Below are 115,343 nucleotides of genomic sequence, written 5' to 3' on the forward strand. Positions count from 1 at the left end.
CCCGCTTCTTGCTCACCGGCGCCCGCTTGAAGCTTAGCGGCTCAGCTTCCACCACAATGGCTTCGGGGATAAGCTGCACCGTCGTATCCCAGAACGTCGTGCCCTTCGGCCCACCATGCGTTGTGTGCTCCCAGTTGGGGTGTTGCGGATTCCAGCCGTCGGAAACGGCGGCCAGGAAAGGTCCCCGATCGATGATGCGGTAATTGCCCCATGTGTGCAGCGGATCCCCGGCTGCCCAGGCATCCGAAAGGTATAGCGTACCCCCCGGCACAAGAGGTTCGAAGCGCTGATTCGTCGGAAACACCCGAATTCGCTTGAAATCCGGGAGGTAACCGAGCAAGTCGGGGAACTCGTTCTGGTCATAGGGCCAGATATTCAGGTAAGAGGTACCCGAGACGTCCTCGGGTGAGGTAAACACAACGCTCTGGTAACGGAGTTTGTCCTCGTGTCCGGACCAGTAAGGGCGCTCCTCCAGCGTGACTCTGGCGACGGTGGCAAGTTCTGCCCATACGGTTTCGTACTCATACTGTACATCGCCCTCTCGCGACAGGTCGTATTCCTTGATGGCATAAAGCGATGCGTCGTGCCGGCCCCAGCTCAGGGTCAGCGCCGCAAACAGCTCGAGCCCACTGCGCGCTTCGGGGAAGGGGTTTCCGCCGATCCAGGGCCTGCCATCGTCATTGACCACGTTGCCGCGATCATTGAACCGTGCCCTGCCCTGGTTGCGTACGGTTGCCTCGATATAGTCCCTGGGGGACAGCTGCATGATATCGGTGGTAGTAGAAGCCACCTGCATGCTTCGCCCCATGCTGGCGATCTGTTCGTACTTGATATCGTCGAGGAGATCACGCACGTACTCAACATTATCCGCGGAGATTGTGTCGCCGGCGGCTATTTTGCCTCCGGTGTACATGTCGAGACTGAGCAGCTCGTCCGGATAGACGCCATCGGTATCACCGGCGCGCGCCAGGGTCGGCCACAGTGGCGCGAGAACACCTGCGGCTATGGCGCCGCGTGACAGCGTGGCCAGAAAGTGCCGCCTGCTGTGCGGACCGTCGAAACGCCTGATGAAATGCATAATCTTACCTCCTTACTGAGGGCTCGCGCAGTCATCGTCGCCCATCCGCGCTGATCACCTTGAGTTCGATTCCCCCCTGACTCAGGGGGGAATCTGTTCATGGCACGGAAAGTCGCAGTATCCTGCCTGTATGACCCACGGCGAATGTGCCGCCTCCGGCCGTGGCGGCCTGCTGATACCAGTTGGAGTTCACATCCGAATCCTGCACGGGAACAAACGTAGCGCCGTCGTCAGTGCTCACCAGCATACTGCGCATACCGGGGACAATAACCAGCCCATCCGGTGAAGAACTGACGCCGAGCAAGTTGCCGCCAAGCCCGGAATCGACCCGCTCCCAGCGATCGCCTGAATCTATCGTCTTCAGCACGATACCGTTTTGACCCACGGCATAGCCTGTGCCGTCGCTACGGACATGCAAAGCGGAAATCGACTCGTCACCCTTGCGCACTAACCGCCAGCTCGCCCCGCGGTCATCGCTGATCACCACCACGCCAAATTCGCCAGCGACGATGATGCGTCCGGCATTCGTGATTTCGACCGCATACAGGTGAGGGTCGTAGCCCTCATCTACAAAACTCGAGAACTCAACATCGGGGGCGGCCCACGTTGTGCCACCATCAATGGATATCCGCACCTGGCCGAACTCGCCAACCGCGACTGCCAGCCCATCCGCGTGTGCGTCAACCGACAGCAAGCGCTCCTTGATGTCCACCGGGCGCTCAATCCACGTGCCGTCCTTGTCCCGTACCAGTATGAGCCCCATCTGCCCCACGACAATAATGCGGTCCTCTGCCAATGCCACATCCAGTAATGCCAGGTTCGTATCAACCTCGTGGACAGACCAACTATTACCACTGTCGCTGGTAAGCAAAACAGTGCCGCGGCCACCCACTGCTGCGCCGCGCTTCCCGTCATCGGGGAAGGAGATACCAAACAACGGTCGGTGCGCCACACCCTCCCGGATAAGCTCCACGGACACTGGCACCTCTCCACTACTCGCCTGGACTGAGCTGACAGCCGTGGTGACGGCGAACACCGCCAGAAGAAGCCCAGCTGAAGACAAACGGGCAAGATTTTTTACTGCCACATTTAACATGGCATTTTGCCCTGCTGACACGTCCTGAAGGTCCAACGACATCACACTCCTCCCTCTGACTGCACCGGCCGCAATTCTGCAAGATTCAAGTGCTCGCTGATCAGCAGGTCGTCGCGCTGCACAAACCGCGGCTTGAGGAACCAGACCATTACCGGTAATACGAACAGCGCCATGATCATGTTGATGACCATAACAGCACCCAGCAACAGCCCCATATCCGCAAGGAACTTAAGACCTGACAGGAAGTACCATGGCATGATGCCAATCAGCATGATTGTCGCCGTGAACGCAATAGCGCGACCGGTAGTCGTCACCGCTTCCCTGATAATCGCCTCGAAATCACCACCCTGGTTCTCGTACTCGTCGCAGACACGGGCCAACAGGTAGATGCCATAATCGATACCCACGCCAATGCCCATCGCTGCAACCAGCAGTGAGTTAATATCGAGCCCCATATCCATCGCATACAGCATAGCGATGATGACGAAATTCGCCATATTGACCTGGGACACGAGGATGATGCCGGCGAGCACTGACTTGAAAGCAATCGCTGAGAGCACGAACATAAGAAGACTGAGGACCACTACGATCACCCAATAATGGTCCTTGACGGTATCATTCACTGCCTGCTGCAGGGCGATCGTGCCGCTGCCGAGTCGAACCGTAAAGTTGGGGTGCTCCTTGCCGACCTGCTCTACGGCGGCACGGGCATCGGCAAGCGCCTTGTCTACCGTTTCCTGCCGGTTGTCGCGATACCACAATGACACGGTAGCATTCTGCTGCTTCATGTCGATGACGTGACTGAAGGCCTTGGGGCCACTGCCCATCATCGCAGCAGACGCCGCTGCCTGTGTGGCACGGTCATTGGGATCCAGGGGCATCCAGCGCGGATCGCCGCCGTTATACAGGCGGGCCCCCTCGGCAAGGTAGTCGGCAAAGGACAGTGTCGCGCGGGGCGGGCTGTCAGAACGCTCCATGATGTCCTGCAGGGCGAGCATTGTATGCACGGCGTCTGCCTTGCGCGCGGTCTTCTCCAGTGTGCCCGTCTCTTTCGACTCAAGCACAAGCTCCAGCGTATTAACGCCGGGAAAGTTGTCATTGATATTGCGCACAGCGACATTGTACTCAGAGTCCTCCCAAAGCAGTGCACTACCTTCTACGGGGTTACCCACCTTGATGGCCGCACCGAAGTAGATCGATACAGCGCCACACAGCACCAGCACAATGGCGGTATAGCGCGCTCGGGTTCCAGTAGTCAGCGTCGCCACATGAGACAACATTCGCGCCATCCACTGATGAACACCTCCCGCGCTGTCGTCTCGGGCGACAATGACGTGCAGATTGCGCGGTGTCGGCAGACGAGTCAGGATGAGGGGTGCCAGGAGCACAGAGGTGGGCAGCAGGATAAGCGCCCAGTAGCCGGCGAAGATTGCAAATCGCTGCATCGCGGGAATCGGCGCGAGCACTATCAACAGTATCGCCAGTGCATCGGTAACGATTCCGAGCACACCCGGCCCGAGCATGACGCGCAGGGACAGCTCGCCCGCCTTGTGCTTATCGCCCACGACATCCAGTATTTCGTAGAAACGCTCGATGTACTGCACGGTATGGCTAAACGCACGGGCGACCAGCAACAGCGGCACCAGCAGCAGCAGGGGGTCGACCGCAAGACCCATCCAGCCGGCAAAGCCAAACCCCCAAATAGCGGAGATCACGCCAGTGATGGCTGGCGTCACGACCCCTGCGATATTGCGCATATAAAGGAAAAGTGCGGCAAACAGGGCGAGTAGCGTCACCCCAAAAATCCACAGCATCTGCTCCTGATATTCATACACCCAGCCAATCAGCGCAGGCTCACCGGCGAGATGCACCTCATGATTTTCGTCCCGTGCGGACTCTACGAGATCCTGCACGTAGGCAAACGTCTCTCCAAAATCCAGTCGATGCTCGATGAATGTTGCCTGCACCAGCGTTGCCGTACCGTCTTCTGAAACGAGGAATCCACGCGCATTTGGGGAACGCTCGACGCGAGCGCGGAACTCGTCAAGGTCGGATTCCGTCTGCGGCACCGTGCTGTCCATCAATGGACGCATATTAATGCCGTAGGGCGTGGCTTCGGCGTAGCGAGCCTTCGATGTGGTAATCGACAATACCTGGTCGTGATCCACTGCCGGAGCCAGGTCAATATCCCGCGTCATGTCCCAGACTTTCTGCAGCGTGTCGGTGTTGTAAATATCGCCGTTGGTACGCTTTATCATGACTGATAGCGTCAGTGGGTTGCCGAAGTTCGGATGATCGCGAAAAGTTTCCGCATAGGGATGCCCGGTCGGCAGCATGTCGGAAAATATGGTCTTTATCTGAACGTGCGGCAAACCCGCCGCAGAAATCGCTGTGATCAACAGGATCACCGTGATGGCCAGCACCTGGTTTCTGAATGTCCAGACGGCTATCGCGTGACGCACTGTACCCATCGACTATTCCTCTGTTATGTGTTGGCGTTCGAGACCGCCGGCCCGACAGGGCTCAAGCGTTGCGATAGTGACTCCGGCAGCTCAGCTATCAGCTTTTCGCGGTGTTCCAGAGCACTGAGATCGAGTTTCAGCGGTGTAACCGAAATACAGTTATCGGCGATGGCGCGCAAATCGGAGTCGGGATGCGAATCGCCATCCCTGTAGGACAGCATGATCCAGTAATAGGGATCCCCCTGGCCATCGGTGCGTTTTTCTGGGATATAACACCCAGGCGGCCTCTGCCCCTGGATCGTGACCCTGACACCCTCAACCTCGTCGGGCGGGACGCCGGGGAAATTGACATTGAGGAACACCCCGGGGGGCATCTCCTGTTGCAGCAACTGCTGCAACAGCGGCAGGCACCACTGCTCCGACGTTTCCCAGTGGATCTTTCGGTCCTCACCCACTGTGAAGTTCTTTTCTCCCGCCGCAAACACCTGGCTGATGGCGATGGCGGGGACACCAAGCTGGGTGGCTTCCCGGGCAGCGGCAATCGTTCCGGAATAGGCCGTATCCTCTGCCAGGTTGGGTCCGCGGTTGATACCGGATATGCAGACCGAGGGGCGCCCGTCTGCAATGAGCTCATGGATACCCAGCATGGTGCACTCTGTCGGCGTACCACGCACGGCGAAGTGCCTGTCGTCACGCTTGTAAACCCGCATGGGAGAATGGATTGACAGGGAATGCGATGCACCAGAACGATTGTCGTCCGGCGCGACGACCCAGACATCATTCGAAATCTGCCTCGCCGCTTCTTCGAGAATCTTCATCCCCGGCGCATCAATACCATCATCGTTTACCAAAAGAATGCGGTGGTCGGAAAGGTCTCTCATGGCACTTCCTCGTTGCCGGGTGGTTTTCGCGGGATACAGATTACGCCCCACCGGCTTGAATTTATTCTTTATTGTCCGACAATATTATTGTACAACAACAACACTGTATAACAAGATTTGCTGCTGTAAAAGCCCTGCAATATCTTTTGCGTAACTTTCGGGACAGCATATGGGACAATGTTTTCGCAAACGCTTGGGGCCAAGGGCCGTGTTTACTGGCTTTTGCGGCGAAACAAGCGTGAGAATAAAAATAATATCATTTTCATTGTAGTACAATGTTGTATAACCAGGCGGCGCTATGTAGACTGCAAAGTATCCTTCGGAACACGCCACACGGCAATGTGACAATAATTTAAACAAGGAGAAAACCATGACCAAGTTATTTGTGGATACCGACAAATACGGCGATGAATCACCCTCCGCGGTGGTCGCCGCCTTTCATGGCAGCCTGCATGAGATTGTCCGTCAACGATTCGAGGAATCAGGCGCCGACTGGAAAGACTTTGTGCTTGGCGACGCCAACACACTGATTACCAAAGAAGACTTCGAGGCGGTCGACAGCGACCTGGTGGATGCCGGTCACCGCTACGACTGGTCCGCGGGCATTTCACAGAAAGAGCGCCCGGACGCCTACAAGCCAGCAGAGGGGACCAGTGATGCCGATCTTGCCGCCTTCTGCTTCCAGCACCCTGATGCGCCAATAGCGGAGCCGGATGCAGAAGGTCGTGAACTCCGTGGCGTCGGCGACAACGTCGTGCGCTACAACGAAAACACCACCGGCATTGCCCGCTATATACGCTCGACAGACCGCGTCCTGAAGTGGCTCACAGAGGGAGTGCCTGAAAACACGATAGCCGTGATCGACGACTCCGGCGGCACACTTACAGCACCAATCCTGGAACAGTTCAAAGGCGTCATATGCGCAGGTGGAACCGTGCGCTCGCACCTGGGCATCCTGACACGAGAGTACGGCATACCTTGCCTGATGAACGCCAAGGTCAACGGCATCATGGAGGGCGACACGGTGTCCATCGAGTCCACTGCCCGCGCCAAGACTGCCGACGATTACCAGGGTCAGACAAAGCGCGAAGTAACAGGCAATATCTGGCGCACAGCCAAACGCGACGACTGATAGCACCCCGATGACCGAAACGTCGCATCGCTCGTGTGATGCTCGCAATAACAGCAATAAAGGATCGAACTAATGAAACTCGATTATGCACAACTACTGGAAAGCAACAATCTGCTGCAGATCAACGGCGACGAAACCTACTGGCTGTGCGTCACCCGTACCGTGCAGGAATCCAAGCTATTCCCGGTACCGGCCTACATGTTGATGTCCTACCTCAACGCCTTCTATCGCTACCCCGCACTGCTGCGTAAGATCGAAGACAACATGAGCGCGGAGGAAGTGGGTGACCGTGCTCGCCACATGGGTGCAAAGGTCAACGCCATCGCCATGTGGGGCTTGCCCTGCTTTTACCTGCTGGGTCGCGAGTGGATGATCAACATGGGCCTCCTGCGGCCACAAGATGCCGCCGAAGACGTCGCCTACATACTGGATTTCTGGAAGCGTTTCGAGCTGTCCTTTCGCCGCAATTCCGGACACAAAACGGCATTTGAGGGCGGCCACCGCGGCCAGATTCACTCCGAAGCGCAACTGCAGGTCTTTCACGCGGATCTCTATGATTGTGAAGTCGGCGACTCCCTACACCAGGCCGCTCAGGCATTCGTCGCTTCTGCGTCGCAATATGCATTTCTGATCGCCTGTGAAAGTCGTATCAGCCTGCACAACCATGGTCCATATAACCTGGGCGATGACCGACAGATGATTGTGAGGGATTTTAACGACATCGCAGAATACGACTTCCCCTGGCTTGACGATGTTGCCGAAGGCGTACCTTATAACAACCTCACGGTCACCATGGCCACTCAGGGCGTCAATTTCAATATCATGGACGACTGGGGCAGCTTCGAGTCCGACCCGGAGTTCAAGGACGAAAACATCGTCGGTGTCGGCCTGTATACCTCCGGCCCCCTGAGCGACGGCTTCCTGCCGGTTGGCATGGACAGCCGGGAAGAGCTGACCCAGACATTTCTCGATCTGAACACCAGGGTCAAGGATGCGATGAGCCGCCTGTGGCAGAAGATGGCAGGTTGGTCCCGGGACCAGATGCTGGATGCGGGCGCTCTGACCTATTACGCAATCTTCAAGGACATGGCACACATCGCCGGCTGCTACGATCCAGAAGACTGGATCAAGATTGATCAGCGCGCCGAGCGCTTCCGTCCATTGCTGAACGATGAATACAGCCGGGACGCACTTGGCGAAATCTGTGTCGGCACGGGCCCCAGCCACCAGATCAACGACTACATGATGATGATGCACAACGATGCACCCACGCGCATCTATTCACCTATCCCCTACTCCATTCTTGTCGACGGTGACTATGCCCCTACTGTTGGCGGCGTGGAGCCGGGTATCACCTATCTGGATGAGAAAAAAGATGCCTACCGCACAACCGAGGGCACACTGAGCATTGACGAATACAACGCGCGGGTTCGGAAGTTCCAGCCGGAACTTTACAAGGCGGAAAATCGACTCTTTTGCGAAACCACAGTCAAGTACCGCTATGAAACGCCCGAGGCCGACGCACTGTACAAACTCTATCAGAAGCACTCACGCAATCTTGCTGACAAGGGCGCAGGGCTACGCCGTGACGATGTGGAAGCACTCCGCCAGAAAAACAACAAGGGATAGCAGCCATGCAAATCAGTAGCCTGATCAGCCGCGCGGCCAGGCACTTCGGCGACGCCCCCTGTCTTAGTGAAGGCAGCAGGATGGTCAGTTTCCGGGAGTTTGACGCCGCGACGAACCGCCTGGGTAACAGCCTGCTTGAGATAGGCCTCAAGCCAGGAGACCGCGTGGGCGTGATGCTACCTAACAGCATCGATTGCCTGGTGGCCTACTATGCCCTGGCCAAGTGTGGCCTGGTGCGAGTGGGCCTGAATACGCGCGAAACCATTGAGGACCATCGCTTCAAGCTGGGCGAGAGCGGCAGCCGGGCGGTGATTCACGATACCAGCGAAAACCTGGATGATCATGTCGAATTTGTCATCGACCGCAAACGGCTGGGTCTGATGACCGACCAGGGCGATAACAGCACCTGCGCGGTCGACCGGGACATGGACGCGCCGCTGCGTCTCGGCTTTACAGGTGGCACGACTGGTCAGCCCAAAGCCGTGACACTCTCCACCCGCGGCGAGCTCAGCGAACTGTCCGCGTTTCTCACTGACCTGGTCCCGGATATCAGGGAAGGCGACAGCTTCCTGCATGCAGCTCCTATCGCCCACGCCTCTGGTGCTTTTTTCCTGCCGGCGCTATGTCGCGGCGCGCATTCGTTGATCATGCCCAGGTTTGATGCCGAGGAGTTCGTCAGACTGGCAGTGGAAACACAGGCCAACCTGACTTTCCTCGTCCCGACCATGCTGGCGATGATTCTTGAAGTCCCCGGTATAGAGGATGCGAACCTCAGTTTTCGTCGAATCGCCTACGGTGCCTCACCCATCTCACCGCGGCTGCTTGAACGCGCGGAATCGCGCTTTGGCCGGGTGTTTGCACAGAGCTACGGACAGGCAGAAAGCCCGATGGTCATCACCTGCCTGAAACCCGAGGACCACGACCGCATCGGCTCCTGTGGCCGCCCCTTCGTCATCGCCGACGTTGCGGTTCTCGACGACAACGATCAGCCCCTGCCTCCCGGAGAGACAGGTGAAATTTGCGTGCGCGGCCCTCAGATCATGGCAGGCTACTGGAACCGGCCGGATGCGACGGCAAAAGCCATGCGCAACGGCTGGCTGCACACTGGCGACATCGGCACCATGGATGAAGACGGCTTTTTCTACTTGCTGGATCGCAAGAATGACATGCTGATCTCCGGCGGATTCAACGTGTACCCACGAGAAGTCGAGGACATTCTGATGGCCTGCGACGGGGTCGTTGAGGCGGCCGTGATTGGCCTTCCAGACGAAAAATGGGGTGATCGCGTGCAAGCCGTCGTGTCCGGACGCCCGGATCTCGACAGCGATGTTGTTCTCGCGTGGGCAAAAGCACATCTCGCGAGTTATAAGTGCCCTAAAAGAGTAGAAGTCTGGCAGGAGCTACCCAAGAGCGCAGCAAACAAGATTCTGCGCAGAAAGGTCCGCGAAACAATCGTTAAACGCGACTCTGGCGAGACTCGGGAGGTATAAAGAATGCAGGATTTACAACTGGTAATGCACGGCATCGCCGTCAAGAAATACGCGACTGTGGATGATATCTGCTCTATCACCGGACTCGAATCCACCACTGTCCAGCAACTATTGTCCCAGGCAGTAGCCAAGGGACGAGTGAGTGAGGTGAATGACAAGTACCTGTTGACGCCAACGGGGCAGATAATGCTCAAGTCAGCGTACAGTAAGGCTTACGGTAGTCTGCGCCGCGACGAGGAATTTGTTGCAGCCTACGAAGACTTCGAACGCATCAACAATGACCTGAAGCAGGTCATCACGGAGTGGCAGACCATCGAGATTGGTGGGCAGACCGTGGCCAATGATCATTCGGATAAGGACTATGACTCCGCGATTATCGACCGCATCAGCGATATTCACGAACGGGTGGACGGGGTTCTGGAGCGCCTTGGTCGCCAAGAATCACGTCTTAATCGCTATCGGGAAAAACTGCTTTCGGCGCTGGAAAAGGCAGAAGACGGCGACATAAGCTGGGTCAGCGATGCTACCATTGAGAGCTACCACACCGTCTGGTTCGAGTTACATGAGGATCTGCTCCGTATCATGGGTCGCGAACGAGAGGAATCCTGAGCATGGCCACCACCCCCTTACAGGGCAAATGGCTGCTTGCTCTCGATGGCTGCGATCTGCCCGAAAAAGCGCTTATTGGAGGCAAGGCCTGGTCCATCGCCCATATGCTGCGCCAGGGACTACCCGTCCCGCCCGCCTTTGTAATCACGACCGAGGCCTGCGCCGCCTATCTGGAAACAGGCGAACTGCCTGCGGGGCTGGACGACGAACTGCAGGCGGCCATGCAGTGGCTGGAAGGTCAAACGGGCAGGACATACGGCCGGGGCAATGCACCCCTACTGGTCTCGGTCCGTTCCGGGGCGCCGATTTCCATGCCCGGAATGATGGACACCGTTCTCAACCTGGGCATCAACGCCGAGACCATGCAGGCGTTTGCGGCTGAATCCGGCGATGACCGGTTTGCCCGCGACACCTATCGCCGCTTTCATGAGCTGTATGGAGAGATCGTGCTCAAGGTTCCCGTTCCGAAGTTAAGCGATGACCAAGAGCTGTCAGAGTGGCGCGCGAGAATCGAGAAAGCAGCCGGCGAAGCGGTCCCTGATGCGCCCATAGAGCAGCTCAAGGCTACGATAGAAGCCGTTTTCCGTTCCTGGACTTCGCGCCGGGCGAAACGCTATCGCAAGCACCACGATATCCCGGACAGCCTGGGCACGGCAGTCACCGTTCAGGCCATGGTATTTGGCAACCTGGACCAGAATAGCGGGACCGGCGTTCTGTTCAGCCGTAATCCGCTTACCGGTGAACCGGTGCCTTACGGTGAGTACCTGCGCTGCGCCCAGGGCGAGGATGTCGTCTCCGGCAAATATACACCCGAGCACCTTGATGACATGAAAGTCGCTGTGCCGGACGCCTACAAGGCGCTGATCGACGCTGCACAGATACTGGAAAGCGCCAACCGGGAGGTCCAGGACATCGAATTCACGGTGCAGCACGGCAAACTCTATCTACTGCAATCGCGCACCGCAAAACGCTCCCCCGCGGCTGCCGTGCGTATTGCCGTAGACATGTACCGCGAAGGCCATATAGATATTGAAGATGCCATACGGCGGGTCAATCCAGATCAGGTCCACAGCATACTCAGCCCGCGATTGGGCGAGGGCGCTAGCGCAGGCGCAACTGTTCTTGCCAGCGGTCTTGGCGTATCCCACGGCATCGGCGTTGGCACGGTTGTAAGCGATGCGGATGAAGCCGAACGCCGTGCGCATACCGGAGAGGATGTGGTCCTGGCAACTGCGACGACGAGCCCCGACGATGTACACGGCATGCTCGTGGCACGAGCGGTCATTACCGAACAAGGGGGCTCCACCTCTCACGCCGCCGTCGTGGGCCGTGCGCTGGGATTGCCCAGTGTAGTTGGTTGCGGCGTCGGGGCGGTCACCGCGCTGCATGGCCAGCTAGTGACCGTCGACGGAGAGCACGGCAAGATCTACAGCGGTGCGCTGGAAGTTGTCAGACCTCAGGAAACTGAAGACGATCGCCTTGCCGAACTCCTGTCCTGGGCGCGCAAACACAGCCCGCTCATCGTATACCGTCCCGACGAGGCACCGCAAGACACGCTGGACCTCGAAAGCAACGACGACGCGGCAGACCCGGCTAACCTGCCGGCACTGATAAAAGGTGCCCGCGGTGCCCGCGGCGGTGCGATTGCCAGTGAAGCGGGCGTGAAAGCCGCGCTGCAAGCGGGACTGGAATATATCGTCGCCGAACCCACGTTGCCGGCCCTGCTGGCAGCAATCCATGCCGGGGGCACAACAGAATCAATTCCATCAACAGAGAACGACTGACATGAAAAATGTGACTGCAGACGAGATCAAGAACCTGATCCAGATCTTCGATGACTCGGAGTGGCAAGAGCTGGCGCTACAAGTCGAGGACTTCAGAATTTTCCTGTCGCGCGACCCGAACTCTGCCGGGGCACCCTGGCAAGGCGCGCAGACGGCGCAGGTACCCGCGACTACAGTGGCGCCGGCGCCTGCTACAGCCCCCCAACAACCGTTAGGCAGCGCTGCGGCAGCCCAGCCCACTGCTGCGCCGGTCGTTGAGAGCACGCTGGTTCCAGACAACTGTGTGGTAGTGAAGGCACCTAACCTGGGGATTTTCTACCGGGCACCGAAGCCTGGCGCAGCTTCCTATGTCGAACTCGGCGCCGAGGTTGACAATGAAACTGAGATCTGCCTGATCGAGGTAATGAAGTTGTTTACGCCGGTGCATGCCGGCATGCGTGGCATAATCCGGCACATCTGCGTGGAAGATGGTGACATGGTCGAGTTCGATCAACCTCTGTTCTACATTGAGCCTACGGAATAGGTCACGATATGGCCATTTCACGACTGTTCATCGCCAACCGGGGTGAAATTGCCGTGCGCATCGTTCGCGCAGCGCATTCCCTTGGAATTGAAACCGTACTCGGCAGCTCGGCTGCCGATGCGGAAAGCCTTGCTGCACGCACGGCCCACCGCACGGTCATTGTTGGTCCGGCGGAACCCGCCCGCAGCTACCTGGATGAGAAACTGATAGTGCAGGCCGCACTGGGTGCAGGCTGTGACGCCCTGCATCCCGGTTACGGATTCCTGTCGGAAAGACCTGCGCTGGCCAGGCTGTGCGAAGAAAACGGCATCGCATTCGTGGGCCCGCGTCCGGAAACCATCGAAGCCCTGGGAGACAAACTCAGCGCACGGCGCATTGCCGAGGCGTCGGGCGTCCCCCTCGTGCCAGGCACCCCGGCACTGGAGTCAGCCGAAGACGCCTGCGCTGCCGCAGATGAGATCGGTTATCCGGTGGTCATGAAGGCCACGGCGGGTGGTGGTGGCCGCGGCATGTTCCTCGCGCGTGGACCAGAAGATGTCAGGACATCTTTCAACAAGGCATCGGAAGAAGCACGCGCAGCATTTGGCGATGGATCACTATATATCGAGCGCTTTGTCGAAAGTGCCCGGCACGTGGAAGTCCAGGTGTTCGGTGACGGCGAAGGGAGAGTGCTGCATTTCGGCGAGCGCGACTGCTCCGTACAGCGCCGCTACCAGAAGCTGATTGAGGAGGCCCCCTGCACGGTCATGCCGGATGCGGTTCGCGCCGACCTGCATGCGGCGGCCGTGAAGCTGACCTCCGACCTGAATTACCGCAATGCCGGTACGGTGGAATTCCTGTTCGACGTCGAGCGAGGCGAATTCTATTTCATTGAAGTCAATGCCAGAATCCAAGTCGAGCACCCGGTGAGCGAACTCATTTCACGGCGAGACCTGGTTGCCATGCAGCTGCAGCTCGCTGGCGGTGAACCCCTGAACTTGCAGCAATCCGATATCGTACTGCACGGCCACGCCATTGAATGCCGGGTCAACGCTGAGGATCCGGATCATGGATTCCGGCCGAGTCCGGGTCGCCTTACCACCTGGGAGCCACCGGATATGGACTTCGTGCGCCTCGATACATTCTGCAGCGAAGGAACGCTGATTCCTCCCTATTACGACAGTATGGTTGGCAAGCTGATCGTCTATGGCAACAATCGCAGCGAAGCGCTGCAGCGCATGGATGAAGCCATTGGCCGCTTCTCGCTGGCCGGCATTAAGACCAATATGCCACTGCAACACTTCATCATCCGACACCCGGATTTTCGCAATAACCTGATAACGACAAGCTGGCTGGAGAAAATCGGCCTGCCTGCATTCGCCAATCGAGAGGAGTAAGGCGCTATGGCGCATATTGAATTTCTGGACGAAACACTTCGCGACGGACAGCAGAGTCTGTGGGGCATGCAGATGCGCGCCGGCATGGCGCTGCCCATGACCCCGACCCTTGACAAGAGCGGCTTCCGGGTTATCGACCTGGCCGGGTCTTCGATGTTCGAGGTGCAGATCCGGGTCAACAGTGAAAACCCCTGGGAAAGTCTGGACTTGTTGACTGAGTCCATGCCGAACACCCCGATTCGCGGCGGCATGCGCGCTAACGCCTCGGTGACCTTCGGCGTGACACCGGACGCGATGATGGACATGTGGATGCGCCAGCTGAATGTACACGGCTGCCGCTCTTTCTGGATCTATGATGTCCTTTTCAACATCGACAAGATGCACCGTCTGGCGAAAGTGGCCAAGGAGTTTGGCTCCGAGGTTGCGGGCTCGATCATGTTCACATCCAGCCCGGTACACACTGACGAATACTACGCGGATAAAGCCGACAAGCTGTCCGTTTGCCCCGACATCGACACGATCCTTCTCTACGATACGGCCGGGGTTCTGGATAAGGAACGGATGCAGACACTTATACCGGCCATTCAGGCGAACGCCCGCGGCAAGCCGATCGAGTTCCACTCGAACAATATACTGGGCATGTCCGGCAAGGCCTACTGCGACGCAATCGAGCTGGGCGTCAGGATCCTGCACACTGCCAGCCGCCCCATGGCAAATGGCCCGTCTGTGCCCTCTACTGAAATCATGACCCGCAACGTCGAACTACTGGGACACACACACAACATCGACACCTCTATGCTGCCCCCGGTGGCAGAACACTTCGAAAAAGTCGGCAAGGCGGCCGGCTTCCTGGTCAATCAGCACCATGAGTACGATGTGCTTTCTGCAAGTCACCAGATACCCGGCGGCATGATCGGCACACTGCGAGCGCAGATGGCCAAACACAACCTTAGCCACCGCATGGATGATGTGCTGATGGAGACCGCGAAGGTTCGCGCGGAACTCGGCTATCCCGGCATGGCGACTCCGTTCTCCCAGCTCGTCGGCATCCAGGCCGTACTCAATATAGTTAATGGTGAGCGCTACAAAATCGTCCCGGACGAGGTCATCCAGTACGCAGCCGGCTTCTACGGCGATCCGGTGGCGCCGATCGACGAGAATATCTATGACCGTATCATGAGTTCTCCGCGCGCAAAGAAGGTCGCCGCAAACCCCCCGCAGCAGCCCACGGAGGAAGAACTCTATAAGGAATATGGCACCCGCGACCCTGACGAGCTGATTTTGCGTGCCCTGATGCCAGAGGCAGATCTCAAGAGGATGCGTGAAGCGGGACCGGTGCAGCGGGATTACCCGATGCTCTCCTCTCCCGAGCTGGCAGAGGTGGGTCGATTGATGAAAGTGGCGCAGGCACCATTGGTGCAAATCGAGTCGCAGAACCTCAGTGTCACTTTGAGGAAGTAATATTATGGCTACCCGGCGCGCAGTTATCGTGGATGTTATTCGAACGCCCTTCGGGCGAGGCCGCGAATCGGGCGCCCTGGCGCACTGGCATCCTGTGGATCTGTACGCACAGGTGCTGCGGGGCTTAGTAGAACGCAACAGCGTGGATCCGGCTCTGATCGAGGATGTTATCACTGGCTGCGTCATTCAGGTGGCCGAACAGTCGGGAAACATTGGCAGGCAAGCGGTGCTTGCGGCTGGCTTCCCGGAATCCGTGCCCGCCGTCTCCCTGGATCGCAAATGCGGCTCTGCTCAGCAGGCGGTGGATTTCGCGGCCCAGGGCGTGATTGCCGGTGCCTGCGATCTCGTCATCGCCGGCGGCGTGGAGATGATGAGCCGCGTACCCATGCGCGCGAACCGCATGGGCAAGGATAATATGGGTAGTGCATACCACGCGCGCTATCCCCAGGGTCTGGTCGGGCAAGGCATCTCAGCTGAGCTTATAGCGGCGAAGTGGGGTCTTGGGCGCGAGGAACAGGACCGTTTCGCACTGCGCTCTCACCAGCGTGCCGCAGCAGCAGAAGACACGGGCAGCACAGCACGCGATATTCTCCCTCTTCTCGGCCATGCGCCCGGGATGCAGCCTGTCAGCCGGGACGAGGGCCTGCGACGAGATACCACTCTGGAGAAGCTGGCAGGCCTGAAACCGGCATTCGAAGATCCTGCCATGCTGGAGCGATTCCCGCAAATCAACTGGTCGGTCAGCGCCGGCAACGCAAGCCAGGTGACCGATGGCGCATGCGCCGTCCTGATCGCAGAAGAGAGCACCGCGGCCCGACTCAATCTCACGCCGCGCGCGAGCGTCGAGGGATTTGCGGTTGTCGGTGATGACCCCCTTATGATGCTGACTGGCGTGATCCCGGCGACGGAAAAACTGCTTCGACGCTCCGGTCTCTCCATTGGTGACATAGACGCATTCGAGGTAAACGAGGCTTTCGCCTCGGTCGTGCTCGCCTGGCAAAAACACTTCGGGGCAGATCCAAAACGCATCAATCAGCTCGGGGGAGCCATAGCGCTGGGTCATCCTGTAGGGGCATCCGGAGGCCGGCTCCTGGGTAACCTGTTGCGATCACTTGAAGAAAGCAAGGGCAACTATGGCCTGCAGACCATGTGTGAGTCCGGCGGCATGGCCAACGCTACACTGATAAAACGGCTGTAGACCCCGCAAGGAGATGCAGTTTGCAATCCATGCCTGAGACGACTTCGCTCAGTGCTGCGTCGCGGCCGCGTAGGCATCGTCAGGCAGAGTGGTCAGACTCAGGCGTCGACGGCGGAGATGCGCCCTTGCGGTACGCTCGGCCTTCTTGGAATCCCCCTCCATCACTGCCTCGACAATTGCGTGCAGCTCCTTGAGTTGACTTTCGTGCTGTTTGCGCGACACGAAGGCCTGGAACTGCAGACGCAGTAGACTGATTTGCATTCGCGGCACCATATGCTGTAACTCACGATTGCGACCGATATCGTACAGCGTATCGTAGAACCGCCGACGCTCATCCAGAAACGCCAGTGTCTCGCCCTCCTCGCCTTCATGCATCGCCGACTCGAAAGCTTCCTGTAGCCGCTGGCGGTTATCGCCTTCGTTGATATGTCGAGCGGCCAGTTTGGCCGCGAGGCCCGCCAGGACTTCCAGAACGCACATCATGTCCCGGACTTCGTCGCGGGACTGGGCCCGGACAAAGGCGCCACGATGCTTGTTCAGCACCAGGACGCCTTCGCCGGCAAGTCGCTTGAATGCCTCCCGTACCGGCCCCCGGCTCACCTTCAGCTCTCGGGTCAGGTCAGCCTCAATAAGCCGCTGTCCAGGGACGTAGCGTCCTTTTTTGATGCCCGAGAGAATGGCTTCCATGACGCGACGCGGCGAGCTTACAGATTTTCCCGGATCCACTGCCTCCGTGCTTCCTCGGACTCCTGTTTCATTATTCCTGTTAGCTGTCATATCTTCTAACACGCTGCTCGCTCCACGGCTTCCACGCTGGTGTGATGTTCGACGCTGGTGCAGATGCATTTCCTGCACACAAATCGCTTTCGGTTATACCACAATTGGCTCCCTATAACGACTGGATGGATCCCCGGGCAGCAATAATACCGCCCCGGACCGCGGCCTGCCCTCCTAGATACGCGCCGACGTTCCACCATCAATCATGATGATGGACCCATTGGTATAGGTTGACTCATCCGATGCCAGATAAACGCAACCGTACGCGACCTCGTCCGGCGTGCCGGTGCGACGCATGGGACAGAAGCGATCCGCCACCGCCTCATCGTCGAACATGGAAATGTGGGTCTCAATCATCGGTGTATCGATAAAGCCGGGGCAGACACAGTTGGCGCGCACACCATCAAGGGCGTAGGCCGCGCAAAGTGAGCGTGTGAGATTGACGATCGCGCCCTTGGCCGTAGTGTAGGCGTGTGCATCCGGGTGTCCCTTGACCCCCAGCACCGAAGAAATATTGATGATCGATCCGTTGCCCTGCTCCTTCATGTGTGGAATCACGAGTCGGCACATGTAGAAAATCGAGTCCAGGTCAATGGCCATCACCTCGCGCCACAGCTCCGGCGTGGTCTCCGTCACCGCGCCCATCGACCCGGCGTGGGTCTTCTCCCAGGAATAGCCCACGCCTGCGCCGTTCAGCAGAATATCAACACGCCCGTATTTGGCAATCGCGGCATCAACCAGTTTCTGCGACCCCTCAGGCGTGGACAGGTCCGCCGCGACTACAATACCCTCACCGCCGTCGCGGGAAACGTTGGCCAGCGTTTCATCCAGATTACTCTGGGTCCTGGAACACCCGACGACCTTCGCCCCCTCACGAGCAAAAAGCTCCATGCAAGCGCGCCCGATTCCTGACCCGGCGCCTGTAACAATCGCAACTTTATCCTGTAAACGTCCCATTTTATCTCCTTCATAGATTTATTGTGGGTGCTTAGCCCAGAAGGCAACCCCAAGCCGCATTCCTCGGTTAAGTAGGACATTATTGTCCTATATTGCATTAATTGTCCACCTTGCTGTGATGAGATTAGCTTGGCAAAGTGGATAGGGTGATTCACCAAATTGTATTACAACTACGTAGGTCATTGACCCGTCGCACAGGCTCATTTATTGTGTAGGACAAAACCTTTAAGGGAGTCGAGCCATGCGCTCTATGAAAGCAGCAGTCCTTCGCGCCGCGAATGATATCGTGATCGATGAGGTAGCCGTACCCGAGATCGGCCCGAAGGACGTACTCATCAAGGTCAGCCTTTGCGGCATCTGCGGCTCCGACATTCACAGTTTCACCACCGGCATGTTTGTTGAGCCGGGACAGATCATGGGCCACGAGTTTTCCGGCACCGTCCACGAGGTCGGCAGCGAAGTCGAAGGCCTGCAGCCCGGCGACAGAGTAACTGGATTTTCCGCCGGCGTCTGCGGCGAGTGTGAGGCCTGCCAGCGGGACGAGCCTCTTCTATGCGCCGCACTCTTCCAGAATTCAACGGGATACGGTCGCCCCGGTGCGTTTGCCGAGTACGTCAAGATCGAGAATGCAGTCTTGGGAGAGTCAGTGCACCACCTCTCCGACCAAATGGACAACGTGATGGGCGCCATGGTCGAGCCGGTCTCCATTGGTGTCAGCGCGGTAGCCCAGGCCAGAATCGGACCCGGTGACCGGGTAGTGGTACTGGGTGCAGGCATGATCGGCAATGCCTGCCTGCAGGCCGCAAAAGCCGCAGGAGCCGCCGAGGTGATTGTCGTGGAAGTCTCCGATACCCGCCTCAGGCTGGCGAAGGAGTGCGGCGCAGATGACGTCTTTGACGCCAGAACCGGCGATGCCCTGCGCTGGGTCATGGACAAATTCGGCGAGGCGCCGTATCACTATCACGTCGGCGGCAACGCCGATGTCGTGCTGGAGGCCGCGGGCCATCCCACGACCATCAAGCAGGCATTCGAAATGGTGCGGCCCGGTGGCCGCATCTGCTTCGTCGGCCTGCCTGAGGGCGAGGTACCCCTGGACATCACCAAGATCGTGCACAAGATGCCCTATATCGTCGGCTCACTGGGGGGCGATTTCGTCGCCGCCATTGAGGCTATCAGCGCCGGGAAGATACAACCCAGCGCGCTGGTAACACACCGCTTTCCGCTGGACGATATCGCCAACGCCTTCCAGCAACAGCTCAAGGCCAATGACTCCGTAAAAGTAATGATCGAGGTCGGCTGAGGCCGATGCCCAATGATGCCGAGACCGCAGATGACAACCATTAATCGACAATGGCGGCTGGCCCGCCGCCCCAGCGGAATCGCGAAGCGCGAGGACTTCGAGTATGTGGAGGCCAGTTACCCAACGACGCCTCTGCAAGACGGCGAAGTCGTTGTCAACAATTACGCCTTCCTGTGTGCGCCAACCATCCGCAACTGGATGGACCCGCCGGGCAACAGTCTGTATCCCTCTATAAATCTGGGCCAGGTCATCATGGGACCAGCATCCGGCGTGGTGGTGGAATCGCGACATCCGGATTTTTCTCCCGGCGACCGTGTCGCCACCATCAGCAGCTGGCAGGATTACGCTGTGATCCGTCCCGACCAGAGCATGACCCGTGTGCTTCCTGACGACCATGGGTTTATCGAGGCGGTGGGGGTGTTCGGCCTGAATTCCCTGACCGGTTATTTTGGCATCCGCGAAGTTGGCGCGATCCAATCGGGCGATCGCGTGCTTGTCTCCGGTGCCGCGGGCTCTGCTGGCTCAGTGGCGGCACAAGTCGCGAAACTGGGTGGCTGTAATGTGGTGGGTATTGCCGGTGGCCCAGAGAAGTGCCGCTGGCTGCTGGAGGATTGCGGCCTGGATGCAATCATCGATTACAAGTCCGAGGACATACGTACCCGCATCAGTGAACTTTTTCCCGACGGAATCAACGTGTTCTTTGACAATGTCGGCGGTGAAATACTACAGGCTGCCGTAGACAACATGGCAGAGTTCGGCCGGATTGTACTCTGCGGACAGATTACCGGCTACAATGATAACGCCGCCCCGGAAGGACCCCGCAACATGATGCGCCTGATCTATGGGGGCATCCGTATGCAGGGTTTCCTGGTAGGCCATTTCGCCGACCGTTTCGACAACGCACTGCGGGACCTGACGGAATGGGAGCGCAGTGGCCGACTGGCACATCGGGAGGATGTCCGCTCGGGCTTTGCGGCCATCCCGGGAGCCTTCAATTCGCTGTTCGATGGTAGCAACACCGGGACCCTGATCGTCAATATCGACGCCTGACTCCCGGCCTTTCCCGCCTCATTTCTAGAAAGAGACCCGCATCGTCACGCCGTACCAGCGCGGCTGCTGTAGGGTGATCTCGCCGGAGTTACCCACGCCAGCGAGGTCGAACTTGTTGGTCGCATGGCGTGTGTCGAACACGTTGTTTACCCAGGCGCTTATGGACCATTGCTGATTCGGCGGTGCATAGCCGAGCAACACGTCGGTCTGGAACAACGAGCCCATCTCCGTAGACCGGTTATTGAGCGAGTCGCGGTGCATGGCGGTGCGTCCGTGGCTGGTCTGCTGTATGTGCATGTCGCCGCCGAAAGCATTCCAGGTATAGCGGATCATGAGATTCCCCGTAAAGTCCGGCGCCAGAGGCAGGTCCAGATCGCCAGTGAAGGGAACGGCGCCGGTCGGGTTCGAAATGTCTTCCACCTCAGTATCCAACATACCGATGCCCCCGGAAATTTCCAGACCGTCGATCGGATTGGCGGTCAGCTCCAGCTCACCACCAATAACGGTAGCATCGTTGTTGGTCACCAGATTAGTGATGTTCACGAAGCTCGTGTTCTGCATGTCCTGGTAGTCATAATAGAAAAGTGCACCATTTAGTCTTGCCAGCCCATCCATGAGCGTGGCCTTGAAACCGATCTCATAGGCGTTGTTGGTCTCTTCGTCGTACTTGCGCACATCCGGTGCCAGGCCGGAAACATTGCCGGTAATGAAGCCACCGCTCTTCACACCACGCCGGTAGGCGCCATACAGAAGCAGGTCCTGGTTAGGACGGTAGTTGAGCTGCAGATTGGTGTTTATCAGCCCCTTGTCGAACACCGCCAGGTCGCCATGCAGGTCGGTGTTAAGCCGGGTGATCACGGATGCCGGGTTGTTGCGGATGGCGCTGCCAATCGCGTTGAACTGCGCCAGGTTGGTTGGCTTGGGAGTACTCAGTGGCAGGGCACCAAAGCCATCCAGCGCATTCACTTCCTTGTCATCCCGCGTGTAGCGCGCGCCAAGAATCAGCGTCATCTTTTGCGACAGGTCATACTCACCCTGAACGAACGCGGCCCAGCTCTCCAATTGCTGCTGGTCAAAGTAGCTCTCCGCCAGGAGCCCGTTGGGGACCGGCGTGACCTCCTCGTTGAAGAACAGTGGTGTAGCTGATCGGGTGAGCAGGTCCTGGTCGAGATAGTTGGCACCTGCGGTGATACGCCAGCCGGTTTCTTCGTAGGTGGCACGGACCTCAGCCGTCCAGTGCTCGGATTCGCTGTCGTTACTGAACAGACAGAGCGGGTCCGGCCCGTTGTCGCAGTCCTCGACCTCGAACTTTTCGCTCTTTAGCCAGCCGGCCAGGCCGTTTATGGACAGTTTGTCGGAGACCTCCCAATTGACGCTGGCCAGGTAGTGTTCGATCTTGTTGCCGATGCTGTTGGGCCCGTCGACGTTAGCGAGATCCTCCCCTTCTGTGTTTGTACTTTCCCGGCTGTTGCCAAAGGCATCGGACTCGACCGCAATAGTGCCGAAGCCGTCGGAAGGGGCGACCGGATAAAGGATTTCGTTGGAACCATTGGTCGGCCCCATTTCCCCACGCTCCGCTTTCAGGTTGACGGATACGCTCTCACTGGCTTTAATCAGCAGCTGTGCGCGACCCGCCCAGAACTTGTTCTTGCCGCCCTTGTCGTACAAGGCCTGCGGGTGGATATTTCTGACGTAACCGTTGTTGCGGTCTGTTGCGAAGGAGCCACGAAATGCCATCGTATCGCTCAACGGTACATTGATGTGGCCGTCGGTGCGCACCAGGCCATAACTACCTCCAGTAACGGAGATAGCCCCGGCAACGCTCTCGAAGTCTGGTTTGCGCGTGTAGAAGTTGATGGTTCCCGCCGTTGAGTTGCGCCCCTGTATGGTGCCCTGTGGGCCGCGCGCCACTTCAACTCGCTCCAGGTCGAACATCAGGAAGTCGGCCTGACCGGCACCGATCATGTAGAACTCGTCCACATAGGATGTTGCCGTTGCCTCTGTTGTGTCCTCAAAGTTGGGCTGCCCAACACCGCGCAGCGTAACCTGCGTATTGAAACCGGGCGTGGCATAGGAACGCACGATCTGATAATTGGCTATCGAGGACGTGAGGTCGCCGGCGGTCGTCAATGGCCGTGCTTCGAGTTCATCACCGGAAAGTGCGGACACCGATATGCCCACATCCTGCAGGTTCTGCTCCCGACGGTTGGCAGTAACCACGACCTCCTCAAGTGCGTTGGCGCGGGACTGGCGGGAGGTTTCCTCCTGGGCGATGGCCCCCGCAGCGGTAGTGACGGTAAAGCCCAACAATATACGGATCGCATTAGTCAGCGGTGATTTCTTCATCCTCGTCTCCCGACTTGTTTATGGTTGTTATGGGTCGCATGCGGACAGCAGTGTTGACGCTACAACGACTGTAGTCGTCGGTCAATAGTTTCATTTAATATTGTTCTACGATAATGTAGCAATAAAGAGGAGAAACCCATGGGACGTTTAAATGGCAAAGTGGCACTGATTACCGGTGCAGGCAGCGGTGTGGGCGCCGCATGTATGGACCTGTTCCTTGCCAAGGGAGCAAAGGTGGTGGGTGTCGGCAGGACCGAGTCACATCTGCAGGACACTCTTGACGGTCTTGAGGATATTCATGCCAGCAGCGCCCGCATCGTAGCCGCCGATGTCAGCACCGAGACAGGTGTCGAGTGTGCGGTCCAGCACGCAAAAGACGCATTTGGCAGCATAGATATACTTGTGCATGCGGCGGGTGTGGGCTACAGCTGGGAAAAGCAAAGCCCTGGATCCATGGCGGACGTGGTCCACGTTACGCCAGACAAGTGGAGCGAGGTCATGCGTATTAATCTAGACGCATACTATCTGCTGTGTCGGGCCATTGTGCCTGTAATGAAGGCAGGAGGCGGTGGGTCTATTGTCGGCGTGACCAGTATCTCCGGCTTCCAGGGGCTGTCGGCAGCGCATGCGTACACTGCTGCAAAAGCCGGCATGATCAACCTGACCCGATCCATGAGCGTGAGTTACGTAAGGGACAATATCCGCGTCAACTGCATCGCTCCGGGGTTTATCGCCACGCCGATGGTCGAGGACGTGCTAAATCTCTTTGACGATGCACAAACCGCAGAGCAGCTGAGCCCGATGTGCCGGCCGGGAACGCCGGAGGAAATGGCCTATGGCTGCCTGTACCTCGCCTCTGATGAATCCACCTATTGCAGTGGCACGGTACTGGTAATCGATGGCGGCACTACCGCGAGACAGTGAATGCGCCGCAGCCATAACCCTACAGACAACCAACGCGTCAGCGACGCAGGAAGCAACGCCATGGAATTCGAATACAGCGACAAAGTTCAGGAATACTCGGTACGTATCGAGGACTTCCTCGCCGAGCACATCTATCCCAACGAAGAGCGTTTCTATCGAGAGGCCGAGACCCTTGGTCCCTGGAAGGTCTACCCGGTGGTGGAGGAGCTCAAGGAAGTTGCCCGCAAGCAGGGGCTTTGGAACCTGTTCCTTCCCGACAGCGAGCACGGGGCTGGCCTGAGCAATCTGGAATACGCCCCGCTGTGTGCCTTGATGGGGCGTTCTCACCTGGCGCCGGAGGTGTTCAACTGCTCTGCGCCCGACACGGGCAACATGGAGACTATCATCCGCTACGGTACAGAGGCGCAGATCAGCGAGTGGGCGGAGCCGCTGCTGAGTGGCGAGATCCGCAGTGCTTTCGCCATGACCGAACCCGAGGTGGCGTCCAGTGACGCCACAAATATAGAAAGCTCCATTGTCCGCGACGGGGACGAGTACGTGGTCAACGGACGCAAGTGGTATACCACCAATGCTACCGACCCGCGCTGCAAGATCATCATTTTCATGGGCAAATCGTCGCCGAATCACGAGAGCCGCTACAAGCAACAGTCCATGATTCTCGTACCCAAGGATACCCCCGGCGTGCGAGTAGTGCGCTCACTGCCAGTTTTCGGTTTTTATGGTGTGCCTGATCGCGCGGCTGAGGTCGTTTTCGAGAACGTGCGGGTGCCCGCGAGCAACATACTGCTGGGCGAGGGACGTGGCTTCGAGATTGCCCAGGGCCGTCTTGGCCCCGGTCGCATCCATCACTGCATGCGACTCACCGGACTTGCAGAGCGCATACTGGAACGCATGTGCCGGCGCCTGGAAGCGCGCGAGGCCTTTGGTGGCACCGTCGCGAAACAGTCGGTTTCACTCGAACGTATCGCCGAGGCTCGCATCATGATCGAGCAGTCACGCCTGTTAACCCTCCATGCGGCCTGGAAAATGGACCGAGTTGGCAACAAGGAAGCGCGGCGTGAGATCGCCATGATCAAGGTGACAGCGCCTAACATGGCCTGCCAGGTGATCGATTGGGCGATACAGGCATTTGGCGGTGGTGGCACCAGCAATGACCATCATCTCACGTCAGCCTATGCAACGGCTCGCCTGCTACGTCTCGCGGACGGTCCCGACGAGGTGCACCGCAATCAAATCGGTCGCCTGGAGCTCCGTCGCGTCGGCGAGATGGATTCTTTCCGCTGCGGTAACAGCGGCGACTTCCTGACCCTCGCCGAGGCGGATGCGAAGGCGCAAGGCGGACTTTTCCCGCCGGAGCCGGGCTGACCAGGAGTAGACGTCATGCGCGACCAATTGCTGCAGACCTATGCCCAGGGGGCGGTAACAATAACCTGCCACAGCGACCACATTGTGGTTGTGACGCTTAACCGGCCGGAAGCACGCAATGCCATAAACCCTGATGTGACCCAGCGATTGGATGAAATCGTCCAGGCGATTGAAACTGACGATGACATCTGGGCCGTTATTCTGACGGGTGCCGGTGGACGCGTTTTCAGTGCTGGCGCCGATCTCAAAGAAGTCGCCGATAACGGTTTTGGCAGTCTGTACACGGAACGCGGTGGATTCGCGGGCTTCTCTTTCGTAGAACGCCGCAAAATATGGATTGCCGCGGTAGAGGGCTTTGCTCTCGCGGGCGGCTTTGAGCTGGTGCTGGCCTGTGACATGGTGGTGGCAGGCGAGTCAGCACAGTTCGGTTTGCCCGAAGTAGGCGTGGGCCTGGCCGCCGCAGCTGGCGGTGTCTACCGTCTGCCCCGAACGCTGCCCCGCACCCTGGCCATTGAACTGATTGCCACCACGGAGCGGCTGCCGGCCAAGCGGGCACTTGCGTCCGGACTGATAAACAGGGTAGTTGCCGATGGGTCGGTCCTGGAGGCGGCGGCACAATTAGCCGAACGCATATGCGAAAACGCGCCGCTGGCCGTACAGGAAAGCGTTGCCCTGGCACGCAAGGCATTCGACATGACAGACCAGGAGCTGGCGAAAGCGAGCATCGAGGCGCAGGCGCGACTATCCGTGACAGAAGATTTCAGCGAGGGTCCGCGAGCATTCATCGAAAAGCGGCCGCCGGTATGGAAAGGCAGGTAATCCGCAAGAGGGGCAAGTTATGAAGATGGGGGTAGTAGGCGCTGGCCTGATGGGCCGGGAAATCGCCTTTGTATACGCGATGGCGGGTTGGAACGTGGTGCTTGCCGACAAATCGCAGACGCAGCTTGACCAGGCACTGAGCATTTTAGGCGAGCTGGTTGGCAAAGGCGTAAAGCGTGGCTTATTTGAGCAGGGGCCGGCGAATGTCGCCTTGGAACGAATCCATGCGTCCACAGAGCTCGAAGCCATGCATGATGTCAAGTTCGTGGTGGAAGCGGTATTCGAACAGGAGTCGGTCAAGGCCGAGGTGCTCGAGAAGCTCGACCAAATCTGCAGCGAGTGTTGCATTCTCGCCTCAAATACCTCGACTATCCCGATCTCCACACTGGCCAGCTACCTGTCGATCGTGCGCCGCCGTCGCTTTGTCGGGACCCATTACTTCTCCCCGGTGTCGCGGATGAAACTGGTCGAGGTGATTCCCGCCTTCGATACCTCGGAAGAAACAACGGCCTACGCCATGAAAATGTGCTCCAATGCCGGCAAAACCCCTGTCCGCATCAAGGATGTCGCGGGATTCGCTGTAAATCGTATGCTGCATTCTTTCATGATTGAGGCGGTCAGGCTGGTGGAGGAAGGTGTCGCGACGCCGGAGGATCTTGATACTGCGTGCCGCCTCGGACTCGGACATGCCATGGGGCCCTTTGAGTTAATGGACGCGGTGACTGCGGACCTGTGTGTAGAGGCACAGGAAATCATGCAGGAAGCCTACGGAGAGCGATTCCGCCCACCGGCGCTGCTCAAGCAACGGGTGCGCGCCGGACTCGGGGGTGGTCATGGTCGACGTGGTTGGAGAGAGCATACCAAAAAGCCGGGGTAGGAAAGTTTCGCACCGCCACTCCTCTAACGTAAACACATCGTGGCGCTTTAATAGCGCCACCCTTGCCGGACAGAACCCTGCAAACGATCAAAGACCATCGGCTCCATCCTCTGGCAGGTCCTTTCTATCAAGTGGGCAGTCGGCGCAGTACATACACCAGCCCTCTTCAAGCCCGAGCTAACATCAGCCTGCTCCGGACATTCCTCCGTCAACCGGAAGCGCAACACCGTTGATGAAGGATGCCTCCTCCGAGCACAGGTACAGCGCCGCATTCACCACATCGGACAGCTCGCCGAAGCGGCCGACCGGAATCCGCGCGATCAATCCTTCTTTCACAGCCTCGACGCTTTCACCCAGGCCAAGGCCGGGAAAGTCATTCAGCAGCTTGCGACCCATGTCGGTATTGAACAGGCTGGGACAGAGGCAATTGGCGCGCACGCCGTAATCAAAGGTGCCCGCCTCTGTGGCCGCGAGCTTCGTCAGGCTGATGACGCCCGCTTTCGAGGCGCTGTAGGCTGCCAGGCCCGGAGTCGACGAAAGGCCGGCCACCGACGCGAGGTTCAGGATGGCGCCGCCGCGACCGCTCGCACCGCCCGGCTGCATGGCAAGGAAAGCGTGCTTGATACCTAGCATGGTGCCGACCAGATTGATGTCGAACAAATCCCTGCAGGCCTGGGGTGTCGTGTCGATATAAAGTTCAGAAATCTCTACCCCGGCATTGTTGATCACCACATCGAGGCCACCGACCTCGGAAACGCAGTAATCGACAGCGGCTGCCCAGTCAATGTCACTGCGCACGTCCAGTGAGAGGAAGTGACACGCCGAGCCGCCACGGGAAATTTCAGCAACAGTTGCCTCGCCGAGTTCCGTATTGATATCACCGATCACCACCGTCGCACCGCGTCCGGCGAAACCCCGCGCGAATTCAGCGCCGAATCCTCGTGCGCCACCGGTGATGAGAACAACTTTGCCCTTATAATCAATCATGCTGTTTCTCCTTTATTGTTTTGTGTCCGGTCTGTTGCGTGTGCAGATTAAAAGCGGTACGCGGCACGCACGCCGTATTCCGCGGGGCGCCCAGGGTAGCGCCCGTCAGTGTCGAATGCAGGTACGGCACTGTGCCAGTAGTACTCATCCGTCAGATTCTTGCCCCACAGGGCCAGCTCCCAGTCTGCCGAACGTGAACGTATACCGATATTCATGTCGAGCAGTGAGTAGCTGTCAATACTGTAGCGTTCTTGCCTCGCCGGCACGGGTGTGAGTACGCCGACGCTGTCCGACTGACCGGTCAGCCCTACACTGGCAAAGCCCTGCAGCGCCGCGGACAGGTCGAAGGTGTAGGTAGTTCGCACAGCGTAGGACCATTCCGGGGTATACGGCAATTCGACCCCGGCGTAGGACGCGTTGATGGGCTCGAAACCCATCGGACCCATCGTTGACCCCACGGCTCCCTCGTATTCCGTAACCTCCGAGTCCAGCCACGTGCCGGCAACACTTATTTCCAGGGCGTCGGTGACCAGGGCTGTGAACTCCAGCTCCGCGCCAGTGACTTCCGACTTTGGCACATTCAGCAGTTTGTCGAGTTGGTTGAAGATGGGATCGACAAATTTCGCGCGGAGTTGCTTGTTCTCGTAGTCGTAAAAGAACGCGGCGCCATTCAGGGAAGCACGTCCGTTCCACAGCCGCGCCTTGAAGCCCGCCTCGTAGTCAACCAGCGACTCCTGTTCCACGGGTTCGTACGCTTCGTAGATCGACCCGGACAGGGTTGGCATGCTGCCAGCCTTGTAGCCCTTCATTACGTTAACGTAGATAAGTACATCGTCCGTCAGCCTGTAGTCCACACCCAGTGACCAGGAGACATTGTCCTCTTCAAGCTCAAACTGTGGTTTGACGTTTGGTTTTAAATAGGTATCCGGATTCACCGGATTGCCGTTGGCATCCGTCCGTGTGTCCAGCGCGATATTGTCGCCCGGTTGCAGGACGCCCTCGTAGCCGAGATCGCCAAATAAAACGGGCCAGGCCAGATTGAAGAATTCGGTCACCGTGAACTCGGCGCCGTTACGCGGCTCGAGGAAGGGATGATTCGCCAGGTTCGAGATGGAATCGCGATCCGCCTCGGTATAGCGCAAACCGCCACGCAATGTGACAGCTTCGCTGAAGTCATATTCGAGGTTGGCGAAAACGGCCCGGTTGTCCATCTCCTGGTCGGACTCGAAGATGTTCACGCTGATGCCGTTGACCATCGTGGATGTCGTATCCGGATAGTAGTAGCCCGCGGACTGGGACACTTCGGAATCCTCATAATTCAGGCCCACCATCCAGCGCAAGTCGTTAGAGGGGTCGTTGGACAGCCGCAGCTCTTGGGAGAACGATTCGATGTCCCCCTGATCGGGCAACAAGTCTATCAGGATCAGGTAGGTACCATCGGATTCGATACCCGCATCAATCTTGGCGTCGGAGCGCGACGTAATCGACGTCAGGGTCAGGTCATTGCCGAAACTATAATCAAAGCGCAGGCTGACCTGCCAGAATTCGTTGTCCTGATAAGGCAGGCCGGGAGTCCAGCCCGCGTCGCGGCCACTGTTGCCATTGTAGGGTTCATAGCTCTGGATCGGGATTTCGTTCTCTTCCAGGACACCGCCGAAGCCCGCGGCGCCGACCTCGTATTCTGGGTTGTAGGCGATCATCTGCACACCGATCGGATCGTCCTTCTTGCGCCAACCGTTGATGTTCAGCGTGACGTCGAGGTTCTCCGCCGGCGTCCAGTTCAGCAGCATGCGTGCAGCGGTATTGTCTTTCTCGCCGAGGGTGTCGCCCGGTGTGTCATAACTGCGCTGCCAGTCGTCTGCCCTTACCGATTTTACCGCCAGCCGACCGCGCAGCTCCGGCGACAAAGGCCCGCTGACGAAGCCCTCGGCCTCCAGTGTCTGGAATCGACCGTAGGACACGTTCAAGCCTGCCGCCAATTCGTTGGTGGGTTTTTCTGCAATGAAGTTGATTGCGCCGCCGGTAGCGTTGTTGCCAAAAAGTGTTCCCTGCGGTCCCTTCAGAATTTCGACGCGCTCAAGGTCAAAAGCTACCAGATCGGCCATGATCGGAAAAGGGAGTGGTGCCTGGTCCATGTAAAGGCTAACGTCGGGGTAGGCGGCCAGCGTGGATTCAAAGAACCCGATACCGCGCAGCGTATATACGGGAGAGGAAGAGAGCGAAGGGGCGTAGGTCAGACCAGGCACCTGTGTTGCGAGATCGGCGACGTTACTGATCCCCAATTCACGCATTTTGTCTCCGCTCATGGCGGTCACGGTGAGGCCGACATCGCTCAGGCTCTGGGAGCGCTTGGTGGCTGTGACCACTACCTCCTCCAGGGCCGATAGGGCATGGGAAGAGAACATCATCGTGCCAAGAAAGGGCATAACCCAAAAAGATTTTATTGTTAATCGATTATACATAGCGTGCCTCATATTGATTATTGGTTTTGCATTCAAGTAAATGAATCTGACTTCACTTAGTCTTGTTACGAACCGGCTTTGCCGCAGAAGCCCCGATGACGCAGACCTTCACGTCCGCGGACAAGGGCCAAAAAAATCCAGTAGCAGGTCATTCAGAGCCGGTGGCCGATCCAGCATCAGCCAGTGCGAAGCACCTTCCAATCGCTCGTAGCGCCACTCCGATTCCATGAATTCTGCTGAGCCCAACATCTGACTCTCTGTCAGGTAGATATCACCACTGCTCCAGATGCCCATTGTCGGTACCGTGACCGGCGGCATCTGCCAACCTTCCTCGGTCCAGGTCTCGAGGTCCATATTGGCGCGGTACCAGTTAAGTGCCGCGGTAAGGGCACCCGGACGCGAGAGATCGGAGATCCAGGTATCAAGCTCGGGATGATGGCACCAAAGATCCCTGAAGAACTGCCAGTCCTGTCTCGTAATGATATCCTCTGCCGTTCCTCGCCGCATGAACACCAGCATGTACCATGCCAGACGCCGCTGAGCGATACCTGCGTTCCACAATGAAGTGATATGCCCAACCGACAGAGCAACATGTCGCTCAACTCGCTCTGGATACAGCGCGGCCAGATTCCAACCGACAGCCGCACCCCAGTCATGACTCACTAACCGCACTTTCTCAAGCTCAAAATAATCCAGCAGCGCGATGATGTCTCCCACCACCTCGGGCATCGCATAAGCCTCAACCTCCTGCGGCTTGTCCGAACCGCCAAAACCGCGCTGGTCAGGTGCGATCACCCGATAACCCGCTTCGAGCAGTGAAGGCACTTGGTTTCGCCACAGGCGTGCGGAGTCAGGAAACCCATGCAACATCAGTACTGGAGCACCGGATCCTTCGTCCATCACCTGGAAGTTATAATCACCCAAAGTCAGCATCTGAATCGACATAGTATTGCTTCAACTCCATATGTTTCAAAGAACCGGCATGTCGCGATATCAAATATCGTGCGCTATCTTCGACTTAAAGCGGAAGAACGTCCCAACTGGCTTTGCGCAAACAAATACCGGAGCCAGGGAAGGAGTACCTACTCCGCCAGTCCGGGCCAGCTTGATTGACCTCATTTCGAGTACCAGCGACGAGCTCTGCACAGACAAACAATCAAGCTCGAAAAACGCGTACGCTACCAAGCCTCAAAAATCGTAGGCGAGGGTCACGCCGTACGTTCGGGGCTGTCCCACCATGCGCATGACCACATCACTGTTGGAGACAAGGTTTGTCGCGTAGAACTCGTCGAAGAGGTTTTTGCCCCAAGCCGTGATGGTCAGCCCGTTCTCGAGCATTTGCAGGCCGAGACGGGCATCAACCGTCGTGTAGCCGTCAATGATGAATGGGCGTTCATACACGGTACGTATGTCGGCTCGATCCGGCAGAGGTATCCTACTGCCGCCGATGTAGGCATCCGCATCAGTACGATAATTGTAGGTGAACCCCATGAAGAGCTCGCGCTCGCCCCGGGCGCCCAGGGGCATGCGGTAGTCCACGTCAAAGACAGCAGCCCACTCGGGTGCGAATGGCAACCTGTCGCCCGAGAAATCCTGATCATTACCATAGATGTCAGTGCTTTCGAATTTCTCTACCTCGGTATCGAGATAACTCAGGGTTCCAGTCAGCGTCAGGCCATTCACTGGCACCCAGGAGACATCTGCCTCGGCACCCAGAATCCGTGACTCCGGCACATTCTGCAGCTGCTGCAGCAGGCCAAACAGGTCATCCTTGAGTGTGCCCTGAATCTGCTTGTCTTCGTACTCCTGGTAGAAAACCGCGGCATTGGCCTGCATTCTGCCGTCAAGCAAAGTGGCCTTGGTACCCAATTCATAGGACAGCACGGACTCTTGAATTGCCGGTATGAGTGCCGACTGCACGGATGCAGTAATCGCGGGGAAGCTGCCGGCCTTGTAGCCCCTGGAAACATTCAGATAAAGCAAGGTGTCCATATTCAAGCGATAGTCTGCGCCGACCTTCCATGACACATTGTCCTCGGAAAGCTCCGAGACGAAAGGATCTCCGGGCAGTAACTGCTCGTTCAGGGTATAGCAATCTCGCGGGCCCAGTTCGATCCGCTGGCCCGCAAAAATCTCGCCAAGCAGGGTAAAAAGCTCGGCCACCCGACCATCACCCGGGCTATAGCCGCAGATGTAGGTGTCGTTGGTCATGTCGGTGTAGCGGGCGCCTGCACGAAGTGTCAGATCCTCGCTGAGGTCGTATTCCATATTACCAAATACCGCATAGCTCTCGATATCGGCCTCGGAATCGATACCACTGACATTAATAAACAAGTTTGCGGCATTGCTCAGGGAATTGTCTCCGTAGGCAATATGCTGGTCTTCCTTGACCTCGGCAGTTTCGTAGTTCGTGCCCAGTGTCCAGCGCACACTGGCTCCCAGGGCGCCCGCATTTGAAAGGCGCAACTCCTGGTTGAAGGTACGAATCTCACCTTCGTCTTGCGGATTGTCCGCAAATTGCGGCGCCGCGCCGTCGAGATCAGTGACTGGATCCTGATCCAGGTGGTTATAGGTTGAGAGTGAGGTCAAAGTCACGGCATCAGTGATGTCGTAGTCAATCCGCAATGAGGCCTGCGCGATCTTGCGGTCACCCTCCGGGTAAGGATCTGGCGACCAGTCAGCCAGCCGCGCATCGTCTCCCGGTATCAGGGGGTAGTTGGCCTCATCTTCTGTAGGGGCACCAGCCGCGCTGGGAATAATCGTGATGGTCTGCTTGGCCTGCGGGTCCGACTTGTCGATGGATCCATTCAGGTTAAATAAAAGGGATAATCGATCCGTCGGCCTGGATTCCACGATCAGTCGTGCCGCAACATATTCCTGGGCACCGAGCTCATCGTCCCGGGTGTAGCTGCGCTGCCACTCGTCCCGGTTACGGTAATCAAAGGCCAGACGCACGCCGGTGGAGTCGCTGACCGGGCCGCTCACGAAGCCGTTCGCCGTGAACTCACTGAAGCGGCCATAGCCAACCTCAATGCTGCCTGTGGGCTCCGTGGTTGGCTTGGCGGCGATGTAGTTGATCGCCCCGCCAGTGGAGTTCTGCCCGAATAGTGTTCCCTGGGGTCCCTTCAGAACCTCAATGCGCTCAAGGTCAAACAGTGAGCGCCCACCCAGCACCGGGAAAGGCATGGGCGCCTCGTCCAGGTACAGACTGACCGCCGGGTAGACCGCCAGCGCATCGGCGTTGTAGCCCACGCCTCGCAGCGTGTATACCGGCGTATTATGACTCGAGGGCGCCAGCGCCAAGCCGGGAACAATAGCGGCGAATTCTTCCGGATTGGTGATCTGGCGATTCCGTATGGCGTCACCGGATAATGCAGTCACCGTAAGGCCGACATCATTAATGCTTTGCTGGCGCTTGTTTGCGGTGACGACGATTTCCTCCAGCACACTACCTTGCGCCATCACCATGGCCGAACTTAGTCCGAGGGGCGCGCACGCAATTGCGTACGCCAGGAATTTTCTTTTGCCTGTCATTGTCTGTCTCCAGAATGGGCCGGATGCTATGGGATGCCGACCGCAGATATTATTGTGAAAGCCCCGTTAACACTCTACTGATTTTCCAATGATTGTAAACAAATATTGTATGACAAAATTATCAAATCTATTTAGATGCTTTCGTCCCCTCCGCTTTCGTCCCCTCCGCTTTCGGCGCAGGCCAAGTCAACCCTGACTCAACCTCATGCCGACGAGAGACGAGAGCATAGCGCGATGAGTCATATCCACCTGTAGAGGGCAGACCGATATCGCCGCATCGGTCATCGCACGAAGATCGGTGCCATCCAGATCACCTCCTGCATCCGGCTCCAGATGAACCCAGTAATAAGGTATCTGCCGATTATCCACCCGACCTTCGGTCTTGAACGCGCCCGGCGGACGTCGGCCCATGGACACCACCTGCACGCCACTGACCGCATCAGCACTAACCGGCGGGAAATTGATATTGACGAAGGAGCCGTCGGCGATTCCGCACTCGAGCACCTGTTCGACGACAGATACGAGGTAACGCTCCGAGGTATCCCAGGGCACATCCTTGCCACGCTCGAATACCTGGCTGAGCGCGATAGCGGGAATCCCCATTAGCGCAGCCTCCATGGCGACAGCGATTGTGCCGGAATAGTGTATCTCGTCCGCGAGATTGCCGCCGCGGTTTATACCCGCGAGTACCAGCGTCGGCAGCTCTTGCATGATCTCCCGCAGCGCCATCAAAACACAGTCAGTGGGTGACCCCTTGATGGCGATATGCCGGTCGCCCAGCTGCCTGAGTCGAATGGGCGTATGCATGGAGACCGAATGGGAGGCCCCGGATTTTTCCTCGTCAGGCGCGACCACCCACACGTCCTTACAATGCTCTCTTACAATCTTTTCGAGCAGCTGAATGCCCGGGGCGTGTATGCCATCATCGTTGACGATCAGCACCCGATGGTCGGCCAGTCTAGTCATAGTATTTTCTCCAGGACAATGCGCGGTATGCACCGGCGTAGTTGATAAGAAGTCATGCAAGCATGTTACATTACTACTTTTTTGTCATACAATAAAATGTCACCCAAAAGGCGAAACAATATGAAAGATGTATACATAGTCGGTGTCGGCATGACGCCATTCGGGCGCTTTCTGAACCGCTCGCTGACTGCCATTTCAGAGGAAGCCGTAGGCCTTTCACTCACGGACGCTGGCCTGTCACACGATGACATTGAGGCAATTACCTTCGCTAACGCAACTCAGGGCGCCATGGAGGGACAGTTTGGTATTCGCGGGCAGGTTGCTCTCTCTGGCCTGCCTTTCGACGGCGTGCCTATCATTAACGTGGAGAATGCCTGCGCCAGCGCCTCCACGGCCCTCCAGATCGCCATGACCCAGATACAGGCGAGCCAGGTCGATATCGCTCTCGTTATCGGCGCTGAAAAGATGTGCCACACGGACTCGGCTCTATCCATGGCGGCCTTCCAGGGCAGCTGGGACCGCGCCAACAGCGAAAATACCATGGGCCGGCTGGATGCCATGTCTGCCGTCGTACCTACGCCAGCGGAAGAGGCGGCCCGCGAAAGTACGCGCACCGTTTTCATGGACATCTACGCGGCCTTTGCCAAGTATCACATGGGACGCTTTGGTACAACTCAGCGGCAGATCGCCGCGGTCGCCGCCAAGAACCACCGCCATTCAGTAGAAAACCCGCTGTCCCAGTACCGAAAGCCCTTTACCACCGAAGAGGTACTGGCCAGCCGGCTTATCGCCTGGCCGTTCACCCTACCCATGTGCTCGCCAATCAGTGACGGCGCAGCCGCCGCCATCATCTGTAGTGAATCGGCACTCAAGCGCATGGCACATCCAGGTCGGGCCGTAAAGATACGGGCGTGCTGCCTGATGAATGGTGGCCGCCGAGAGCATACCGAGATCGAGAAACACATTTCGCGCCGCGCCGCCTTAAAGGCCTACGAGACAGCCGGGGTAGCGCCGAAGGATATTGACGTAGTGGAATGCCACGATGCTACCGCTTTTGGCGAGATCCAGCAGAGCGAGAACCTGGGCTTTTTTGACTTCGGAGAGGGCGGCCCTGGCGCGGAGCGGGGAGAGACCACCCTGGGTGGACGCATACCCTTTAACCCCTCGGGCGGTCTGGAATCCAAAGGTCATCCCATAGGAGCAACGGGTCTCGGGCAGATTCACGAGCTGGTTACCCAGCTGCGCGGTGAAGCTGGACCGCGACAGGTAACGGGGGCAAGGCTGGCGCTGCAGGAAAACGGCGGCGGCCTGATCGGCATCGAAGAAGCCGCAGTGGTGGTGAGCATACTGGAGGCTTGTAGATGAACATCGCACAGCTACTGGAAAACACAGCGCGGAGCTTTCCCAGACGCCCGGCGGTTTCCTTGGGACGCCGTACCGCTCTTGACTATTCACAACTTGCAGAGCGCACCGCACGCCTGGCTCGCGCCATCGGCAGCCGGGCTGGTGACAGCAGAACGGTTGCGATCACTATTCCGAACTGCCCTGAATACCTGGAAATACTCTACGCGATCTGGCACGCCGGGCTGACCGCGGCCCCCTTGAACGCCAAACTCAGCACCAGCGAGCTGGCTTTCATGGTGCGGGACTGCGGCGCCCGGCTGGCATTCACAAGCACAGAGCAGGCCGTGGAGCTGCGAGCACTGCTTGACGACGTGGCCACTCTGGCTCCCTGCACCGCGGACTATGATACGGCGCTTCAGTCACCGACCGTCGCCATTGCGGACCGTCAGCCGAACGACCCGGCTTGGATTTTCTACACCAGCGGCACCACCGGCAAACCCAAGGGGGCAATTCTCTCCCACGGCAACCTGATGGCGATGACGCTGGCCTACTACGCCGATATCGACTCGCTGGACGAGCACGACACGTTATTGCACCTGGCGGCAACCTCTCATGCCTCGGGTCTGTTCGGGCTGTCTTTCATCGCCAAGGCCGGCAACAATGTCCTGCCGGAAAGTGGCGGCTTTGAGGCTGCGGAACTCGCGGCACTGATCAACCATTACCCAAACCTGACCTTCTTCATGCCACCCACCCTCCTGCGGCGACTCGATCGCTACCCGGCACTAGGACATGCGAACCTGGACAATGTAAAGGCGGTACTTCTGGGCGCAGCTCCGATCACGCCGGCGGATCTGCGCGCCGGCTACGCAATGTTCGGAGCAAAGCTGTGGAATGGTTACGGTCAGGGGGAAAGCCCTTGCACGATCACCGCCATGAGCAAGTCCATGATTGCCCAGTGCATCCGCGATCAGCGTGAGGACCGACTGGCGTCCGTAGGTATTGTGCGCACCGGCCTGCGAATCGCCGTACTCGACGACCAGGGTCAGCCGCTTCCGCTCGGCACAACCGGCGAGATCGCTGTTAGCGGCGCAACCGTCATGCAAGGGTACCTTAACCGGCCCGATGCCACCGCGGAAACAATCGTGGCAGGCTGGCTACGCACTGGCGATATCGGGCGACTGGATAGTGAAGGCTATCTCACACTGCTGGACCGGAAAAAGGATGTGATTATTTCCGGCGGCATGAATATCTATGCCCGCGAGGTTGAGGACGTACTGCATGAATCGGAGGATATCGCCGATATTGCCGTGATCGGACTACCGGATGCGGAATGGGGCGAAAACGTACTTGCCATCGTGGTGCCGTCGCCAGGGGCGACTCCGGATCTCGCGGCACTGGACGACCTCTGCCTGGAGCACTTGGCGCGCTTCAAGCGGCCAAAGCGCTATTACTTTGTGGACGAACTGCCACGGAATGCCAGCGGGAAGGTGCTGAAACGACAGTTACGCGATGAAATAGCCCGGAAAGACCCCGGCGAGCTCCTCAGGCCCCGCCAAGTTGTTACTGTTAAGTATCGCTCGCCCTGTTAAAATTCCAGTCTTTACATTCACAACGACAGGATAGCCGGTCGCCAATATGTGGTGGCACCCGGGTGCAGGGGAATGATCAGATGAGCGAATTGCAGAAACCGGGACCAGACAAGTCAAAGAAACGCGTGAACAAGGGCGGAAATTCGCCCGACATTGTCGTAGACTGGATCCAGGAAGGGCTGTACAACGGCCGCTATGTCCCCGGGCAAAAGCTGGTCGAGGCGGACCTGATCGCGACCTTGAACATCTCACGGGGTCCTGTACGAGAAGCCCTCAAACGGCTGCATGGCAAGGGCATCACCAAGCAGATTCCTTACCGTGGCGCGCACATCCGGGCGTTTTCCCGCAAAGAGGCCGCCGACCTGCTGACCGTTCTTGAACCCATGACCTCGTTGATGGCGAAGCTCGCCGCGGAGGCCGTTGCGGCAGGCGCTTCGACAAAACCGCTTGCCGGCATTCAACAATGGATCAACAGGTTCCAACGTGGCAGCGTGAATGACGTAACCTTCGTCGGCAAGCGACAGCACCTGTACCAAACCCTGATGGAAATCGGGGGCAATGTCGAACTCCCCTACATCATGCCCATTGCACTACTACACCTCCTGCGCCTGCAGTCTTTCCCCTACCTCGATCGCAAAACGCGCCAGCAGGTCATCGACGAGTACATGCGCATTATTGATGCGGTACTCAACGGCGATGCGACCCGCGCCGCCCGGGTCGGCAAGCAACATGTTCAGGCCGCAAAGAAGCGCCTCGCGGCACTGCCTGATGAGGCATTTCCGGACTTTCGCGCCAGCAGCTAGGCCTTGTGCCGCGACAGAATGAGCCAAACCTGGGCCAAAGCACGCAGGTGAGGCCGCACGATCTACAGCACCTCATGGATGTGGTACCGCGGCCCGGCGTCGAGACGCTCCCCAATGCCCACTGCCAGCATCCGGTTCAACCAATTATAGCGTGGGTCAGCCGTATCAAAGCGCGGCACGATACGAAAATAGATCTTCCGGTAATCGACCGCTTTTCCCGCGGCCAGTTCCGCCATAGCATCCGCGGGGCCATGGCGCATACCGAGATATTCGCAGTTGATCAGCGCACCGTCGTGAGTCTCTATCACCAGCCTCACATTCAGCTCGAGAATACCCGCGGCATTGGTTACCGCCCAGTCGCTTCCGCCTGAAAGAATACGCCCGGACAGACGCGGGCCCTCAATGCTGCCACCGCGCACGGGCACACACTTACGCTCACCCACGGGTGTGGCACCAAGCCTGTGCGGCTCGTCGAGAACCGCCGTGAGAATTGCCAGTGGCCTGGTGTGTAATGGATAAGGCACAACGCCCCGGGTTGTCTGAATCTCCGTCATGATGTCGCTCCTATACTCAGGTTGTCGACGCCATCATTGCCTGGGGGCGCCACAAGCCCCGTTGCGCGTTGACCGCAGTCGGGACATCTAATATTGTATTACCAAATTATTATACAAACTGTGAGGAATTGTTGTGTCTACACTTGTGCTTGGCGGCTCTCGGGGAATCGGGTTGGAAATTGCAAGCGGCTTCGCACGCGACGGCAGCCATGTTTTTATCAATTATGCGGGTAATGATGCCGTTGCAGAGAAAGCGAAACAACGGATTTTAGACGAAGGCGGTCACTGTACCCTGGTTAAGGCGGATGTATCAACGACGGAAGGTTGCACGGCGATCGCGCATGCCGTGGCGCGTGAAACCGACAGGGTCGATCAGCTCGTACACAGCGCTGTGATGGCTTACCCGACAACCACGCTAGGCGCCGAGCCCAGTCGTTTTGCAAAGGCAGTGTCAGTGAATGGCCTGTCTCTGCTGTACATCACCCAAGCGCTTGAGGGTCTGCTCATCCGAGGAAGTACCGTTTTTTACCTCACAAGCCGCGGCGGTCGTACGGTGGTTGAAAACTATGCCGCCATTGGCGTAAGCAAGGCGCTGGCAGAGAGTCTGGTCCGCTACATGGCGGTGGAACTGGCCCCGAGTGGCATCCGAATCAACTGTATCGCCCCCGGCATCGTCGAAACGGAAGCGGTACGCGCAGTTTTCGGGAGTGACGCTGGCAGTATTGTTGCGCAGTCAGGAGACAAGAACCCCAGCGGGCGCGGCGTACAAAGTGACGACTATACCGAACTGATGCGCTTTCTCGCCTCACCGGCCGCCGAATACATTACCGGGCAGACGTTTTTTGTGAATGGCGGGGCGAATCTCCATGCATGACGGCGAGGTTCTGGGCGGATATTACACGGTGATAAAATTGGGCCCTCGCCCGATATACCAGCCTCCATGACTGGCACACCGGACTTGCCTGACCACCCGACCTAGGCGTGCACCGGGCAGCGCGACACCTCTGGCTGAGCTTCAGGAACATCCTGACCCGCACTTTTCTCCAGCGCCTGGCGGGGGCCAAAGAACTCTAAATGAACCTGGGCCGCCGGTATCCCCCACGCAAGCAAGTCATGATAAATGTTGATCATGAAGGGCTGCGGCCCACAAAAGTAGTAGTCGGCATCCCGCTTTGGCACCAGGGATTCAATCAGCTCAGCGTCAACCAGACCGGTACTTGAAGAGCCCGAGCGGTCGGCACCCGCGGCGGCCGGCTCATCGTAGCGGTAATGAACCCTCAGGTTCGGGTACTGTGAAGCCAGGGCATCAACAGTGCCACGGAATGCCTGGGACTTCTCATCCTGGGCACCGTGAACAAAGATAATCTCGCGCCCGGGCATCGCCTCAAGGGCACTCAGGAGCATGCTCATGAGTGGCGTAACACCCACACCCGCCGCCAGGAGAACCAAGGGTCGCTGGTGTTTTTCTGTTACATCGAGGAAGAATTCACCACAGGGAGCGACCAGCTCCAGCTCTGAGCCAACCCCCAGTTCCGCGTGCAGGAGATTGGAAACGTAGCCATCCGGCGTCCCTGCGCCAGGCCCGGTTTCCCGTTTTACGCTAATGCGGAAGTGATCCTGCCCGGGCTTGTCCGAGAGGCTGTAGTTGCGCATGGTCGTGTACCCGTCGGGGCCTTTTACGCGCAGGGTGATGTACTGTCCCGGCTTGTACTCCGGCAGCTCACCGCCATCAACCGGGGACAGGTAGAAGGATGTGATGACGGTGCTTTCGATATCTTTCCGGATAATGCGGAAACCCCTGAACCCGTTCCAGCCGCCGGGAACACCTGCGAGTTCACTATAAACCTGCTCCTCGCGGCCAATCAGGATATCCGCCAGGAAACCATAGGCTTCGGCCCAGGCGTTAATCACCTCATCCGTCGCGCCCTCGCCCAGCACCTCGGAGATCGAGGCCAGCAGGTTCTCGCCTACAATGGGATAATGCTCGGGCTGGATCTGCAGGGAAACATGCTTCTGTGCGATAAGCTCGACTGCACCGCCGAGCGCCTCCAGGTTATCGATATTGGCCGCGTAAGCACAGATGGCCCCTGCCAACGCCTTTTGCTGGAGACCGGCAGCCTGATTGGCCGGATTGAACAGTGGTGCAACTTCGGGATTATGGGAAAACATCCTCTTGTAGAAATGACGGGTCAGGGTCTCCCCGTGCTCTTCAAGAATTGGTGCGGTGGCTTTAACGACTTTGATGGTTTCTTCGCTTAACATCCGGGATCCTTATCTATCATAAATTTATAATATGTATAACATATACACATTAAGATTATTCCCGGTTGTGCCAGCCTTTGCAAGACTAATTTCAAGGTGACTCCATGCATTTGACAACGTTTACCGACTACGGCCTGCGCACCCTCATGTATCTTGCGGCGGAGCCTGACAAGCTTTGCAGCGTTCGCGAGATCGCGGAGCACTACGCTATTTCGCGGAACCACCTGGTTAAGGTGGTCCACAAACTGAGCCAACTGGGCTACGTGGCCAGCAGCAAGGGGAAAGGCGGGGGCATTCGGCTGGCCCGGAATCCGGGTGACCTTTATCTGGGCGACCTGATCAGCAGTCTCGAACCCAACATGAACGTGGTTGAGTGTTTTAACGAAGAAACCAACACCTGCAAGGTGAGTAGCAGCTGCCAGCTGAAGTACTTTCTCGGCGACGCCAACCAGGCTTTTATCCGCTCACTTAACAGCCACACTCTGGCGGATACAGTTCCCGACCGGGAACTGTTCCTCCAGCCTCTCAAGTTTGTCTGATACCCGATTAGCGAATCGGCCCCTCAGGATGGACATCGACCTCTAGCGCGCCGATAACCCCTTAAAACGGTCGGGCGCGTAGGTTTGGTGACATTGCAGACAGGACTCCGTCATCTGCTGGAATACATCAAGCTGTGCCGCGCTGTCCTCTTGCGTGCCGCTTTCCGACAGTTCGGCAGCCAGGCCGTGAAAAGCTTTGTCCAGCTCCACGAAACCGCCTGGCAGCGCGGCCCGCAGGGTGCGCCGATCTTCCTCGCTCAGGGACTGGGCCAGAATAAAGCTGTCGTGGATCGCCTGCCCGCGCTCCTCTACAACGTCGTGCTGGCCGCGGACGATTGCACTGAGGACACTCTGCATGGCGCCCTCAATTGCCCTCATCTCTTGCTGTAGCAGGCTGCGAATTCGCGGATCCAGGTTTTCGGTCGCATTCTCTGCCCCCGCTGTGTGCGTGATGAGTACCAGCATCATGGCCATGGCAGTGCAGTGGTGGTTTCGCAGCAGCTTCATAGATCAGTCCCCGCAGGTTGTACGGCTCAGATCCTGTAGTATGGCACAGCGCGCAAGCAGGGAAACGTCAGCCGTGGTCGGCGAGGCAAGCAAGTCACAGTAGCATTCCCTGCCGCTTGCCATTATCCTGCGTCGTCACCTGAATTACGGATGTAACCCCAAAAGATATGACCTATTGCCTAGCCATCGCTGTGGAAGACGGACTGATATTCTGCTCGGACTCCAGAACGAATGCCGGACCGGACCGGGTAAGCACCTATAGCAAGATGCACCGGTTTTCGGTGGCCTATGATCGCTCGCTGATCCTGTTGAGCGCCGGCAACCTCGCCACCAGCCAGGCGGTTATCACCCAGATCCAGCGCGATCTTGAAGAAGACGCCAAATTCAATATCCTCAAGGCGCGCTACGTAGCGGATGTCGCCGACTATGTAGGTGAGATAAATGTGCGGGAGCAGGCCAAATATACAGCTTCCAGTGCACCGGGAGCCGGGCCAGGCTTCAATGCCACCGCCTCCTTTATTATCGGCGGCCAGATCAAGGGCCACTCCCAGGAACTTTACCTGGTGTACCCGGAGGGCAACCACATTACCGCCTCGGAAATTTATCCCTACCTGCAGATTGGCGAAACCAAGTACGGCAAACCGATCCTGGACCGCATTATTCGCCCCGACACCCCCTATGAGACGGCTATGCGTTGTGCGGTGGTCTCCATGGATTCCACCATCCGCTCCAACGCCACGGTCGGGCCACCACTGGAGTGCCTGTTTTACCGCAATAACAGCCTGAAGCCGCACGAACGCTACTTCAACCTTCCGGAACACCATCCCTATCTGGCAAAACTGCGCCAAAGCTGGGACGAGGGGTTGCGCGATGCGTTTGACAAACTCCCGGGCTTCAATGAAGTGTTTGCAGACGACGAATAACCCCGTCCACAAAACACAGCTTGGACTCAACCCGGCTATTGATGACGAATGGGTAGGCATCGCCCCTACCGACGCTGCGGTTCAATTCATTCAGCGCAATACTCAGTGTTCGCCACAGGCCGATACGGGCGTTAATGGTCAGGGTTGAGATATCCTGCCGGGTAATCTGGTAAGCCGCCGCCGTTTCCAGCGCGTCGTGAATATGCAGGTAGTGGCCCCAGGTTTCGGCCCAGTCCTCCGTGGGGTGAACGCTGGCATAGGCGCTGATGTAGTTGTTGCGCCAGTCCAGCGCCGGCCCCTCGCGATAATGCCTGTTCAACGCAGCCTGGTAATCCAGGCTGTCGTCGCCGAAAAGCGCCGTGAACTCGGCTCGCATCTTGTCATCCGCGTGCAGACGGGCCCAGTAATAGTGCCCTGATTCGTGACGCAAATGACCAAGGACAGTGCGGTAGCTTTCGTTCATTTCCTCTCGCACCGAGATTCGTGCAATTTCGTCGGCCTCCAGGGTATTGATGGTAATAACCCCGCCCAGAAAGCCGGTGCTGACGAAGGTTTCCGCATACTCTTCCCGCGAGCGACCGTCTTCAATGAAATCCAGCAGCAATCCGTTAGCGGGGTCGCGCCAACCGTCCACCAGCGGTACTTTCAGGCTCAACAGCGTGTAGAACAGGCGTTTCTTGCCCTGCTCGAGAATGCGCCAGCGCTGGATATTGTCGGGCAGGCTGAGATCGGGAATAGTCCGATTGAACTGGCACCCAAAACACAGTGGATGGGTGCTTGCCGCCGGACGCAGCCAGTTGCACACATCCCAGCGAATGTCGTTATCACAGCGCCGGTATTCGCCTCCATTGTCGGCCCGGTAAATTCCTTCGCCCTGGTCGGTCAGTGCTTGCATGGCCAGGGAGGCGGGATCAAAGCCCAGCCGCATGCCACAAGCCACACAATGCTGGCTTTCGAAAAAGACCTGGCTGCCACAGGCACACTGCAGGCGTCTCATGGTGTGTGGGGGTTAAACCAGGTCGCCGTGATTTGCCGGTGCAACTCACTGAGCAGGGCCTGGAAGTCATCAATATACTGGTGCAGTTGTTCCCGGGACATTGCCCCGGCATCCAGGCGCGCCAGCTTGCGGCGGCTACGGTCCAGCACCCGCAATGCCGGCCCGTGATTGTTCAGCGGCTTGAGTTCGCCACGGATCTCACTCAGGCAATAAGCAACCGAACGCGGCAAAATCGCCTCGCGGAACATGAATTCCACCACCAGGTCTGCCTCTATCAGTGGCCCGATCATGCGCCGGTAGGACCCGAAAGCCGACAGCGCCTGCAACAGGGAACCCCAAAGCAGCGGCTCGATAGCGCTGTCTACGCCATCGCGAGAGAGAATTTCGGCAACACCGACGTCGATCAGGCGGGTGGTCATGTCAGAACGTTCCAGCAGATGACCGAGCCGGAGAAAGCGGTAGGCATGATCCCGGGGCAAAGTGGTCGCCAGCATGCCATTAATGAGCTGGCAGCGATTGACCACCTCCTCGAGAAAGGCCCGGCGATTGCGCCGGCCAACGGATTTTTCCGCCATTTCCTCGGTGTAAAGGTACAACTCGTTAATCTGCTCCCAGGTTTCCTCCGGCAGCACATCCCGGGTGGTACGGACATTTTCCCGGGCACAGCGCACCGCAAAGGGGATACTGGAAACGTTGTCCTGTTCCGCAATCAGGAATTTGAGTACGTTTTGCTCGTTACCCACACGGTAGCTGCGGAAGAAGGCCGTGTCCGCATCCAGAATCCTGATCAGTACGTCCCAGCCCAGATCGGAGCCCCGCGGGATATCCATAATCAGGTGATTGTAGGCCGCCAGCAACCGCGCGGTGTCCTCTGCGCGCTCGAGGTAACGCGCCATCCAGTACAGCCGGTCCGCCACCCGGGAGAGCATGGTCACGTTTTACCCTCCACAATCCAGGTATCTTTGCTGCCGCCGCCCTGGGAAGAGTTAACCACCAGTGACCCTTTCACCAGCGCCACCCGGGTAAGGCCGCCCGGGGTTACCCAGCTGTCCTTACCCTGCAGGATAAAAGGGCGTAAATCGAGGTGCCGTGGTTCAACGGCGTCGTCAATATAAGTGGGAGCCGTCGATAGCGCGAGTGTCGGCTGGGCCACATAATTACGCGGATTGGCCTCAATCAGGGCGGCAAACTCGCGGCGGGTTGCCGCGGTACTGTGGGGGCCTACCATAATGCCGTAACCACCGGACTCATTGGCGGGCTTGACCACCAGCTTGTCCAGGTTGTTAAGCACGTATTCGCGGTCCTTCTCGCGCATACACAGGTAAGTGGGTACGCTGGCAAGCAACGGCTTTTCCTTCAGGTAGTAACGGATCATCTCCGGAACGAACGCATAAATGACCTTATCGTCGGCGACACCGCTGCCGGGTGCATTGGCGATCGCGACCTTGCCCGCCTTCCAGGCACGCATCAGGCCGGGAACGCCCAGTGCCGAGTCTTCCCTGAACACTTCCGGGTCCATGAAGTCTTCGTCGATGCGGCGGTAAATAACATCCACCTGCAGTGGGCCATCAACGGTGCGCATGTAAACGCAGTCGTCATCCGCCACCAGCAGGTCACTGCCCTCTACCAGTTCCGCCCCCATACCCTGGGCCAGGTAGGCATGCTCAAAATAGGCGGAGTTATAAATGCCGGGGGTGAGCACTACAATGCACGGCCGCCGGCGCTCGCGTGGTGACAGGGAAGCCAGTGTCCCGTATAGCCGTGAAGGGTAGTCGTCCAGCGGCAGGATACTGTAGTTTTCGAACAGCTCCGGTAATACCCGCTTGGTGATTTCGCGATTTTCAATCATGTAGGAGACACCTGAGGGCACCCGAAGATTGTCCTCCAGCACGTAAAACCTGCCATCACCATCGCGCACCAGGTCAGAGCCACAGATATGCGCCCATACGCCGTAGCGCGGCGACATACCGGCACAGGGTGCCTTGTAGTTCGCAGATTCCAGCACTATGTCCGCAGGCACTATGCCATCGGCGAGAATGCGTTGCTTGTTGTAGATGTCATCGATAAAGCAGTTGAGGGCCCGGCTGCGTTGGCGCAGGCCGTCGCTGACCGCCTGCCACTGCCGCGCGGAAATCACCCGGGGAATGATATCGAAAGGCCAGGCGCGATCGATATTGCCGCCCTCGGTGTACACGGTAAAGGAAATACCCATTTCCCGGATCGCCAGTTCGGCCGCCGCACGGCGATCCGCCATCTCCTGCACCGACAAACCCTGCAACAGGCGAATGGCCCCGCGGGCCGCCGTTCGTGGCTGGCCGGCAGGGGTAATCAGCTCGTCGAAGAAGTTGCCCGCCTGATAAGACTTCCAGCTTTCGTTCATCGTTTCCCTGGCCAAAGTGGGCAGACTGTTGAGGTTACACAAACCTGGCGGGCATAACCAGCGGCATATTGGGGTCACCAGAACCCTTAACCCACCCGCACAAAAGGGCTACACTCTTGGCAAAGCCATAACAGACAAGCGGTGACCATGAGCACACGAATCCATCATCGGGCCTGCCACCTGTGCGAAGCCATTTGTGGGCTTCTGATCACCACTGACGAAGAGCAGGTCATATCGATCAAGGGCGATCCCAATGACCCGCTCAGCAGGGGGCATATCTGCCCGAAAGCCGTGGCCCTGCAGGATATCCACGAAGACCCGGACCGTTTGCGACGACCTGTGCGGCGGATCACCGGAGCGGATGGTGCCGATGAATGGCGGGAGATCAGCTGGGAAGAGGCGCTTGATACTACCGCGCAGCGGCTGCTCGAGACGGCCCAGCGCGATGGGGTGAATGCCGTGGGTATTTACATGGGCAATCCCACCGTGCACAACTACGGCATGATGACCCACCAGAAAAACCTGTTCCGCTATTTCCGCACCGACAATCGCTTTTCCGCCACCTCGGTGGATCAGCTGCCCCATCACCTGGTTTCCCTGTGGCTGTTTGGCCACAAGTCCCTGTTCCCGATTCCGGACATTGACCGCAGCGACTATTTCCTGATGCTGGGGGCCAACCCGATTGCCTCCAACGGCAGCATCTGGACCGTGCCCGATGTGCGCAAACGCATCAAGGACTTGAAGCATCGCGGCGGCAAGCTGGTGGTGATCGACCCGCGCCGCACTGAAACCGCACAGCTGGCCACTGAACACCATTTCATTACCCCCGGCACCGATGCCCTGTTTCTGCTGGCGCTGTTGCATACCCTGTTCGCGGAAAATCTCGTGGCGCCTGCGCACCTGGCTGATTTCGTCACCGGGTTGGACGAAATCAGCGCTGCAATTGCCGATTTCACGCCCGAGTTCGCCACCGACCATACCGGCATCGACGCCGCTACAACACGCCGCATCGCCCGTGAACTCGCCGCCGCCGGTGCCGCTATCTGCTATGGCCGCATGGGTGTTTCCACCCAGGCCTACGGCACGCTGTGCCAATGGACAATCCAGATACTCAATATTGTCACCGGCAATCTCGACAAGCCCGGCGGGTCACTATTCACCCTGCCGGCGGTGGACCAGGTCAGTAACATAAGCCCCGGCGGCTTTGGCCGTCACTTCAGCCGGGTAAGGCAGTTACCCGAGTTCGATCGTGAGTTGCCGGCCTCTGCCATGGCCGAGGAAATCAGCACGCCGGGGGAAGGCCGGATACGGGCGCTGTTTGTAGGTGCCGGCAACCCGGTACTGTCCACTCCCAACGGACGGCAGCTGGATGATGCACTCGCGCAGCTGGAGTTTATGGTCTGCCTGGATCCTTACCTCAATGAAACAACACGTCACGCGGACATTATCCTGCCACCCACGTCACCCCTGGAGCACGACCACTACGACATCGGCTTCCATATCAATGCCATTCGCAACACCGCCCGCCATAGTGAGGCCGTGTTCGATAAACCGGAAGACGCACTGCATGACTGGGAAATTTTTGCCCAGCTGGGGGCACGGGTAGGGGCATTGCTGGGTGAAGAGCCACAGCCGGTGATGAGACCAGACGAGATTATTGATATGGGCCTGCAGAGCGGCCCCTACAGCGCGCGCAGGGGCAGTGAATTTGAGCTCAGCCTGGCGCGGCTGCGCGACCATCCTTCCGGTATCGATATGGGCCCACTGCAGCCGCAGCTGCCGGCGCGCCTGCAAACCCGCGACCAGCACATCAACTGCGCCACCCCACAGGTACTGGGAGACCTGCAACGCCTGCGCGATGAATTTGCAGTGGCCGAAGACGGGCTGCTGAAGCTGATTGGCCGCCGCCATGTTCGCTCCAATAATTCCTGGATGCACAATTACCGGCGCCTGGTGAAAGGCAAGGACCGCTGCACGCTGCTGATGCATCCGCATGATATGCACAGCCGCGATATCGGCAATGGCGATGAGGTTGCGGTGAGCTCGAGGGCAGGGTCGCTTATCGTGCGCGCGGAGGCCAGCGAAGACATGATGCGTGGCGTGGTCAGCCTGCCCCACGGCTTTGGCCATAACCGTCCCGGCATCCGCATGGATATTGCAAAGCGTCATGCCGGGGTAAGCTGCAATGACATTACCGATGACCTCGCCCTGGATGCCCTCTCCGGTAACGCCGCCGTCAACGGCGTGCCGGTAACCGTCAGTACAGTTACCTGTGCATAGCGCAGTCGCCGTTTTACGGTAGACTCAGCACCTGGACAACGCCTCTGGAGGGCGCAGACATGGCTATAAGCACCATCATATTCTGGCTTTTATTACTGGCTCTGGTGATCTATACGGTTGGCATTTATAACCGGCTGGTCACCCTGAAGAACCGCTATCTCAACGCCTTTGCCCAGATTGAAGTGCAACTCAAGCGCCGCTACGACCTGATTCCCAACCTGGTTGAGATCGCAAAAGGTTATCTGGGTCACGAACGCGAAACCCTGGAAGCGGTTACCAATGCCCGCAACGAAGCCGCGGCTGTCCTTAAAACGCTGGATCCCGGGGCAGTGGGTGGCGCCGACATGACCAGGCTTGCCAGCGCCGAAAATACACTCCAGGGTGCACTGGGCAAACTTAACATCACCATGGAAGCCTACCCCGAACTCAGGGCAAGCGAAAACATGCAGCAGTTGACAGAAGAACTTGCCAGTACCGAGAACCGGGTTGCCTTCGCGCGCCAGGGCTACAATGACGCAGTTATGACCTTCAACACCTACCGCCAGAGCCTGCCGGCGATACTGCTCGCCAGTACCTTCGGCCATCCGGAAAATGCCCAATTACTTGAGTTTGATGACTCGGAACAGATCCAGGCTGCGCCGAAGATAAGTTTTTGAGTTTCAAGCCAGGGCCAACCTGAGTCACTGCAATGGATTTTTTCGCCCAGCAGGATGTTGCGCGACGCAACGCCCGGCTGTTGACACTGCTGTTTGTGCTGGCGGTATTGGCCCTGGTCCTGCTGACTAACATCCTGGTCGCCGCCATCCTTTGGGGCAGTGACAACTACAGCGTTTACGCCGGCAGCCGGGAAGGTTGGCGCGGCCTGTTTGCCTACTTCAGCTGGCAACGCTTCGGCAGCATAGGCCTCGCGATTACCGCGACCGTGATGCTGGTGGTACTGGTGAAGTGGCTGCAGCTTGCAGGCGGCGGCAAAGCGGTTGCAGAGGGCATGGGGGGCAGTCGCCTGCTGCCGCAGACCCGTGACCGTGCCGAACGGCGCTGCCAGAATATTGTGGAGGAGATGGCCCTGGCTGCCGGCATGCCGGTACCACCGGTTTACATCATGCAGGACGAGCGCGGCATCAATGCCTTTGCCGCTGGCCTCACCCCCTCCGACGCGGTCATCGGTATCACCCGCGGTAGCATTGATCACCTCAAACGCCATGAATTGCAGGGGGTAATCGCCCACGAGTTCAGCCATATACTCAACGGCGACATGCGCTTGAATATTCGCCTGGCGGCTATGCTCAAGGGCATTACCTTTATCGGCGATGTCGGTTATCTGCTGCTGCACTCCAGCCGACATCATCGCACCGGCCATGAACGCCATCGCAGCACCCGCAGCCCTGCACTACCGCTGCTCGGGGTGGGGCTGTGGATTCTGGGCTGGCTGGGAGGCCTCGCGGCAGGCTTTATCAAGGCGGCGATCAGCAGGCAGAAAGAGTACCTGGCGGACGCCTGCGCCGTACAATATACCCGCAGTAACCGGGGTATTGCCGACGCCCTCAAGGTTATCGGCGGTTATGTTCCGGGTACGCTGGTACACGCCGGCCGTGCCAGCGAGATGTCACATATTTTCTTTGGCCAGATTGAACATCAGCTGTGGCAGATATTCGCGACCCACCCTCCCCTCGATAAACGCATCCGCACGCTGGATCCGCAATGGGATGGTAACTATATTCAGCGGCAGGTGAATCACTACGCAGAAGAAGCCTCGGGCAAGACCGCCGCCGACGTGGGTGTGGGCCGTGCAGCCCTGGTGGCAGCCGCTCTGGCGGTGGCCAATGAAAGTACAGCCGATGCTGATTTTGGCCCGGAGCCGGACCAGCTGGAGGCCGAGCTGGCCGCTCACAACCAGCTACCCGTGGCCCTGATACGCTACAGCCACGAGCCCCTGGGCGCTATCGCACTGGTCATGGCACTATTGATCAGTGAACAAAAAGACGTTCGCGATGCACAGCTGCAGTTGTTGGGAGACAGCGGTATCCAGGGCCTTGAAGATCTCGCGCATACGCTCTTCGGCGCAGTGGCGCAGCTTGAACCCGGCCACCGGTTACCACTGCTGGAATTGTGCCTGCCGGCGCTGAAAAGCCAGTCCCTGAACCAGTACCGGCGCTTCAAACGCACGCTATTGGCACTGATCAGGGCAGACCGGCGCACCGACCTGCTGGAGTGGTGCCTGTTCCAGCTGGTACGTCATTACCTCGACCCGGAATTCGTCCAGGTCAGGACCAGCCGGCCCCGCTACCGGAGCCTGGACAAGATTCAGTATCACCTGCGGGTGGTGTTATCGATGCTCGCTTACCAGGGCAGCGGCGATGCCGACATCACCTTCAGGCTGGCCGCGGACGAGCTGGGCTATCCGGCGCTGCAGCTGTTACCGGCGGATCAATGCAGCCTTGCAGCCTTCGCCAAAGCGACAGGCCAGCTTGCCGATTGCTACCCGCTGCTCAAGCCCATGGTGTTGAAAGCCATGGCCCGGGCCGCAACTGCCGATGGTGAACTCAATGCGGTGGAACGCGAACTGATCACCGCTATCGCCGCGGTCATGGATTGCCCCCTGCCGGATGTGCTTGGCAATACCGCGAACGCCCGCTAAAAACCCGCTTTCATCATTTGCGGCCGACCGCGGCGCAGCGCTACACAACGCCGCGGGCTTTCTGCTATTGTTTGTTATCGGAAGTGCCAAGGCACAACCCCGAACACCGCCCCAGGGAGGGAACGGTTACATATGGCTGGTAAGGCCAACATCAACCCGAACAAGGAAGTTTTGGTTATGGAACAGACACGCTCTGCATTTATCCCGGTAAATTCCGGAACCACGACACGCACCTTTGCCCGTCACTCCTGTGCCTCGCGCACTACCGACAGGGTGCTGCATATCCTGCTGCAAGGTGATTTGGCCAGGCTGCGGGCGGAAACCGTCGCGCAACAGCTGGGCATGAGTTGTACAACCCTGCGCCGACGACTGCGCAATGACCACACCCACTACCAGTACCTGCTGGACCGTGCGCGCCAGTACCGCTGCGAGCAGTCGCTGCGGGATACCTGGCGCCCTGGAAAGTGCCTGGCTGATGAGCTGGGTTACCTGGAGGTCAACAGCTTCTATCGCGCTTTTCGGCGGTGGACCGGGCTCAGTTTCAGCACCTACAAACTCAGCCATTTTTAATTTGGCGCCGCGGTCCGCTACTCAGGGCAACGCTTCCGCCCGGCCATCCCGGCCAAACTACGGATGAGCTGGGAGCGGACTAATCGGCGAAGGGATGACGCAGGACAATGGTTTCCACCCGGTCAGGCCCGGTGGAAATGATGTCAATCGGAGCACCCACGACTGCCTCGATCTTGTGGATGTAATCCAGTGCCGCCTGTGGCAACTCCTCCAGTGAACGCGCACCCAGGGTGGATTCACTCCAGCCTGGCACCAGTTCATAGATCGGCACCAGGCCCTCATAGTCGTCCGAATCAACCGGGTTGGGCAGCGGATTGCCCTCTGTGTCCGCGTAGCCCGTGCAGATCTGGATGGTGTCCAGGCCGTCGAGCACGTCGAGCTTGGTCAGGCAGATTCCCGACACCGAGTTGATGTTAACCGCGTTGCGCAGGGCCACGGCATCAAACCAGCCACAGCGACGTGCGCGCCCGGTGGTAGCGCCAAACTCGTGACCACGGGCAGCGAGATGGGCGCCGGCCTCATCAAACAATTCAGTCGGGAAAGGACCGGAACCCACGCGGGTGGTATAGGCCTTGGTGATACCCAACACGTAATCCAGATAGAGGGGACCAAAGCCGGAGCCGGTAGCGGTGCCGCCGGCCGTGGTATTGGAGCTGGTGACATAGGGATAGGTGCCGTGGTCAATATCCAGTAATGCACCCTGGGCACCTTCGAACATGATATTGGCGCCGGTTCGGCGACACTCGTGCAGCATCGCGCTGACATCCGCCACCATGGGCAGCAGTTCCCCTGCCATGGCCAGGGTTTCGGACAGCACCGTATCGTAGTCCAGCGGGGCTACCTTGTAATAATGTTCAAGCTGGAAGTTGTGGTAGTCCATCACCTCCTTCAGCTTGGCCGCAAAGCGCTGGGGATCCTTGAGGTCACCCAGCCTGACACCGCGACGCGCCGCCTTGTCTTCATAAGCCGGGCCGATCCCGCGGCCGGTGGTGCCGATCTTGCCGATACCGCGCCGGGTTTCCCGCGCCACGTCCAGGGCGACATGATAGGGCAGGATCAGCGGGCACGAGGGCGAGATTCGCAGACGTTCACGTACCGGCACGCCATTGCTTTCCAGTTCGCCGATTTCACGGAGCAGGGCGTCGGGTGCCAGCACTACACCGTTACCGATCAGGCATTGAACCCCGGCCCGCAATACCCCCGACGGGATCAGGTGCAACACGGTTTTCTTGCCGTCGATCACCAGGGTATGGCCGGCGTTATGTCCACCTTGAAAACGCACGACGACGCTGGCCTGATCGGTTAACAAATCGACGATCTTGCCCTTGCCCTCATCGCCCCACTGGGTGCCCAGGACCACTACATTCTTGCTCATCAAGTGTAACTCGCGTTATTAATCAGGATTGCAGCGGCTGTAACAGCCACTCGTTATCAACTTCCACCAACTGGCGGTCACAGCGGGGGTCAGGGCTGCCGGAGAGACAGCTGATCACCACCTCTCCTGCTGCCCGTAATTCGCCCACTCGCGCCACCAGGCCAGGCGTATCCAGGTCCGGCGCACTGATCGCACCACGTTCTATTTGCGTCACCGAGAAAAGGGTCATCAGTGCCTTGAGGTCAGTGGCAAAGCCGGTAGCGGGACGGGCCCTGCTAAACACCTTGCCGACATTGTTGTAGCGACCGCCGTTGGCAAGAGCCTGACCATGGTCGGGCACGTAAGCGGCAAAGACGATACCCGTGTGATAGTGGTAGCCGCGCAGTTCGGCAAGATCGAAATAGATGGTCAGTCCCGGCCGCAGGCGGCGGATGGCCGCGGCAACCTGCTGCAGGGCATCAACCGCTGCCAGGGCTTCCGGCACTGCTTCGGCAAATGTGGCGCGGGCGCCATCGAGAACGGATTCGTCACCATGCAGGTCAAGCAGGCCGGTTATGAGGCGTATGATCGCCGGGTCCATATCCGCCAGCGCCAGTTCCAGATCAGGTCTGGATTTACGCTGCAGGGCATCAAAGACCGTCGCCTCCCGTTCTCCATCCAGCCCCGCGTTGGCCAGTACAGCCTCGTAAACGCCAACATGACCAAGATCCAGTGTCATCTCGTGCATGCCCACAGTATCCAGGGTAGCGAGCATGAGGCGAATAACCTCTACGTCCGCGGCCAGGGTGTCGTCACCATAGAGTTCGGCGCCCACCTGGATTGGTGAGCGGGAGGCCAGTAGTGACTGGGGCCGGGTATGCAGGGTTGAGCCCGCATAACAGAGGCGTGTTATCCCGGTTTCCGCAAGGCTGTGTGCATCAATCCGCGCGACCTGCGGGGTGATGTCCGCTCGAATCCCCAGGGTACGGCCGCTGAGCTGATCCGTCATCCGGAAGGTCAGCAGATCGAGATCGCTGCCCAGGCCAATCAACAGGGACTCGGTGAATTCCATGAGAGGCGGGATCACCAGCTGGTAGCCCCAGCTGCGATACAGGTCCAGAAGCTGTCGACGCAGCCTCTCTACGACCAGCGCCTGCGCGGGCAGGACTTCTTCCACCCCGTCTGGCAATTGCCAGCGATCAACCGTTGCCATAACCTGCCTTATCGCACCAAATACAGAATCACCAGCCCGAGCAGCATACTGCCAAGACCGACATTACGAATCAACCGGTCCTCGAGCTGGGCGACATTCATGACCATCTGCCGCCAGCGGCGAGGACTCAAAAAGGGCAATACCCCCTCAATAACCAGCACCAGCGCCAGCGCAACCGGAAGTACCTGCCAAAAATCCACGTCAACCCCCCGAACTACCGCACACCCCTCCCCCAGCCGGCCTTTCGGCGAGGGCAGACGATTGCGGCCATAAAAAAACCGCGAGACCAGCGCTTGTATAGAACAGCGCCGATATCCCACGGTTGCCAGATTCTATCACAGGGGCCGATGAACGCCCCTGTGATTTCTGGGGTTATTTACCCCCTTGTGGATCCTTCAGGTAGCGGAAGAAATTGCTGTCAGGCTGGATCAACAGCAGGTCCCCGCTATTCTGGAAGGAATCCTGATAGGCGCGCAGGCTGCGGGTAAATGAGTAAAACTCCTGGTCAGCATTAAACGCCTCCGCATAAATTGCCGTAGCCAGGGCATCGCCCTCACCGCGAATCAGCTCGGCATCACGGTAGGCATTGGCCGTGATGACCGTAACCTCGCGGTCGGCCGCGGCACGTATACCTTCAGCCAGCTCCTGGCCCAGGGCCCGGTGCTCGCGAGCTTCCTTTTCGCGCTCGGCGTTCATCCTCCGGTAAACTGACTCCGAGACATCGGGCGGCAGGTCAATCTTCTTTACCCTGATGTCCAGCACTTCCACGCCATATTCTTCAAAGGCGACGTCGGTCAGCGCCTCGGTGAGCTCTTCCATCAGCTGGTCGCGCTGCCCGGATACCACTTCCTGGATCGAACGCACCGCCACCTGGTTGCGCAGGCCGTCGTTGATACGCTGCCCCAGCAGGGCCATGGCGCGCTCCTCTTCGCCGTTGGTCGCGGTGTAAAACTTGAGCGTATCCGCAACCCGGAACTTGGCAAAGGAATCGACAATCAATGCCTTCTTTTCCAGGGTGAAGAAGCGTTCGGGGGTGGAGTCCACGGTCAGCAACCGCCCCTCAAACTTGCGCACACTGTTGACGAAGGGGATTTTTACATGCAGCCCCGGCTTGAGATCAGGTGTCACCACCTGGCCAAACTGCAGCATCACGCCCCGCTCGGTCTCCTTGATGATAAAGAGCGAGTTGCTGACGACAAACAATGCCAGCACCCCCACCAATATCCAGGTCATACCTTTTCCACCCATCTTAGCGACCTCCTCTGCGAGTACTGGCTGATGCTGCATCCTGACGCAGCTGCTCGGTAACGGAGTTTGTCAGCTCACGGAGCGTGGCACCGCCGATACCGGCATTACCGCCACCGGACCGCGTCCTGTTGCTCTGGTCTACCATTTTGTCCAGGGGCAGGTACATGATGTTGTTACCTCCCTCCACATCGACCATGACCTTACTGGTTTTGGTGTATACCTTCTCCAGGGCATCCAGATAGAGCCGCTGGCGGGTAACCTCGGGCGCCTTGGCATATTCGGTCAGCAGCTTGGTGAAACGCTCGGCCTCACCCTCGGCGTTGGCAACCACCTGTTCACGGTAAGCCGCTGCCTCCTCTGTCACCCTCTGGGCACGACCGCGCGCCTCGGGCACGATGCCGTTGGCATAGGCCTGGGCCTCGTTCTTCAGGCGCTCTTCATCCTCGCGGGCCTTGATCACATCATCGAACGCCGCCTGAACCTGGCTCGGCGGCTTGGACTCGTCGATGTTGACCTTCACTACACGAATGCCGGTCTGGTAGTCATTGGTATAGCGCTGCAGGCGCGTCTGCACGTCAAAACCAATCTGCGCCCGGCCTTCGGTCAACACCATATCCATCCGGGCATCGCCGACCACGTGGCGCAAGGCGCTTTGTGCTGCCTGCTGCAGTGAGTTTTCAGGATCGCGAACCTTGAGCACAAAACTGATGGGATCATCAATCACGTACTGCACCGACATGCGCACCTCGACGATATTCTCGTCCTGGGTAAGCATGGTCTCGCGGAAGGACGCCGCGCGCACCTTAGTAACGTTGACGGTAGTCACGTCATCGATCAGCGGCGGGTTCCACTGCAAGCCCGGCTGCACTGTTTCGTAATATTTACCGAAACGCAGCACTACGCCGCGCTCCTGCTCGTCGACCTGGTACAGGCCCATCAGCGCCCATATCACCACGACCACCAGCCCAAGCACTACGAATAGACTGGCGGGAATACCACGCCCGGAGCCCTTCCCAGCGCCGCCACCCTTGCCGCCGCCAAACAGTCCGCCCAGCTTTTCCTGCAGCTTCTTCAGCGCCTCATCGAGGTCGGGGGGACCCTGGTCGCCACCGCCCCAGGGATCCTTGGGCTTGTTGCCACCACCACCCGGTTCATTCCAGGCCATAACCAACTCCTGTTGTCATAATCGCTGCAGTCTAACAAACTTTAGGGCTGCAAAGGTGAATCAATACTAGATGATCGGCTCGGGGCCGGGTTTCATCAAGCGGTTCCAGTCAGCGCGGGGCAAGCGTACGCTCAGCTGCGCCACACCGTCGTCATCGTATTGTTCGGCAGCCACTGCACCGAGCCGGTAAAGCGAGGCGCGCAGCCGACCCTGTTCAGGTTCGAGATACACTTCATGCTCCACCATGTCCTGCCCTACCAGTTCCACAATCGCCTTGAACAACAGGTCGCAACCTTCTCCCGAGGCTGCACTCAGCCAGACCCGCGCCGGTTTACCGTTCTCATCGTAATCAATACGCGGAGACTGCTCCAGCAGATCCAGTTTATTGAACACCTGTAGCTGCGGGATATCGGCCGCGCCGATTTCTTCCAGTACCGACTGCACCTGGAACATGTTGTCTTCGCGAGCCTCGGTCGCACAGTCAATCACGTGCAGCAACAGATCCGCACTGACCGTTTCTTCCAGGGTCGCCTTGAAGGCCTCGACCAGCTTGTGCGGCAAATGCGCAATAAAGCCCACGGTATCAGCGAGAATGACCGGGCCCACCTCGTCGAGCTCCAGCCGGCGCATGGTCGGGTCCAGCGTCGCAAACAGCTTGTCTGCCGCATACACCCTGGATTCGGTAAGACGATTAAACAAGGTGGACTTACCCGCATTGGTGTAACCCACGAGGGCCAGCGTCGGGATTTCGGCGCGGCGCCGTGACCGGCGCCCCTGGTCACGCTGACGCTGGACTTTCTGCAAGCGCGCCATAATGGATTTGATGCGGGCCCTGAGCAGGCGTCGATCCGTCTCGAGCTGGGTTTCACCAGGGCCGCGCAGCCCGATGCCCCCCTTCTGGCGCTCGAGGTGGGTCCAGCCGCGCACCAGGCGTGTGCTCATATGCTGTAATTGCGCCAGCTCAACCTGCAGCTTACCCTCGTGGGTGCGGGCGCGCTGGGCAAAAATATCCAGGATCAGCCCGGTCCGGTCAAGTACACGACACTGTAGCTTGCGCTCCAGGTTACGCTCCTGGCTGGGGCTGAGGGAATGGTTAAACATGACGATTTCCGCTTCGTTATCGCAGACTACAGTCGCCAGTTCCTCCAGCTTGCCAGTGCCGACAAAATAACGCGAGTGCGGCCGCTCCCGCTGCCCCATGACAAACGCCACCGGGTCGCCGCCCGCAGACAAGACCAGTTCTTCGAACTCACGGGGATCCTGCTTTTCCTCCTCTCCCGATATGGAGAGATGAACCAGCACAGCGCGCTCACCTGATGCGGGCCGCTCAAAAAACAAGGCAACCTCGCACGCGGACGCTCGTCGGCCTCGGGAGTATCGGGAGAAGACTCAAATCAGCTCTCGGTCTCGTCATCTTCTTCCTGTGGATTCGCCATCGGCACGCGCACCACACGAGACGGGACCACAGTGGAAATGGCGTGCTTATAGACCATCTGGCTAACCGTGTTCTTCAACAAAACAACAAACTGGTCAAATGACTCAATCTGTCCCTGTAGCTTGATACCATTTACCAGGTAAATGGAAACAGGTACGCGTTCCTTCCTCAAAATGTTCAGGTAAGGGTCTTGTAGCGTGTGCCCCTTTGACATATTCATCTCCTCGGCCGGCTCAATTGGAGCCTTAATAATAGTAAGTAGTTATCACTCTGCGAGCCCGGGTGCGACACAATGGCCACATGCCCGCAAGCCACAGTACTTTTCGGTGCTTGATGCCTGTGCAAGTATAGAACACGCATAGAGGTCTAGATTGGGGCGCGCCGGATATAGTTCAAGGCGTGTCGCAGAGGTTTTTCACCCATTCCACATGCAACATCATCAGACCCCGCCGGCGCGCAAATGTTCCCCCGCTCATCCGTCTGCAGCCAATGCAGATCCGGCCATTTGCGCAACCAGGTCAGTTGCCGCTTGGCCAGTTGCCGGGTTGCCGCAATCCCCTGCTCTATCGCTTCATCAAGTGAGCACTCACCCTCCAGGAAACGCCATACCTGCCTGTACCCCACTGCCCGAATTGCCGGCAGGCCGGCGTGCAGTTCGGGCCGCTCATGCAGGCGCCTCACTTCTTCCACCAGGCCCGCATCCACCATCGCCAGGAATCGCCTGGCGATGCGCTGGTGCAGCACAGCACGGTCCCGGGGGCAAATTGCCAGCTGCCGTATCCGGTAGCCCGCAGCCGCCGGTAATGCTCCGGCACCGCTGTGCTGCCAGTGACTCAGGGGAATGCCGCTGCCGACAAACACCTCCAGAGCTCTACTGATACGCTGGGAGTGGTTGGGGTGGATCTGTGCCGCCGTCTTCGGGTCCACGTCGACAAGACGAGCATGGAGCGCCGGCCAGCCGATTCGGGCCGCCTCGGCCTCAATGTCGGCCCGGATCACCGGATCGGTGCCCGGCATGCTTGCCAGGCCTTCCAGAAAGGCCCGGAAGTAAAGCATCGTCCCGCCCACCAGGATCGGTGTCTTGCCACGGGCCACAATATCCGCAATCACGCCCCTGGCATCAGCGACAAAGTCAGCCGCAGAATAACTGTCGGCGGGATCGCGAATATCCACCAGATGATGCGGGTAATCCGGTTTGGCACTACCGATATCCAGCCCCCGGTAGACCAGGGCAGAATCCACACTGACCAACTCACCGCCGAGAGCCTGGGCCAGCTCAATCGCGAGATCGGTTTTACCTGCAGCCGTAGGCCCCAGCAGGCAGACCACCAAAGGCCTGGCGACCTGTTCCGGTGCCATTGTCAGCGCCCGCGCAGGAACAGCTTGTCCAGCTCCTCAAGTGACATCTGGGTCCAGGTAGGCCGACCGTGGTTACACTGACCGGATCGCTCGGTAGCTTCCATGTCCCGCAGCAATGCATTCATTTCCGGAGAGCTCAGCCGGCGGTTGGCACGCACCGAGCCATGGCAGGCCATGGTCGATAAAATCTCATCCATATGCGCTTCAATTCGATCGGAACTGCCATATTCAACAAGGTCCGAGAGTACGTCGCGCACCAGCGCCTCAACATCAGAATCACGCAATGTGACCGGGATTTCGCGAATCAACAGCGATTCTTCCCCGGCGATATCGACAGTGAGTCCCAGGCCCCGGAACAGGTGCTCATGTTCCCGGGCCAGCGTGACTTCACGCTGGCTGACTGCCATGGCCTGCGGCACCAATAGCGGCTGGCTGCGAATACCGTCCACGTCGCGCGCCGCTTTCAGGCGCTCGTAGGTAATTCGCTCATGGGCTGCGTGCATGTCAACCAATATCAGCCCTGAGGTGTTTTCCGCCAGAATATAGATACCCTTGAGCTGGGCTATGGCATAACCCAGGGGAGGTGCATCTTCCGGAGTTTCGGCAGCGGCGGGCATCGACGGATGTACCCGGCCATAACTCTGGACCTGCTCGAGAGCCCGTCCTGGTATCGGTGCCTGCGCGGGGCCGTAGGGGGCAGTCGCCGCGCCCCAGCCCAGGCCCGGTTGGCGTGCTATTTCCCCGGTTGCGGCATTGATTGCCAGTCCCTCGGGGGTAGCCAGCGCTTCCGCTGCCGGCGCCGGGCGAACATCCGCCAGGGCCCGGTGCAGAGTACTGAAAATGCACTGGTGAACGGCCCGGGAGTCGCGAAAGCGAACCTCGTGCTTGCCCGGATGAACATTGACATCGACCTGAGCAGGGTCGAGTTCCAGATACAATACAAATGCAGGGTGACGGCCGTGATACAACACGTCCCGGTACGCCTGCTTGACCGCATGCGCCACCAGCTTGTCCCGAATGACCCGACCGTTGACAAAGAAATACTGCAGGTCCGCCTGGCTGCGCGAAAAGGTAGGTAAGGCCACCCAGCCCCACAGGCGCATATCGCTGCGATCACTGTCGATGTGAATGGCCTGTTCCATGAAGGCCGGACCACAGATGGCGGCTACCCTCCGCTGCTGCTCGGCGGTTGTCTCTGCGCCCTTCAGGTTGTGGATAACACGGCCATTGTGACGCAGGCTGAAACCAACGCCAAAGCGGGACAGTGCCAGGCGTTTCACCACCTCCTCGAGGTGATTGAACTCGGTTTTCTCGGTGCGCAGGAATTTTCGCCGGGCAGGGGTATTGAAGAACAGGTCGCGCACTTCCACGGTGGTACCCCGCGGGTGCGGCGCCGGGCGCAGCTGTACGTCCATTTCGCGTCCTTCGGTCAGGGCGCTGCAACCCTCGCTGCCCTCCTCGCGATTGTTACTGGTCAGGGTGAGGCGCGAGACCGAACCTATCGAGGCCAGCGCCTCGCCCCGAAAGCCAAGGCTGCCCACGCGCTCCAGGTCTTCCAGGGAAGCAATCTTGCTGGTGGCGTGGCGGGCGAGTGCCAGGGGCATGTCGTCGGACCCAATGCCAACGCCGTTATCGCGGATTCTTATGAGCCTGCTGCCACCGGCTTCGATGTCTATATCTATCCTCGTGGCACCGGCATCCAGGCTGTTTTCCAGCACTTCCTTGGCAACGGATGCCGGCCGCTCGACAACCTCGCCGGCGGCAATCTGGTTCGCTAATCGTGGACTGAGACGATGTATTATGGCCATAGGCTGGGACGGCTGGGACGGCTGGGTTCAGAGTGCAGGAATTCTCAGGGTCTGCCCGGCATTGATCCGGGCGTCGCTGATCGCATTGTGGGCCGCAAGCTGTTCCAGTGACACATTGAAACGCTGGGCGATGCCGGACAGTGTATCACCGCGCGCAACCGTGTACTCGTGCCCGTTCTGTTCTTTCTGCCATGCGATCAGGGTCCCCGCCGGCGGTTGCGCCAGGAACCAGTCCCTGATGCCGGCGTGAATCGCCTGGGCGACTTTGCGCTGGTAGGCTTTGGTACTGAGTTTCCGGGCCTCTCCCGGATTGGAGATAAACCCGGTTTCGACCAGGATGGAGGGAATATCAGGGGATTTCAGTACCGCGAAGCCGGCCTGCTCGACCTGGCGCTTATGCAACCGGGCCACCGAATCAATCCGTCGCAATACTTTATCGCCAAGCTGCAAGCTGTGATCAAGGGTATTGGTCATGGATAAATCGGTGAGTACCCCGGCAAGGATGTCATCTTTATCATTGATACGAACCCCGCCCACCAGATCCGCCTCGTTCTCACGCTGGGCGAGATAGCTTGCCGCTGTGCTGGTAGCGCCGCGCAGGGAGAGTGCGAACACCGAGGCACCGTTCGCCTCCTTGCGCTTGAAAGCGTCCGCATGAATTGACACAAACAGGTCTGCCTGCCGGGCCCGCGCCAGATCGCGGCGCCCCTTGAGGCTGATGTAATAGTCGCCGGTGCGAATCAGTGCCGGCGCAAATCCCGGGTCGCGTGCAAAAAGGGCATGCAGTTCGCGGGCGATGGCAAATACCACGTCTTTTTCGCGCAGCCGATTGGGACCAATCGCACCCGGGTCCTCACCACCATGGCCGGCATCAATCGCAATTATGATATCCCTGCGCGCCGATTCAACGGTGTTTTTGCTGATTTTAGCGACCGGCGGGCCGTCGGCATCCCGGTCGTAGAGATCGACAACCAGACGGTCGCCGGCCTGGGCATTGGCCTTGAGCACAAAACTGCGCGGGTCTACCCTGGTATCGATATCCAGCACGATCCGCAGGTCAGTACCATCGCGAATACCTGAGCGAATACGCGCAATGGGCGTGTTGGCGAAATCCAGTGACGCCAGGCTGGCCTTGAGCGTCGCGCTGGAGACATCGAGCACGATGCGGTCAGGTGCTTCCAGTGATAGCAGGCGATGATCAGCGGGAGCACTGAGATCGAACACGATTCGGGTATGATCCGGGGCACGCCAGAGGCGCACATCGTGAATCTCCGCTGCGAAGGTCGCGGAAACCACACACCACCCCAGGATCAGCCTGATCCAGAAAGCCCTGCCCATGTCACTCCAGTCGTAAGTTGGTCTATCAAATCAGTTGCCGGGTTGCCAGCGCTGCGCAACGCGATCACCCACTACGCTACCTGCCCGCACCTGCAGCAGGCGCCCCGTTCCAGCAGGCTCTATACTAATCTCTAAATCTGCGGGGGGCAAAACACCAATACCGCGCTCGGGCCATTCAATCAGGCATATGCTGTCGCCGCCAAAGTAATCCCTGATGCCCATGAACTCGAGTTCGGCAGGATCGCCGAGACGGTACAGGTCGAAATGGAAAACCTCCAGCGCCTCGAAGGTGTAGGGTTCGACCAGTGTATACGTGGGACTCTTCACCGGGCCGCGATGCCCCAGTGACTGGATAAAGCCGCGGCTGAAGGTAGTCTTACCCATGCCCAGCTCCCCGCGCAGGTAAATCACCAGGCCGGGCTCACTGGCCGCCGCGAGGCCTGCACCCAGCGCCACCATAACCGACTCATCTGTCGCCTGAAATTCCCGTCGCAGCATACTTATCCCAACAAGGCGCGCAGGGGCACCATCAAATCGCCGGCGAGCAGGCCCTTTTGCCCTTGCTCGCTGGCGATATCGGCCGCTGCCCCGTGCAGGCACACCGCCAGTGCCGCCGCGTCCAGGCCCACCAGATCCTGGGCCAGAAGGCCGCCAATCACCCCGGAAAGCACATCGCCCATACCACCGGAAGCCATACCTGGATTGCCATAATCGCAGAGTAGCCCACGTGTGCCATCGGTCACCAGGCTGCCGTTGCCCTTGAGTATGACGACACCACCAAGGCGTTCCTGTAACCGCTTTGTCGCTGCGAAGCGGTCAGCCTGCACCTGGGCAGTACTGCATCCCAGCAGCCGTGCCGCTTCCCCCGGGTGTGGCGTGAATACCCAGTTATCCCGAACCCGGGGCGATAACACCCGGCCCGCCGCGAGCATATTAAGCCCGTCGGCATCCAGCACGCAGGGCTTGCCGCTCTCTGCAATAGTTTGTACCAGCTGCTCCGACCAGGGACTTTGACCCAGGCCGGGACCCACCACCAGCACATCCGCGCTGTCCACCAGTGGCTTCAGCGCCTGGCCGGAGCCGACACTCACCGGCATCGCTTCCGGCGTGCGCGCAATAACGGCTGCAACATGTTCAGCTCGCGTGGCGACGCGCACCAGCCCGGCGCCGGCGCGCAATGCCGCCTCGGCCGCCAGGGCCACAGCTCCCCCCATACCATAATCGCCACCCACCACCAGCACTGTGCCGTAATTCCCCTTGTGGGCATTGGCGGGTCGTGATGGCAATTGCGCCAGTAACAGGTCGAGATCCAGCCGCAGCCAGTCGGGGGCACTTTGTCGATACACTTCTGCAGGCACACCGAGATCGGCGAACACCAGGATACCGCAGCAATCGGGCCCATCGAGCGTAAACAGGCCTCGTTTATAGCCAATAAAAGTCACTGTCATGTCGGCTCTTGTGGTCGCACCAAGCCTGCGCCCGGTATCGGCACACAAACCCGATGGAATATCCACCGCCAGCAGGGGTAATCCGGACTGGTTACACAGGGTAATGGCCTCGCTGAAAGGTGCGCGCACCTCGCCCGTCAACCCGGTACCCAGCATGGCATCTATCAAAACACCCTCGGCGCGCAGGGCGCCCGGATGAAAGGCGGCAACCGCCACGCCGTTGGCCAGCGCCTGTTGCCGGGCCAGCAGGGCGTCCCCGCGCATTTTCCCGGCATCGCCGAGCTGCCAGACCTGTACCGGGATACCCCGCTTGTGGGCCTGGTCCGCCAGCAGGTAACCGTCGCCGCCATTATTGCCGGTACCGCAGAGGATCTGCAGCAGCAGTGGGTGCGGCCACCGCAACAACAGGTGATCCAGCGCTGTGGCAGCGGCGCGGGACATCAGCACCGCACCACTGATGCCGTGGTTTTCGATCGCACACCGATCAAGGGCACGGGTTTGCTCCGCGCTATACAGTGCCTCCAATTGCATCCACTCAAACACCGCTCTCATCCTCGTCGCCAAACCTTGCCTGCCACTGCTACACTGTCGCCTTAGACGAATTCCTGCACTGCGAAATTATAGGCTTCTTACACTGCCGCGGCCCAGCCCCATGTTACCCATATTAACCTCCCGGACAGAGCACGACCTGCGCCAGCAACTGGAGCAGTGGGCGCGCGATCTTGGTTTTTCCCAGGTAGGGGTCAGTGACATCCAGCTGGCGGAACACGAGGCCTACCTGCAAAAATGGCTGGATGCCGGCTATCACGGCAGCATGGACTATATGGCCAGGCATGGCCAGAAGCGCGCCCGGCCCGCGGAACTGGTACCGGATACCTGCCGGGTTATCACGCTGCGCATGGACTACCTGCCCGCGGATACACAGCCCCTTGAGATTCTCAACTCACCTGAAAAGGCCTATATTTCCCGCTACGCACTCGGTCGCGACTATCACAAGCTGATCCGCAAAAGGCTCGCCCGCCTGGCACAAAAGCTGGAACACCGGGCAGGTGGCGGCGAGTATCGCGCTTTTGTGGACAGTGCACCGGTACTGGAACGCGCCCTGGCGGAGCGCGCGGGTATGGGCTGGATCGCTAAAAACGCCATGCTCATAAACGATAAGGCCGGCTCCTGGTTTTTCCTTGGGGAGATTTATACCAATTTACCGCTGGCGGCAGACCCGCCCAAGCAAACCAAGCATTGCGGCAGCTGCCGTGCCTGCCTCGATATCTGCCCAACCAACGCCTTCGTTGGCCCCTTTGAACTGGATGCCCGCAAGTGCATTTCCTACCTGACCATAGAACACAAGGGCAGCATTGATCCCGCGCTCCGGCCGCTGATGGGCAACCGGATTTTCGGCTGTGATGACTGCCAGCTGGTATGTCCCTGGAACAAGTTCGCACAAATCACCGCAGAACCGGACTTCCAGCCCCGGCACCAGCTGGCGGACAGCGACCTGGTGGACCTGTTCCAATGGGATGAGGCCACTTTCCTCAGCCGTACGGAGGGCTCTGCAATTCGCCGGATCGGCCACCAGCGGTGGCTGCGCAATATTGCGGTGGCCCTGGGTAATGCCGTCACCAGTCCGCAGGTTATCGCCGCACTTGAATCCCGCAGCGACCATGCTTCAGAGCTGGTCCGCGAACATGTCGAGTGGGCGCTACAACAGCACGCTCGCCCGTCATCTACGGCATGACTGCCGGTCAGCGCCGTCAGCGTCCGCCGGAGAAGGAATCAGGATCGTTGTCATCCGGGTTCTGGATGAAGGTTGTCTGGGACAACAAACCCTCTTCAGCGTAGGAATAACCCTTGCTGCCTGTTACCCGGAATACAATATCGTGAAAGCGGATTTCGTCTTCGCTCTGGAGCGTGCAGCGCCCATTGAGCGGCCTGCCGTTAATGACCGTCCCATTGGATGAACCGAGATCCTCGATCGTTAACTGGCCGCCATCTATGTCCAGCCGCGCATGCTGGCGCGACACGTGCGGGCTGACCACGGCAATATCGCTTTCAACGGAGCGCCCCAGTACGAGTGAGCGATCGATTCCAAAACTGAGACCCACCAGAGGCCCGGTTTCCGCAGTCAGCGTCCAGGCATAGCTCTCCGGAACTTCACTTTTACGAAAATAACGGGGTACGCCCGTTTCCCTGCGATCGTTGACGGGTGGGATGTTGGACAGGACCCGGCGCTCGACAAAAGGACTGGAACGGACAATACCCTCGGGCGTAATCTGGAAAACCCAGGCCAGGGCAAAGGCCAGGGGGAATCCCGCAATAGCCGCGCCAAAGAGATAGCGCGAGAGCTCGTCTCCCTGCAGCTCAAGCAGGGGGAACAGGAGGTCGATAATCTGCAGCACCCCCCAGCATGCCACGACATAAAGGATGCAGGTCTGCATCACCTTGCGCCGACGCAACTCACGATAAAGGGCCTTCACGGTGGACTCCCGAACGGCAACCATCGCGGTGTTAGCGCCCGTAACGCCGCGGCGGGCTACAAGGCGACCTGCCGCGAAGAATGAGGATACCAGTCACTGTAATGTCCAATCGCTTCTCCTCAGCCGAGATTCAAAAAATGACTACGGTAATAGCGCAACTCTTCAATCGATTCGCGGATATCATCCAGTGCCTGGTGGCTACTGGTTTTGGAAATCCCCTGCTCAAGGTCCGGACGCCATCGTTGCATCAATATCTTCAGGGTACTGACATCCAGGTTACGATAGTGAAAATATTCCTGTAATTGAGACATGTGTCGCACCATGAAGCGACGATCCTGGCAAATGCTGTTGCCGCACATTGGCGAGGCGCCGGCTGGCACCCAGAGCTCCAGGAAAGCAATCGTAAGGCTCGCGGCCTCCGCTTCACTGACCGTGCTTGAACGCACCCTCTCCACCAACCCTGAACGGGTATGATGCGTCGTGTTCCATTCATCCATCCCGGCCAGTGTTTCATCGGATTGATGAATCGCAAGCACGGGTCCTTCGGCGAGAGTATTCAGTTCGCTGTCGGTGATAATGGTGGCAATTTCTATCACCCGGTCTGAATCGGGATCAAGCCCTGTCATTTCCAGATCGACCCAGATCAGGTTGCCCGGCTGCTGCATGATGTCTGCATTCCTGTGATGATTATTGGGGCAGTGTATCAAATTGCCTCGACAGCGCCACGCCGGGCGCTAATAATGCTCTGATGACCAAACGCAAACTCAGCCGCCAGCAATCCTGGCGGATCAGCAAGATCCAGCAGGAGCGCACTGACCGCGCCAACCGGCGCGAGCAACTTACCGACGAGGTGCTGGGCGCGGGAGAGCTGGGCCCGGAACAGGATGGGCTGATCATTGCGCACTTTGGCACCCAGGTACAGGTCGAAGCCGAAAGCGGCAGCAGCCAGCGCTGCCACCTCCGCGCCAACCTCGATGGCCTTGTTACCGGGGACCGCGTTGTCTGGTGTGCCGGTGACCCGGTCGGCGTGGTAGTGGCCCGCCACCCGCGGCACAGCGAGCTACGCCGGCCTGACCCTTACGGTAAGCTGAAACCGATTGCCGCCAATATCGACCAGATTCTGGTAGTGATAGCGCCTTTTCCCGAACCGCATGGCAACCTGATCGACCGCTACCTGGTGGCCGCGGAGGCCGTTGATATCGAACCGGTGCTGGTCCTGAACAAGACCGACCTGCTGGATCGGGACCCGGCCCTGCAGGGGCGAATGGACGCGCTGCTTGCACTCTATCCGACCCTGGGTTATCGCCTGCTGCGAACCTGCAGCCACAGCGGGGGCCTGGAAGAACTGCACCAGGCCCTGCAGGGGCGTATCAGTATTTTTGTTGGCCAGTCCGGGGTAGGCAAATCGTCACTGGTCAATGCGCTACTGCCGGAGGCGGATCTGCGGGTGGGTCCGCTGTCCGAATTGCGCCAGACAGGTACCCACACCACCACCACGGCACAGTTGTTTCATATACCTGCAGGCGGCAGTCTCATAGACTCCCCGGGTATTCGCGAATTTGGCTTGTGGCACATGAGCCGTGACCAGGTCGAGTTCGGCTTTCGCGAATTCAGGCCCCTGCTCGGACACTGCCGCTTTCGCGATTGCCGCCATGAACGCGAACCCGGCTGCGCCATCCTGGCTGCGGCAGCCACGGGTGAGATCAGTACCAGCCGGCTGCAGAGCTACCGGCACATCATCAGCACGCTCGAGCAACCCAACGGCTAACTCATCCCAGGCCCCCTCAGCTCGCTGCGCGCCCGCCCAGATTACCCAGTGCTTCGCCCAGTCGGGTCCGGGATTCGGGTCCATAGCCGGAGACCCAGTGCATGCGGGCCTCGGGGAACAACAGGATCACGGTGGAGCCCAGCTGGAAGCGCCCCATTTCTTCGCCCCTGGCGAGCTTTACCGGCTCGGGTAGCTTTTGGTAATCGCTCCGCATCGGGCGACGCGGTGGAGGCGTGACCTGGCCGGACCAGACGGTGTCGATACCGGCAACCACCATCGCGCCAACCAGGATCATGGCCATTGGCCCCGCAGCGGTATCGAAGTAGCATACGAGGCGTTCATTGCGCGCAAACAGGCGATCGACCCCCGCGGCGGTCGTTGGATTTACCGAGAATAATTTCCCCGGAATGTAGGTGGTTGCCAGCAATTCACCGTCAATCGGCATATGCACCCGATGATAATCCTGCGGAGACAGGTAAATGGTGGCAAACTCCCCATTGCGAAACCAGGCCGCGCGCTCATCATCGCCACCCAGCAGCGCCCAGGTCGAGTAGTGATGGCCCTTGGCCTGGAAGAGACTCGATTCTTCAATCTGGCCAATCTGGCTGACACGGCCATCCACGGGGCACACGATATCCGCGTCCGCGAGCGGCCGCAGGTCCTCGCGTAACGCCCGGGTAAAGAACGCATTAAAGCTGGCATAGGCCTCCGGTTGCGACTCTGCCGCCTCCGACATGTCCACTTCAAAGATCCTGATGAAACAGCGTATCCCCCAGTTCTTAAGCCAGACCGGGTGGCGCAGGCCCGCCAACCAACCGGTGCAGCGCGACAGCGCATGCTGGGGTACGAGGTACTGTAACAAGACAAACAATGCTTTCATTCAGGGGGGTGTCCGTGATTAAACCAGGATAGATACCGCGTCGGCGCCAGCTTAGCAGAATTTACCGTAAGCGGGCAGACTCACCGGGATGTCCGGCACAGGCCCGCGCCTGCAGAGACCAGCCGCAGACCGGCGGCCTCGCCACACCGGTGGCGCCGTGCCGCAGCTATTTGCAGTAGCGCCTGACAGCGACCCCGTTTTCGGCTACGATAGACCCCCAATCCACTATTCCAAAAGCTGCTTACCGACGCGATGCTCAACAACGATACTCTCGCCCAGCTCAAGGGCCTCAAATCCCAAATGGAGGCCGAAAAAGAGCGAGCCAACGCAGTCGTCAAGGGCACGCAGTCACGCTACGGCTTTGCGGTTCTTGACGATGGCCGGGAAATATTCATTCCCCCGGACGAAATGCTCAAGGTTTTTCCCGATGACAAGGTGCAGGTGTGTGTTCGCCCCTCCGGCGACAACAAGGTTATCGCCGACATCGAGAAATTGATCGAAAGCCCTCTCGCGGGGTTTTCGGGACGTTGCGTGCGCAAGGGCAAAGCCCTGTTTGTGCAACCGGACCTGCCGCAACTGAAGCGCTGGCTGTTCATCCCGCCGCATGCCCGCAATGGTGTCAAGGAAGGTGACTACCTGCGCTGCGCCATTCTGCGTCACCCGATTCGCGACGGTAAGCCCCAGGCCAAGATCCTGGAAGTGCTGGGCGATGACAGCACGCCCGGCATAGAAAACCGCTACACCATGAGCAAGTACCGCCTTGCAACCAGCTGGAGCACGCCCGCCCTGGCGGACGTCGAGCAACTGCTGGCCAACTGCAAGCCGTTGGAAACCCAGCCGCGCCGCGACCTGACCGGGCTCGAGTTCGTGTCCATCGATGCCGCCAAAACCCAGGATATTGACGATGCCCTGTACGCGGAGATCAGCAGTGATGGCTGGACTTTATACGTCGCAATAGCCGACCCCACCGCCTACATTGAAGCGGGCTCCAGGCTACACCAGGATATTGCCGCTCGCGGCACGTCCATCTATTTCCATGGTGATGTCCTGCCCATGCTGCCGGAAGTGCTGGCCCAGGACACCTGCGCCCTGTCCGAGGGCAATGACAGGGCCGCACTGGTATGCAAGATCGCGGTGAGCGACAGCGGCAAGGTCGGTGACTTTGAATTCATTGAGGCGACCGTGCGCTCCCGGGGCAAACTCTCCTACTTTGCGGTTGATCGCTATCTCACCGGTCACAGCAGCGATCTGATGAGCCATGCCACCCCGCTGGAGGCACTTTATCAGGTGTATCGCGCCTTGCGCGGGCAACGCGAAGCGGATGAACTGGTAATGGAGGATCGCAGCGAATACCGCTGGATCCTCAACGACAAAAAGCAGATTGAGAACATCGAGCCCTACGAGAAACTGTTATCGCAGAAGGTCGTGGAAGAGTGCATGATCGCCGCCAACCGTTGCGCGGCGCGTTTTCTTGTGGATTCCGACAGTAGCGGCCCGTTTGTCACCCATCCGGGGTTCCGCGGCGATCGGCTGGATGAAGTACGCAAGTTTCTTGCCCTGCACGCACCGGATGCCGCCGACCTGGCTCCCGTCACCCGGGAAGGTTACCGGGATATCATGCGCCACCTGGCCGGGTGCGATCATGCCCTGCCCCTCAGGAGCATGATCAACCGTCTGCTTACCCGGGCCGAATTATCCACCAAAGCCGGCCTGCATATGGGTATGGCGCTGGACTGCTACACCAACTGCACGTCGCCGCTGCGCAAATATGTCGATTTTCTGGTGCACCTCCAGATCAAGGCCGCGCTGAACAGCAATGGGGCGAACCTCGTTTCCCCGGAGCAGCTTGCGGCCCTCAAGGAGCGCCTCACTACTGCCCGTGCGGCCACCCTTGAGGCAGAGCGCTGGCTCGCCAGCAAGTACCTGGCGCGACAGGCACCGCAAATGGTTAATGGCTTCAGTGGCAGGATTGTCTATATCAACAGCTCGGGATTCAGCGTCAAACTGGAGGACAATGGGCTGGAAGGCTTTGTCGACCTGCGCAAGGATCCGGAGAAGTTCAGTTACGATAAGTGGACCGCCAGTCTCACCAGCACCAGCCGCCGCTTCCAGCTTGGCCAGGTAGTGGCACTTGAATACCTCGGAGCAGACAGCGATAACCAGTACCAGGCGCTGTTCAGGGTCCCCGGCGGCGTTGGCCTGAAACCGGCCAAAGACAGCGCAGCCCCCGCCGAACAGGATTCAAGCCAGTAACCCACAGCCGGGCATGGCGCCCGGCTTCAAAAGCTGGCGTTACCGGGTGTGCGCGGGAAGGGAATGGCGTCGCGCACATTCTCCATACCGGTCACGTAGTTAAGCAGGCGCTCAAAACCAAGACCGAAACCGGCATGGGGCACACTGCCGTAACGACGCAGGTCGCGATACCACCATAACTCCTCGCGCAGATGGGCATCCATGCGCGCGTCCAGCACATCCAGCCGCTCCTCCCGCTGGCTGCCGCCAATAATCTCGCCAATACCGGGTGCCAGTACGTCCATCGCGGCGACCGTTTTCTCATCGTCATTGAGGCGCATGTAAAAGGCCTTGATCTCCCTGGGGTAATTCATCACCACCACCGGGCGACCGACATGCGTCTCGGCCAGATAGCGCTCGTGCTCCGAGGCCAGGTCAGTCCCCCAGGTCACCGGGAATTCAAAGCGCTTGCCGCACGATTGCAAAATACGAACGGCTTCGGTGTAGTCAAGGCGCTCGAAAGGCTGGTCGATTACCGTACGCAGCCGGTCGATGACCGTTGTATCAATATGCTGGCGGAAGAAGCCCATGTCATCTTCGCGCTCCTCCAGCACCCGGGTGAACAGGTGTTTCAGCAGGTCCTCGGCCAGATCGGCGTTGGCCGCCAGATCAGCAAAGGCGATCTCCGGCTCCACCATCCAGAACTCAGCAAGATGACGACTGGTGTTGGAGTTTTCCGCCCGGAAGGTGGGGCCGAAAGTATAAACCTTGCTCATGGCCAGACAGTAGGATTCCACCTCCAGTTGTCCGGACACGGTCAGGAACGCGTCGCCGTGAAAGAAGTCGTGGCTGTGATCGACCGAGCCATCCGCGTGGCGCGGCAGATTGGCCAGATCCAGGGTGCTCACCCGGAACAGTTCACCCGCACCCTCGCAATCACTGCCGGTGATGATGGGCGTATTGACCCAGTAAAAACCCTGACCGTAGAAATAGTTGTGGATGGCATTGGCCAACGTGGCCCGTATTCGGGTGATGGCGCCGAAGGTGTTGGTGCGCGGCCGCAAATGCGCCTGGGTACGCAGGTATTCAAAGCTGTGGCGCTTTTTGGCGATGGGGTAGGAGTCGGTATCCTCTACCCAGCCAACCACCGTAACTTCGGTGGCCTGAATCTCCACCGACTGCCCCTTGCCCTGGGAGGCCACCAGTTCACCGGTGACTGTGACCGCGCAACCCGTGGACAGCTTGAGAATTTCGCTGTCGTAATTGCCCAGGCTGTTCGGCACCACCGCCTGGATTGGGTCAAAGGACGAGCCGTCGTGAATGGCCAGAAAAGAAATGCCGGCTTTGGAGTCGCGCTTGCTGCGCAACCAGCCGCTGACCGTAACGGTAGCGCCGGGCTGTACCTCGCCCTTGAGTGCATGTGCTACCGGGATATTTTCAGACATTGAGGGGGACTCTGCTAGTGGCCATCAGGACGCAGCAGAATACCGAAATGAGGTCGCGGCCGCCAGTGTTCCGGGGGCCGCGAGGTGACTTCTCAGCGGGCAATCCGGTTCAGGGTGGTGCCCTCAAAATCAATGGAATCATACAGCTCCGAGTCGGAAAAACTGAATCCCAGCATCGGGTGCTCCTCTCGCTCGAGCTCGATAGCGCCATTAATATCGGCGGTTACCAGGTCAATCTCGCCATGGACCCCATCCTTCCAGCCAACCGTATTGCGGAAGGAAATCAGGGCATCGTCGGTCATGAACAGGATCACCTCGGATTTGCGCGCAGCGTCGGCAAGCTCATCACGGCGGTCGGCGGCAGTTGCATAATAAGCCACGGGCTCACCACCCACGAGCAGTGCGCCCTCGCCGTACAAGCCGCCAGTGCCAAAGCCCATTTCCACCACATCCGGGAATACCAGTATGCCGCGGGCACGGCTGATCAATTCGGCAGACCCGGGCGCATAACTGAGTAACGCATCCAGGGCATCGCCGGACTTGAGACGAATATCATCGCGGTTGTCGGCCAGGGCCTGGGGTACCAGCAATGCGGCCGTCACCAGCAAAAGGGGCAAACGAAACAGTGAAATTGTCATGAGTGGTAAGTCTCCAGTCAGTTTGTGCAGAAGGTTTGTCCCACCCACTGCTGCGAAAGTTGCCAGAGGCGGTCTGCCATGGCGGTGTCTAGTGCATAGGATTCCACTCCCCCGGCCCGGTCTGCGGTAGCGGCCTCGGCAATCTGGCAGTCCTCCAGGTAGAGGCCTCCACGGCCCGCAAGCTCGCTACTGGTAGCCGCCCAGACACTGGTTGCAGCGCCCTGGGGAATGCTCTTGAAGCGCATCTTGCCGCCGGGAAAACTGGCGGCAACCTGCTTCATGTCATCGTCGTTCATATGCCGGCCCAACTCGGTCATTATCGCGCCCGGGTGCACCGCGAAAGCGCGAATACCGTCAGCGCGCGTACGTGCATCGAGGCCTACCGAGAACAAGGCGTTGGCTGTCTTGGATTGCCCATAGGCTTGCCATTTATCATAGGGTCGCCGCTGGTAGTCCGGGTCGTCAAAGTCCATCCCGGCAAAACGATGTCCCGCCGAGCTGAGATTAATGACCCGGGCCTCGCCGCTGACTTGCGCCGCTGCGCGCAATGCCGGCAACAACAGGCAGGTCAGCAGGAAATGACCCAGGTGATTGGTACCCAGCTGCAGTTCGTGGCCCTGGGCGGTCGCGCCCTGGGGGCAGGCCATAACCCCCGCATTGTTAATCAGCAGGTCTATACGCGGGCATGCCGCCAGCAAGCCGGTGGCGGCAGTACGCACCTGGTCGAGATCCGCAAGGTCGAGCAGGGCGCACTCAAGCTGGCCAGCCAGTGACTCTGCCTGCAGTGTCGATACCGCTGCATCCAGTTTGCGACGGTCCCTGGCCAGCAGGTAAACCGTGGCACCTGCCGAGGCAAGGCTCCGGGCCGTCTCTATACCCAGGCCCGCGGAAGCGCCGGTCACCAGAGCCACTTTCCCCACCAGGGACTGGCCGGAGATAATATCCGAAGTGGTGGTTTCAAATCCGGGGTTGGGCATAGAGTGGCTCCTGTGGCCGGGCAAGTTCTGTTATCGTTGAACCATTGTGCCGTTAAAGTGCAAGCGCCGTCACGCCATTCGGCGCCAGAATCTGGTGAAATCTCCAATGAATACAGAATTATTGATCCGCCTCGAACAGGGCAACTATCTCAGCCTGGCAACTCGCAAACGCAGCGGCGAATGGGTGGCCACACCGGTCTGGTTTGCGCCTCATGAAGACAGCTATTACCTGTTCTCCGCAGGGGATGCCGGTAAGGTCAAGCGCTTGCGTAACTTCAGCGCGGCGCGTATCGCACCCTGCACAGTGACCGGTAGGCTCACCGGCAGCTGGATAAATGTGTCCGCTTTTTTGGTGGAGGACGAGGCCGAGGCGGTACTTGCGCTGGCTGCATTGCGTCGCAAGTATGGCTGGCAGATGGCCCTGACCGACCTGCTGTCGCGACTAACCGGTAAAATGTCCAAACGCAGCTATATCAGGGTTGATCCGTTGGCAACCTAATGGGTGTCGGCAAGCTGTCGGCGCCGGACTGCCGCCAACTGAACCTGGTAGTCCAGGATATCCGGCCGCAGGGTGGCCGTGGCGATTGCGCGCTCAACCAGGCGCTCGGCAGCGTCGTATTGCGCCAGCCTGAAATGGATAATCCCCGTTGAGTAAAGTAGGCGGCTGTTCTTCGGCTCCAGTTTCAGCGCTTGCCGGTAATGGTCCAGCGCTGTCGTCCAGTCCTCTTCTTCCCCGGCTTTGTCGCCCAGCCAGGCATGGTAATAGGGATTGAGGTCGCGGTGGCGATTGACTCGCTCCACCCAGAATTCGCGCTCACCCTCGCGGCCCAGCTGGCTATAGAGAACCACCAGGTTATTCATCGCCGAGCGCTCGCCACTATCAATCTTCAATGCCTGGAATAGCGCGTTTTCAGCGGCGGAAAACTGCTCCGCGTGCCGATAGACCGCTGCCAGGTTAACCCATAATTCAGGCAGGTCGGGGCTCAGCTGCAATGCTCGTATTGCATTCGCCCAGGCGACTTCAGGTTCGGCACCGGCCAATGCGGCCATCGCAAGATTGTTATGCTGAAGTGCCCGGGCATCCCTGTCACCAAGTTTCCTGGAGGCCGCAATATCACGGGGCTGGAGCGGGTCAATATCCACCATGTACTGCTCCCCGGCGGAGACCTTCACCAGCACATTAACGTGCAGGCTGACAGCCACCCGCTCACCCAGGCGGGTCCATTGGGGCCGCACTTCAAGCCACTGGTAGCTCGCATTGAGGCCGGCTTCCCGGGCGAGCGCCACAAAAAGGTGGGCATAGGACAGGCAATTGGCGGCACCTGAATCGAACACGGTTTCAGCGTCGCCATCGGCGAACGGGTCATAACCCACAGCCAGCATTCCCGGCCCTTTTATCGCCTCATGCAAACTGTTCAGTCGCTGCCGCGGCGCCAGGGTACGGGGAGCATACCGCGCGACAAAAGCCCGCATCGGCTCGGTGAGCGCGGTTAATTCGGGAGAAGGCGCCAGTGCGGGGACATCATCCAGCGTCACGACCCCGTTCGCCAGCCGCAGGGGGGGCAATTCAGCGACTGCGGCACCCGAACCAGGCAACACTGAACAACCACTGCCGGCCAACCCCGCGAGCAGCAGGATGGCGAACGCCATCGGCCATCTGAACCTTGCCATATCAACCTCCCGACACCGGGTATCACCGGCATCGTAAGGAGATTATAACGTAATCGAACAGAGCATTGGCAAGCCCCCAACCGGACCCGTATCAGCCGGCTTCAGGCAGCGGTGTGCAGGCCGCATTCGCGGCCATCATGTACTTTGGTAGGGTCAAAGTAGTGGCGGCAACTTGGTAAGGCGTGTTGGGACATATAGTCCTCGACATCCTGTTCCGACCAGTAAAAAAGCGGTGCCACCTTGATAATCCCGCGATTGTCCAGCGACACGATATCCAGGGATTTACGATGCTCGGTCTCTTCACGACGAATGCCGGTGAGCCAGATGTCGGGGGCGAAATCCGCCAGTGCGCGGGCGAAAGGCTCCAGCTTCACCTGGCGGGTAAACTCCTGATGACGCTCTTCTTCATCCACGGTGGGGATACCGCCCATGATGGCGTTGCGTCGCTCGGAGGTCATTTGGGGGGAATACACATGCATGTTCAATGACAGGTCGCGAATCAGGCGTTCGGCAACCACGTAGGTGTCGCGCAGGTTATACCCGGTATCTACCCAGATGGTAGGCACGGCAGGGTCCACCGAACTCACCAGGTGCAGCATTACCGCGGCGTTGCGGCCCATGCTGGTAGTGGCAATGGTTGGCCTGGCGAGACCAAGCGCCCATTGCACTACCTCTGCGGCACTGGCATGCCGAAGGGTCGCGTTGATACTGTCGAGATCGATATCCACGGTAGTTAAGGCTACAGTCCTTGCAGAGAGAGCCCGCACTGTAAAGAATCGGGACAGGGCTGACAAATAACCAAGCCGCATAAGGTTATGCTGTCATTGTGTTATCGACACTGTTCCCTGACCGGATGAGCCAGTTTCGCTGGCACTGAGGCAACATTGTGCCGCAGCGGCCAAGAGCGGATACTGGAAACTGTTTTTCAGCCCGGGAGATACCAATGGCCAATACGCTTTGTGAACAACTGGGTATTGACTACCCTATTTTTGCCTTCACCCACTGTCGCGATGTCGTTGTTGAGGTCAGCAAGGCCGGCGGCATCGGTGTTCTGGGCGCAGTCGGCTTCAGCCGGGAGCAGCTGAAAGAGGAGCTGGACTGGATTGACGCCCATATCGGCGACCGTCCCTATGGGGTGGATGTGGTCATACCCCAGAAATACGAGGGCATGGATACCCAATCACCGGAAGCGCTGGAGAAGCAGTTGTGGGATATGGTGCCCCGGGAACACATCGAGTTTGCCCAGCAGTTACTGGCCAACGCCGGTGTTCCCGACTGGCCCGATGGCAGCACGACAATGGGCCTGATGGGCTGGACCGATGCTACCGCGACGCCCTTGCTGGAGGAAGCGCTGACCCGGCCCAAGTGCCGCTTGATCGCCAATGCCCTGGGCACCCCGCCGGCGGACAAGATAAAGCTGGTAAAGGATTCCGGTCGCCTGATCGGGGCGCTCTGCGGCAAGGTCAAACAGGCGCTTGCCCACAAGGAGGCGGGACTGGACTTCGTGATCGCCCAGGGTGGTGAAGGCGGTGGCCATACCGGCGATGTCGGTTCCATTGTGCTGTGGCCGCAAATTGTGGATGCCATCGGCGACCTGCCGATGCTTGCGGCCGGCGGCATCGGTAATGGTCGACAAATAGCCGCGGCGATGGCGATGGGTGCAGCCGGGGTCTGGACGGGCTCCCTGTGGCTTACTGTGGAGGAGGCACATACCCAGCCCACCCAGAAGCAATCACTGCTCAACGCGACCAGTGAAGATACCGTGCGCTCACGCTCCTGGACCGGCAAGCCCTGCCGCATGCTGAAGAACGAATGGACCGAAGCCTGGGGCCGCGAGGATTCACCCGACCCCCTGGGCATGCCCCTGCAGGGCCTGGTCACTTCGGATGGCATGCGTCGCACCGCAACCTATGCCGACGCCGGGGACTGCCAGAAAGTCGCTTTCAACCCCTGCGGCCAGGTGATCGGCCAGATCAACACGGTGGAATCCTGCCGCCAGGTTATCTACCGACTGCTGGATGAGTACGTAGACGCCGTCGATAAAGCCGCCAGCCTGCTGCCCAAGCCATAGTAAGCACCTGCCGGGAAGGAGGTTGGCCCGGTCAGTCGCGGCCCGCCTCCAGTTCGGCATACAAGTCCAGAAACTGGAGCGTCAGCTTATGGCTCGGCGCCATGTCGATCAGTGGGCGATGTTCCCTGTGTGACTCTTTCATTTTAACTGACGTATTCAGGTAGGTCCGGCATACCGGATACCCCTCTTCTTCGAGTTCCGCCACCAGCTCACCCGGCAGCCGCGCCTGGCTGTTAAACTGGTTGATAACAATACCCTCCACTTCCAGGCCGGGGTTGTGGTCTTCCTGCAGTTCGGCAATGTTATCCATCAGGGCATACAGGCTCTGGCGGGCAAAACTGTCACAATCAAAGGGGATCAGTACCGTGTCGGCGGCGATCAGCGCAGATTTCGAGAAAAAATTGAAGTTCGGCGGGGTGTCGATATAGACGCGGTCATACTCTGCATCGAGCTTCTCGAGCGCATCGCGCAGCTTGTAGATCTTGTAACGCGACTCCAGCTCCTTTTCCAGATGGGTAAGTACCGGGCTGGAAGGCAACAAAAACAGGTTCTCCCAGGGCGTCTCCCAGACGAATGCGTCGGGATTCTTGCTCATGCGCCTGGAGCCCACAGTCTGCTTGAACAGCCCCGCCACACCCTGGGCTTCAGCCGGGAAGGCCTCGGCATCGATTTCACCAACCAGGTAATGGGTAGTATTGCCCTGGACATCGAGGTCGATCACCAGGGTGCGATAGCCCTGGGCTGCACTGATTGCGGCGAGGTTGCAGGTGATGCTGGTCTTGCCCACCCCGCCTTTCTGGTTGAATACAACGCGTTTCATGAGTACTGGCACCCGTTCGCTGGCTGGTTACTGGGAGTGGAAAGTGTAATCAAAGGCGGTATCTATTGTAAGTCGTGGGCGATCGATACATCAGCTTGTGGCGACAGCCCAGACCCGCTGGTAGAGCGTCACAATTTCATCGTGCTGCGGCACCCTCGGATTATTGGCCGGAGAGCCGGACGCCAGCGCCTGTTCCGCCATCAGTTGCAGGGAATCCTGCCACGCCTGCGCATCAATACCATAGGCGCAGGGGTCGGGAACGCCCAGGTCGGCATTCAATTGCCGTAACCCCGCAACCAGCTTATCCAGCGCCAGGGCGTCGCTGTCGCCCTCCATGGCCATACCCATCGTGCGAGCGCAATGCGCGTACCGCTCGCTGGCATACTGTACCGACCAGGCGGTAACTTCCGGCAACAGCATCGCGTTGCTGAGGCCATGGGGCACATGGAACAAAGCACCTATGGGCCTGCTCATGCCGTGAATAAGGGTCACCGAAGCATTGGCAAAGGCAATGCCGCCCTGGGTTGCAGCCAGCATCATTGCCTCGCGCGCCGTCCTGTTGTCCGGCTCGGCACAGGCTGTACGGATGTTCCCGGCGATAGCGCGCATGGCGGTAAGCGCCATACTGTCGGTAAAGGGGTTGGCCTTGCGGCTGACATAGGCCTCCAGGGCATGGCATAAACTGTCCAGGCCGGTATCCGCAGTCAATCGGTGGGGCATGCTCATGGTCAACTCAAAATCAACCAGGGCCGCTACCGGCACCAGGCCCAGCCCCATGCACAACATTTTTTCCTGACTGGCGGTATCGGTAATTACCGCCGCCCGGGTCACTTCGGCGCCGGTACCGGCGGTCGTGGGAATGGCAATTACCGGCAGGCCGCTGGCTACCACGGCCGGAACCTTGTAGTCGCGCATTGCGCCACCGTGCAGCGCCAGTACCGATACCGCCTTGGCGGTATCAAGGGAGCTACCGCCGCCCAACGCCACCAAACAGTCGTAATCGCCTGCCCGCAATACCTTCAGGCAGGCATCGACGCTGTCGGTAGTGGGATCGGGAACGCAGTCGCCGAACATATCACAGCTGATCCCCGCCTCGACCAGTGGTGCGAGCAGGCGTTCGCTGAACCCCTGCTGGACCAGGAACGGGTCGGTCACCAGTAACGGCCGCGCCAGGCCGAGTTCGGCCAGCGCGTCCACCAGGGTCTGGCTGGCGCCGGCACCGACTCGCAGAATCCTGGGAAGGTGAATGGTTGCCGTCATGGCTGCGATTTCACTCCTTGATTTCCAACAGCTGGATTTCAAACACCAGGGGCGTGTTGGGTGGAATAGTGTCGCCGGCGCCCTGCTCGCCGTAGGCCAGTGCAGGTGGGCTGGTAATGCGCCATTTGTCGCCAATACTCATCAACTGCAGCGCCTCGGTCCAGGCGGGGATGACCTGGTGCACGCCAAATTCCGCCGGCTGGCCGCGCTGCACCGAGCTGTCGAATACGCTGCCGTCAATAAACGTACCGTGATAATGGGTGACGACATCACTTTGCGGTCCGGGACTGGCGCCGCTGCCGGTCTCCAGTACTTCATATTGCAAGCCGCTGGCGGTGGTGGTCACCTCTTCCCGAGCCGCATTATCCGTCAGGAATTTCTCCGCAAGCTGTTGCTGTTTTGCGGCAAGTTCAGCCATCGCCGCCTCCTGCCGACCCCTGATGACGTCGTAACTGGGATTGATTTCGCCATCGGCCAGCAGTGACTGCTGCTCATTGAACCAGTGCTGCATACCCGCCATGACGGCTTGCAGGTCAAGGCCTTCAAAGTAATTGCGACGCAACTGGTCGCCAAATTGCAGGCCGAAACCGTAGCTGACCTTTTGTTCATCGGTGGTTAATTCCACCTCGGGGAGTAATGCCATGAAACTGATCCGTTTTTCCAGAGAATGTGAGCTCTGAACTTTATCATATCCGCTCATCGCCCGCCGCCCCGCAGGACCGGAAAATGGCACGGGCTATGACGGCAGGTGCTGCCTGACCCTCTGCCGCTGATAGCGGGATTCGGTCATTTCCGTATGCCAGATATCGAACACACCGGAATCGAGGTCATCGTAGGCCTGGACAATAGCCTCGTTCACCTCGGGATAGGCCACCTGGTCCCAGGGACACTCCTCACGGGAAAAAAAGGCGCACTCGAGTGACTCCACCCCCGGGAGGGTGAACTCCGATTCCACGGTGGTGCGAAAGGCCATATACACCTGGTTGATGAAGGTGATGGTACCCACCATGTAGAAGTCCAGCCGCGACGCCGGCACAAGGACACCGGCCTCTTCGTGCAATTCCCTGGCAGCACCTTCCGCCAGGGTTTCGCCGAGCTCCAGAAAGCCACCGGGAACGGCCCAGGCACCTGCTTTGGGTGGCAGCGCCCGCCTCACCCACAGCAAGCGCTTGCCACAGGCCACAAAACAGGTCACCACGATCATCGGGTGGTCATAATGAAGCCGGCCGCAGACTGTGCAGCGCCAGTGTCCCCGCACCTCGCCGGCCACGACGTGCGGTTCCAGCACCGCTCCGCACTCGGGACAAAATCTGCCACTCACCGTCGTCTCTCCACCCGTTCCAGCCATTTTCATCAACACCAGACACTAGCATTTTGCCCTGACAAAAGCATTGGCGCTATGCTGGGCGCCCGAAATGCCAAGGAAGCACCATGAACAAGCGCGACCCCAGGGTACAATTATTGCTTACCGGCAACGAAATCATGAGCGGTGACACCGTAGACTCCAATTCAGCGATGATAGCCCAGCGCCTGGCCGAGGTCGGCCTTACGGTTTATCGCAAGGTCACTGTGGGCGACGACACCAGCCTGTTGCAGGCTGAACTGCTGGATATGACCAGCAACGCCGATATCGTGATCATCAACGGTGGCCTCGGCCCTACCATTGACGACCTCACCGCTGCAGTGCTGGCGGCTGCAGCCGGCGTTCCGCTGGCGGAGCATCCGCAGGCCGTCGCCCATTTGCAGGCCTGGTGCGGCCGGCGCAACTTGCCACTGGATGCCGCCAATCGCAAACAGGCACTGCTACCCGCAGGTGCGGATATCATCGCCAATCCCATTGGTAGCGCAGTCGGCTTTGAACTCGGTATTGGTCAGTGCCGGGTACTTTGTACGCCCGGAGTGCCGGGCGAACTGGCGGCCATGCTCGATGGCATTGTCGCCGATCTCGCAAATACCCTGGCCAGCCCAACCCGGCGCCGGATCCTGCGCCTGCAAACCTTCGGCCTGGGCGAATCCAGCGCCCAGCAAATGATCAGTGACACCATCCCCGACTGGCCAGACGAGGTTGAGCTTGGCTTCCGCGCGGGAGCACCGCAGATGGAAATCAAGCTGACCATTGCGGATGCTGCTGCAATACCCCTGCAGCAGCAGTGCCGAGCCCGGCTGGAAGCACTGTTCGGTGACCATATTATCGGCGAAGGCAACACCCAGCTTGCAGAGCGGGTGCTCGAACTGTTGCGCGAGCGGGGCCACACCCTGACTGTTGCGGAATCCTGCACCGGCGGCCTGATAGCCAGTATGCTGACCCGCATTCCGGGCTCTTCCGATGGCTTCCACGCGGGTTTTGTGACCTACGCCAATCACATCAAAACAGCCGTGCTGGGCGTGAGCGAGACCACCCTCGCCAACCATGGGGCGGTAAGTGAAGAGGTGGTACTGGAAATGGCCACTGGCGCCCTGGCGCGCGCCAGTGCCGATTACGCCATTGCGGTATCCGGCATCGCCGGACCCGAAGGTGGCACAGAAGACAAGCCTGTAGGGACTGTGTGGCTGGCCTGGGGCAGCGCCGGCGCATTGCGCACCAGCTGCCTGTGCTGGCCGGTAGAGCGCAGCCTGTTCCAGACCATGATTGCCGCGGCCGGACTCGATATGATCCGGCGCACCTTGCTGGGCGTGGCTTCCGAGCCCCGTTATTTCAGCCAGCGCCGGGTACGCTGATCAGCTGGCACTACGCAGGAGCGGTGGCCGGCGCCCTGTGCCAAACCAGTGTGTGGTAGCGGACAACCCCACCGGCCTCATCCTTACCGGTCAATACCAGCGTCTGTCCATCAAGTTCGGCGTGACGCAACTGCTCGGTACCGGGGAAATTCGGGTTCAGGCTCTGGGTCACGTAATGGATGACGTCGCCGTTCACCACGCGGTAGCGACCCGCATAATGGAAATAACTGCTGTAAGCCGCTGCCTGCTGCGAATCGGGAATCTTTCGGGGACTCTCCCCCACCGGCAGGCGGGCTCGATCCTGGCGGCTGATCGAGGCGCTCATCCAGCCGTCCTCGCTGTACAGCAACAGGCCACGCGGCTCTTCACCAAAAGGATGGCTAAACCCTTCCCTCTCCTCATAGCCGATAGACCAGCTCTCAAGCTGCCAGGCTCCCACCAGTTCATGCTGTTCAATCATGGTGTACTCGTGCTCCTGTTGGTGTGGGTGATAAGATCAGGGCTGCAGGCGCTCAACACGCCAGCTGCCGTCTGCTTCGAGATAATAGCGGAAGCGATCGTGCAGCCGGTGCGCGCCACCCTGCCAGAATTCCATACGTTCGGGAATGATACGGTACCCCCCCCAGAAATCAGGCACTGGAATTTCACCGCGGGCAAACTTGGCCCGCAAACTGCCCATCTGTGCCTCCAGCAGCTGGCGGGCTGAAATGGGGCGACTCTGTCGCGATGCCCAGGCCGCCAGCTGGCTGTCCCGGGGGCGACTGAGGAAATAACGCGCCGATTCCGCCGCCGACATTTTCTCCGCGCGTCCGCCGACGATAACCTGCCGTTCGAGCATATTCCAGGGAAACAGCAGGGATACCCGGGAGTCGCGCGCGATCGCCTTCGCTTTGGCGCTACCGTAATTGGTATAGAAAACAAAGCCGCTGGCGGCAACACCCTTCAACAGAACAATCCTCTGCCAGGGGAAGCCCTCATCGTCCACCGTTGCAAGGACCATTGCGGTGGGATCGGGAATATTGCCCTCCACCGCCTGCTGCAGCCACCGCTCAAACTGCGCCACAGGGCACTCCGCCAGCATGTCGCGCTCCAGGCCACCGGCCAGATACTCGCGCCTGAATTCTTCGTAGTTCACCCGTGACTCCTCATTAGCGATACGGGCATTATAAGTCATCCGGGGCAGTGGGATAGACCGGTGCCCGGTGCGCCATCGCCGGAATCTGCGGGAACCTGAAAAACAGCTGCCAGTCGGCATCGAAATGCTGCTCCAGAGAACACCCGAAGGCCGCCTGATAATGCTCACCCATGCGCGCGGTCAGTGCCTCCTCGGTTGCCAGTTCAAGCACCAGAGCGGCCTCCATCAGGCCCTCGGTGCGCAGGCGCAGGGTCGGCGGTGCATCTTCACCGGTCGCCAGGCGCTGAAACAGGGTTTGCCAGCGTTCGTCGAGTAGTGCCATCAGGTCGCCCATGCCATCTCCTGTTTTAACCCGCCTGTGGATAGAAGCCTTCGCCCCGGCAGAGTATGCGTTTTCCGGCAAAACAGTTAAAGTCCCTACCACCCACTGCCACAGGAACCCGCCACGTGATTTACCTGCGCCTCGTTATTGTCCTTTGTTTCAGCATCGCGCTGACAGCACCCCTAAACGCCCAGCCAGCGGCACAAACGCCCATCATCGATTTTGGCAGCCGCTTCCTGCCCGAAGTGGCGAGCCAGGGCATGGTGGTAGGGCCCGAGCAGCTGGCAGCGGAAATCGGCCTGGCCGTTTTACAACGCGGCGGCAATGCGGTGGATGCCGCGGTGGCAACCGGGTTTGCCCTGGCGGTCAGTTATCCCCGCGCGGGCAATCTTGCCGGGGGTGGGTTCATGCTGGTCCACCTGGCAGAAGGTAACAAGCAGACCCTGATTGATTATCGGGAAACCGCACCCGCCGCTGCGCACCCGGACCTGTTCCTCAACGAGGAGGGGGAAGTGGACCGCGAGCGGGCCTATTTCAGTCACCAGGCGGCGGGTGTGCCGGGCACTGTCGCAGGGCTGGTGCTGGCCCAGGAACGCTACGGCACACTGCCGCTGGCCACTGTGCTGGCACCGGCCATCGCCCTTGCGGAGTCGGGCCTGCCGGTCTCTTTCGCGCTCAACCATGAAATCAACGCCAGGGCGGAGCGCCTGTTGATGGATCCGGAGGCCAGGCGGTTGTTTTTCAAGGCGGATGGCAGCCCGTTCGCGGTCGGTGAAATCTGGCGGCAGCCCGACCTGGCCTGGACCTTGGGCCAGATTGCCCAGCACGGCAGCAAAGGATTTTACGAAGGCGAGGTGGCGCAGCGGATCGCCGCCAATATGGCCGCGAACGGCGGCCTGATTACGACTGCCGATCTTGCCGGCTACCGGGCGCTGGAACGCACGCCCGTGCGCGGCAACTTCCATGGGGTTGAAGTTGTTTCCACACCACCGCCCTCCTCTGGCGGTGTACACATTATCCAGATGCTCAACATTCTCGAGGGATTTGATTTAAAGGGCATGGGCCACAACAGTGCGGCGTACCTCCATCATCTCGCCGAAAGTATGAAGCTGGCCTATGCAGATCGCAGCCGCTATCTCGCAGACCAGGACTTCCAGCCGGTGCCGGTTGCCGAGCTTACCAGCAAAGCCTATGCCGAACGCCAGCGCGCACTCATAAACCCCGGGCGCGCTACACCTGCCGGGGAAATCACCCCCGGGCAGGTACTGGTGGATGAGAGCAGGGACACCACCCATTACACCGTCGCCGACCGCTTTGGCAACGTGGTCAGCAACACCTATACCCTTAATTTCAGCTTTGGCTCCCATATTGCAGTGCCCGGCACCGGCCTGTTGCTGAATAACGAAATGGCCGACTTCGCAGCCCGCCCCGGCCAGCCCAATCCCTTCGGCCTGGTGGAGGGTATCGCCAACCGGATCGAACCAGGTAAACGCCCCCTGTCATCCATGAGCCCGACCATGGTGTTCAGGGAGGGCAAACCCTGGCTCGCCACCGGCAGCCCGGGTGGCAGTCTCATCATTACGGCGGTTCTGCAGACAATCCTCAATGCTTCCGTGTTTGACATGAACATTGCGACCGCCGCTGCGGGCTCCCGGGTACATCACCAGTGGCTACCGGACCGTTTGCTGGTCGAGGAAGGCATCAGCGCGGACACCCTGCGCCTGCTTGAAGAAAAGGGCCACAAGGTGGATGTCGCCAAACGCACCCTGGGTCGCACCCAGTCGATCATGCTTGAGCGGGGCTACCTGTTCGGCGCCACGGATACCCGGCGCCCGGGCGGTCATGTCGCCGGCTACTGAGATGGCCGGCAGTCAACGTGGGCGCCTCGCTTCTTAGCGCGGCTTCGGTTAACGCGGCTTCGGCAGCCTGACCTTGGCGGTCTGGCGGCTGACTGCCACCAGCTGGCCGGCACTGTCCCAGTACTCGCCATCCTCCTCTATCACACCATCGGTAAGATGCCGTGAAAAGAGGCGGGCCTGCAGTGGCCCGGGCGCCGGATGCGCGCGAACCTGCACTGTCAATTCAATGGTCGGTACCCAACCGGCCAACCCGACAATATTGAATACAGGCGGCGGAAACGCATCGGCAAACATCAGCAGGGCTATTGCATCCGGATCCGCGCCATCCGCATGCCGTACCCATCCCCTGAACTCGCCACGCCCGGAAGGCGTGCCGCCCTTAAATACATCGGTGTCATCCATCAATCGAATATCAATTCGCTGACGAAACTCCAGTTTGCTATCACCGCCAGGATTGCACTGGTCCCACGGTGGGTAAGCCGGGCGTTCGACCGCCGACCAGCTTGGCCCCTCTAAATTGGCGAGCGTGGTATAGGCCGCGGTCACCTGAACCTTAAGTTCGCCTTCCTGGTACATGCCCACAGTGGCGTGGGTGGTATTACGCCCTTCACGCAAAGGCTGGACACGGCACTCAACCGGACCCAGCACGGTGGGCGCCAGGTAAAACGCATTTACCGCCAGCGGATCCTTGTGCGGCAGCGCCTCGCGCAACACCCTGCCGGCGACCGCAAGTACATATCCCCCGTTAGGCACCGCCCCGATACGCCACCCGGCATGCAACTCCCCAACCCAGAGATTGTCTTCCTGCTGGTGAACAGCGGTTTCCGTTTCAAACTGACTCATCACGACTCCAAAGCAAAAAAAAGAGCACCTGTTGAGATGCCGGTGCGTATTTTGTGTGGCGACCGGAGAAATGTATATACTTGTACCCAACGTAGTCGCCACCGATTTATGGGCTAATCTGCCGTGATAGTGATGAGCGCAATGATGAGACTGCACGCACGCACACTACTGTTCGCCAGTGCACTGCTGGCAGGCCCCGGTTTCGCTGACACCGGCATCACCGGTGAAGCCGCAACGTCCATTCAACCCGGATTGGCGGACAGTGGCCGCGATATCGCGCTCCAAGCCGACCAACAGCAACAACTGCGCCGGACCATAACGGCCCTTGAAAGCGAATACGGCGCCTATGGGCCGGCACTTCCTGAGCAATTGCTGAGCCTCGGCCTGTCTCTGCAGCAAGAGGGGCGTCACGGTGATGCGATCGCCGTATTCAAGCGCGGCACCCATCTGGCCAGGGTCACCAGCGGACTGTATAGCACCGAGCAAATACCCCTGCTGCAGTCAGAAGTGGCAAGCCTTACTGCACTCAAGGACTACCTCGGCGCAGACCAGCGGCAAGACTATCTTTACCGGGTACAAATGCGCGCCCTGAGTGATCCTGCCCAGCGCACCCGGGCCCTGCTGCAGCATGCGCGCTGGCAGGGGCAGGCCTATATCCATGCGATAGACGAGGAGCCCGCCCAGCGCCTGCTGCAAATGTGGGAATTGAACAGACTGGCCCTTAATGCAATCCTGGAAGAGGAAGGCGATCAGTCTCCCGCCTTGCTGGAACCGTTACATGAAATGTTGCGAGCTCACTACCTGATTTCAGACTATCAATTGCAGAGTGGATCCGGCACCGGCCACGGCTTCAATGACCGGGGCGGACGCCGGCTTACCGGCTACCGGAAAGACAATTACGACCAGGGTCGGGCACTGCTGAAGGCGATCCACAATCTGGAACAGATCCATCGGCAACCAGGGGCCGACACCCCGGCCCTCACCCTGGTCATGCTGGGCGACTGGATGCTATGGCACCAAAAGCATGAAGAGGCTTTTGCGGTCTATCGCCAGGCTATTGAGGAACTTGTTGCCGATGATGGTGCCGAATTGTCAGCTGCAAGGTTTCTTGGGAAGCCGGAGGCGCTGCCCGCAACGATGGCCAGCGACCCGCTGAGCCCACGCGCCAGCACATCCAGCGGAGATGTCGTACTGGAGTTTACCGTTAGTGCAGAAGGGCGGGTCAGCAATCTGAACCGGCTCGACGACAACAGCAATGCCAATGGATTTGCCAATCGCCTGATGCGCAGGTTACGACAGACGCTTTTCAGACCGAGGTTTGACCTGGCTACCGGAGAACCCCTGGCAACAGAGAAACTGACTCTCGCTTATGACAGCAAGCAATAAAGAACGCCTGAAATACGTCTCCCACAACCAACCTCTGCTGTTGGTAACAGGGCTGTGCCTGCTTCTTGCCGGGTGTCCCAGCGCAAATAATCCGACCCAGCCACAGCCACCGTCAGCACCTTCGAGTGCAGGTAGCCCGTCATCACCTCCCCCGCCCACTTCCGGCAGTTCCGGTAGCAGCGGTTCCCAGTCCACTGAAACAGGTTCCCCTTCCCCCGCCAGCACAGGCACCCCCTCTGCACCCGTCACAGACACTGCACAAGGCAGCAAGGATGCCGGGAATGGCAACGCCGGCAGCGAGCGGACCGCATCTCGAGGGGGTGAAATGCCGGGGGGTGAACCCGGTGGCGAACAGGAAAATGCCGGCGAGGGTGCCCGCGATAGCGCCGCTGCCGACGCGACCGCCGGCGCTGAGGCAGAACCGGGCTTCGGCGATGGCGCCGACGGCACCGGCGATCCCGGTGCCCTGCCGGATATGCGCGATATTCCCGCCAGCACCCAATCCATGGAAAGTATTCTCGCTGCCATGGAGGCGGCAACGGGTGAAAATGGTACGGGTGCCGTTGCCGGAAGCGGCGAATCGGAAGCCGCTGGTGAAGGCAGCGCTGCCGCTAGTGGCACCGGCGGTGATGGTACCGGCGACAACGATAGTGGTCAGGGCAGCAGCGGCAACGGCCCGCTCACACCTGCCGAGCAGATAGCAATTCTCGATGCCCGTCTGGAATCCAGCGCAGGCGACTTCGACGCCATGATCCTGGAGGAACAGCAACAGCAACGGCGCACCGCCCGCTCCGATTCCCGCGCCCAACCGGAAAATCCACCGCCCGCGTCTGCGGGGGCAGCCGGTGGTAGCGGGCGTGATCCGTACGGCGATATCGCTGATGCCAGGGGTAGCGGCGGTGCCGGTGGCGCCGGCGGCCCCGGGCGTGCTGCGCCCGCCAATCCTGCCAAGTATCCGCCGCCCGCTGATATTCCAGACGGTGACGGCGATGACGTGGTCGCAAGGCAACTGCGCGAAGCGGCTATGCGCGAACCCGACCCGGTGGTTCGGGAAAAATTATGGGACGAATACCGCAGGTACCGGGGGATCGACCCGTGAAGCGATGGCACACTATTACGAGCGTAATCCTGCTGGGATTGCTGGTATCGGGTTGCGTCAACCAGACCATAAAGAGCACGGCGATTCCCCCCCTGCAGACGCCTCCAGCAACAGTACCGGAAGCGCTGCTCCTCGATGTTGCGGTGGTCGTCTTTGACCCCGGCCTGGAAGACTATGAGGAGGATCAGCAGATCTATCCCGAGGTCCGCAAGGCCGAGGCTCGCTTCATGCCCCGCTTGTTGGCGGCAGCCATGCAGAACAGCGGCGCCTGGGGCGCAGTCAGGGTTGTTCCCAACGACGACCAGATTACCGACCTCAGGGTCACTGGCACGATACTCGAATCCAATGGCGAGGCACTGGAGCTGCATATCAGGGCAACGGATTCCCGCGACCGCATCTGGCTGGACCGGGACTACTCGGCCAATGCCAGCCGCTATGCCTATGACAATACTACCCGCAACAGCTATGACCCCTTCCAGGCCATTTACCACACCATTGCCAATGACCTGCTGCAACAACAGCAGGCACTGAAGCCGGCACAACTACAGGATGTGCGCCTGGTGACGGAACTGTTGTTCGCACAAAGCTTCGCACCCGATGCCTTTGCCGGTTACCTGCAGAAAGACCGTAAGGACCAGCTGGTGATCAAGCGACTGCCCGCCAGGAATGACCCCATGCTGGAGCGGGTGCGCAGTATTCGCGAGCGCGATCAGCTGTTTGTCGACACCCTGCAGGAACACTACAGCCATTTCAGCGGCGAAATGGCGGTACCCTACCAGGAGTGGCGCAAGATGAGTTACGAGGAGTCCGTGGCCCTGCAGGAGATGCAGACAGAAAGCAGGCGACGTATGCTCGCGGGTGGCCTCTCCATTCTCGCGGGTATTGTCGCTGCCGGCAGTAGTGAAGGCTCCAGTCGTGCCGCCGGAAATGTGGCCATTATCGGCGGTGGCTACCTGCTCAAAAGTGGCCTGGAAAAACGCGCCGAAGCGCAAATTCACGTTGCTGCGCTGGAGGAACTGGGCATGTCCCTGGAGGCGGAGATTACACCGAGAGTCATTGAACTGGAGGACCGCACCGTCATGCTTAGCGGTAACGCCGAAGAGCAGTACGAACAATGGCGGGAATTGCTGGCCGACATCTACCACGCCGAAATGGGCACGCTGGAACCTCCCGCAAGCCGGACCGCTCCCTGACCCTTGTCGCCATATTCGTAAGGCATTCGATACTGCATGTCCGATCATAATGAACCATTAAAACCAACGCCATTTGCCGTGAGGGAACCCCAGGCAAGCGGTAGCGCCGAGACAACACCGACACAACCCCGGTCACCCTGGGTAATGCCCGCACTGTTGCTGTTACTGATTGTCGCCCTCGCCGTCGTATTCTGGTTGCCTCAAATGCTGGCACCGCAGGCACCCCTGCAGCCGCCAGAGGCGAGCGCGCCCGCTGTGACGCCGGTTGCGACAGTGCCGAAGGACAATTCCCCCGCCCAGGCCCCGGGCGCCAGCCCCTGGTCAGAAGCCCAACAGGGACGCCTGCGCAAGGAAGCACAGGAAGTCCTCGCCGAGCTGCTGGAGCTGCAGTTCACCCTGGAACAGCAGGGTGCGCGACGCTGGGCAGCGGATGATTATGCCGCGGCCACAGCGGCCGCCGGCCGAGGCGATGAACAGTACCAGGCCCGGGCATTTGTCGAGGCGCGCGGACATTACGAAGACAGCCTGGCACAATTGCAGGCCGTGCAAGCCGCAATCCCGGTCATTGTTCAGACCGCACTGGATAGCGCTGCAGCCGCCCTGGAAGAGGGCGACAGAAAGCAGCTGGATAAGGCTTTGGAGCGTCTGCGCCAAATTGAGCCGGACAACGGCGCGCTGGCGCAGCTTGAGCAAAGAGCCGCGTCACTGGAACCGCTAATGGCATTGCTGGCGAATGCTGCCGACGCTGAAACAGACGGCGACCTGGCCGCTGCCGAGCGGCAATTACGCGAGGCAACCGAACTCGACAAGGCTCATAAGCGGGCCCGGGCAGAACTGGAGCGAGTAGCCGCAGCCCATCGGGAGCAGCGCTACAGCCAGGCAATGAGCGAGGGCTATGGTGCCCTCGACAACAGCCGCTTCGGGACCGCCCAGAAAGCGTTCGAACAGGCGGCAAAGCTGCGCCCGAACAGTCCTGAAGTGGCGGCCGCCGTTGCCGAGCTGCGCTCCGCGAAAACCGCGGCACAACTGGCAGACCTGCAACGCCAGGGGCGTGAACTGGAAGACAGCGAATCCTGGCAGGAAGCAGCCGAACGCTATGCCCAGGCGCTGAAGATTGACGCCACCCTGGTATTTGCCCAGGAGGGCCTTGCCCGCGCCACACCAAGGGCACGTCTTGCCGAACAACTGAGCAAGACCCTTGCGGAGCCCGAGCGGCTGGCCGATACTGCGGTTGCCGCGAATATGGAAGCCTTGCTGCAACAGGCTTCCCGTCTCCAGCCACAGGGGCCGATACTGGCCGAGCAACTGGCCAAACTGGAGCGCCTGCTGCGCCAGGCCAACACGCCGGTTGCGGTAACGGTGCGCTCTGACCAGCTGACTGAGGTGACCATCCAGCGGGTCGCCCGGCTGGGCCGCATCAGGGAGCAAACACTATCGTTGCGGCCCGGCACGTACACGGCAGTAGGCAGCCGCGACGGCTATCGCGATGTCCGCCAGAACTTCACCATCCAGCACGACCAGACAGCGGCTGGTCTGTTTATCGCCTGCACGGACCCAATCTGAATGCCACAGCCCGAAGCTCCCAACGGGACCATCACTCCCAGCGCATTCCAGCCATTGGGCGATGCCCCGCCAACGCCGCCACCCCGCCGCAACTGGCGGTATTGGCTGCTACCCACCGTGCTCCTGCTGTTTGTAGTGATCATGGGGTTCCTGTTCAGTGCACGTTCGGTGGAAATCAACGTCGATTCCACCAACCCGGCAAACGTGGAGGTCGGCGGTCTTCACCTTGTCCTGGGGGGGCGCTATCTGTTGCGACCCGGGGAGTACAGCCTGGAGATCAGCGCCAAGGGCTATTACCCTCTGCTGACCACCCTTGGGGTTACCCGGGAAGACAGCCAGCGTTACACCTTCGACCCCCAACCCCTGCCTGGGCGGGTCACCATTGTCTCGCAACCCGCCGGCGCCGTTATCCGTGTCGCGGGAAAACCCCTGGGTCAAACCCCCTCGCCGATACTGGAACTGGCGCCAGGCGATTACTCCCTGGAACTGGAACACCCACACTACCTGCCTGTCACCCGCACCATCAGCGTGACAGGGCGCGACCAGGCGCAGACTTTCGAAAACAGGCTGGCACCGGCCTGGGCGAATGTCACTGTTGCCAGCCAACCCGCCGGCGCCGAGATACTGGTGAACGGTGAACCCCGCGGGGTTACGCCGGCAACCCTTGAAATCCTGCAGGGAGAGCGCGAGCTCGCGCTACGCAAAATGGGCTTTACCGAGGCTGAGCAGACCCTCAATGTGAGGGCGGGACAAGCGATTGATCTCGCAATCATCAAGCTGGTACCGGCGGCTGGCCTGCTCACGCTCAGCAGTACCCCCAGTGGCGCCAACGTCACACTCGATGGCGATTTTCAGGGACAGACACCCCTCACCCTTTCCCTGAAGCCGGATCAGCCACAGCGCCTGATGTTGTCCCGATCGGGTTATCGCCGCCACACTGAGACAGTGCGGCTCAGTGCCGGTGCCAGTGACCAGAGAGCTATTGCACTGGTGGCGGAGCTGGGCACCGTAGACTTGCAGGTGACCCCGGCCGGGGCCGAAGTCCGCGTCAATGGGAAGCTGGTGGGCACGGGCAACCAGACGCTGTCATTGCCGGCACATGAACACAGGGTGCAGGTCAGCCTGGCCGGGTATAATACGGTTAACCAGCGCCTCACTCCCCGCCCTTCGCTCGAGCAGCGTGTCAGTATTGACCTGCAGACTGAAAAAGAAGCCAGGCTGGCCCGCCTGCAGCCTGAAATCACTACCGCCCTTGGCCAGACCCTGCGCCTGTTCATTCCCGGTGAATCCGGCCCCGCCGAATTCACCATGGGCAGTTCGCGGCGCGAGCCCGGCCGCCGAGCCAACGAGGTGTTGCGACCGGTAAGCCTGCGCCGCATGTTTTATCTGCAAACCACGGAGGTCACCAATGCCCAGTTTCGCCAGTTTCTGGCCAGCCACAACTCCGGGCAGGCACAGGCAAGCAGCCTTAACCGCGAGCACCAGCCGGTGGCACAGGTCAGCTGGCAGCAGGCCGCGCGCTTTTGCAACTGGCTGAGCGAGCGGGAAGGGCTGGCTCCTTTTTACCAACAGGAGCAGGGCATCGTCACCGGCTTCAACCCCGGGGCCATCGGCTATCGGCTACCCACCGAGGCAGAATGGTCCTGGGCGGCCCGAACCAGGGGTGACCAGTTACTGACGTTTCCCTGGGGCGAGACCTTTCCGCCCACCGTGGTTACCGGAAATTATGCCGATACCAGCTCCGCCTACATCACCGGACGCACCATCAACGGCTACAACGACGACCAGGCAGTCAGCGCCACTGTTGCCAGCTTTCCCCCCAACCATTATGGTCTTTACGACCTTGGTGGCAATGTTGCCGAATGGGTGCACGATGTTTACCGCATTCCGGGCGCCAACAGTGCCGCCGAGACAGACCCCACCGGCCCCAAGACCGGCGACAACTATGTTATTCGCGGAAGCAGCTGGGCCATGGGCAGGCGCTCGGAACTGCGCCTGCCCTATCGGGATTATGGGCAGGCAGGCCGGGATGACGTAGGATTCCGGCTGGCACGCTATGCAGAGTAAATCATCATGCTGAATCCCGAAAAACAAAAACACGTATTAGCGCGTATCCTCCTTGCCATGGCCCTGCTGTGCGCAGCCGTATCCCACGGACAGGATGAAAACAACGAACTGCCCGCGGATTCCGCCGCCGGGCCTGCCCGCGCGGATGCGGACACCTCCAGCGGCAGTGATTCCGGCACGGAATCGGTTACCGGGCGCGAGCGCACGTCACCTTTCGAATACGAGGCATCAGAGCAGATCTCAGAGGATCTCTCAGTCTCGTTCCCCGTGGATATATAGGAAGCAACAATGAAAACCAGACTATCCCCGGAATTTACTTATCAGCTCTTCGCGCTGCTAATCGCCATTATCGTCGTCCACGCCCTTTATGTGGGTGTGATCAGGCCCAGTGCCGACGCCCAGTTACAGTCGCAAATGGCACTACAGGCCGCCGGTGAGGACTTTGTGCCCGAACGAACCCTCGCCGTCGTCATCCGCGACTTCGAACAGGAAGCCTGCTTCATCCTGTTGCTGTGGGCACTCGCCATCATGGCCTACAAGGGCCGCAACAGCCTCCGTGAGCAGCAGCTGCTGGAGCGCTCGCTGCTGGACATTCCCGAGGGTACTACCCTGCTGCCCGAAGACGCGCGGGAGTACAGTCGCTCCCTGGAAGCACTCCCCTCACGGGAGAAGGATTACCTCCTGCCCAGGACCCTGCTTTCCGCACTCCAGCGCTTCTCGACCACCGGCAGTATCCAGGCTGTGTCCGATACCATTCGTGAGCAGTGTGAAGTGGAGTCCGATCGACTCGACTCGGAGCTTTCCATGGTTCGCTATATTGCCTGGGCCATTCCCTCCATTGGTTTTATTGGCACCGTACGCGGCATTGGGGACGCGCTTGGCCAGGCCTACAAGGCCGTGGAAGGCGATATTTCCGGCGTTACCGTCAGCCTGGGTGTTGCTTTCAACAGCACTTTTGTCGCCCTGGTGCTGAGTATCGTTATCATGTTCTGCCTGCACCAGCTGCAACAGTCCCAGGAGCGCCTGGTGCTGGACTGTCAGCGCTACGCCGACAAGCACCTGCTACGCCATCTGGTGGCACACTGATATGACCATTGCCTGCCTCGACATCACTGACAGTAACCTGCAGCTCTGGCATCTGGGAAAACGCCTGCAAAGTCCCGGTTATGCGCTGCTTGAAAACGGTGGTTACCGCTTTGGTGCAGCCGCTCGCGCCAGCGCCCGCCTGCGCCCGCGGGACGTCGCTACGCGCTACTGGTGGCAGCTGGGGACGGACCCACTGCAGCCGGCACTGGGGCCCGCTCGGCATAATGCCGACCTGGTTCATGCCCACCTGCAGGCCCTGCACCGTGAATCCGGCGAACCGGCTGAAATTCTACTGGCGGTGCCGGGCAGCATGCACCAGGAACAGCTGGCACTACTCCTGGGTATCATTGAGCAATGTCCCTTCACTGCCGTGGGCCTGGTTAACCGCAGCGTCGCACTGGCCAGCCTGTACCAGACCGACTGCCCGGTGTTTCACCTTGAAATCCAGTTGCACCAGGCCCTGTTGACGGAGTTGCGCGCGGAGCGGGGAGAGGTCGCCTTGCAACAGGCCATCGCCCTGCCCGGCTGCGGTTTGCTGCAGTTGCAGGAGCGCATTGTTGAAGCCGTTGCCAGTGCCTTCATTCGCCAGACCCGATTTGACCCGCGACGACGGGCAGAGACCGAGCAGCAGTTATACGATGCCCTGCCGGCCATCCTGCAACAGCTGCAGGGCCATGCGGAAAGCACTATCACGGTAAATAGCTACCAGGCGCGTATTTCCCGTGGCGACTTGCAAGCGGCGAGCGATGCGCTGTATCGCAGCGTGCATAGCAGCATGTCCGCACAAGACAGCAGTACACTCTTGTTGCTCGACCCGATAACAGCGCTACTTCCGGGGTTACAGGCGCGGCTCGGGGGTGCGCTGCTGGACACCCAAGATCTCCAGGCTGCGCTATCCGTCCATGAACCCCGTATTGTCCAGCGCGAGCAGGCACTGATTTTCATCAGCCGCCTGCCGCAACTCGATCAGCGCACTATCCCACCAGCCGACGCCGGGTCGTCAACGCCCGCTGTCGCACCACTAGCCGGCACTGCCCCGACACAGGCAGCCGGTGCGACACCCGCAAGCGCTGCGCCTACCCACCTGTTACAGGATCACCAGGCAAAGCCTTTAACCAGCGGCAGTGTGGTCGCCAACGGTTGGTCGCTGGTGTATACCGGTGGCAGCTGGCACCTTCAGGCATCGCCGGGAGCGGCCCCTCTTACGCGCAACGGCAACGCCTGTAATGACGGTGACACTGTAGCCAGTGGCGACTGCCTGCAACTGGATGACACGCTCAAACTCCAGTTGATTACCGTCAACGAGGCCTGAGCATGGCCCGGCGGAAACGCAGTTTTACTACCTTCAACCTCAGCTTCCTGGACATCATGTCCTGTGGTTTCGGCGCGGTGGTGCTGGTATTCCTGATCATAGATCACTCCATCGAAACCGAAACCCGGGAGCGCAACGAAAACCTCCTGGCGGAAGTCAATTTACTGGAAGAAGAAATTACCGACGGCGAGGCCGGACTCGTGCGATTGCGTAATACAATCGATGAGGTCGACCAGACAATGGTCGAGGCCCAGGGACGGGCGACCCGGATAACGGCGGACATCGATCGCTATGAAGCCCTGATCAGTGCGCTGCGCCGGGAGGGTGTTAGTGAAAGTACCGATGTCGAGACACTCAAGGCAGAGATCGTAGCCCTGGAGGAGGAAGTAAAACGGCTGCGTGAATCCGCCGTGGATAGTGGTGGCCTCAGTGCCCGCAGTTTTGTCGGCGAGGGTAACCGGCAATACCTCACAGGCCTGAACCTGGGCGGTCGCCATATTGTGATTCTGCTGGATGTATCCGCCAGCATGCTGGCAGACCGGGTGGTCAATATTATCCGCCTGCGCAACATGGCGCCGGAAATCCAGCGCCAGGCGGATAAGTGGGTGAGAGCGTTGAATACCGTGGACTGGCTCACCGCACAGCTGCCCATCAGCAGCAGCTACCAGGTTATCACCTTCAATACCGAGTCGCGGCCCGCGCTGGATAATACCGTCGGCAAATGGCTGGAAGTGGCCAACCAGCCGCAGCTGGAATCAGTCACTGCGGCGTTGCGGGAGATCGTGCCCAGCGGTGGCACCAGTCTGGAAAATGCCTTCCTGGCCTTGAACCAGTTGAGTCCGCGGCCAGACAATATTTTCCTGATCACCGACGGGCTGCCTACCCAGGGAAGCAGCACCCCCGGGCGCAACACGGTGACCGGCAAACAGCGCCTCGATCTCTACCAGCAGGCAATAAGGCGGCTGCCACGCAACGTACCGGTTAATATTATTCTAGCGCCCATGGAGGGTGACCCGATGGCGGCCTCGGTATTCTGGCAGTTGGCCACGGCCAGCCAGGGCAGTTTCATGAGCCCGTCCAGGGACTGGCCCTAGGCCCGGAGATCGATAATGAAAAAACGCAGGGCCACCGCGGAATTTTCCCTCTCCTTCCTGGATGTGATCTGCTGTGGCTTCGGCGCCATCATTCTGCTGCTGGTCATCACCAAAACCGTACAGCCCCAGATTATAGAAGCCTCCGCAGTAAAACTTGAAGGACGGGTGGCCAGGCTACAGGAACAACTGTTCGAAATTCGTGGCGAGAGCCAGGTTCTCAATCGCGACCTCAATGCCCGCAGGGAACAACTGTCACAATACCTGGAGCGAATCGCCATCCTGCAGGGCCAGCTGGCCGCCACACAATCACGGCACGACAGCCTGCAGGTGGCGACCACCACCAGCGATATCGTTACCGAGCAACTCGCCATTGCCCGACAGGCCCTGTCAGAGGAGCAAAAACGCCTGCAGGCACAGCAACAGCAGGCGCGGAACAATTACATTGGTGGCATACCGGTCGACAGCGAGTATATTATTTTCGTGATCGATACCTCCGGCTCCATGTTCTACTATGCTTGGGATCGGGTATTAAAGGAACTTGACGCAGTATTGAGTATCTATCCTGAGGTAAAGGGCATCCAGGTGATGAATGATATGGGTGACTATATGTTCAGCCGCTACCGCGGTCAGTGGATTCCGGATACGCCTGCCCGGCGCAGCGCTATCATGCAAAGCCTGCGTAACTGGAACGTATTCAGTAATTCCAGCCCGGTCGAGGGTATCACCAACGCCATCCGCACTTTTTACGATACCGACAAACGAATCAGTATCTATGTCTTTGGCGATGACTTCACCGGCACTTCCATAAGCCAGGTACTGGATACCGTTGACCGATTGAACCGGGAAAGCAACACCGGCAAACAGCAGGTACGCATCCACGCGATAGGCTTTCCCGTACTTTATACACAAGCTCCGGGCCAGCAGAATTCGGTCCATAGATTTGCAGCGTTAATGAGAGAGCTCACTTATCGCAATGGAGGTACCTTTGTCGGGCTTAATGACTTCAGGCCTTGAGCGTTTGCCAGTAGTGGCCGTATTCGCACTGGTGATGTTGCTGGCGGGTTGCGGCGGCAAACAGGTACTGGTCGAAGGCCAGTTTCCCGCCCCGGTGATGAACAAACTGCCACTCACTATCGGTATCTGGTACGACGATGAGTTTGCCAATCATGAATTTTTTGATGAGGCGGCGGGACGTGCGGAATCCAGTTGGCGGGTTTCAACAGGGCAGGCCCAGGTGGAACTCTGGGATACCCTGCTGCGCGGCATGTTCCGCGAGGTCGTCTATATGCGGGGCAAGCCCGGCCCGGGGCAGATGAACCCGGTAACGGATGCCGTGCTCATGCTGGCAGTGGAAGAACTACAGTACGCCATTCCTGCCCAGACTAATGTAAAGGTTTATGAGATCTGGATGCGCTACCGGCTTGACCTGGTTACCACCGGCGGCGAACCCATTGCCAACTGGACCATGCCCGCCTATGGCAAGACCCCCACCGCCTTCATGCAAAGCGATGAGGGCGCCGTTAACCTGGCAGCCGTTATGGCCCTGCGGGATGCAGGCGCGCACTTCGCCACCAGCTTTCTGAGGATACCTGATGTGCAACAGTGGCTGGCAGGACTGCCGCGCAAGGGAGACGTCTTGTGAACCGCGCCCGCCTGCTGATCTGGGCCTGCCTGGCACCGCTTGTCACCGGCTGTGTCAGTGCCACGGTTGACCAGATGGTGTTTAACAGTCCCACCGAAGGCATTGGTGACGCTTCCGTCGTCATCCTCGGTCGTCGTCACGCCAGTGACTATGAAACCGAACCGGATTTCATTCGCTGTGTTGGCAAGCACATTTCGTCACAGGATGAGTCCATTCGCATCATCGACGAGCTGGAATTCGTGAATACCCTGTACCCCTGGTTTGAACCGCGCACTGCTCCCCTGCAGGCTGCCGACCTGGGACGACTGCTTACTCACCTGCCGGTAGCCGAAAAACTGGCCGCACTGCAAACCCGTTACATGATCTGGATCGACGGCAGCACCGTGCGCAATGACGCGGCGGGGTCCATGACCTGCGGCATCAGTCCGGGCGGCGCCGGTTGCTTTGGTTTTGGTACCTGGTCCAACGACGCTGATTACGAAGCCGTTATCTGGGATTTCAGCAACCGCGCCGAGGTCGGTCGGATCAATGCGTCTGCCACCGGACAGTCCTATATGCCTGCGGTTGTCATACCCATTCCGATCATCGCCCCGGTACAGGGAACCGCCTGCGACAGTATTGGCGACCAGCTGCTGGAATTCCTCTCACAGCATTACTAGGAGGTGGCCATGTCACTCTACCCGCGCCTGCTTCAGGCTATCACCATAACCCTGGCACTGGCAGCGTTGTCCGGTTGCGCCACTAACCCTGCTACCGGCGGGGCCAGTGTAGTAGTGATGAGCCAGGGAAAGGAGGCCCGGATTGGCGATGAAATGCACCGCAAAATCCTCGATGATGAAGCCATCTATGACGATGCGGAACTACAGGCGTACGTAACCAGGATCGGCCAGCGCCTGGCTGCCCAGGCCGATCGCCCCGATATCAATTTCACCTTTACCGTTATCGACAGCCCCGATATCAATGCCTTTGCCACCCCCGGTGGCTACGTCTATGTCAATCGAGGTTTGATCAGTTATCTCGACAGCGAGGCTGAACTGGCCGGCGTACTCGCCCACGAAATTGCCCACATCACCGCTCGCCATGCCGCCCGCCAGCGCGCCGGCAGCATTACCAATCAAGTGCTTGCCGTCACCGCGGGAGTACTGACCGGTAGCCGGCAAATAATGGACTCCGCCACCATGTACGGCACCGAACTGGTACGAGGCTATGGTCGCGAACACGAGCTGGAGGCCGACGGCCTGGGAGCAAGATACATGCACCTGAGCGGTTACGAGCCCGATGCCCTGCTCGAGGTTATCGGCGTACTGAAAGACCAGGAACAGTTCCAGCGAGTCAGGGCCAAAACCGCCGGTAAACCCGCGGGCACCTACCATGGCCTGTACGCAACCCACCCGCGCAACGACCAGCGCCTGCAGACCGTCATCCGCGCCGCCAACGCACTGGAATCCAATAGTATTCCGGAGAACCCCGAACAGCCCGGTGAATTCATGCGCCACACCGATGGCCTGGTGTGGGGGGCAGCCAGCAAGCGCGAAGATGACCGCTACTATCACACCAAACTCGGCTTCACCTTCGCCCACCCGCCGGGCTGGCAGGTGGCCAGCGGCAGCTCCGCCATCGTTGCCAAAGCCCCCAACGGCAGCGCCAGCCTCACTCTCACCCTGCAACGCCTGGACCCGGCGCAAACCCCACAACAAATACTGGAGACCACCGCAGTGGGCGAGCTTGATAACCGCATAACGCTGGAACAGGCAGGACTGGAAGGCTACAGCGCCATCGCCCGCAACGCCACCAGCGCCCGCCGACTGGCCGTGATCAACCACAACTGGCAATACCGCTTCGAAGGCGCCGCCGCCGACTTTGCGACCGCTGACCAGGACCTCCTCGCCATCATCGAGAGCTTCCGCCCCCTGCATCCCCGGGAGCGCCAGCAGGGCACCCAACGCTATCTGCGCTACATCCAGGTACCCCGCGGCGCCACCATGGCCAGCCTCGCCGCCAGCATCCAGATTCCCGAAGCCGAGGCCCAGTTACGCCTCCTCAACGGCCTCTACCCCCGCGGCGAACCCCGCACCGGCGACTGGCTCAAAATCATCCAGTAGACCCCAAGAATTACGCTCAAAAACAGAAGCACTAGCTCCGCCCCTGGACCCTCTTCCCGGACCGTGGAGCGCATGGATGCGCGATACGAGCCTACATGGACGTATTCACGGCGTGTCCGGGAAGAGGGTCCAGGGGCGGAGCTGGTGCCCGCACCATGGCGCGCCTGCATGGATATCACGCCCTCAGCCGTATCGGGCATCCGCCACAAACGGATTCGTCCGCCGCTCCTGGCCAAACGTCGACGTAGGCCCATGACCGGGGATAAACGTAATATCATCGCCCAACGGAAACAGCTTGTTACGAATACTCGCCAGCAACTGATCGTGATTGCCGCGCGGGAAATCAGTACGCCCAATCGAGCCCTGAAAGAGCACATCTCCCACCCACGCGACCTTCTGTTCGCGGTGAACAAACACCACATGCCCAGGGGTATGCCCCGGGCAATGCAACACCTCAAGCGTCTGCTCACCCACAGAGACCGTCTCGCCATCCTCCAGCCAGCGGTCGGGCACAAATGCATCCGCATGAGGAAAACCAGCCATCTGGCACCATTCCGGTAATTTGGCGATCCAGAAATCGTCCTCCCGTTCAGGGCCCTCGATTTTCACACCCAGGCGCTGACGCAGGACATCCGCTGCCGCGCAATGATCCATATGGCCGTGGGTCAGCAGGATTTTCTCAATCCGAACATCCATTTCCCTGGCGGCCTCGAGGATTCGTTCAACATCACCGCCGGGGTCCACCACCGCACCCATGCCGGTGGCAAGGCACTTCAGGATTGAACAGTTTTGCTGGTAGGCCGTTACCGGCACAATAGAGACTTGTATCGACATAGAATAATCCTGGCTCAAGCCGCATCCAGGTCGGCTTTCGGGTTCAGGTACACCTGCTTATCAAGCTGGTTTTCGCTGTTGGCAACAATAACGGCAACGGTCGCATCGCCAGTGACATTGACCATGGTGCGCACCATATCGAGTAAACGGTCAACACCGATGATCAGGGCTATCCCCTCTACCGGCAACCCGGCCTGCTCCAGCACCAGGGCCAGGGTCACCAGCCCCACACCCGGCACCGCTGCGGTACCGATGGATGCCAGGGTGGCTGTGAGAATCACCGTCGCATAGGCTACCAGGCTCAGTTCAACGCCGTATACCTGGGCGATGAATACCGTCGCCACACCCTGCATGATAGCAGTGCCATCCATATTGATGGTGGAACCCAGGGGAACAGTGAAACCGGCCACCGAATTGTGAACCCCGAGACGACGCTCAACCGTGCGCAGTGTGACAGGGAGGGTCGCGCCCGAAGACGCCGTACTGAAGGCAAAGGCCCATACGGGGCGCATTTTCTCAAGCATGATCCGCGGCGACAAGCCGGCCAGGCTTTTGAGCAGCGCGCTATAGACGAACAAAGCGTGGAAAATCAACACGCCGAGCACCGTCAGGAAGTAAGCCGCCAGATCCATGATGGCGCCGATACCCATCTCCGCAAAGAGCTTGGCCAGCAAGGCGAACACCCCGTAGGGTGCCAGCTCCATCAGAATGGCCACCATTTTCATGATTACCGCTTCCGTATCACGGAAGAAACCCGCCACCCGCTGCCCCGGTTCACCGGCATGGGAAATCGCGTAACCAAACAGGAGCGCAAAAACGATAATCTGCAGCATATTGCCGTCAGCCATTGCTTTCACTGGATTGGAGGGAAAAATATTGACCAGTACATCCGTCAGCGGAGGAGCCGCTGCCACCTCGAAGTTAGCCTCTCCGGCCAGCTCCACATTGGCACCAGGGCTGACGACCACCGCCACCAGCAGAGCCACTGTTATCGCAATCGCAGTCGTCGCCAGGTAAAACCCGATGGTCTTGATCGCGATAGGCCCCATCCTGGCGCTATCGCCCAGGGAACTGGATCCGCAAATCAGCGACACCAGTACCAGGGGTACCACCAGCAACTTGAGTGTGGCGATGAAAATCCGCCCCATCACATCAAACAGCCCATATACCAGATAGGTATCAATAAACTGTCGCAAGCTTTCGGCCAGGCCACTGGCGTTCAGCAGCACGTTCAGTAATGACCCCATGAGAATGCCAGTGACCATGGCAATCAGGATCCGGTTTGTCAGACTCATTTATTCACTCTTTTTACTGGTCAAAAAACTTCGGGACCCGCTGCGCTACTGGTCAGGACATGGCTCCGGCCGCCAGGCGGTAACGGCATCATCTGCACATGCGTTGCAGGGGGACGAGTAAGTCATTAAGCGGCCACTCTCAAGCCGGGCACATACCGGCCTGTATTCCATGGTACACACCTGGGGCCGGGGCTGGGTGCACTCAACCCACGCATTATCTACCGGAACCTCTACTGGAACGGGTGCAGGGACCTGATTTGCACCACAGCTCGCGACCAGGGTTAACAGTCCGATAACAGCAAGCAGTCGCCACATCCGGCCTCTCCCGCAGAATAAAGCGCATAGCCTACCATTGCGGGCGTTGAAACGCAGCCAGGAGCTTCAGCCAAAATCGCCGTTACGGAAATCCTTAATCGCCTGGTCAATCTCGGCACTGGTGTTCATCACAAAGGGGCCGTACTGGACAACCGGCTCCCGCAGTGGTTCGCCGCGCAGCAGCAGCAGGGAGGCACCTTCACTACCGGCGCGCACAGTCCACTCATCACCCCGGCTGGTCACCAGCAGATGCCGGGCGGCGAGTTCCCGAACACCATTGACGGTCGTGCCTTCATAGATATAGGCCAGCAGAGACTCACTGGCCGGTAGCACCAGCGTGACCTCCCTACCAGGCTCCAGATGCAGGTCGAGCACACCTGCGCGCGGCGCCAGCTCATGTAAGGGTCCGGTCACAGCCGCTCCGGGCAGCTGCCAGTCACCAGCGATCGCAGTAGCCTGGAAGCCCTCGCCAGAGAGGGTTACCAGCTCCTCTTTGGGTATGTCACGATAGCGTGGCTCGTGCATTTTTTCAGCGGCGGGCAGATTGATCCAGAGCTGGAAGCCATGTAGACCCTGTGTGTCCTGGGTGGGCATTTCAGAGTGGATGATGCCACGGCCCGCCGACATCCATTGCACGCCACCATCCCGGATTTCGCCCCGGTGACCGCGGTTGTCCTGATGAATGATGCCGCCATGTTTCATATAGGTCAGGGTTTGCATACCCCGGTGGGGATGTGCCGGAAAGCCGCCCCCAAGATCTTCCCTGCGCGCAGCACGCAGTTCATCCAGCATCAGGATCGGGTCCATGGCGCCGTGCTGCATACCGGCAACACGCTCAATCGCAACCCCGTCGCCATCGCGGCTGGCCCGGGCAATGATAACTTCCTGGATAATACGCTTTGACATGACAAATCTCCCTGAACGTGAGCGCATTCTAACTACGCTGCCCAGAATAGAAATGGCATAATTTAGCCACTTTCTTTCGCTTTAATCGACAGGAATTCAGTGTATGAATCGCACAACACTCGAACAATGGCGCATGTTGCAGGCGGTTGTTCGCCATGGCGGCTTCGCCCAGGCTGCAGCGGCCATTCACAAGAGCCAGTCCACCATCAACCACGCGGTACACAAACTGCAGAACCAATTGGGACTAAAATTACTGGAGGTTATCGGACGCAAGGCACAACTGACGACTGCCGGCGAACTGATGCTGCGTCGCGCCAGCCAGCTGCTCGACCAGGCCGGCCAGCTGGAAGATATCGCCGAGAGCCTGGCACAGGGTACGGAAGCGCAGATCAATATCGCGGTGGATGAGGTATATCCTTACCGGCAACTTGCAGAAGCTCTACAGGTCTTCTCGGAGACATACCCGGGGACCCGGATCCAGCTGTTCGAGACCGTATTGTCCGGCGGCAGCGAAATGTTACAGGCAGCGGCAGTGGATCTCCTGATCGCGGGGGAAATCCCCGGGGGCTTTCTCGGTGAGCCGCTCATGCAGGCGGAGTTTATCGCGGTAGCACACAGAGACCACCCCCTGCACCAAAGACGTGGCCGCCTCAACCTGCAGGACTTGCAACAACACCGCCAGGTGGTAGTCCGCGATTCAGCCCGAGGGCCGCGCACGGATGCCGGCTGGCTGGGGGCGGAACAACGCTGGACGGTCAGTCATGTGGCAACATCGGTGGATATGGTGCGTCGGGGCATGGGGTTTGCCTGGCTACCACACAATCGGGTGGCTCACTACCTGAAGCGGGGTGATCTTCGTGAACTGCCGCTGGAACAGGGATCCAGGCGCTATACGACACTGTACCTGACTTATGCGGACCAGGATCGTGCGGGACCCGCCACCATTTACCTCGGTTCACTATTGGCGGCAACGGACCAATAGGTTCGCTTTTATAGAATGTTTATTGCGATTTTTTGTCATTTTCATTCATATAAATCGAACTTATCCTTCTTCCGTCAACGCAGCAACGCGCTGCGCCACAAACCAGAAGAGGAGAACAGGCAATGGGCATGCTGGTAGACGGTAAATGGCAGGATGTATGGTATGACACGGATAGCAGCGGGGGACGCTTCGTACGCGGAGATACGCGCTTTCGCAACTGGATAACACCGGATGGCGCAGCAGGGCCCACCGGTGACGAAGGCTTTGCCGCCGAGAATGATCGCTATCACCTTTACGTATCCCTGGCCTGCCCGTGGGCTCACCGCACATTGATCGTGCGCCGGCTGAAGGGCCTGGAGGGGCTGATCGGGGTCTCTGTCGTCAGTCCATTAATGCTGGAACACGGCTGGACCTTCGACAGGCAGGCGGGCAGTACCGGTGACCGGGTTGCAGGCCGTCGCTTTCATCACCAGGTATACACCGATGCCGACCCCGGTTATACCGGCCGCGTTACGGTACCCGTGTTGTGGGATACGCGGCGCCAGACCATTGTCAGCAATGAGTCTGCCGATATCATCCGCATGCTTGGTACCGCTTTCGACGGCCTGACCGGCAACAGCCTGGACCTGTATCCACCGGCACTGCGCGACAAAATCGACGCGTGGAACGACCGCATCTACCCGGCGGTCAATAACGGCGTCTACCGGGCCGGCTTTGCCACTACCCAAAGCGCTTACGAAGAAGCTTACCGCGATGTATTTACAGAGCTGGACACTCTCGAGGATCACCTGGCGGGCCAGCGCTATCTGGCAGGCAGCAGCCTGACCGAGGCCGATATACGCCTGTTCACGACCCTGATTCGTTTTGATGCCGTGTACCATGGGCACTTTAAATGCAATCGGCAACGGCTTGAGGATTACACTCATCTGTCGGGCTATACCCGGGATCTCTATCAGCTACCCGGAGTGGCAGAGACCGTGGACTTCCATCACATCAAGACCCACTATTACGCGTCTCATCACACCATCAACCCCACCGGCATTGTGCCCCTGGGGCCCGACATTGATTATGCGCGACCCCATCGGCGTGGCTAGACAGTCGCCGGACCCAGCTGCAATACCCGTTCGCCACAACCGCGATCAAGCTCCTGCCAATGCTCTATGGGCAGCTGCAGCTGGACATAACCAGTGGTCGGCAACGTAACCGCTACGGCATCGGAGGCAAGGTGGTTGACGAGTTCGCTCAGGGTAGGATTGTGGCCCAGCAGAAACAGGGAGGTTTCGCTATCTGGCTGTTGCTGCAACCAGGCGACGAGCTCCCCCGTGGTCAGGCTGTATAGCTTGTCTTCCGTGCGGTGCGGCATAGGCGCCAGCGCGGGCCAGCCCTCGCAAAGGCCCGCCAGGGTTAGCTGGGCACGTCGCGCGGGGCTGACCACCAGCGGTTGCGGCAATATTCGCTCCGCAAGGGCGGCGCCCATGCGTCGCGCGTCCTCCTCACCCTGTTCATCAAGCCCCCGCTCCCGATCTGCAACGCCGGGGCCCGCCGGTTCGGATCTGGCATGGCGCAGCACATGTAATGTTTTCATGGTGAATTCCTCCTGGTCTGTCTGCAGCAGTATAGGCGACACATGCACAAAACAGTCTGAAAAACCAGATCGGTTTCCGGCAGCAGCTCGCGCATAATGGCGCCCTCTTGTCATCACCCCGGGAATCAAAGCCACTACGCCATGACAATATCCATAGCCCAACGTATTGCCGACCAACTAGCCGTCCCCGAGCGCCAGATCAGCGCCGCCATCACCCTTCTTGACGAAGGCGCCACCGTGCCCTTCATCTCGCGCTACCGCAAAGAAGTGACCGGGGGCCTGGACGATACCCAGATGCGCTTCCTGGATGAGCGCCTGCGCTATCTCAGGGAGCTGGAAGATCGCCGGGGCGTCATCCTCAAGTCCATTGATGAGCAGGGCAAACTGACCCCTACCCTGGAGGCAGCGCTACTGCAGGCGGACACCAAGAACCGCCTGGAAGACCTTTATCTGCCCTACAAGGTAAAACGCCGCACCAAGGCCCAGATTGCCAGGGAGGCAGGACTGGAGCCACTGGCAAAGGCGTTACTGGCCAACCCGGGGCTGGACCCGGAAAGCGAGGCCAACGCTTACCTCAACGCCGATGCCGGTATTACCGACACCAGGGCTGCCCTCGAGGGGGCCCGCCAGATTCTGATGGAACACTTCGCCGAGGATGCCGACCTGCTGGCCCGGCTGCGCCAGTTCCTGCAGGATCACGCCCTGCTGGCCGCACGCCTGGTACCCGGCAAGGAAGAGGAAGCCGCCAAGTTCCGGGACTACTTCGAGCATACCGAAGCCCTGGCGGGAATACCCTCCCACCGCGCACTGGCCATGTACCGGGGGCGCAATGAGGGCTTCCTGCAGCTGAACCTGATCATGAATGCCGAGGAAAAACCCACCGACACGCACCCCTGCGAAGTGATGATAGCCGATTACTGGGCGATCCGGGATAAGGGGCGACCCGCCGACCGCTGGCTGGCGGAATGTGTGCGCTGGACATGGCGGGTGAAACTATTGACCCACCTGCAAACCGACTTGTTCGGCCAGCTACGGGAGCGGGCGGAACAGGAAGCGATACAGGTTTTCGCCAATAACCTGAAAGATCTGCTGCTGGCGGCCCCGGCCGGTGCCAGGACTACCATCGGCATGGATCCGGGGCTGCGTACCGGGGTCAAACTGGCGGTGGTGGATGCCAATGGCAAATACCTGGATCACGGCGCCATCTTCCCCCACCAGCCGCAGAACCGCACCAGGGAAGCGAGCGCCGAGCTGCTGCGACTGATACAGAAACACGGGGTTGAGCTGATCGCGATTGGTAATGGTACCGCCAGCCGGGAAACGGATCGCTTTGTTGGCGACCTCCTCACCCAACACCCGGAACTTTCCTGTCGCAAGGTAATGGTGAATGAATCCGGGGCCTCCATTTACTCCGCATCAGAGTTCGCCGCACGCGAGTTTCCGGATCTGGATGTCACCATCCGGGGGGCGGTATCAATTGCCCGCCGCCTGCAGGACCCTTTGGCGGAGCTGGTCAAAATCGAGCCCAAGTCCATTGGCGTGGGCCAGTACCAGCACGACGTCAGCCAGGTACAACTCGCACGGCAGCTGGACGCGGTAGTGGAGGATTGTGTGAATGCAGTGGGCGTGGACGTGAATACCGCGTCCGCACCGCTGCTGACCCGGGTGTCAGGCCTCAACCAGAGCCTCGCAGCCAGTATCGTTGCGCACCGCGACCAGGCCGGTAGCTTTACCGACCGCAAGGGGTTGCTCAAGGTCGCCCGCTTTGGCGACAAAACCTTCGAACAGGCGGCGGGTTTCCTGCGCATCAGTGGCGGGCAAAATCCCCTGGACGCGTCCTCGGTGCACCCCGAGTCCTACCCCGTGGTCGCCAGTATCGCTGAACGCCAGCAGCGGGAGATTGCCAGCCTGATCGGCGATTCTGCATTCCTGCGCAGCCTCAGGCCCCAGGATTACACCAGCGGCACCGTCGGTTTGCCTACTGTGACGGACATCATCGCCGAGCTGGACAAGCCCGGACGCGACCCGCGCCCCGAATTTCGCATGGCCAGCTATCAAGACGGTGTCGAGAAAATTTCCGATCTGAAACCCGACATGGTACTTGAGGGTACTGTGACCAACGTGACCAATTTCGGCGCCTTCGTCGATGTCGGCGTTCACCAGGATGGACTGGTACATATCTCGGCCCTGGCCGAGCGTTTTGTGAAAGACCCCCGGGACGTGGTTAAAGCCGGCGATATCGTCAGAGTGAAAGTGATGGAAGTGGATCAGGCTCGTAAACGCATCGCCCTGACCATGCGCCTGAGCGACAAGGCGACGGATCGCGCGGATGATCAGCCGCGCAACCGCATAGCGACCGGAGGCGGCAAAAAACGAGAGGCGGGCAATAAAGGCCCGGATAAGAATTCAACTGCCAGCACCGCAGCGCCGACAGCACTGGCGGCCGCGTTTGCCAGCGCCGCCCGCAAAGACCGTTAGCGTGCCCGCCAAGCCTGGCCAGGGCAATAGCGGAAAACCTATTGTCCCCAGTTGTAATCGGTAGCCGGTAATATCAATTCCGGGAAGACGCTACCTGCCAGGGAAGCCTGCAGCCAGCCCTGCAGGCGCTCCGTCAATCCATCGCTTCGGTACAGCAGCGGCAGGTTAAGCAGGAGCGCGTCGCCCGCGCCATTGAGGGTCACCAGATGTTGTTCCCGATCCGGGGCCGCAGCCAGGGTGAACACTGACCAGTCGATCATCACCCCCTGACGTTGCTGCCAGCGCAACTCGACCAACAGTGTCTGTAATTCCGCAAACAGTTGCGCGCATACCTTTCGCTGCCGGGGCAACGATCCTCCGGGAGAAAAGTGCAGACTGAGGCCCTGCTGCACACAGACATTCCCGCGAGCGGTAAAAACCCAGTCCGCGGAACGGGGCAAGGCGCTAACAGGAATCGGTTCCCGGTTACCTGCCGGTGCGACCGCCAGCAGCTGCAGGCAATCGTGGGCAGTGCAAAACTCAGCCAGGGCAGCCTGTTCGAAGACCGCCTGCTGGTCGCGGCGCGGATGGCTGAGTATTACGGTACGCCCGGCGACGGTAACCGCGGCGTCGGACATGGGCAGCACCTGCAGTTCTACCGGGTGGCCCTGCGCCACCTCCGCGTGCGCCGCCCATAGTTCGCGAACATAGCGCTCTACGCCCCGCGACCAACTGAGCAGACGAGTCGATCCCGGCACACCAACGGCTTCAGTACGCGCCTGGCGTGCCTCCGCCAGGTAAGCCTCGGCCAGCTGTGCCAGTGCAATGGCGGCAAAATCACCGCGGATTTCGGACGTGGCCTCCGGCAGAGCGGCGACGGTACGCTGATAACGGGAGCCGTCAGCGGCCAATGCCGGCTGCCCGGCCAGCGCCAGCAGCAACCCCAGTATATAAACAGCGCCCCTGGCTAACCTGGCTGGCTGCACCCCTGTTTTCACCACTTTCCTTTTACCATCACATTACCCTAGACTTGGCTTAAAATAACAGGGAACGAAGATTATGCCACGATCAGGTCTCACCGCCGCGCTACTTGTCCCCTTCCTCATCGGCTCAATACTGCTCACTGGCTGCGACCGTGATGTTGATGGACAGGTCTCTACCGCCGATACCGATGCCACAACGGTCGATATGGGATGGGCAACGCATGGTCTTGACGATGCGGAGACGCGCTTCAGCCCGCTGCAGGACATCAATGCGCGCAACGTAACCCAGCTGGGCCTGGACTGGTATTTTGATTACCCCACTGCGCGAGGTAAAGAGGCGACACCTCTGGTCATAGACCGAACCATCTATACTACCGGCTCCTGGAGCATGGTATTCGCGCATGATGCCATAACCGGCGAGCTGCTGTGGTTCCACGACCCCAAAGTACCGCGGGAATGGGCCGTCCACCTCTGCTGCGACGTCGTCAATCGCGGTGTTGCCCACGACGATGGCCGGCTGTTCTTCGGCACCCTCGATGGTCGCCTGGTCGCACTGGATGCCAGTAGTGGCGAACGTTTGTGGGAAGCCCAGACCACCGACCGCAGCCGCCCCTATTCCATTACCGGCGCGCCGCGGATTATCAAAGGGCGGGCGATTATCGGCAATGGTGGCAGCGAACTGGGTGTTCGCGGCTATGTCTCAGCCTATGATCTCGATACCGGCAGTATGGCCTGGCGCTTTTATACGGTACCCGGCAACCCTGAACAGGGCTTCGAAAACGAGGCGATGAAAACTGCTGCGGCAACCTGGGGTGGCGGCGCCTGGTGGGAGATCGGTGGCGGCGGTACCGTGTGGGACTCCATGGCCTATGATCCGGAACTGGATCTCCTGTACATCGGCGTCGGCAATGGCGCTCCCTGGAATCGGCAAATACGCAGTCCCGACGGGGGCGACAACCTCTACTTGTCCTCTGTTGTCGCCCTGAACCCTAACGACGGCAGTTATGTCTGGCACTACCAGACCAGCCCCGGCGAAACCTGGGACTATACGGCTACCCAACACATGATTCTCGCGGATCTGGAACTGGACGGCCGCCAGCGCAAGGTCCTGATGCAGGCCCCCAAGAATGGCTTCTTCTACGTGCTGGATCGCGCCACCGGGGAATTGCTGTCCGCGGAACCTTACGCCGGTGTTACCTGGGCCTCGCATGTTGATATGGAGACAGGTCGGCCAGTAGAAAACCCCGCATCCCGCTATGAAGGAAGCGATTCCGGCTTGCAACTACCCGGCCCGATCGGTGGCCATAACTGGCACCCGATGAGCTATAGCCCCGATACCGGCCTGGTGTATATCCCGAAGCAGGATGTTCCCTGGGTATATGCCGCCGATGAACAGTTTGAATACAAGCCAGGCTACTGGAATACCGGCACCGACAGCATCCCCGCCTCGCTTCCGGACGACCCCGAGATCAAGCAAACGGTACTGGACACCGTAAAAGGGGCGATTGTCGCCTGGGACCCCGTGGCGGCCGAACCACGGTGGGAGGTCACCCACGCAGGGCCCTGGAACGGAGGCATGTTATCCACAGCGGGCAACCTTCTCTTCCAGGGTAATGCCGAGGGCCGTATTGTGGCCTATACAGCCGATACCGGCGAGGACCTGTGGTCTTTTGACGCCCAGACCGGCATCGTCGCACCGCCGGTCACGTATCGGATTGATGGCGTGCAATATGTTGCCGTAGTGGCTGGCTGGGGTGGTGCACTGGCACTGGTAGGCGGCGAAGCCCTCACCGCCGGGCCGATACCCAACAGAAGCAGGCTACTGGTGTTCAGGCTGGGCGCTGACGACACCCTGCCGGACGCCGCCACGCCTGCGCTGGTAATCGCACCACCAGAGCTGGAGGCCACGCCGGAACAGATCCTGGATGGCAAGGTGCAGTATCTGGCCTACTGTGTTTTTTGTCACGGTGACGGCGCGGTAAGCGGAGGCGCCACCCCGGACCTCCGGGCCATGTCCGCCGAGACTCACGCGCAATGGGATGCCATTGTTCGTGGCGGCCAGCACTGGCAAGGCGGCATGGTCGGTTTTGCCGGCGTCCTGGGGGCGCAGGGGTCTGAAAATATTCGCCAGTATCTTATCGAGCGCGCCCACCAGGCCCTGCTCAGTCCTCCAGAGACCGCCGCCGCTCCTTGACCACACTGCGCCGGGCCTTGTTTGTCAGGCGGCGGCGCTTCGCCGCCAGGGTTGGGCGGGTCGGCCTGCGCGGTTTTTGTTGGGTACAACAATCGCGAATAAACCCGGCCAATCGCTCCAGTGCGTCTTCACGATTACGGGCCTGACTACGAAAACGCTGGGCCTTGATCATAATCACACCATCCGCTGACACGCGGTTATCGCGGGACCTGAGTATTGCCTCGCGACAGCTATCGGGTAGTGAGGAGGCCTGGCTATCGAAGCGCAAGTGAATAGCACTCGATACCTTGTTCACATGCTGGCCGCCACTGCCCTGCGCGCGAATAGCGCTAAACTCTATTTGCTCAAGAGGGATTGAGAGTGAGGGGGAGATTGTCAGCATAGGGGACAGTTTATCATACCCGGGTGGCAACAACTCCCAGCTCCCATCTCTCAACTACTGTAGGAGCACGCATGTCCAAGACCTGCGTCGCGTCCCGTGTACGTGTAAGAAAAAACCACTTACGTTCGAGCGCTCTGACTTTCAACATTCAACCTGTAGCCCACGCCCTTCACCGTAAGAAGCCACTGTGGGTTACACGGGTCCGCCTCAACCTTACGGCGCAATAAATGTACATACTGGTAAAGATCCGATTTGTTCGCCCGGTGATTTTTGGGCCATAGGGCTCTGACAATTGCATCAGTGCTGAAGGCGCGCCCGTTATCGGAAGCAAGCAGTTCAAACAACTCAAATTCCTTGGTGGTCAACCCAAGATTTCTCTCGTATAAATACAGGCTCCTGCTATTCCTGTCTAAGGAAAACGGGCCCATATGTAACTGATCGCAAGTGGAGTCCGGGAGGTGGTGCACCGCCGGATATAGACTTCTCCGATCTCGCCCCCGTCTACGTTCATACTGACGGCGCTCGAGGGAATTAATCGGTAGCTGCTTGTCCCGCTCACTGAGAAAGTGCTCCAGATTCTCGATAATGGGCTCTCTCACGACCCAGTCAAAATTCGACAACGCCTCCTGATGCCAGCCATTTTGGCAATCCTCGATCGCACACACTTCGACATTCCGATAGTTCTTCAATTGGAAATAATAAGAAAGTTGATCGGCATCATCTTTTGTAAGTATTGCATGCGCCGCGCGAAGATCGACGATCACCAGTCGATAATCAGGCGCTGTGGCTTTTCCCGCGATTGCACTGAGCGTGCTTTGTACATCCAGTTTGAGAGAATTGGAAAGACAGTAGCCTTTCAACAACCCGAGCACAAAGTCACTGCTGGAAACCAGGAGAATACGGTACCCGTGTGAGC

At 59.3% G+C, this 115,343-nt stretch carries 102 protein-coding genes (2 of these 102 cut by a window edge); 49 read left to right on the forward strand and 53 right to left on the reverse strand.

Annotated features, from left to right (window positions below; translation table 11 throughout):
• The 4 genes from CWI75_RS13575 to surE (CWI75_RS13590) all read right to left on the reverse strand — a co-directional run.
• Positions 1-1,078, reverse strand: partial view of a DUF1329 domain-containing protein gene (locus CWI75_RS13575; protein ID WP_101522057.1) — the 5' portion only. 302 nt of this gene lie to the left of the window's left edge; 1,078 of the gene's 1,380 nt are visible here — the first part of the coding sequence; the start codon lies at positions 1,076-1,078; its stop codon lies off the left edge, out of view.
• A 97-nt stretch (positions 1,079-1,175) separates the two neighbouring features.
• Positions 1,176-2,216, reverse strand: coding sequence for a WD40/YVTN/BNR-like repeat-containing protein (locus CWI75_RS13580; RefSeq protein ID WP_101522058.1), 1,041 nt, complete (start codon positions 2,214-2,216; stop codon positions 1,176-1,178).
• Entirely contained in the window at positions 2,216-4,645 is a 2,430-nt protein-coding gene (locus CWI75_RS13585; RefSeq protein ID WP_101522059.1) for an efflux RND transporter permease subunit, read from the reverse strand. Before CWI75_RS13585 ends, CWI75_RS13580 begins: the two co-directional genes overlap by 1 nt.
• Positions 4,646-4,659: 14 nt before the next feature.
• Entirely contained in the window at positions 4,660-5,517 is an 858-nt protein-coding gene (gene surE / locus CWI75_RS13590) for a 5'/3'-nucleotidase SurE (protein WP_101522060.1), read from the reverse strand.
• A 370-nt stretch (positions 5,518-5,887) separates the two neighbouring features.
• Here surE (CWI75_RS13590) and CWI75_RS13595 point away from each other — a divergent pair, with 370 nt between their 5' ends.
• The 9 genes from CWI75_RS13595 to CWI75_RS13635 all read left to right on the forward strand — a co-directional run bounded on the left by CWI75_RS13595 (position 5,888) and on the right by CWI75_RS13635 (position 16,719).
• A complete protein-coding gene (locus CWI75_RS13595; RefSeq protein ID WP_101522061.1) occupies positions 5,888-6,649 on the forward strand; it encodes a PEP-utilizing enzyme in 762 nt (253 codons plus the stop codon).
• A gap of 72 nt (positions 6,650-6,721) precedes the next feature.
• A complete protein-coding gene (locus tag CWI75_RS13600; RefSeq protein WP_101522062.1) occupies positions 6,722-8,278 on the forward strand; it encodes a hypothetical protein in 1,557 nt (518 codons plus the stop codon).
• 5 nt (positions 8,279-8,283) lie between these two features.
• Positions 8,284-9,768, forward strand: a complete 1,485-nt coding sequence (locus tag CWI75_RS13605; protein ID WP_101522063.1) for a class I adenylate-forming enzyme family protein — start codon at positions 8,284-8,286, stop codon at positions 9,766-9,768.
• Positions 9,769-9,771: 3 nt separating this feature from the next.
• A complete protein-coding gene (locus CWI75_RS13610) occupies positions 9,772-10,377 on the forward strand; it encodes a hypothetical protein (protein ID WP_101522064.1) in 606 nt (201 codons plus the stop codon).
• Positions 10,378-10,379: 2 nt separating this feature from the next.
• On the forward strand, positions 10,380-12,161 hold the full coding sequence (locus CWI75_RS13615; RefSeq protein ID WP_101522065.1) for a pyruvate, phosphate dikinase: 1,782 nt from the start codon (positions 10,380-10,382) through the stop codon (positions 12,159-12,161).
• A gap of 1 nt (position 12,162) precedes the next feature.
• Positions 12,163-12,684 (forward strand): acetyl-CoA carboxylase biotin carboxyl carrier protein, encoded by a 522-nt coding sequence (locus tag CWI75_RS13620; RefSeq protein ID WP_162300087.1) that lies wholly within the window; start codon positions 12,163-12,165, stop codon positions 12,682-12,684.
• 8 nt (positions 12,685-12,692) lie between these two features.
• Positions 12,693-14,060: an acetyl-CoA carboxylase biotin carboxylase subunit gene (locus CWI75_RS13625; RefSeq protein WP_101522067.1), complete on the forward strand. Its 1,368-nt coding sequence runs from the start codon at positions 12,693-12,695 to the stop codon at positions 14,058-14,060.
• A gap of 6 nt (positions 14,061-14,066) precedes the next feature.
• Positions 14,067-15,521, forward strand: coding sequence for a pyruvate carboxylase (locus tag CWI75_RS13630; RefSeq protein WP_101522068.1), 1,455 nt, complete (start codon positions 14,067-14,069; stop codon positions 15,519-15,521).
• A gap of 4 nt (positions 15,522-15,525) precedes the next feature.
• Entirely contained in the window at positions 15,526-16,719 is a 1,194-nt protein-coding gene (locus tag CWI75_RS13635) for a thiolase family protein (RefSeq protein ID WP_101522069.1), read from the forward strand.
• 48 nt (positions 16,720-16,767) lie between these two features.
• On the opposite strand, the gene CWI75_RS13640 is transcribed toward CWI75_RS13635, so the two are convergent.
• Both CWI75_RS13640 and CWI75_RS13645 read right to left on the reverse strand, forming a co-directional pair.
• The gene (locus CWI75_RS13640; RefSeq protein ID WP_162300088.1) at positions 16,768-17,445 is read right to left on the reverse strand and encodes a GntR family transcriptional regulator; all 678 of its coding nucleotides are present in this window, start codon (positions 17,443-17,445) and stop codon (positions 16,768-16,770) included.
• A 225-nt stretch (positions 17,446-17,670) separates the two neighbouring features.
• A complete protein-coding gene (locus tag CWI75_RS13645; protein ID WP_101522071.1) occupies positions 17,671-18,453 on the reverse strand; it encodes an SDR family NAD(P)-dependent oxidoreductase in 783 nt (260 codons plus the stop codon).
• A gap of 241 nt (positions 18,454-18,694) precedes the next feature.
• Here CWI75_RS13645 and CWI75_RS13650 point away from each other — a divergent pair, with 241 nt between their 5' ends.
• Together CWI75_RS13650 and CWI75_RS13655 are read left to right on the forward strand one after the other, a co-directional pair.
• Positions 18,695-19,753, forward strand: coding sequence for a zinc-dependent alcohol dehydrogenase (locus CWI75_RS13650; protein WP_101522072.1), 1,059 nt, complete (start codon positions 18,695-18,697; stop codon positions 19,751-19,753).
• A 30-nt stretch (positions 19,754-19,783) separates the two neighbouring features.
• Positions 19,784-20,803: an NADP-dependent oxidoreductase gene (locus CWI75_RS13655; protein ID WP_162300089.1), complete on the forward strand. Its 1,020-nt coding sequence runs from the start codon at positions 19,784-19,786 to the stop codon at positions 20,801-20,803.
• A gap of 24 nt (positions 20,804-20,827) precedes the next feature.
• Here the strand turns inward: CWI75_RS13655 and CWI75_RS13660 are convergent, their stop codons facing one another.
• The gene (locus CWI75_RS13660) at positions 20,828-23,149 is read right to left on the reverse strand and encodes a TonB-dependent receptor (RefSeq protein ID WP_101522074.1); all 2,322 of its coding nucleotides are present in this window, start codon (positions 23,147-23,149) and stop codon (positions 20,828-20,830) included.
• 138 nt (positions 23,150-23,287) lie between these two features.
• Here CWI75_RS13660 and CWI75_RS13665 point away from each other — a divergent pair, with 138 nt between their 5' ends.
• The 4 genes from CWI75_RS13665 to CWI75_RS13680 are packed head-to-tail and all read left to right on the forward strand — an operon-like array spanning position 23,288 to position 27,134.
• On the forward strand, positions 23,288-24,073 hold the full coding sequence (locus CWI75_RS13665) for an SDR family NAD(P)-dependent oxidoreductase (RefSeq protein ID WP_101522075.1): 786 nt from the start codon (positions 23,288-23,290) through the stop codon (positions 24,071-24,073).
• A gap of 60 nt (positions 24,074-24,133) precedes the next feature.
• Positions 24,134-25,438, forward strand: a complete 1,305-nt coding sequence (locus CWI75_RS13670) for an acyl-CoA dehydrogenase family protein (protein ID WP_101522076.1) — start codon at positions 24,134-24,136, stop codon at positions 25,436-25,438.
• A 15-nt stretch (positions 25,439-25,453) separates the two neighbouring features.
• The gene (locus CWI75_RS13675) at positions 25,454-26,257 is read left to right on the forward strand and encodes an enoyl-CoA hydratase-related protein (RefSeq protein WP_101522077.1); all 804 of its coding nucleotides are present in this window, start codon (positions 25,454-25,456) and stop codon (positions 26,255-26,257) included.
• A 19-nt stretch (positions 26,258-26,276) separates the two neighbouring features.
• Positions 26,277-27,134 carry a 3-hydroxyacyl-CoA dehydrogenase family protein gene (locus tag CWI75_RS13680; RefSeq protein WP_101522078.1) on the forward strand — a complete coding sequence of 286 codons (858 nt, stop codon included), beginning with the start codon at positions 26,277-26,279 and terminating at the stop codon, positions 27,132-27,134.
• 183 nt (positions 27,135-27,317) lie between these two features.
• Here the strand turns inward: CWI75_RS13680 and CWI75_RS13685 are convergent, their stop codons facing one another.
• The 5 genes from CWI75_RS13685 to surE (CWI75_RS13705) all read right to left on the reverse strand — a co-directional run bounded on the left by CWI75_RS13685 (position 27,318) and on the right by surE (CWI75_RS13705) (position 35,083).
• The gene (locus CWI75_RS13685) at positions 27,318-28,121 is read right to left on the reverse strand and encodes an SDR family NAD(P)-dependent oxidoreductase (RefSeq protein ID WP_101522079.1); all 804 of its coding nucleotides are present in this window, start codon (positions 28,119-28,121) and stop codon (positions 27,318-27,320) included.
• Positions 28,122-28,168: 47 nt separating this feature from the next.
• Positions 28,169-30,487 carry a TonB-dependent receptor gene (locus CWI75_RS13690; protein ID WP_162300090.1) on the reverse strand — a complete coding sequence of 773 codons (2,319 nt, stop codon included), beginning with the start codon at positions 30,485-30,487 and terminating at the stop codon, positions 28,169-28,171.
• A 204-nt stretch (positions 30,488-30,691) separates the two neighbouring features.
• The gene (locus CWI75_RS13695; protein WP_101522081.1) at positions 30,692-31,528 is read right to left on the reverse strand and encodes an alpha/beta fold hydrolase; all 837 of its coding nucleotides are present in this window, start codon (positions 31,526-31,528) and stop codon (positions 30,692-30,694) included.
• 243 nt (positions 31,529-31,771) lie between these two features.
• Complete coding sequence (locus tag CWI75_RS13700) at positions 31,772-34,117, reverse strand: TonB-dependent receptor (RefSeq protein WP_101522082.1); 2,346 nt, start codon at positions 34,115-34,117, stop codon at positions 31,772-31,774.
• Between the two features lie 186 nt (positions 34,118-34,303).
• Positions 34,304-35,083: a 5'/3'-nucleotidase SurE gene (gene surE / locus CWI75_RS13705; RefSeq protein ID WP_101522083.1), complete on the reverse strand. Its 780-nt coding sequence runs from the start codon at positions 35,081-35,083 to the stop codon at positions 34,304-34,306.
• Positions 35,084-35,203: 120 nt separating this feature from the next.
• Between surE (CWI75_RS13705) and CWI75_RS13710 the strand changes: the two genes are divergently transcribed.
• From CWI75_RS13710 to CWI75_RS13720, 3 genes are all read left to right on the forward strand, one after another.
• Positions 35,204-36,448, forward strand: a complete 1,245-nt coding sequence (locus CWI75_RS13710) for a thiolase family protein (RefSeq protein WP_101522084.1) — start codon at positions 35,204-35,206, stop codon at positions 36,446-36,448.
• On the forward strand, positions 36,445-38,016 hold the full coding sequence (locus CWI75_RS13715; protein ID WP_101522085.1) for a class I adenylate-forming enzyme family protein: 1,572 nt from the start codon (positions 36,445-36,447) through the stop codon (positions 38,014-38,016). The genes CWI75_RS13710 and CWI75_RS13715 overlap by 4 nt, the downstream gene beginning before the upstream one ends.
• A gap of 80 nt (positions 38,017-38,096) precedes the next feature.
• Entirely contained in the window at positions 38,097-38,819 is a 723-nt protein-coding gene (locus tag CWI75_RS13720) for a GntR family transcriptional regulator (protein WP_101522086.1), read from the forward strand.
• A gap of 62 nt (positions 38,820-38,881) precedes the next feature.
• Here CWI75_RS13720 and CWI75_RS13725 read toward each other — a convergent pair whose 3' ends face one another.
• A complete protein-coding gene (locus CWI75_RS13725) occupies positions 38,882-39,373 on the reverse strand; it encodes a DUF3237 domain-containing protein (protein WP_101522087.1) in 492 nt (163 codons plus the stop codon).
• Between the two features lie 145 nt (positions 39,374-39,518).
• Between CWI75_RS13725 and CWI75_RS13730 the strand changes: the two genes are divergently transcribed.
• Positions 39,519-40,247: an SDR family NAD(P)-dependent oxidoreductase gene (locus CWI75_RS13730; protein ID WP_277621770.1), complete on the forward strand. Its 729-nt coding sequence runs from the start codon at positions 39,519-39,521 to the stop codon at positions 40,245-40,247.
• Positions 40,248-40,348: 101 nt separating this feature from the next.
• Here the strand turns inward: CWI75_RS13730 and hmpA are convergent, their stop codons facing one another.
• Positions 40,349-41,635 (reverse strand): NO-inducible flavohemoprotein, encoded by a 1,287-nt coding sequence (gene hmpA, locus CWI75_RS13735; protein WP_101522089.1) that lies wholly within the window; start codon positions 41,633-41,635, stop codon positions 40,349-40,351.
• 104 nt (positions 41,636-41,739) lie between these two features.
• Here hmpA and CWI75_RS13740 point away from each other — a divergent pair, with 104 nt between their 5' ends.
• The gene (locus CWI75_RS13740) at positions 41,740-42,174 is read left to right on the forward strand and encodes an Rrf2 family transcriptional regulator (protein ID WP_101522090.1); all 435 of its coding nucleotides are present in this window, start codon (positions 41,740-41,742) and stop codon (positions 42,172-42,174) included.
• A gap of 42 nt (positions 42,175-42,216) precedes the next feature.
• Here the strand turns inward: CWI75_RS13740 and CWI75_RS13745 are convergent, their stop codons facing one another.
• Positions 42,217-42,681 (reverse strand): cytochrome c, encoded by a 465-nt coding sequence (locus CWI75_RS13745; protein WP_101522091.1) that lies wholly within the window; start codon positions 42,679-42,681, stop codon positions 42,217-42,219.
• A gap of 167 nt (positions 42,682-42,848) precedes the next feature.
• Between CWI75_RS13745 and CWI75_RS13750 the strand changes: the two genes are divergently transcribed.
• Positions 42,849-43,604, forward strand: coding sequence for an Ntn hydrolase family protein (locus tag CWI75_RS13750; RefSeq protein WP_101522092.1), 756 nt, complete (start codon positions 42,849-42,851; stop codon positions 43,602-43,604).
• Here the strand turns inward: CWI75_RS13750 and CWI75_RS13755 are convergent.
• Genes CWI75_RS13755 through CWI75_RS13765 form a run of 3 tightly spaced genes read right to left on the reverse strand, consistent with a single transcriptional unit; the run spans position 43,576 to position 46,981 of the window.
• The gene (locus CWI75_RS13755; protein ID WP_101522093.1) at positions 43,576-44,601 is read right to left on the reverse strand and encodes a zinc-binding metallopeptidase family protein; all 1,026 of its coding nucleotides are present in this window, start codon (positions 44,599-44,601) and stop codon (positions 43,576-43,578) included. The genes CWI75_RS13750 and CWI75_RS13755 overlap by 29 nt on opposite strands.
• Entirely contained in the window at positions 44,598-45,530 is a 933-nt protein-coding gene (locus tag CWI75_RS13760) for an alpha-E domain-containing protein (protein ID WP_101522159.1), read from the reverse strand. The genes CWI75_RS13755 and CWI75_RS13760 overlap by 4 nt, the downstream gene beginning before the upstream one ends.
• A 2-nt stretch (positions 45,531-45,532) precedes the next feature.
• A complete protein-coding gene (locus CWI75_RS13765; RefSeq protein ID WP_101522094.1) occupies positions 45,533-46,981 on the reverse strand; it encodes a circularly permuted type 2 ATP-grasp protein in 1,449 nt (482 codons plus the stop codon).
• Between the two features lie 147 nt (positions 46,982-47,128).
• Here CWI75_RS13765 and CWI75_RS13770 point away from each other — a divergent pair, with 147 nt between their 5' ends.
• From CWI75_RS13770 to CWI75_RS13785, 4 genes are all read left to right on the forward strand, one after another.
• Positions 47,129-49,261, forward strand: coding sequence for a molybdopterin-dependent oxidoreductase (locus CWI75_RS13770; RefSeq protein ID WP_101522095.1), 2,133 nt, complete (start codon positions 47,129-47,131; stop codon positions 49,259-49,261).
• A 59-nt stretch (positions 49,262-49,320) separates the two neighbouring features.
• On the forward strand, positions 49,321-49,917 hold the full coding sequence (locus tag CWI75_RS13775; RefSeq protein ID WP_101522096.1) for a LemA family protein: 597 nt from the start codon (positions 49,321-49,323) through the stop codon (positions 49,915-49,917).
• 32 nt (positions 49,918-49,949) lie between these two features.
• A complete protein-coding gene (locus tag CWI75_RS13780) occupies positions 49,950-51,899 on the forward strand; it encodes a M48 family metallopeptidase (protein WP_101522097.1) in 1,950 nt (649 codons plus the stop codon).
• Between the two features lie 177 nt (positions 51,900-52,076).
• Positions 52,077-52,469, forward strand: coding sequence for a helix-turn-helix domain-containing protein (locus CWI75_RS13785; protein ID WP_101522160.1), 393 nt, complete (start codon positions 52,077-52,079; stop codon positions 52,467-52,469).
• A 79-nt stretch (positions 52,470-52,548) separates the two neighbouring features.
• Here the strand turns inward: CWI75_RS13785 and CWI75_RS13790 are convergent, their stop codons facing one another.
• From CWI75_RS13790 to CWI75_RS13845, 12 genes are all read right to left on the reverse strand, one after another.
• On the reverse strand, positions 52,549-53,844 hold the full coding sequence (locus tag CWI75_RS13790) for an adenylosuccinate synthase (protein WP_101522098.1): 1,296 nt from the start codon (positions 53,842-53,844) through the stop codon (positions 52,549-52,551).
• A 22-nt stretch (positions 53,845-53,866) separates the two neighbouring features.
• Positions 53,867-55,036 carry an ATP phosphoribosyltransferase regulatory subunit gene (locus CWI75_RS13795; protein ID WP_101522099.1) on the reverse strand — a complete coding sequence of 390 codons (1,170 nt, stop codon included), beginning with the start codon at positions 55,034-55,036 and terminating at the stop codon, positions 53,867-53,869.
• An 8-nt stretch (positions 55,037-55,044) separates the two neighbouring features.
• Positions 55,045-55,236 carry a DUF2065 domain-containing protein gene (locus CWI75_RS13800; protein WP_101522161.1) on the reverse strand — a complete coding sequence of 64 codons (192 nt, stop codon included), beginning with the start codon at positions 55,234-55,236 and terminating at the stop codon, positions 55,045-55,047.
• A 172-nt stretch (positions 55,237-55,408) separates the two neighbouring features.
• Positions 55,409-56,284 (reverse strand): protease modulator HflC, encoded by an 876-nt coding sequence (hflC, locus tag CWI75_RS13805; protein WP_101522100.1) that lies wholly within the window; start codon positions 56,282-56,284, stop codon positions 55,409-55,411.
• A gap of 1 nt (position 56,285) precedes the next feature.
• On the reverse strand, positions 56,286-57,449 hold the full coding sequence (hflK, locus tag CWI75_RS13810; protein ID WP_101522101.1) for an FtsH protease activity modulator HflK: 1,164 nt from the start codon (positions 57,447-57,449) through the stop codon (positions 56,286-56,288).
• A gap of 66 nt (positions 57,450-57,515) precedes the next feature.
• Complete coding sequence (hflX, locus tag CWI75_RS13815) at positions 57,516-58,787, reverse strand: ribosome rescue GTPase HflX (protein ID WP_101522102.1); 1,272 nt, start codon at positions 58,785-58,787, stop codon at positions 57,516-57,518.
• A 56-nt stretch (positions 58,788-58,843) separates the two neighbouring features.
• Complete coding sequence (gene hfq / locus CWI75_RS13820) at positions 58,844-59,098, reverse strand: RNA chaperone Hfq (protein WP_101522103.1); 255 nt, start codon at positions 59,096-59,098, stop codon at positions 58,844-58,846.
• Positions 59,099-59,250: 152 nt separating this feature from the next.
• Complete coding sequence (gene miaA / locus CWI75_RS13825) at positions 59,251-60,243, reverse strand: tRNA (adenosine(37)-N6)-dimethylallyltransferase MiaA (RefSeq protein WP_101522104.1); 993 nt, start codon at positions 60,241-60,243, stop codon at positions 59,251-59,253.
• 2 nt (positions 60,244-60,245) lie between these two features.
• Positions 60,246-62,051, reverse strand: a complete 1,806-nt coding sequence (gene mutL, locus CWI75_RS13830) for a DNA mismatch repair endonuclease MutL (RefSeq protein WP_101522105.1) — start codon at positions 62,049-62,051, stop codon at positions 60,246-60,248.
• A 27-nt stretch (positions 62,052-62,078) separates the two neighbouring features.
• Complete coding sequence (locus CWI75_RS13835) at positions 62,079-63,389, reverse strand: N-acetylmuramoyl-L-alanine amidase (RefSeq protein WP_101522106.1); 1,311 nt, start codon at positions 63,387-63,389, stop codon at positions 62,079-62,081.
• A 30-nt stretch (positions 63,390-63,419) separates the two neighbouring features.
• A complete protein-coding gene (gene tsaE / locus CWI75_RS13840) occupies positions 63,420-63,887 on the reverse strand; it encodes a tRNA (adenosine(37)-N6)-threonylcarbamoyltransferase complex ATPase subunit type 1 TsaE (protein WP_101522107.1) in 468 nt (155 codons plus the stop codon).
• Between the two features lie 2 nt (positions 63,888-63,889).
• Positions 63,890-65,389: an NAD(P)H-hydrate dehydratase gene (locus CWI75_RS13845; protein ID WP_241521228.1), complete on the reverse strand. Its 1,500-nt coding sequence runs from the start codon at positions 65,387-65,389 to the stop codon at positions 63,890-63,892.
• A gap of 100 nt (positions 65,390-65,489) precedes the next feature.
• Between CWI75_RS13845 and queG the strand changes: the two genes are divergently transcribed.
• Positions 65,490-66,572 carry a tRNA epoxyqueuosine(34) reductase QueG gene (queG, locus tag CWI75_RS13850; protein ID WP_101522108.1) on the forward strand — a complete coding sequence of 361 codons (1,083 nt, stop codon included), beginning with the start codon at positions 65,490-65,492 and terminating at the stop codon, positions 66,570-66,572.
• A gap of 16 nt (positions 66,573-66,588) precedes the next feature.
• Here queG and CWI75_RS13855 read toward each other — a convergent pair whose 3' ends face one another.
• On the reverse strand, positions 66,589-67,311 hold the full coding sequence (locus CWI75_RS13855; protein WP_241521229.1) for an FHA domain-containing protein: 723 nt from the start codon (positions 67,309-67,311) through the stop codon (positions 66,589-66,591).
• Positions 67,312-67,430: 119 nt separating this feature from the next.
• On the reverse strand, positions 67,431-67,976 hold the full coding sequence (orn, locus tag CWI75_RS13860) for an oligoribonuclease (RefSeq protein ID WP_101522109.1): 546 nt from the start codon (positions 67,974-67,976) through the stop codon (positions 67,431-67,433).
• An 83-nt stretch (positions 67,977-68,059) separates the two neighbouring features.
• Here orn and rsgA point away from each other — a divergent pair, with 83 nt between their 5' ends.
• Positions 68,060-69,079, forward strand: a complete 1,020-nt coding sequence (rsgA, locus tag CWI75_RS13865; protein WP_101522110.1) for a small ribosomal subunit biogenesis GTPase RsgA — start codon at positions 68,060-68,062, stop codon at positions 69,077-69,079.
• A 16-nt stretch (positions 69,080-69,095) separates the two neighbouring features.
• Here the strand turns inward: rsgA and asd are convergent, their stop codons facing one another.
• The gene (asd, locus tag CWI75_RS13870; RefSeq protein ID WP_101522111.1) at positions 69,096-69,959 is read right to left on the reverse strand and encodes an archaetidylserine decarboxylase; all 864 of its coding nucleotides are present in this window, start codon (positions 69,957-69,959) and stop codon (positions 69,096-69,098) included.
• 252 nt (positions 69,960-70,211) lie between these two features.
• Between asd and CWI75_RS13875 the strand changes: the two genes are divergently transcribed.
• Positions 70,212-72,212 (forward strand): VacB/RNase II family 3'-5' exoribonuclease, encoded by a 2,001-nt coding sequence (locus tag CWI75_RS13875; protein WP_101522112.1) that lies wholly within the window; start codon positions 70,212-70,214, stop codon positions 72,210-72,212.
• Between the two features lie 26 nt (positions 72,213-72,238).
• On the opposite strand, the gene asnS is transcribed toward CWI75_RS13875, so the two are convergent.
• The 3 genes from asnS to CWI75_RS13890 all read right to left on the reverse strand — a co-directional run bounded on the left by asnS (position 72,239) and on the right by CWI75_RS13890 (position 75,251).
• Positions 72,239-73,636 (reverse strand): asparagine--tRNA ligase, encoded by a 1,398-nt coding sequence (asnS, locus tag CWI75_RS13880; RefSeq protein WP_101522113.1) that lies wholly within the window; start codon positions 73,634-73,636, stop codon positions 72,239-72,241.
• Between the two features lie 92 nt (positions 73,637-73,728).
• Positions 73,729-74,274 carry a lipid-binding SYLF domain-containing protein gene (locus tag CWI75_RS13885; protein ID WP_101522114.1) on the reverse strand — a complete coding sequence of 182 codons (546 nt, stop codon included), beginning with the start codon at positions 74,272-74,274 and terminating at the stop codon, positions 73,729-73,731.
• Positions 74,275-74,291: 17 nt separating this feature from the next.
• On the reverse strand, positions 74,292-75,251 hold the full coding sequence (locus CWI75_RS13890; RefSeq protein ID WP_101522115.1) for an SDR family NAD(P)-dependent oxidoreductase: 960 nt from the start codon (positions 75,249-75,251) through the stop codon (positions 74,292-74,294).
• Positions 75,252-75,357: 106 nt separating this feature from the next.
• Here CWI75_RS13890 and CWI75_RS13895 point away from each other — a divergent pair, with 106 nt between their 5' ends.
• On the forward strand, positions 75,358-75,750 hold the full coding sequence (locus CWI75_RS13895) for a PPOX class F420-dependent oxidoreductase (protein ID WP_101522116.1): 393 nt from the start codon (positions 75,358-75,360) through the stop codon (positions 75,748-75,750).
• Here the strand turns inward: CWI75_RS13895 and CWI75_RS13900 are convergent.
• Both CWI75_RS13900 and CWI75_RS13905 read right to left on the reverse strand, forming a co-directional pair.
• Complete coding sequence (locus tag CWI75_RS13900) at positions 75,747-76,922, reverse strand: tetratricopeptide repeat protein (protein ID WP_206604735.1); 1,176 nt, start codon at positions 76,920-76,922, stop codon at positions 75,747-75,749. The genes CWI75_RS13895 and CWI75_RS13900 overlap by 4 nt on opposite strands.
• A gap of 101 nt (positions 76,923-77,023) precedes the next feature.
• Positions 77,024-77,650, reverse strand: coding sequence for a phosphoadenosine phosphosulfate reductase domain-containing protein (locus CWI75_RS13905; RefSeq protein ID WP_206604736.1), 627 nt, complete (start codon positions 77,648-77,650; stop codon positions 77,024-77,026).
• 215 nt (positions 77,651-77,865) lie between these two features.
• Here CWI75_RS13905 and CWI75_RS13910 point away from each other — a divergent pair, with 215 nt between their 5' ends.
• Positions 77,866-78,993, forward strand: a complete 1,128-nt coding sequence (locus CWI75_RS13910; RefSeq protein ID WP_101522119.1) for a nitronate monooxygenase — start codon at positions 77,866-77,868, stop codon at positions 78,991-78,993.
• A gap of 31 nt (positions 78,994-79,024) precedes the next feature.
• On the opposite strand, the gene CWI75_RS13915 is transcribed toward CWI75_RS13910, so the two are convergent.
• The 4 genes from CWI75_RS13915 to CWI75_RS13930 all read right to left on the reverse strand — a co-directional run bounded on the left by CWI75_RS13915 (position 79,025) and on the right by CWI75_RS13930 (position 82,394).
• Positions 79,025-79,813: a ParA family protein gene (locus CWI75_RS13915; RefSeq protein ID WP_101522120.1), complete on the reverse strand. Its 789-nt coding sequence runs from the start codon at positions 79,811-79,813 to the stop codon at positions 79,025-79,027.
• A 90-nt stretch (positions 79,814-79,903) separates the two neighbouring features.
• A complete protein-coding gene (locus tag CWI75_RS13920; protein WP_101522121.1) occupies positions 79,904-81,073 on the reverse strand; it encodes an iron-containing alcohol dehydrogenase in 1,170 nt (389 codons plus the stop codon).
• A 10-nt stretch (positions 81,074-81,083) separates the two neighbouring features.
• Positions 81,084-81,716, reverse strand: coding sequence for an FKBP-type peptidyl-prolyl cis-trans isomerase (locus CWI75_RS13925; protein ID WP_101522122.1), 633 nt, complete (start codon positions 81,714-81,716; stop codon positions 81,084-81,086).
• Positions 81,717-81,809: 93 nt separating this feature from the next.
• Positions 81,810-82,394, reverse strand: a complete 585-nt coding sequence (locus tag CWI75_RS13930) for an NUDIX hydrolase (protein ID WP_162300092.1) — start codon at positions 82,392-82,394, stop codon at positions 81,810-81,812.
• Positions 82,395-82,504: 110 nt separating this feature from the next.
• Here CWI75_RS13930 and CWI75_RS13935 point away from each other — a divergent pair, with 110 nt between their 5' ends.
• Positions 82,505-83,791 (forward strand): CinA family nicotinamide mononucleotide deamidase-related protein, encoded by a 1,287-nt coding sequence (locus CWI75_RS13935; protein WP_101522124.1) that lies wholly within the window; start codon positions 82,505-82,507, stop codon positions 83,789-83,791.
• Positions 83,792-83,801: 10 nt separating this feature from the next.
• Here CWI75_RS13935 and CWI75_RS13940 read toward each other — a convergent pair whose 3' ends face one another.
• From CWI75_RS13940 to CWI75_RS13950, 3 genes are read right to left on the reverse strand one after another with little or no spacing between them, the layout of a single operon-like run.
• Positions 83,802-84,251, reverse strand: a complete 450-nt coding sequence (locus CWI75_RS13940; protein ID WP_101522125.1) for a lipocalin-like domain-containing protein — start codon at positions 84,249-84,251, stop codon at positions 83,802-83,804.
• 36 nt (positions 84,252-84,287) lie between these two features.
• On the reverse strand, positions 84,288-84,926 hold the full coding sequence (pdxH, locus tag CWI75_RS13945) for a pyridoxamine 5'-phosphate oxidase (protein WP_206604737.1): 639 nt from the start codon (positions 84,924-84,926) through the stop codon (positions 84,288-84,290).
• 28 nt (positions 84,927-84,954) lie between these two features.
• A complete protein-coding gene (locus tag CWI75_RS13950) occupies positions 84,955-85,260 on the reverse strand; it encodes a hypothetical protein (RefSeq protein WP_101522127.1) in 306 nt (101 codons plus the stop codon).
• Between the two features lie 113 nt (positions 85,261-85,373).
• On the opposite strand from CWI75_RS13950, the gene ggt reads away from it, so the two are divergent.
• Positions 85,374-87,107, forward strand: coding sequence for a gamma-glutamyltransferase (ggt, locus tag CWI75_RS13955; protein WP_241521230.1), 1,734 nt, complete (start codon positions 85,374-85,376; stop codon positions 87,105-87,107).
• Between the two features lie 48 nt (positions 87,108-87,155).
• On the opposite strand, the gene CWI75_RS13960 is transcribed toward ggt, so the two are convergent.
• Positions 87,156-87,950, reverse strand: a complete 795-nt coding sequence (locus CWI75_RS13960; protein WP_101522129.1) for a thioesterase family protein — start codon at positions 87,948-87,950, stop codon at positions 87,156-87,158.
• A gap of 141 nt (positions 87,951-88,091) precedes the next feature.
• Between CWI75_RS13960 and CWI75_RS13965 the strand changes: the two genes are divergently transcribed.
• The 13 genes from CWI75_RS13965 to CWI75_RS14025 all read left to right on the forward strand — a co-directional run bounded on the left by CWI75_RS13965 (position 88,092) and on the right by CWI75_RS14025 (position 102,494).
• Positions 88,092-89,336 carry an energy transducer TonB gene (locus CWI75_RS13965; protein ID WP_146003599.1) on the forward strand — a complete coding sequence of 415 codons (1,245 nt, stop codon included), beginning with the start codon at positions 88,092-88,094 and terminating at the stop codon, positions 89,334-89,336.
• A 325-nt stretch (positions 89,337-89,661) separates the two neighbouring features.
• The gene (locus tag CWI75_RS13970; protein ID WP_101522131.1) at positions 89,662-90,435 is read left to right on the forward strand and encodes a hypothetical protein; all 774 of its coding nucleotides are present in this window, start codon (positions 89,662-89,664) and stop codon (positions 90,433-90,435) included.
• Positions 90,432-91,628 carry a hypothetical protein gene (locus tag CWI75_RS13975; RefSeq protein WP_206604738.1) on the forward strand — a complete coding sequence of 399 codons (1,197 nt, stop codon included), beginning with the start codon at positions 90,432-90,434 and terminating at the stop codon, positions 91,626-91,628. Before CWI75_RS13970 ends, CWI75_RS13975 begins: the two co-directional genes overlap by 4 nt.
• A gap of 36 nt (positions 91,629-91,664) precedes the next feature.
• A complete protein-coding gene (locus tag CWI75_RS13980) occupies positions 91,665-93,191 on the forward strand; it encodes a coiled-coil domain-containing protein (RefSeq protein ID WP_146003600.1) in 1,527 nt (508 codons plus the stop codon).
• Positions 93,192-95,258, forward strand: a complete 2,067-nt coding sequence (locus CWI75_RS13985) for a PEGA domain-containing protein (protein WP_101522133.1) — start codon at positions 93,192-93,194, stop codon at positions 95,256-95,258.
• A 6-nt stretch (positions 95,259-95,264) separates the two neighbouring features.
• Positions 95,265-95,537 carry a hypothetical protein gene (locus CWI75_RS13990; RefSeq protein WP_101522134.1) on the forward strand — a complete coding sequence of 91 codons (273 nt, stop codon included), beginning with the start codon at positions 95,265-95,267 and terminating at the stop codon, positions 95,535-95,537.
• Positions 95,538-95,546: 9 nt separating this feature from the next.
• Positions 95,547-96,344 carry a MotA/TolQ/ExbB proton channel family protein gene (locus CWI75_RS13995; protein WP_101522135.1) on the forward strand — a complete coding sequence of 266 codons (798 nt, stop codon included), beginning with the start codon at positions 95,547-95,549 and terminating at the stop codon, positions 96,342-96,344.
• 1 nt (position 96,345) lies between these two features.
• Entirely contained in the window at positions 96,346-97,656 is a 1,311-nt protein-coding gene (locus CWI75_RS14000) for a hypothetical protein (protein ID WP_101522136.1), read from the forward strand.
• Positions 97,657-97,658: 2 nt separating this feature from the next.
• Positions 97,659-98,750, forward strand: a complete 1,092-nt coding sequence (locus tag CWI75_RS14005) for a vWA domain-containing protein (RefSeq protein WP_101522137.1) — start codon at positions 97,659-97,661, stop codon at positions 98,748-98,750.
• A 15-nt stretch (positions 98,751-98,765) separates the two neighbouring features.
• Entirely contained in the window at positions 98,766-99,764 is a 999-nt protein-coding gene (locus CWI75_RS14010) for a vWA domain-containing protein (protein ID WP_101522138.1), read from the forward strand.
• Positions 99,736-100,392, forward strand: a complete 657-nt coding sequence (locus CWI75_RS14015; RefSeq protein WP_241521231.1) for a hypothetical protein — start codon at positions 99,736-99,738, stop codon at positions 100,390-100,392. The genes CWI75_RS14010 and CWI75_RS14015 overlap by 29 nt, the downstream gene beginning before the upstream one ends.
• A complete protein-coding gene (locus CWI75_RS14020; protein ID WP_420913259.1) occupies positions 100,389-101,051 on the forward strand; it encodes a hypothetical protein in 663 nt (220 codons plus the stop codon). The genes CWI75_RS14015 and CWI75_RS14020 overlap by 4 nt, the downstream gene beginning before the upstream one ends.
• A gap of 9 nt (positions 101,052-101,060) precedes the next feature.
• Positions 101,061-102,494: a M48 family metalloprotease gene (locus CWI75_RS14025; protein WP_101522140.1), complete on the forward strand. Its 1,434-nt coding sequence runs from the start codon at positions 101,061-101,063 to the stop codon at positions 102,492-102,494.
• 183 nt (positions 102,495-102,677) lie between these two features.
• Here CWI75_RS14025 and CWI75_RS14030 read toward each other — a convergent pair whose 3' ends face one another.
• From CWI75_RS14030 to CWI75_RS14040, 3 genes are all read right to left on the reverse strand, one after another.
• The gene (locus tag CWI75_RS14030) at positions 102,678-103,328 is read right to left on the reverse strand and encodes an MBL fold metallo-hydrolase (protein WP_101522141.1); all 651 of its coding nucleotides are present in this window, start codon (positions 103,326-103,328) and stop codon (positions 102,678-102,680) included.
• A 14-nt stretch (positions 103,329-103,342) separates the two neighbouring features.
• The gene (locus tag CWI75_RS14035) at positions 103,343-104,623 is read right to left on the reverse strand and encodes a dicarboxylate/amino acid:cation symporter (RefSeq protein ID WP_101522142.1); all 1,281 of its coding nucleotides are present in this window, start codon (positions 104,621-104,623) and stop codon (positions 103,343-103,345) included.
• 381 nt (positions 104,624-105,004) lie between these two features.
• Positions 105,005-105,844 carry a pirin family protein gene (locus CWI75_RS14040; RefSeq protein ID WP_101522143.1) on the reverse strand — a complete coding sequence of 280 codons (840 nt, stop codon included), beginning with the start codon at positions 105,842-105,844 and terminating at the stop codon, positions 105,005-105,007.
• A 103-nt stretch (positions 105,845-105,947) separates the two neighbouring features.
• Here CWI75_RS14040 and CWI75_RS14045 point away from each other — a divergent pair, with 103 nt between their 5' ends.
• A complete protein-coding gene (locus tag CWI75_RS14045; RefSeq protein WP_175580225.1) occupies positions 105,948-106,826 on the forward strand; it encodes a LysR family transcriptional regulator in 879 nt (292 codons plus the stop codon).
• A gap of 122 nt (positions 106,827-106,948) precedes the next feature.
• Complete coding sequence (locus CWI75_RS14050; RefSeq protein ID WP_101522144.1) at positions 106,949-107,920, forward strand: glutathione S-transferase family protein; 972 nt, start codon at positions 106,949-106,951, stop codon at positions 107,918-107,920.
• On the opposite strand, the gene CWI75_RS14055 is transcribed toward CWI75_RS14050, so the two are convergent.
• Positions 107,917-108,411, reverse strand: a complete 495-nt coding sequence (locus CWI75_RS14055; protein ID WP_162300093.1) for a SixA phosphatase family protein — start codon at positions 108,409-108,411, stop codon at positions 107,917-107,919. The two genes, CWI75_RS14050 and CWI75_RS14055, sit on opposite strands and share 4 nt — an antisense overlap.
• A gap of 141 nt (positions 108,412-108,552) precedes the next feature.
• On the opposite strand from CWI75_RS14055, the gene CWI75_RS14060 reads away from it, so the two are divergent.
• A complete protein-coding gene (locus tag CWI75_RS14060; protein WP_101522146.1) occupies positions 108,553-110,889 on the forward strand; it encodes a Tex family protein in 2,337 nt (778 codons plus the stop codon).
• A 38-nt stretch (positions 110,890-110,927) separates the two neighbouring features.
• Here CWI75_RS14060 and CWI75_RS14065 read toward each other — a convergent pair whose 3' ends face one another.
• On the reverse strand, positions 110,928-111,866 hold the full coding sequence (locus tag CWI75_RS14065) for a hypothetical protein (RefSeq protein WP_101522147.1): 939 nt from the start codon (positions 111,864-111,866) through the stop codon (positions 110,928-110,930).
• Positions 111,867-111,927: 61 nt separating this feature from the next.
• Between CWI75_RS14065 and CWI75_RS14070 the strand changes: the two genes are divergently transcribed.
• The gene (locus CWI75_RS14070; protein ID WP_101522148.1) at positions 111,928-114,045 is read left to right on the forward strand and encodes a PQQ-dependent dehydrogenase, methanol/ethanol family; all 2,118 of its coding nucleotides are present in this window, start codon (positions 111,928-111,930) and stop codon (positions 114,043-114,045) included.
• On the opposite strand, the gene arfB is transcribed toward CWI75_RS14070, so the two are convergent.
• Positions 114,014-114,427 carry an alternative ribosome rescue aminoacyl-tRNA hydrolase ArfB gene (gene arfB / locus CWI75_RS14075; RefSeq protein ID WP_101522149.1) on the reverse strand — a complete coding sequence of 138 codons (414 nt, stop codon included), beginning with the start codon at positions 114,425-114,427 and terminating at the stop codon, positions 114,014-114,016. The genes CWI75_RS14070 and arfB overlap by 32 nt on opposite strands.
• A gap of 119 nt (positions 114,428-114,546) precedes the next feature.
• Positions 114,547-115,343 carry the 3' portion of a winged helix-turn-helix domain-containing protein gene (locus tag CWI75_RS14080; RefSeq protein WP_101522150.1) on the reverse strand. The gene runs 10 nt beyond the window's last position, so the window shows 797 of its 807 coding nt (coding positions 11-807); its start codon lies off the right edge, out of view — the gene reads right to left on this strand; the stop codon is at positions 114,547-114,549.

Source organism: Kineobactrum sediminis (assembly GCF_002868715.1).
GTDB classification, from domain to species: Bacteria; Pseudomonadota; Gammaproteobacteria; order Pseudomonadales; family Halieaceae; genus Kineobactrum; species Kineobactrum sediminis.

What these genes read in the sequence shown, in the direction of transcription:
- CWI75_RS13580 (WP_101522058.1), bottom strand. Translation starts at nt 2,216, where the DNA reads ATGTCGTTGGACCTTCAGGACGTGTCAGCAGGGCAAAATGCCATGTTA.
- CWI75_RS13675 (WP_101522077.1), top strand. Translation starts at nt 25,454, where the DNA reads ATGCGCGACCAATTGCTGCAGACCTATGCCCAGGGGGCGGTAACAATA.
- CWI75_RS13845 (WP_241521228.1), bottom strand. Translation starts at nt 65,389, where the DNA reads ATGAGAGCGGTGTTTGAGTGGATGCAATTGGAGGCACTGTATAGCGCG.
- CWI75_RS13685 (WP_101522079.1), bottom strand. Translation starts at nt 28,121, where the DNA reads ATGATTGATTATAAGGGCAAAGTTGTTCTCATCACCGGTGGCGCACGA.
- CWI75_RS13960 (WP_101522129.1), bottom strand. Translation starts at nt 87,950, where the DNA reads ATGAGTCAGTTTGAAACGGAAACCGCTGTTCACCAGCAGGAAGACAAT.
- CWI75_RS14070 (WP_101522148.1), top strand. Translation starts at nt 111,928, where the DNA reads ATGCCACGATCAGGTCTCACCGCCGCGCTACTTGTCCCCTTCCTCATC.
- miaA (WP_101522104.1), bottom strand. Translation starts at nt 60,243, where the DNA reads ATGGCACCGGAACAGGTCGCCAGGCCTTTGGTGGTCTGCCTGCTGGGG.
- CWI75_RS13765 (WP_101522094.1), bottom strand. Translation starts at nt 46,981, where the DNA reads ATGAACGAAAGCTGGAAGTCTTATCAGGCGGGCAACTTCTTCGACGAG.
- surE (WP_101522060.1), bottom strand. Translation starts at nt 5,517, where the DNA reads ATGAGAGACCTTTCCGACCACCGCATTCTTTTGGTAAACGATGATGGT.
- CWI75_RS13950 (WP_101522127.1), bottom strand. Translation starts at nt 85,260, where the DNA reads ATGGGCGACCTGATGGCACTACTCGACGAACGCTGGCAAACCCTGTTT.
- CWI75_RS13620 (WP_162300087.1), top strand. Translation starts at nt 12,163, where the DNA reads ATGAAAAATGTGACTGCAGACGAGATCAAGAACCTGATCCAGATCTTC.
- CWI75_RS13920 (WP_101522121.1), bottom strand. Translation starts at nt 81,073, where the DNA reads ATGACGGCAACCATTCACCTTCCCAGGATTCTGCGAGTCGGTGCCGGC.
- CWI75_RS13595 (WP_101522061.1), top strand. Translation starts at nt 5,888, where the DNA reads ATGACCAAGTTATTTGTGGATACCGACAAATACGGCGATGAATCACCC.
- CWI75_RS13925 (WP_101522122.1), bottom strand. Translation starts at nt 81,716, where the DNA reads ATGGCATTACTCCCCGAGGTGGAATTAACCACCGATGAACAAAAGGTC.
- CWI75_RS13900 (WP_206604735.1), bottom strand. Translation starts at nt 76,922, where the DNA reads ATGGCAAGGTTCAGATGGCCGATGGCGTTCGCCATCCTGCTGCTCGCG.
- CWI75_RS13625 (WP_101522067.1), top strand. Translation starts at nt 12,693, where the DNA reads ATGGCCATTTCACGACTGTTCATCGCCAACCGGGGTGAAATTGCCGTG.
- CWI75_RS13985 (WP_101522133.1), top strand. Translation starts at nt 93,192, where the DNA reads ATGCCACAGCCCGAAGCTCCCAACGGGACCATCACTCCCAGCGCATTC.
- CWI75_RS14010 (WP_101522138.1), top strand. Translation starts at nt 98,766, where the DNA reads ATGAAAAAACGCAGGGCCACCGCGGAATTTTCCCTCTCCTTCCTGGAT.
- tsaE (WP_101522107.1), bottom strand. Translation starts at nt 63,887, where the DNA reads ATGCTGCGACGGGAATTTCAGGCGACAGATGAGTCGGTTATGGTGGCG.
- CWI75_RS13660 (WP_101522074.1), bottom strand. Translation starts at nt 23,149, where the DNA reads ATGAAGAAATCACCGCTGACTAATGCGATCCGTATATTGTTGGGCTTT.
- CWI75_RS13775 (WP_101522096.1), top strand. Translation starts at nt 49,321, where the DNA reads ATGGCTATAAGCACCATCATATTCTGGCTTTTATTACTGGCTCTGGTG.
- CWI75_RS13915 (WP_101522120.1), bottom strand. Translation starts at nt 79,813, where the DNA reads ATGAAACGCGTTGTATTCAACCAGAAAGGCGGGGTGGGCAAGACCAGC.
- CWI75_RS13630 (WP_101522068.1), top strand. Translation starts at nt 14,067, where the DNA reads ATGGCGCATATTGAATTTCTGGACGAAACACTTCGCGACGGACAGCAG.
- hflK (WP_101522101.1), bottom strand. Translation starts at nt 57,449, where the DNA reads ATGGCCTGGAATGAACCGGGTGGTGGTGGCAACAAGCCCAAGGATCCC.
- CWI75_RS14050 (WP_101522144.1), top strand. Translation starts at nt 106,949, where the DNA reads ATGGGCATGCTGGTAGACGGTAAATGGCAGGATGTATGGTATGACACG.
- CWI75_RS13885 (WP_101522114.1), bottom strand. Translation starts at nt 74,274, where the DNA reads ATGACAATTTCACTGTTTCGTTTGCCCCTTTTGCTGGTGACGGCCGCA.
- CWI75_RS13585 (WP_101522059.1), bottom strand. Translation starts at nt 4,645, where the DNA reads ATGGGTACAGTGCGTCACGCGATAGCCGTCTGGACATTCAGAAACCAG.
- hflC (WP_101522100.1), bottom strand. Translation starts at nt 56,284, where the DNA reads ATGGGTGGAAAAGGTATGACCTGGATATTGGTGGGGGTGCTGGCATTG.
- CWI75_RS13725 (WP_101522087.1), bottom strand. Translation starts at nt 39,373, where the DNA reads ATGACGGAGATTCAGACAACCCGGGGCGTTGTGCCTTATCCATTACAC.
- CWI75_RS14005 (WP_101522137.1), top strand. Translation starts at nt 97,659, where the DNA reads ATGGCCCGGCGGAAACGCAGTTTTACTACCTTCAACCTCAGCTTCCTG.
- CWI75_RS13715 (WP_101522085.1), top strand. Translation starts at nt 36,445, where the DNA reads ATGAACATCGCACAGCTACTGGAAAACACAGCGCGGAGCTTTCCCAGA.
- CWI75_RS13740 (WP_101522090.1), top strand. Translation starts at nt 41,740, where the DNA reads ATGCATTTGACAACGTTTACCGACTACGGCCTGCGCACCCTCATGTAT.
- CWI75_RS13615 (WP_101522065.1), top strand. Translation starts at nt 10,380, where the DNA reads ATGGCCACCACCCCCTTACAGGGCAAATGGCTGCTTGCTCTCGATGGC.
- orn (WP_101522109.1), bottom strand. Translation starts at nt 67,976, where the DNA reads ATGCAGCAGCCGGGCAACCTGATCTGGGTCGATCTGGAAATGACAGGG.
- CWI75_RS13965 (WP_146003599.1), top strand. Translation starts at nt 88,092, where the DNA reads ATGATGAGACTGCACGCACGCACACTACTGTTCGCCAGTGCACTGCTG.
- hfq (WP_101522103.1), bottom strand. Translation starts at nt 59,098, where the DNA reads ATGTCAAAGGGGCACACGCTACAAGACCCTTACCTGAACATTTTGAGG.
- CWI75_RS13665 (WP_101522075.1), top strand. Translation starts at nt 23,288, where the DNA reads ATGGGACGTTTAAATGGCAAAGTGGCACTGATTACCGGTGCAGGCAGC.
- CWI75_RS13895 (WP_101522116.1), top strand. Translation starts at nt 75,358, where the DNA reads ATGAATACAGAATTATTGATCCGCCTCGAACAGGGCAACTATCTCAGC.
- asd (WP_101522111.1), bottom strand. Translation starts at nt 69,959, where the DNA reads ATGAAAGCATTGTTTGTCTTGTTACAGTACCTCGTACCCCAGCATGCG.
- CWI75_RS13605 (WP_101522063.1), top strand. Translation starts at nt 8,284, where the DNA reads ATGCAAATCAGTAGCCTGATCAGCCGCGCGGCCAGGCACTTCGGCGAC.
- queG (WP_101522108.1), top strand. Translation starts at nt 65,490, where the DNA reads ATGTTACCCATATTAACCTCCCGGACAGAGCACGACCTGCGCCAGCAA.
- CWI75_RS13635 (WP_101522069.1), top strand. Translation starts at nt 15,526, where the DNA reads ATGGCTACCCGGCGCGCAGTTATCGTGGATGTTATTCGAACGCCCTTC.
- CWI75_RS13645 (WP_101522071.1), bottom strand. Translation starts at nt 18,453, where the DNA reads ATGGGACGTTTACAGGATAAAGTTGCGATTGTTACAGGCGCCGGGTCA.
- CWI75_RS13600 (WP_101522062.1), top strand. Translation starts at nt 6,722, where the DNA reads ATGAAACTCGATTATGCACAACTACTGGAAAGCAACAATCTGCTGCAG.
- CWI75_RS13695 (WP_101522081.1), bottom strand. Translation starts at nt 31,528, where the DNA reads ATGTCGATTCAGATGCTGACTTTGGGTGATTATAACTTCCAGGTGATG.
- CWI75_RS13650 (WP_101522072.1), top strand. Translation starts at nt 18,695, where the DNA reads ATGCGCTCTATGAAAGCAGCAGTCCTTCGCGCCGCGAATGATATCGTG.
- CWI75_RS13780 (WP_101522097.1), top strand. Translation starts at nt 49,950, where the DNA reads ATGGATTTTTTCGCCCAGCAGGATGTTGCGCGACGCAACGCCCGGCTG.
- CWI75_RS13910 (WP_101522119.1), top strand. Translation starts at nt 77,866, where the DNA reads ATGGCCAATACGCTTTGTGAACAACTGGGTATTGACTACCCTATTTTT.
- CWI75_RS13995 (WP_101522135.1), top strand. Translation starts at nt 95,547, where the DNA reads ATGAAAACCAGACTATCCCCGGAATTTACTTATCAGCTCTTCGCGCTG.
- CWI75_RS13980 (WP_146003600.1), top strand. Translation starts at nt 91,665, where the DNA reads ATGTCCGATCATAATGAACCATTAAAACCAACGCCATTTGCCGTGAGG.
- CWI75_RS13940 (WP_101522125.1), bottom strand. Translation starts at nt 84,251, where the DNA reads ATGATTGAACAGCATGAACTGGTGGGAGCCTGGCAGCTTGAGAGCTGG.
- CWI75_RS13935 (WP_101522124.1), top strand. Translation starts at nt 82,505, where the DNA reads ATGAACAAGCGCGACCCCAGGGTACAATTATTGCTTACCGGCAACGAA.
- CWI75_RS13750 (WP_101522092.1), top strand. Translation starts at nt 42,849, where the DNA reads ATGACCTATTGCCTAGCCATCGCTGTGGAAGACGGACTGATATTCTGC.
- CWI75_RS13680 (WP_101522078.1), top strand. Translation starts at nt 26,277, where the DNA reads ATGAAGATGGGGGTAGTAGGCGCTGGCCTGATGGGCCGGGAAATCGCC.
- CWI75_RS14025 (WP_101522140.1), top strand. Translation starts at nt 101,061, where the DNA reads ATGTCACTCTACCCGCGCCTGCTTCAGGCTATCACCATAACCCTGGCA.
- CWI75_RS13795 (WP_101522099.1), bottom strand. Translation starts at nt 55,036, where the DNA reads ATGGCAACGGTTGATCGCTGGCAATTGCCAGACGGGGTGGAAGAAGTC.
- CWI75_RS14000 (WP_101522136.1), top strand. Translation starts at nt 96,346, where the DNA reads ATGACCATTGCCTGCCTCGACATCACTGACAGTAACCTGCAGCTCTGG.
- CWI75_RS13890 (WP_101522115.1), bottom strand. Translation starts at nt 75,251, where the DNA reads ATGCCCAACCCCGGATTTGAAACCACCACTTCGGATATTATCTCCGGC.
- CWI75_RS13700 (WP_101522082.1), bottom strand. Translation starts at nt 34,117, where the DNA reads ATGACAGGCAAAAGAAAATTCCTGGCGTACGCAATTGCGTGCGCGCCC.
- mutL (WP_101522105.1), bottom strand. Translation starts at nt 62,051, where the DNA reads ATGGCCATAATACATCGTCTCAGTCCACGATTAGCGAACCAGATTGCC.
- CWI75_RS14045 (WP_175580225.1), top strand. Translation starts at nt 105,948, where the DNA reads ATGAATCGCACAACACTCGAACAATGGCGCATGTTGCAGGCGGTTGTT.
- CWI75_RS13835 (WP_101522106.1), bottom strand. Translation starts at nt 63,389, where the DNA reads ATGGGCAGGGCTTTCTGGATCAGGCTGATCCTGGGGTGGTGTGTGGTT.
- rsgA (WP_101522110.1), top strand. Translation starts at nt 68,060, where the DNA reads ATGACCAAACGCAAACTCAGCCGCCAGCAATCCTGGCGGATCAGCAAG.
- CWI75_RS13875 (WP_101522112.1), top strand. Translation starts at nt 70,212, where the DNA reads ATGCTCAACAACGATACTCTCGCCCAGCTCAAGGGCCTCAAATCCCAA.
- CWI75_RS13710 (WP_101522084.1), top strand. Translation starts at nt 35,204, where the DNA reads ATGAAAGATGTATACATAGTCGGTGTCGGCATGACGCCATTCGGGCGC.
- CWI75_RS13970 (WP_101522131.1), top strand. Translation starts at nt 89,662, where the DNA reads ATGCCGGGGGGTGAACCCGGTGGCGAACAGGAAAATGCCGGCGAGGGT.
- CWI75_RS13655 (WP_162300089.1), top strand. Translation starts at nt 19,784, where the DNA reads ATGACAACCATTAATCGACAATGGCGGCTGGCCCGCCGCCCCAGCGGA.
- surE (WP_101522083.1), bottom strand. Translation starts at nt 35,083, where the DNA reads ATGACTAGACTGGCCGACCATCGGGTGCTGATCGTCAACGATGATGGC.
- CWI75_RS14040 (WP_101522143.1), bottom strand. Translation starts at nt 105,844, where the DNA reads ATGTCAAAGCGTATTATCCAGGAAGTTATCATTGCCCGGGCCAGCCGC.
- CWI75_RS13670 (WP_101522076.1), top strand. Translation starts at nt 24,134, where the DNA reads ATGGAATTCGAATACAGCGACAAAGTTCAGGAATACTCGGTACGTATC.
- CWI75_RS14055 (WP_162300093.1), bottom strand. Translation starts at nt 108,411, where the DNA reads ATGAAAACATTACATGTGCTGCGCCATGCCAGATCCGAACCGGCGGGC.
- CWI75_RS14060 (WP_101522146.1), top strand. Translation starts at nt 108,553, where the DNA reads ATGACAATATCCATAGCCCAACGTATTGCCGACCAACTAGCCGTCCCC.
- CWI75_RS13770 (WP_101522095.1), top strand. Translation starts at nt 47,129, where the DNA reads ATGAGCACACGAATCCATCATCGGGCCTGCCACCTGTGCGAAGCCATT.
- asnS (WP_101522113.1), bottom strand. Translation starts at nt 73,636, where the DNA reads ATGTCTGAAAATATCCCGGTAGCACATGCACTCAAGGGCGAGGTACAG.
- CWI75_RS13745 (WP_101522091.1), bottom strand. Translation starts at nt 42,681, where the DNA reads ATGAAGCTGCTGCGAAACCACCACTGCACTGCCATGGCCATGATGCTG.
- CWI75_RS13785 (WP_101522160.1), top strand. Translation starts at nt 52,077, where the DNA reads ATGGAACAGACACGCTCTGCATTTATCCCGGTAAATTCCGGAACCACG.
- CWI75_RS13760 (WP_101522159.1), bottom strand. Translation starts at nt 45,530, where the DNA reads ATGCTCTCCCGGGTGGCGGACCGGCTGTACTGGATGGCGCGTTACCTC.
- arfB (WP_101522149.1), bottom strand. Translation starts at nt 114,427, where the DNA reads ATGCTGACAATCTCCCCCTCACTCTCAATCCCTCTTGAGCAAATAGAG.
- CWI75_RS14035 (WP_101522142.1), bottom strand. Translation starts at nt 104,623, where the DNA reads ATGAGTCTGACAAACCGGATCCTGATTGCCATGGTCACTGGCATTCTC.
- CWI75_RS13790 (WP_101522098.1), bottom strand. Translation starts at nt 53,844, where the DNA reads ATGAGCAAGAATGTAGTGGTCCTGGGCACCCAGTGGGGCGATGAGGGC.
- CWI75_RS13610 (WP_101522064.1), top strand. Translation starts at nt 9,772, where the DNA reads ATGCAGGATTTACAACTGGTAATGCACGGCATCGCCGTCAAGAAATAC.
- CWI75_RS13990 (WP_101522134.1), top strand. Translation starts at nt 95,265, where the DNA reads ATGCTGAATCCCGAAAAACAAAAACACGTATTAGCGCGTATCCTCCTT.
- hmpA (WP_101522089.1), bottom strand. Translation starts at nt 41,635, where the DNA reads ATGTTAAGCGAAGAAACCATCAAAGTCGTTAAAGCCACCGCACCAATT.
- CWI75_RS14030 (WP_101522141.1), bottom strand. Translation starts at nt 103,328, where the DNA reads ATGTCGATACAAGTCTCTATTGTGCCGGTAACGGCCTACCAGCAAAAC.
- CWI75_RS13720 (WP_101522086.1), top strand. Translation starts at nt 38,097, where the DNA reads ATGAGCGAATTGCAGAAACCGGGACCAGACAAGTCAAAGAAACGCGTG.
- CWI75_RS13755 (WP_101522093.1), bottom strand. Translation starts at nt 44,601, where the DNA reads ATGAGACGCCTGCAGTGTGCCTGTGGCAGCCAGGTCTTTTTCGAAAGC.